Origin of the sequence: Trinickia diaoshuihuensis (genome assembly GCF_003390925.1) — a bacterium.
GTDB lineage: Bacteria > Pseudomonadota > Gammaproteobacteria > Burkholderiales > Burkholderiaceae > Trinickia > Trinickia diaoshuihuensis.
In genome coordinates this window covers 56813-172155 of the sequence record NZ_QUBS01000027.1, presented here as the reverse complement: position 1 = coordinate 172155, position 115343 = coordinate 56813, and the positions used below count along the sequence as shown (strand labels likewise).

Annotated in this window: 99 protein-coding genes and 1 other RNA gene (1 of these 100 cut by a window edge); 29 read left to right on the top strand and 71 right to left on the bottom strand. The window is 63.9% G+C overall.

The window, feature by feature from the left end:
- The 4 genes from DXT59_RS08845 to DXT59_RS08830 form a co-directional block, all read left to right on the top strand.
- On the top strand, nt 1-27 hold the 3' portion of the coding sequence (locus DXT59_RS08845; RefSeq protein ID WP_116136525.1) for a 3-hydroxyacyl-CoA dehydrogenase NAD-binding domain-containing protein. It extends 2097 nt beyond the left edge of the window; the window shows 27 of its 2124 coding nt (coding positions 2098-2124); its start codon lies off the left edge, out of view; its stop codon occupies nt 25-27.
- Nucleotides 28-97: 70 nt separating this feature from the next.
- Complete coding sequence (locus DXT59_RS08840) at nt 98-1306, top strand: acyl-CoA dehydrogenase family protein (protein WP_116136524.1); 1209 nt, start codon at nt 98-100, stop codon at nt 1304-1306.
- Between the two features lie 12 nt (nt 1307-1318).
- A complete protein-coding gene (locus tag DXT59_RS08835; protein ID WP_116136523.1) occupies nt 1319-2488 on the top strand; it encodes an acyl-CoA dehydrogenase family protein in 1170 nt (389 codons plus the stop codon).
- Nucleotides 2489-2502: 14 nt separating this feature from the next.
- Complete coding sequence (locus tag DXT59_RS08830) at nt 2503-3723, top strand: CaiB/BaiF CoA transferase family protein (protein ID WP_116136522.1); 1221 nt, start codon at nt 2503-2505, stop codon at nt 3721-3723.
- A gap of 12 nt (nt 3724-3735) precedes the next feature.
- On the opposite strand, the gene DXT59_RS08825 is transcribed toward DXT59_RS08830, so the two are convergent.
- Complete coding sequence (locus tag DXT59_RS08825; protein ID WP_240324453.1) at nt 3736-4590, bottom strand: helix-turn-helix domain-containing protein; 855 nt, start codon at nt 4588-4590, stop codon at nt 3736-3738.
- A 176-nt stretch (nt 4591-4766) separates the two neighbouring features.
- On the opposite strand from DXT59_RS08825, the gene ssuE reads away from it, so the two are divergent.
- A complete protein-coding gene (gene ssuE / locus DXT59_RS08820; protein WP_116136520.1) occupies nt 4767-5360 on the top strand; it encodes an NADPH-dependent FMN reductase in 594 nt (197 codons plus the stop codon).
- Between the two features lie 87 nt (nt 5361-5447).
- Here ssuE and DXT59_RS08815 read toward each other — a convergent pair whose 3' ends face one another.
- The 9 genes from DXT59_RS08815 to DXT59_RS08775 form a co-directional block, all read right to left on the bottom strand.
- Nucleotides 5448-6719 carry an acyl-CoA dehydrogenase family protein gene (locus DXT59_RS08815; protein WP_116136519.1) on the bottom strand — a complete coding sequence of 424 codons (1272 nt, stop codon included), beginning with the start codon at nt 6717-6719 and terminating at the stop codon, nt 5448-5450.
- Entirely contained in the window at nt 6716-8125 is a 1410-nt protein-coding gene (locus DXT59_RS08810; protein WP_116136518.1) for an LLM class flavin-dependent oxidoreductase, read from the bottom strand. Before DXT59_RS08810 ends, DXT59_RS08815 begins: the two co-directional genes overlap by 4 nt.
- Before the next feature lie 73 nt (nt 8126-8198).
- Nucleotides 8199-9248, bottom strand: a complete 1050-nt coding sequence (locus DXT59_RS08805; protein WP_116136517.1) for a substrate-binding domain-containing protein — start codon at nt 9246-9248, stop codon at nt 8199-8201.
- 48 nt (nt 9249-9296) lie between these two features.
- Nucleotides 9297-10520: an SfnB family sulfur acquisition oxidoreductase gene (locus DXT59_RS08800; protein ID WP_116136516.1), complete on the bottom strand. Its 1224-nt coding sequence runs from the start codon at nt 10518-10520 to the stop codon at nt 9297-9299.
- A 97-nt stretch (nt 10521-10617) separates the two neighbouring features.
- On the bottom strand, nt 10618-11673 hold the full coding sequence (locus tag DXT59_RS08795) for an ABC transporter permease (RefSeq protein ID WP_116136515.1): 1056 nt from the start codon (nt 11671-11673) through the stop codon (nt 10618-10620).
- A 41-nt stretch (nt 11674-11714) separates the two neighbouring features.
- A complete protein-coding gene (locus tag DXT59_RS08790) occupies nt 11715-13184 on the bottom strand; it encodes a sugar ABC transporter ATP-binding protein (protein ID WP_116136514.1) in 1470 nt (489 codons plus the stop codon).
- Nucleotides 13185-13237: 53 nt separating this feature from the next.
- Nucleotides 13238-14620, bottom strand: a complete 1383-nt coding sequence (locus tag DXT59_RS08785) for an LLM class flavin-dependent oxidoreductase (protein ID WP_116136513.1) — start codon at nt 14618-14620, stop codon at nt 13238-13240.
- Nucleotides 14620-15873, bottom strand: coding sequence for an SfnB family sulfur acquisition oxidoreductase (locus tag DXT59_RS08780; RefSeq protein WP_116136598.1), 1254 nt, complete (start codon nt 15871-15873; stop codon nt 14620-14622). The genes DXT59_RS08785 and DXT59_RS08780 overlap by 1 nt, the downstream gene beginning before the upstream one ends.
- A gap of 2 nt (nt 15874-15875) precedes the next feature.
- Nucleotides 15876-17138 carry an SfnB family sulfur acquisition oxidoreductase gene (locus tag DXT59_RS08775; RefSeq protein ID WP_116136597.1) on the bottom strand — a complete coding sequence of 421 codons (1263 nt, stop codon included), beginning with the start codon at nt 17136-17138 and terminating at the stop codon, nt 15876-15878.
- 260 nt (nt 17139-17398) lie between these two features.
- On the opposite strand from DXT59_RS08775, the gene DXT59_RS08770 reads away from it, so the two are divergent.
- The 4 genes from DXT59_RS08770 to tauC are packed head-to-tail and all read left to right on the top strand — an operon-like array spanning nt 17399 to nt 20926.
- A complete protein-coding gene (locus DXT59_RS08770; RefSeq protein WP_116136512.1) occupies nt 17399-18217 on the top strand; it encodes a MetQ/NlpA family lipoprotein in 819 nt (272 codons plus the stop codon).
- A gap of 60 nt (nt 18218-18277) precedes the next feature.
- A complete protein-coding gene (tauA, locus tag DXT59_RS08765) occupies nt 18278-19267 on the top strand; it encodes a taurine ABC transporter substrate-binding protein (RefSeq protein WP_116136511.1) in 990 nt (329 codons plus the stop codon).
- A gap of 22 nt (nt 19268-19289) precedes the next feature.
- Nucleotides 19290-20075 (top strand): taurine ABC transporter ATP-binding subunit, encoded by a 786-nt coding sequence (tauB, locus tag DXT59_RS08760; RefSeq protein WP_116136510.1) that lies wholly within the window; start codon nt 19290-19292, stop codon nt 20073-20075.
- On the top strand, nt 20072-20926 hold the full coding sequence (tauC, locus tag DXT59_RS08755) for a taurine ABC transporter permease TauC (protein ID WP_116136509.1): 855 nt from the start codon (nt 20072-20074) through the stop codon (nt 20924-20926). Before tauB ends, tauC begins: the two co-directional genes overlap by 4 nt.
- Before the next feature lie 385 nt (nt 20927-21311).
- On the opposite strand, the gene DXT59_RS08750 is transcribed toward tauC, so the two are convergent.
- The 3 genes from DXT59_RS08750 to DXT59_RS08740 all read right to left on the bottom strand — a co-directional run bounded on the left by DXT59_RS08750 (nt 21312) and on the right by DXT59_RS08740 (nt 33014).
- A complete protein-coding gene (locus DXT59_RS08750) occupies nt 21312-30131 on the bottom strand; it encodes a two-partner secretion domain-containing protein (RefSeq protein WP_240324451.1) in 8820 nt (2939 codons plus the stop codon).
- 275 nt (nt 30132-30406) lie between these two features.
- Nucleotides 30407-31225 (bottom strand): hypothetical protein, encoded by an 819-nt coding sequence (locus DXT59_RS08745; protein ID WP_116136507.1) that lies wholly within the window; start codon nt 31223-31225, stop codon nt 30407-30409.
- A gap of 133 nt (nt 31226-31358) precedes the next feature.
- Complete coding sequence (locus tag DXT59_RS08740; protein WP_162878004.1) at nt 31359-33014, bottom strand: ShlB/FhaC/HecB family hemolysin secretion/activation protein; 1656 nt, start codon at nt 33012-33014, stop codon at nt 31359-31361.
- Nucleotides 33015-33347: 333 nt separating this feature from the next.
- Here DXT59_RS08740 and DXT59_RS08735 point away from each other — a divergent pair, with 333 nt between their 5' ends.
- Entirely contained in the window at nt 33348-33716 is a 369-nt protein-coding gene (locus tag DXT59_RS08735) for a nuclear transport factor 2 family protein (RefSeq protein ID WP_116136506.1), read from the top strand.
- A 45-nt stretch (nt 33717-33761) separates the two neighbouring features.
- Here DXT59_RS08735 and DXT59_RS08730 read toward each other — a convergent pair whose 3' ends face one another.
- Entirely contained in the window at nt 33762-34250 is a 489-nt protein-coding gene (locus DXT59_RS08730) for an Lrp/AsnC ligand binding domain-containing protein (RefSeq protein WP_116136505.1), read from the bottom strand.
- Nucleotides 34251-34349: 99 nt separating this feature from the next.
- On the opposite strand from DXT59_RS08730, the gene DXT59_RS08725 reads away from it, so the two are divergent.
- Entirely contained in the window at nt 34350-35636 is a 1287-nt protein-coding gene (locus tag DXT59_RS08725) for a D-amino acid dehydrogenase (RefSeq protein ID WP_116136504.1), read from the top strand.
- Between the two features lie 274 nt (nt 35637-35910).
- Nucleotides 35911-37461, top strand: a complete 1551-nt coding sequence (locus tag DXT59_RS08720; protein ID WP_116136503.1) for a methyl-accepting chemotaxis protein — start codon at nt 35911-35913, stop codon at nt 37459-37461.
- Nucleotides 37462-37570: 109 nt separating this feature from the next.
- On the opposite strand, the gene DXT59_RS08715 is transcribed toward DXT59_RS08720, so the two are convergent.
- The 4 genes from DXT59_RS08715 to DXT59_RS08700 all read right to left on the bottom strand — a co-directional run bounded on the left by DXT59_RS08715 (nt 37571) and on the right by DXT59_RS08700 (nt 41171).
- Entirely contained in the window at nt 37571-38506 is a 936-nt protein-coding gene (locus DXT59_RS08715) for an electron transfer flavoprotein subunit alpha/FixB family protein (RefSeq protein WP_116136502.1), read from the bottom strand.
- 16 nt (nt 38507-38522) lie between these two features.
- Nucleotides 38523-39272 carry an electron transfer flavoprotein subunit beta/FixA family protein gene (locus DXT59_RS08710; protein WP_116136501.1) on the bottom strand — a complete coding sequence of 250 codons (750 nt, stop codon included), beginning with the start codon at nt 39270-39272 and terminating at the stop codon, nt 38523-38525.
- A gap of 221 nt (nt 39273-39493) precedes the next feature.
- Nucleotides 39494-40147 carry a methionine ABC transporter permease gene (locus tag DXT59_RS08705; protein WP_116136500.1) on the bottom strand — a complete coding sequence of 218 codons (654 nt, stop codon included), beginning with the start codon at nt 40145-40147 and terminating at the stop codon, nt 39494-39496.
- Nucleotides 40140-41171: a methionine ABC transporter ATP-binding protein gene (locus DXT59_RS08700; RefSeq protein WP_116136499.1), complete on the bottom strand. Its 1032-nt coding sequence runs from the start codon at nt 41169-41171 to the stop codon at nt 40140-40142. Before DXT59_RS08700 ends, DXT59_RS08705 begins: the two co-directional genes overlap by 8 nt.
- A 248-nt stretch (nt 41172-41419) precedes the next feature.
- On the opposite strand from DXT59_RS08700, the gene DXT59_RS08695 reads away from it, so the two are divergent.
- On the top strand, nt 41420-42334 hold the full coding sequence (locus DXT59_RS08695; protein ID WP_116136498.1) for an alpha/beta hydrolase: 915 nt from the start codon (nt 41420-41422) through the stop codon (nt 42332-42334).
- Between the two features lie 37 nt (nt 42335-42371).
- On the opposite strand, the gene DXT59_RS08690 is transcribed toward DXT59_RS08695, so the two are convergent.
- The gene (locus DXT59_RS08690; RefSeq protein ID WP_116136595.1) at nt 42372-43205 is read right to left on the bottom strand and encodes an enoyl-CoA hydratase; all 834 of its coding nucleotides are present in this window, start codon (nt 43203-43205) and stop codon (nt 42372-42374) included.
- A gap of 62 nt (nt 43206-43267) precedes the next feature.
- Nucleotides 43268-44191 carry a histone deacetylase family protein gene (locus tag DXT59_RS08685; RefSeq protein ID WP_116136497.1) on the bottom strand — a complete coding sequence of 308 codons (924 nt, stop codon included), beginning with the start codon at nt 44189-44191 and terminating at the stop codon, nt 43268-43270.
- A 258-nt stretch (nt 44192-44449) separates the two neighbouring features.
- Between DXT59_RS08685 and mltB the strand changes: the two genes are divergently transcribed.
- Nucleotides 44450-45742 (top strand): lytic murein transglycosylase B, encoded by a 1293-nt coding sequence (gene mltB / locus DXT59_RS08680; protein ID WP_116136496.1) that lies wholly within the window; start codon nt 44450-44452, stop codon nt 45740-45742.
- A 21-nt stretch (nt 45743-45763) separates the two neighbouring features.
- Here mltB and DXT59_RS08675 read toward each other — a convergent pair whose 3' ends face one another.
- The 18 genes from DXT59_RS08675 to gyrA all read right to left on the bottom strand — a co-directional run bounded on the left by DXT59_RS08675 (nt 45764) and on the right by gyrA (nt 66193).
- Nucleotides 45764-46819 carry a hypothetical protein gene (locus tag DXT59_RS08675; protein ID WP_116136495.1) on the bottom strand — a complete coding sequence of 352 codons (1056 nt, stop codon included), beginning with the start codon at nt 46817-46819 and terminating at the stop codon, nt 45764-45766.
- A 190-nt stretch (nt 46820-47009) separates the two neighbouring features.
- Nucleotides 47010-47912 (bottom strand): cysteine synthase CysM, encoded by a 903-nt coding sequence (gene cysM / locus DXT59_RS08670; RefSeq protein WP_116136494.1) that lies wholly within the window; start codon nt 47910-47912, stop codon nt 47010-47012.
- 134 nt (nt 47913-48046) lie between these two features.
- A complete protein-coding gene (locus DXT59_RS08665; RefSeq protein ID WP_116136493.1) occupies nt 48047-48361 on the bottom strand; it encodes a ComEA family DNA-binding protein in 315 nt (104 codons plus the stop codon).
- A 75-nt stretch (nt 48362-48436) separates the two neighbouring features.
- Nucleotides 48437-49429, bottom strand: coding sequence for an ADP-glyceromanno-heptose 6-epimerase (gene rfaD, locus DXT59_RS08660; protein ID WP_116136492.1), 993 nt, complete (start codon nt 49427-49429; stop codon nt 48437-48439).
- Between the two features lie 69 nt (nt 49430-49498).
- A complete protein-coding gene (gene rfaE1, locus DXT59_RS08655) occupies nt 49499-50512 on the bottom strand; it encodes a D-glycero-beta-D-manno-heptose-7-phosphate kinase (protein ID WP_205417392.1) in 1014 nt (337 codons plus the stop codon).
- The gene (locus DXT59_RS08650; protein ID WP_116136490.1) at nt 50499-51905 is read right to left on the bottom strand and encodes a UDP-glucose dehydrogenase family protein; all 1407 of its coding nucleotides are present in this window, start codon (nt 51903-51905) and stop codon (nt 50499-50501) included. The genes rfaE1 and DXT59_RS08650 overlap by 14 nt, the downstream gene beginning before the upstream one ends.
- A gap of 155 nt (nt 51906-52060) precedes the next feature.
- On the bottom strand, nt 52061-53239 hold the full coding sequence (gene lapB / locus DXT59_RS08645) for a lipopolysaccharide assembly protein LapB (protein WP_116136489.1): 1179 nt from the start codon (nt 53237-53239) through the stop codon (nt 52061-52063).
- 45 nt (nt 53240-53284) lie between these two features.
- On the bottom strand, nt 53285-53578 hold the full coding sequence (locus tag DXT59_RS08640) for a LapA family protein (RefSeq protein ID WP_116136488.1): 294 nt from the start codon (nt 53576-53578) through the stop codon (nt 53285-53287).
- Between the two features lie 354 nt (nt 53579-53932).
- Nucleotides 53933-54256 carry an integration host factor subunit beta gene (locus DXT59_RS08635; RefSeq protein WP_116136487.1) on the bottom strand — a complete coding sequence of 108 codons (324 nt, stop codon included), beginning with the start codon at nt 54254-54256 and terminating at the stop codon, nt 53933-53935.
- Between the two features lie 23 nt (nt 54257-54279).
- Nucleotides 54280-55992 (bottom strand): 30S ribosomal protein S1, encoded by a 1713-nt coding sequence (gene rpsA, locus DXT59_RS08630; RefSeq protein WP_116136486.1) that lies wholly within the window; start codon nt 55990-55992, stop codon nt 54280-54282.
- Between the two features lie 140 nt (nt 55993-56132).
- Nucleotides 56133-56807, bottom strand: a complete 675-nt coding sequence (gene cmk, locus DXT59_RS08625; protein ID WP_116136485.1) for a (d)CMP kinase — start codon at nt 56805-56807, stop codon at nt 56133-56135.
- Nucleotides 56808-56826: 19 nt separating this feature from the next.
- Nucleotides 56827-58131 (bottom strand): 3-phosphoshikimate 1-carboxyvinyltransferase, encoded by a 1305-nt coding sequence (gene aroA / locus DXT59_RS08620; protein WP_116136484.1) that lies wholly within the window; start codon nt 58129-58131, stop codon nt 56827-56829.
- 11 nt (nt 58132-58142) lie between these two features.
- Nucleotides 58143-59072: a prephenate dehydrogenase gene (locus DXT59_RS08615; RefSeq protein WP_116136483.1), complete on the bottom strand. Its 930-nt coding sequence runs from the start codon at nt 59070-59072 to the stop codon at nt 58143-58145.
- Between the two features lie 63 nt (nt 59073-59135).
- Nucleotides 59136-60248 carry a histidinol-phosphate transaminase gene (gene hisC / locus DXT59_RS08610; RefSeq protein ID WP_116136482.1) on the bottom strand — a complete coding sequence of 371 codons (1113 nt, stop codon included), beginning with the start codon at nt 60246-60248 and terminating at the stop codon, nt 59136-59138.
- A 112-nt stretch (nt 60249-60360) separates the two neighbouring features.
- Nucleotides 60361-61443, bottom strand: a complete 1083-nt coding sequence (gene pheA / locus DXT59_RS08605) for a prephenate dehydratase (protein ID WP_116136594.1) — start codon at nt 61441-61443, stop codon at nt 60361-60363.
- Nucleotides 61444-61501: 58 nt separating this feature from the next.
- Nucleotides 61502-62584: a 3-phosphoserine/phosphohydroxythreonine transaminase gene (gene serC, locus DXT59_RS08600; protein WP_116136481.1), complete on the bottom strand. Its 1083-nt coding sequence runs from the start codon at nt 62582-62584 to the stop codon at nt 61502-61504.
- Between the two features lie 213 nt (nt 62585-62797).
- Nucleotides 62798-63403 carry a DUF2059 domain-containing protein gene (locus DXT59_RS08595; protein WP_116136593.1) on the bottom strand — a complete coding sequence of 202 codons (606 nt, stop codon included), beginning with the start codon at nt 63401-63403 and terminating at the stop codon, nt 62798-62800.
- Nucleotides 63404-63565: 162 nt separating this feature from the next.
- Nucleotides 63566-66193, bottom strand: a complete 2628-nt coding sequence (gene gyrA / locus DXT59_RS08590) for a DNA gyrase subunit A (RefSeq protein ID WP_116136480.1) — start codon at nt 66191-66193, stop codon at nt 63566-63568.
- Nucleotides 66194-66694: 501 nt separating this feature from the next.
- On the opposite strand from gyrA, the gene ompA reads away from it, so the two are divergent.
- The 4 genes from ompA (at nt 66695) to ssrA (ending at nt 69464) form a co-directional block, all read left to right on the top strand.
- Nucleotides 66695-67357: an outer membrane protein OmpA gene (gene ompA / locus DXT59_RS08585; RefSeq protein ID WP_116136479.1), complete on the top strand. Its 663-nt coding sequence runs from the start codon at nt 66695-66697 to the stop codon at nt 67355-67357.
- A 141-nt stretch (nt 67358-67498) separates the two neighbouring features.
- Nucleotides 67499-68197 (top strand): bifunctional 2-polyprenyl-6-hydroxyphenol methylase/3-demethylubiquinol 3-O-methyltransferase UbiG, encoded by a 699-nt coding sequence (gene ubiG / locus DXT59_RS08580; protein ID WP_116136478.1) that lies wholly within the window; start codon nt 67499-67501, stop codon nt 68195-68197.
- 35 nt (nt 68198-68232) lie between these two features.
- Nucleotides 68233-68946, top strand: coding sequence for an HAD-IA family hydrolase (locus DXT59_RS08575; RefSeq protein ID WP_116136477.1), 714 nt, complete (start codon nt 68233-68235; stop codon nt 68944-68946).
- Nucleotides 68947-69094: 148 nt separating this feature from the next.
- Nucleotides 69095-69464, top strand: a transfer-messenger RNA (tmRNA) gene (gene ssrA / locus DXT59_RS08570).
- 117 nt (nt 69465-69581) lie between these two features.
- Here ssrA and DXT59_RS08565 read toward each other — a convergent pair.
- A complete protein-coding gene (locus tag DXT59_RS08565; RefSeq protein ID WP_116136476.1) occupies nt 69582-69980 on the bottom strand; it encodes a GNAT family N-acetyltransferase in 399 nt (132 codons plus the stop codon).
- Between the two features lie 111 nt (nt 69981-70091).
- Here DXT59_RS08565 and DXT59_RS08560 point away from each other — a divergent pair, with 111 nt between their 5' ends.
- A complete protein-coding gene (locus tag DXT59_RS08560; protein ID WP_116136475.1) occupies nt 70092-71453 on the top strand; it encodes a Fic family protein in 1362 nt (453 codons plus the stop codon).
- Between the two features lie 99 nt (nt 71454-71552).
- Here the strand turns inward: DXT59_RS08560 and DXT59_RS08555 are convergent, their stop codons facing one another.
- Together DXT59_RS08555 and DXT59_RS08550 are read right to left on the bottom strand one after the other, a co-directional pair.
- Nucleotides 71553-71819, bottom strand: a complete 267-nt coding sequence (locus DXT59_RS08555) for a hypothetical protein (RefSeq protein ID WP_116136474.1) — start codon at nt 71817-71819, stop codon at nt 71553-71555.
- Nucleotides 71820-71977: 158 nt separating this feature from the next.
- Nucleotides 71978-73072 carry a substrate-binding domain-containing protein gene (locus DXT59_RS08550; protein ID WP_116136473.1) on the bottom strand — a complete coding sequence of 365 codons (1095 nt, stop codon included), beginning with the start codon at nt 73070-73072 and terminating at the stop codon, nt 71978-71980.
- 133 nt (nt 73073-73205) lie between these two features.
- Between DXT59_RS08550 and DXT59_RS08545 the strand changes: the two genes are divergently transcribed.
- Genes DXT59_RS08545 through DXT59_RS08530 form a run of 4 tightly spaced genes read left to right on the top strand, consistent with a single transcriptional unit; the run spans nt 73206 to nt 78539 of the window.
- Nucleotides 73206-73721: an NAD(P)H-dependent oxidoreductase subunit E gene (locus DXT59_RS08545; RefSeq protein WP_116136472.1), complete on the top strand. Its 516-nt coding sequence runs from the start codon at nt 73206-73208 to the stop codon at nt 73719-73721.
- Nucleotides 73718-75280, top strand: a complete 1563-nt coding sequence (locus DXT59_RS08540) for a formate dehydrogenase beta subunit (protein ID WP_116136471.1) — start codon at nt 73718-73720, stop codon at nt 75278-75280. The genes DXT59_RS08545 and DXT59_RS08540 overlap by 4 nt, the downstream gene beginning before the upstream one ends.
- Before the next feature lie 15 nt (nt 75281-75295).
- Nucleotides 75296-78250 (top strand): formate dehydrogenase subunit alpha, encoded by a 2955-nt coding sequence (gene fdhF, locus DXT59_RS08535; protein ID WP_116136592.1) that lies wholly within the window; start codon nt 75296-75298, stop codon nt 78248-78250.
- Nucleotides 78251-78296: 46 nt separating this feature from the next.
- Complete coding sequence (locus DXT59_RS08530) at nt 78297-78539, top strand: formate dehydrogenase subunit delta (RefSeq protein ID WP_116136470.1); 243 nt, start codon at nt 78297-78299, stop codon at nt 78537-78539.
- Between the two features lie 46 nt (nt 78540-78585).
- Here the strand turns inward: DXT59_RS08530 and DXT59_RS08525 are convergent, their stop codons facing one another.
- On the bottom strand, nt 78586-80319 hold the full coding sequence (locus DXT59_RS08525; protein WP_116136469.1) for an FAD-dependent monooxygenase: 1734 nt from the start codon (nt 80317-80319) through the stop codon (nt 78586-78588).
- A gap of 179 nt (nt 80320-80498) precedes the next feature.
- Here DXT59_RS08525 and DXT59_RS08520 point away from each other — a divergent pair, with 179 nt between their 5' ends.
- Complete coding sequence (locus DXT59_RS08520; protein WP_116136468.1) at nt 80499-82364, top strand: tetratricopeptide repeat protein; 1866 nt, start codon at nt 80499-80501, stop codon at nt 82362-82364.
- A gap of 85 nt (nt 82365-82449) precedes the next feature.
- On the opposite strand, the gene tcuC is transcribed toward DXT59_RS08520, so the two are convergent.
- From tcuC to uvrC, 3 genes are all read right to left on the bottom strand, one after another.
- Nucleotides 82450-83745 carry an MFS transporter gene (tcuC, locus tag DXT59_RS08515; RefSeq protein ID WP_116136467.1) on the bottom strand — a complete coding sequence of 432 codons (1296 nt, stop codon included), beginning with the start codon at nt 83743-83745 and terminating at the stop codon, nt 82450-82452.
- Between the two features lie 184 nt (nt 83746-83929).
- The gene (gene pgsA, locus DXT59_RS08510) at nt 83930-84523 is read right to left on the bottom strand and encodes a CDP-diacylglycerol--glycerol-3-phosphate 3-phosphatidyltransferase (RefSeq protein ID WP_116136466.1); all 594 of its coding nucleotides are present in this window, start codon (nt 84521-84523) and stop codon (nt 83930-83932) included.
- A 107-nt stretch (nt 84524-84630) separates the two neighbouring features.
- A complete protein-coding gene (gene uvrC / locus DXT59_RS08505; protein ID WP_116136465.1) occupies nt 84631-86682 on the bottom strand; it encodes an excinuclease ABC subunit UvrC in 2052 nt (683 codons plus the stop codon).
- A gap of 194 nt (nt 86683-86876) precedes the next feature.
- On the opposite strand from uvrC, the gene earP reads away from it, so the two are divergent.
- The 3 genes from earP to DXT59_RS08490 all read left to right on the top strand — a co-directional run bounded on the left by earP (nt 86877) and on the right by DXT59_RS08490 (nt 90435).
- The gene (gene earP / locus DXT59_RS08500) at nt 86877-88076 is read left to right on the top strand and encodes an elongation factor P maturation arginine rhamnosyltransferase EarP (protein ID WP_116136464.1); all 1200 of its coding nucleotides are present in this window, start codon (nt 86877-86879) and stop codon (nt 88074-88076) included.
- Nucleotides 88077-88171: 95 nt separating this feature from the next.
- Complete coding sequence (gene efp, locus DXT59_RS08495; protein ID WP_116136463.1) at nt 88172-88729, top strand: elongation factor P; 558 nt, start codon at nt 88172-88174, stop codon at nt 88727-88729.
- A 326-nt stretch (nt 88730-89055) separates the two neighbouring features.
- Nucleotides 89056-90435: a sigma-54-dependent transcriptional regulator gene (locus DXT59_RS08490; protein ID WP_116136462.1), complete on the top strand. Its 1380-nt coding sequence runs from the start codon at nt 89056-89058 to the stop codon at nt 90433-90435.
- 9 nt (nt 90436-90444) lie between these two features.
- Here DXT59_RS08490 and nagZ read toward each other — a convergent pair whose 3' ends face one another.
- The 22 genes from nagZ to DXT59_RS08380 all read right to left on the bottom strand — a co-directional run bounded on the left by nagZ (nt 90445) and on the right by DXT59_RS08380 (nt 110458).
- Nucleotides 90445-91473, bottom strand: coding sequence for a beta-N-acetylhexosaminidase (gene nagZ / locus DXT59_RS08485; RefSeq protein ID WP_116136591.1), 1029 nt, complete (start codon nt 91471-91473; stop codon nt 90445-90447).
- A gap of 55 nt (nt 91474-91528) precedes the next feature.
- Nucleotides 91529-91942: a holo-ACP synthase gene (gene acpS, locus DXT59_RS08480; protein ID WP_116136461.1), complete on the bottom strand. Its 414-nt coding sequence runs from the start codon at nt 91940-91942 to the stop codon at nt 91529-91531.
- 19 nt (nt 91943-91961) lie between these two features.
- Nucleotides 91962-92726, bottom strand: a complete 765-nt coding sequence (pdxJ, locus tag DXT59_RS08475) for a pyridoxine 5'-phosphate synthase (protein WP_116136460.1) — start codon at nt 92724-92726, stop codon at nt 91962-91964.
- Nucleotides 92723-93616 (bottom strand): DNA repair protein RecO, encoded by an 894-nt coding sequence (recO, locus tag DXT59_RS08470; RefSeq protein WP_116136459.1) that lies wholly within the window; start codon nt 93614-93616, stop codon nt 92723-92725. Before recO ends, pdxJ begins: the two co-directional genes overlap by 4 nt.
- Nucleotides 93603-94466 (bottom strand): GTPase Era, encoded by an 864-nt coding sequence (gene era / locus DXT59_RS08465; RefSeq protein ID WP_162878006.1) that lies wholly within the window; start codon nt 94464-94466, stop codon nt 93603-93605. The genes recO and era overlap by 14 nt, the downstream gene beginning before the upstream one ends.
- 103 nt (nt 94467-94569) lie before the next feature.
- On the bottom strand, nt 94570-95700 hold the full coding sequence (rnc, locus tag DXT59_RS08460) for a ribonuclease III (protein WP_116136590.1): 1131 nt from the start codon (nt 95698-95700) through the stop codon (nt 94570-94572).
- A gap of 115 nt (nt 95701-95815) precedes the next feature.
- On the bottom strand, nt 95816-96709 hold the full coding sequence (gene lepB, locus DXT59_RS08455) for a signal peptidase I (protein ID WP_116136458.1): 894 nt from the start codon (nt 96707-96709) through the stop codon (nt 95816-95818).
- Nucleotides 96710-96724: 15 nt separating this feature from the next.
- Nucleotides 96725-98518 (bottom strand): translation elongation factor 4, encoded by a 1794-nt coding sequence (gene lepA / locus DXT59_RS08450; RefSeq protein WP_116136457.1) that lies wholly within the window; start codon nt 98516-98518, stop codon nt 96725-96727.
- A 212-nt stretch (nt 98519-98730) separates the two neighbouring features.
- Nucleotides 98731-98991 (bottom strand): glutaredoxin family protein, encoded by a 261-nt coding sequence (locus tag DXT59_RS08445; RefSeq protein ID WP_116136456.1) that lies wholly within the window; start codon nt 98989-98991, stop codon nt 98731-98733.
- Entirely contained in the window at nt 98988-100511 is a 1524-nt protein-coding gene (locus tag DXT59_RS08440) for a DegQ family serine endoprotease (protein WP_116136455.1), read from the bottom strand. The genes DXT59_RS08445 and DXT59_RS08440 overlap by 4 nt, the downstream gene beginning before the upstream one ends.
- Nucleotides 100512-100530: 19 nt before the next feature.
- Nucleotides 100531-101568, bottom strand: coding sequence for a MucB/RseB C-terminal domain-containing protein (locus DXT59_RS08435; protein WP_116136454.1), 1038 nt, complete (start codon nt 101566-101568; stop codon nt 100531-100533).
- Between the two features lie 4 nt (nt 101569-101572).
- Complete coding sequence (locus DXT59_RS08430) at nt 101573-102184, bottom strand: sigma-E factor negative regulatory protein (RefSeq protein ID WP_116136453.1); 612 nt, start codon at nt 102182-102184, stop codon at nt 101573-101575.
- Between the two features lie 78 nt (nt 102185-102262).
- Complete coding sequence (gene rpoE / locus DXT59_RS08425) at nt 102263-102862, bottom strand: RNA polymerase sigma factor RpoE (RefSeq protein ID WP_102646011.1); 600 nt, start codon at nt 102860-102862, stop codon at nt 102263-102265.
- A 140-nt stretch (nt 102863-103002) separates the two neighbouring features.
- Entirely contained in the window at nt 103003-103446 is a 444-nt protein-coding gene (locus tag DXT59_RS08420) for a hypothetical protein (RefSeq protein ID WP_116136452.1), read from the bottom strand.
- A 16-nt stretch (nt 103447-103462) separates the two neighbouring features.
- On the bottom strand, nt 103463-104701 hold the full coding sequence (gene fabF / locus DXT59_RS08415) for a beta-ketoacyl-ACP synthase II (protein WP_116136451.1): 1239 nt from the start codon (nt 104699-104701) through the stop codon (nt 103463-103465).
- A 158-nt stretch (nt 104702-104859) separates the two neighbouring features.
- Nucleotides 104860-105099, bottom strand: a complete 240-nt coding sequence (acpP, locus tag DXT59_RS08410) for an acyl carrier protein (protein ID WP_004197638.1) — start codon at nt 105097-105099, stop codon at nt 104860-104862.
- Between the two features lie 150 nt (nt 105100-105249).
- Entirely contained in the window at nt 105250-105996 is a 747-nt protein-coding gene (gene fabG, locus DXT59_RS08405) for a 3-oxoacyl-ACP reductase FabG (RefSeq protein WP_116136450.1), read from the bottom strand.
- 87 nt (nt 105997-106083) lie between these two features.
- On the bottom strand, nt 106084-107022 hold the full coding sequence (gene fabD, locus DXT59_RS08400; protein WP_116136449.1) for an ACP S-malonyltransferase: 939 nt from the start codon (nt 107020-107022) through the stop codon (nt 106084-106086).
- A 91-nt stretch (nt 107023-107113) separates the two neighbouring features.
- Nucleotides 107114-108103, bottom strand: coding sequence for a beta-ketoacyl-ACP synthase III (locus DXT59_RS08395; RefSeq protein WP_116136448.1), 990 nt, complete (start codon nt 108101-108103; stop codon nt 107114-107116).
- Complete coding sequence (gene plsX / locus DXT59_RS08390) at nt 108104-109207, bottom strand: phosphate acyltransferase PlsX (protein ID WP_116136447.1); 1104 nt, start codon at nt 109205-109207, stop codon at nt 108104-108106. It lies immediately after the preceding gene.
- Between the two features lie 301 nt (nt 109208-109508).
- Nucleotides 109509-109688: a 50S ribosomal protein L32 gene (gene rpmF / locus DXT59_RS08385; RefSeq protein ID WP_010105341.1), complete on the bottom strand. Its 180-nt coding sequence runs from the start codon at nt 109686-109688 to the stop codon at nt 109509-109511.
- Nucleotides 109689-109786: 98 nt separating this feature from the next.
- Nucleotides 109787-110458: a YceD family protein gene (locus tag DXT59_RS08380; RefSeq protein WP_116136446.1), complete on the bottom strand. Its 672-nt coding sequence runs from the start codon at nt 110456-110458 to the stop codon at nt 109787-109789.
- Between the two features lie 272 nt (nt 110459-110730).
- Between DXT59_RS08380 and DXT59_RS08375 the strand changes: the two genes are divergently transcribed.
- Nucleotides 110731-111351: a Maf-like protein gene (locus DXT59_RS08375; protein WP_116136445.1), complete on the top strand. Its 621-nt coding sequence runs from the start codon at nt 110731-110733 to the stop codon at nt 111349-111351.
- Complete coding sequence (locus DXT59_RS08370) at nt 111348-112070, top strand: SAM-dependent methyltransferase (protein ID WP_116136444.1); 723 nt, start codon at nt 111348-111350, stop codon at nt 112068-112070. Before DXT59_RS08375 ends, DXT59_RS08370 begins: the two co-directional genes overlap by 4 nt.
- 43 nt (nt 112071-112113) lie before the next feature.
- Here DXT59_RS08370 and DXT59_RS08365 read toward each other — a convergent pair whose 3' ends face one another.
- From DXT59_RS08365 to DXT59_RS08350, 4 genes are read right to left on the bottom strand one after another with little or no spacing between them, the layout of a single operon-like run.
- Nucleotides 112114-113118 carry a S49 family peptidase gene (locus DXT59_RS08365; RefSeq protein WP_116136443.1) on the bottom strand — a complete coding sequence of 335 codons (1005 nt, stop codon included), beginning with the start codon at nt 113116-113118 and terminating at the stop codon, nt 112114-112116.
- 42 nt (nt 113119-113160) lie between these two features.
- Nucleotides 113161-113565 (bottom strand): Rieske (2Fe-2S) protein, encoded by a 405-nt coding sequence (locus tag DXT59_RS08360; protein WP_116136442.1) that lies wholly within the window; start codon nt 113563-113565, stop codon nt 113161-113163.
- Complete coding sequence (locus DXT59_RS08355; RefSeq protein WP_116136441.1) at nt 113562-114221, bottom strand: HAD-IIIA family hydrolase; 660 nt, start codon at nt 114219-114221, stop codon at nt 113562-113564. The genes DXT59_RS08360 and DXT59_RS08355 overlap by 4 nt, the downstream gene beginning before the upstream one ends.
- Nucleotides 114202-115233, bottom strand: a complete 1032-nt coding sequence (locus DXT59_RS08350; RefSeq protein WP_116136440.1) for an RluA family pseudouridine synthase — start codon at nt 115231-115233, stop codon at nt 114202-114204. Before DXT59_RS08350 ends, DXT59_RS08355 begins: the two co-directional genes overlap by 20 nt.
- Nucleotides 115234-115343 lie beyond the last annotated feature (110 nt).

The following is a 115343-nucleotide window of genomic DNA, read 5'->3' as shown; positions in this document are numbered from 1 at the left end:
GCAAGCTTGAACGGCACGGCATCGTGACCTATCGCGCGGGACGCGCGAAGCCGCGCGCGCCCGCCACACTCACCCATCATCAAGCGAGGGCTCAGCGATGGATCTGAGTTTCACGGCGGAACAAGAGGCGTTTCGAACCGAAGTCAGGCAGTTTCTAAACGAGCGCTTGCCCGCGCGAACGGCGCACAAGGTCAAGCACGGACTGCGGCTCACGCGCGAGGATATGGCCGAGTGGCATGCGATTCTCAATGCGCGCGGCTGGCTGGCCAGCCACTGGCCGCGCGAGTACGGCGGCACGGGCTGGAACGCGGTCGAGCGCTTCATCTTCGACAATGAATGCGCGCTGGCGGGCGCGCCGCGCATCGTTCCGTTCGGCGTGAACATGCTGGCTCCCGTGTTGATCAAATACGGCAGCGAAGCGCAAAAGCGTCATTACTTGCCGCGCATCCTCGATGGCACCGATTGGTGGTGCCAAGGCTATTCCGAACCCGGCGCGGGCTCCGATTTGGCGTCGCTGTCCACGCGCGCCGTGCGAGGGCTCGACGCGCAAGGCGAGCATTACATCGTCAACGGGCAGAAGACTTGGACCACGCTCGGCCACTACGCGGACATGATGTTCTGCCTCGTACGCACGTCCACCGACGTGCGTAAGCAAGAAGGCATCAGCTTTTTGCTGATCGATATGCGCACGCCCGGCATCGAGGTTCGCCCGATCGTGACGCTCGACGGCGAGCACGAAGTGAACGAAGTGTTCTTCACCGACGTGCGCGTGCCGGCCGAGAACCTCGTCGGCGAGGAAAACCGCGGCTGGACCTATGCCAAGTATCTGCTCACGTACGAACGTACGAATATCGCGGGCGTTGGATTCTCGGTGGCAGCATTGGAGCGGCTCGAACGAGCGGCAGCCAAGATCATGCATGGCGGACGAGCGCTCGCCGACGATCCGCTGTTCGCCGCGCGTTTGGCACGCGTCGCGATCGACCTCGAAAACATGAAGACGACGAACCTGCGCACGATCGCGGCTGCCGCAGGCAGCGGCGCGCCCGGCGCGCAAAGCTCGATGCTCAAAGTGCGCGGCACGCAAATCCGTCAGGAGATCGCATCGCTCATGCGGCGCGCATTGGGGCCTTACGCGCAACCGTTCGTCGACGAAGCCCTCGACGAAGGCTACGAGGGCCCGCAACTGGGCGCTTTCGACGCGCCTGACGCGGCCAAAAGCGATTTCAACAACTACAAGCTTTCGATCTTCGGCGGATCGAACGAGATTCAGAAGAACATCATCGCAAAAGCGATCCTTGAACTCTGAGAGGGCCCGACGATGAACTTCGCGTTGACCGACGAGCAACGGATGCTCGCAGACACGCTCGCGCGCTTCGTCGCCGAGCAATACCCGTTCGCCGCGCGCGAGCGGATCGCCTCCTCGCCCGAGGGCTTCGATCGCGACATGTGGCGGCGCTTCGGCGAACTCGGCGCGATCGGCGCACTATTCGCCCCCGAGCATGGCGGCTTCGGCGGCACGGGCGACGACATCACCGTCGTGTTCGAGCACCTGGGGCGAGGCCTGGTGGTGGAGCCGTTCGTCGGCGCGCTCGTCGCCGGACATGCCATCGCGCTCGCCGGCACCGACGCGCAAAAGGCATCGTTGCAACCGCTGATCGAGGGCGAGACCGTCGCCACGTTCGCGCACGGCGAGCCCGATTCGCGCTACGAATGGGCCCGTGTCGCCACGACGGCCGAGCGCACGGCGAACGGCTGGCGCCTGAACGGCACGAAAGCGGTCGTGCACGCCGGCGAGGCAGCCGACCACGTGCTCGTATCGGCGCGCACGAGCGGGGCGATCGATAACGAACACGGCATTTCGCTGTTCTGGGTGCCGCGCGAGACGCCGGGGCTCGCTTGGCGCGGCTATCCGTTGATCGACGGCGGCCGTGGCGCCGAGTTGTTCCTGCGCGATGCGGCGTTGCCGGCGCACGCGCTGATCGGCACGCGAGACGAAGGCTTTGCCACGCTCGAAGCCGCCCTCGGCCGAGGCGTGCTCGCGCTATCGGCCCAAGGCCTCGGCGCCATGGAAACGGCATTCGCCGCCACGCTCGAGTATCTCCGCACGCGCCGCCAGTTCGGCGTCCCGATCGGCAGTTTCCAAGCGCTACAACACCGCATGGCCGATCTCGCGATCGACCTGGAACAGTCGCGCTCGGCCGTCATCAACGCGGCGGCCGCGCTCGATGCGCCGCGCCTCGCACGCGAACGAGCATTGTCGGCGGCCAAGTACACGATCGGGCAAATCGCTTCGCGCCTTTCGCGCGAAGCGGTGCAACTGCACGGCGGTATCGGCATGACTTGGGAGTTGCCGCTCGCGCACTATGCAAAACGCCTCGTCATGATCGATCACGAACTGGGCGACGAAGACCATCATTTGGCGCGTTATATCGCACTCGGCCGAGCCTCGCGCGGCGAGACGGACGCGAACGCGGCCACGACACGTTGACCCACGGACCCGCCATGACCGAATCGATCCGAGGCGGGGCTCGCGCCCTGCCGCTTAGCGGCATCCGCGTGCTCGATTTATCGCGCGTGCTCGCGGGCCCTTCATGCGCGATGGCACTGGCCGATCTCGGCGCCGAGGTCATCAAGGTCGAGCATCCCCGGCGTGGCGACGATACGCGCGACTGGGGCTCGCGCATCGGCCGAACGGAGACGTGCTATTACAACAGCGTCAACCGTAACAAGCGTTCGCTGACGCTCGACTTGCAGACCGAGCAAGGCGCTGCGATCGCGCGCGAGTTGGCGCTCAAGAGCGATATCGTCATTGAGAACTTCAAGCTCGGCGGCACGCGCAAATTCGGCCTCGACTACGAGACGCTGAGCCAACTGCATCCCTCGCTCGTGTACTGCTCGATCTCGGGCTACGGCAGCGGCAGCCCCGAGGGTGGCCGTCCGGGCTACGACCTCGTCATCCAAGGCGAATCGGGCTTGATGGCGCTGAACGGTGAAGCGACGCAGCCGCCGCTGAAATTCGGCGTGGCCGTCGTCGATCTGGTCACGGGCATGTATGCGGCGCAAGCGGTGCTCGCGGCGTTGTTCGATCGGCAGCGCAGCGGCCGCGGCCGTCACGTCGAGATGGCGCTGTTCGACTGCGGGGTAGCGATCACGTCGTATTACGGGCTCGAAGCACTGCTGGCCGGGGAAGATCCGCCGCGTTACGGCAACGCGCATCCGTCGATCATTCCGTACGGCGTGTTCGACGCGCAAGACGGGCCGATCGTCGTCACCGTCGGGACGAACGCGCAGTTCGAACGCTTTTGCCGCGAGGTCATCGAGCGGCCCGACTTGGCCGAGGACGATCGCTTCCGCACGAATGTTTCGCGCGGACAGCACCGCGAGGCACTCGTTGCGCAGATCACGAGCGAGTTGGGAAAACGTCCGCGCGCGCTATTGCTCGAGCGGCTAGCGGCTGCCGGTATCCCTTGCGGCGAAGTGATGGGCCTGCATGAAGCCCTAACTTCCCCGCGAGCCGCCGCAGCGGGTCTCGTGACGGAACAACCGCATCCCGTGGCAAAGAGCGAGCATGTATTCGCCCCGCCCTATCGCCTGGACGGCGAGCGCCCACCCGTGCGCCGCGCGCCACCGGTACTCGGCGAAGACACCGAGGACGTGCTGCGCTCGGTGCTCGGGCTCGATGATGAAGCGATAGACCGGCTCAAAGCGAACCGCATCGTCTAGGGCCCCGGGCCGTCACGCCGCCCCTTTCTCTCGCGTTGCGCGATAAGCGCGCAACGCCTCTCCCGTGGCCGCATCGGCAGGAAAAAACGCCTCGATCGCCAGTTCGGACAACGTCACATCGACGGGCGAACCGAACACGGTCGTCGTGCTGAAAAACGACAACAGGCCGATATCGGTGCGCAGTTGCAACGGCACCACGACGTCCGACAAGGGCGCCGGCTCACGGCTAGGTTCCACGTTCGCTCCGGCCGGCGCCGAATAGGCTGCAAGTTCCTCGACGAGCGCGGCCAGCGTCGCATCCCCGCTCGCTTGCGCCTGCCGGTCCACGCGCTGCAATACGTGCGCGCGCCAACCGGCCCAATCGACGATATGGGGCGCCAGCCCCTCCGGATGCAGCGACAGACGCAGCACGTTGACCGGAGCCTCGAGCAAACGCGGATGGGCGCGAGCGACGAGCGGCGCAAGTGCGCCGTTGGCGGCGACCATCGTCCAATGCCGATCGACGGCAAGCGCGGGGTAAGGCTCGTGCCCTTGCAGGACAAGTTGGACCGCCTCGCGCGCCGCATCGAGGTGCGGATCGTTCAAAGCGCGCTCGGCATAAAGCGGCGCGTAGCCGGCAGCGACGAACAAGGCGTTGCGCGCGCGCAGCGGCACGTCGAGTTGCTCGGCCAAGTGCATGAGCATCTCGCGGCTCGGCTGGGCGCGCCCCGACTCCACGAAGCTCAGATGGCGCGTGGAAATGCGGGCCTCTGTCGCGAGCACCAGTTGACTCATACGGCGGCGTTGGCGCCATTCGCGCAGCAAGTCCCCGACCGGGCGGCCGGGACGCTGGGCGACGGGGCGAGCGGGCATGTAGGTTTGGTCCATGAGCGCGATCATAACGAAACGGAAAAAGCTTTCCATTACCTGTCAGGTAATCGCCTAGGCAGCTTCATCGCGCGCAGTGGAATTCAAAGCAGAAAGCCTTGGTTTCTGAACGGCCCGGATACCCCATAAACTGATCTGTATCGAACAAAAACCCGAACCATCCTGCGTAAAGACTTATGACCATTCTCGCCATCTCGGGCAGTCCGTCCCCCGATTCTCGAACGCAACTGGTGCTCTCTCATGTGCTGTCGCTGCTTTCGCAGCGCGGCCAGACGACGGATCTGCTCGTGTTGCCGACGCTTTCGAGCGAGGCGCTGCTTCGTGCGGATACCACAGAACCGTCGATCGAAAACGCACTCGCCAAGGTGGCCGGCGCGCGCGTGATCATCGTCGGAACGCCGATTTACAAAGCGGCCTATACCGGACTGCTCAAAGCGTTTCTCGACTTGTTGCCGCAGGACGGCTTCGACGGCAAGATCGCCCTGCCCTTGGCCACGGGCGGCAGCCTCGCGCATTTGCTCGCGCTCGATTACGCGCTGCGCCCCGTGCTCCAGGCACTGGGGACCGAAGCAGTCTTGCCCTCGGTATTCGCACTCGATCGTGAAGTGACCCGCCGTCCCGAAGGCGGCGCGGTATTCGAGGAACCGCTGCGCGGCCGGCTTGCCGCCGCCGCGCAAGGCGTTGCCTCGTTCGCCGAACGTTTGTTCACTGCCCCGTACTCCGCGGCCAATGTTCTGCACGACGTAGCGGATGCGAGAGTCGCGGCCTGAGCTCGAGCCGCAGCGCCGATAGGGGGCCGTTCCACACGCCGCCCCCTTCTTCATCGATCGAGAAGTCCCGACCGTCAGCCTGGACCGCTAGCCTTGCGTGCGGCCTTGTACGGCAGGTCCGTTGCCGATCTGCCACAGATACGGCGGCTCCGTGCCATTGATCTCCCAGTCGCCCACGATGCGCTCCTTGTAGATGAGCGGATTGTGCGATGCCGCGGTCCGCGCATTACGCCAATGGCGATCGAGCCCTTTGCTTTCGCTCGTACCCGAAGCGCCGAGCGCGTTGAATAGCTCCGCGCATGCGCGCAACACGAGGTCGGCGACCGCGATTTGTCCGCGAGCCGAGTCGAGTTCGGCCGCGATATTCGCTTCTTGCTCGGCGTGTTCGTTGTCTCCGAAACGCGCTTCATAGGCCCGCTGCGCGGCTCGCGCCGCTTCCACTGCCGTGGCCTGGGCCGCAAAGACGGATGCGCCGATTTTGCCGACCACTTGCTGGACCTGGGCGTCGCCGGCGGCCGACGGCCCGTTGCCATGGCTATAGACGCGCCGGCGCTCGCGTACCTCGCGCGAGACGTCGCGCAGCGCGGCGCGCCCCACGCCGGCCAGCACCGCGAGCAGCACCAATTGATAGAACGCCGTCTGATACTTGAAACGGCTCGAGAAATCGATGATGTCGTGCTCCTGCACTTCGGCATCCGAAAACGTCGCCGTTCCGCTACCGGTCGTGCGTTGACCGAAGCCATCCCAATCGTCGCCGATCGTGACGCCGCTCTGGCGCGTGCGGACCAATGCGACCACGTCCCGCCCGTCGTCGGCGCGGCGTGCGAGAACGTCGATCCAGTCCGCGAAAATGCTGCCCGTCGAGTAGTACTTCTCGCCGTTCACGACCCAGCGCTCGCCATCGCGCGACACGCGTGTAGTTAGATCGCCCAGCGCGACGCTGCCGACTTCCGTCCAGGCGTTGCCGACGATTTCGCCCGCGACGAACCGGCGGAACCACGTCTCGCGACCGGGGCCCGGCGCGGCATTGAGCCGATCCTCGACAAAGGCGAAATGTCCGCGCAGCGCCTGCGGCAGATTCGAATCCGCTTCACCGAGCTCGATGAGCAACGAGATGAGTTCAGGCAGCGAAGCGCCGGCCCCGCCGTATTCGACCGGTACCCGCACGGCTCCGAAACCCGCGGCCTTGAGCCAGGCGATCGGCTCGTGCGGCAAGACGCGGTTGCGCTCGCGCTCGAGCGCGCCTTCGGCGATACGCGCGAAGATCGGGCGGAACCGTTCGGCTAGGCGCTCGCCACCGGCGCCGGCCGAAATCGGCGCAGCGGCCGCGCGCGCTTCGAACAGATCGAATGCGGTCATACATGCTCCAGATGAACGTGCGATGCGCGTTGGCGTCCCTTCACCGCCTCGATATCGCGGTAGCTCGCGCCCGGATGTTCGGCGGGCAGCAGCGGCCCTTGGCCGAACAGCTTCTCCCGCAACGTGCCCGGCTTGTACGCGTTCGGATAGACGCCGCGCTTTTGCAGCTCCGGGACGAGGTAGTGCACGACGTCCTCGAACGTTTCATGCGCGACGACGTACGCGAGATTGAAGCCGTCGACGCCCGTTGCTTCGACCCATTGCTCCAAGATATCCGCGACGGTCGACGGTGAACCGACGAACACGGGCCCCATTCCGCCGATGCCGCCCCAAGCGGCAAGCTCCTCGATCGTCCACGAGCGCGAGCCGTCGGTGAGGTGATCGAGCGCGGAGACGATCGCATTCGTCTGGACCCGCCGCACCGAATCGGTGGGCGCATACTGACCGAAATCGACACCCGTCCAGCCGGACATGAAGACGAGCGACCCGTCGTACGACGCAAGACGCCGATATGCCGCAAACTTCGCTTCGGCCTTCGCGTCGGTTTCGTCCACGATCACCGTGACGAGGTTGTAGATCAGCAAGCGGGCGGGATCCCGACCCGCGAGCGCGGCTTGCCGGCGAACCTCGGCGACATAGTCTCGCAACGTCGGCTGCGTCGGCGCCGCGACGAATACGCACTCGGCGTGCTGCGCCGCGAATGCCTTGCCCGGTCCGGACGCGCCTGCTTGGTACAACACCGGCGTGCGTTGCGGAGAAGGCTCGCACAGGTGGCAACCGGGCACGTCGAAGTACTTTCCGCGATGACCGATGTCGTGGACCTTCTCCGGATGCGTGAAGATGCCCGCCTCGCGGTCGCGCACCACGGCATCGGCCTCCCAACTGCCCTCGAACAGCTTATACAGGACCTCGACGTATTCGGCCGCCACTTCGTAGCGGTCGCCGTGGTCGCGCAGGCCGCCCTGCCCGATATTCCTCGCTCCGCTCTCCAAATACGACGTCACGATATTCCAGCCGATGCGCCCCTTCGTATGATGGTCGGCCGTCGATAGGCGGCGCGCGAACGTATAGGGATGCTCGAAGCTCGTCGACGCCGTAATGCCGATGCCGAGGTGCTCCGTCACCATCGCGATCGGCGCGGCCAGTTGCAGCGGATCGTTGACGGGAAGCTGCGCCGCTTGTTGCAGCGCGTGGTAGTGACTGCCTTTGTAAACATCGTAATAGCCGATTACGTCGGCGATAAAAATGCCGTCGAAGATTCCGCGCTCGAGCAGCTTCGCAAGGTCGGTCCAATATTCGAGGTCCTTGTACTGCCACGATCGGTCTCGGGGGTGCGTCCACAACCCCGGCGACTGATGGCCTACACAATTCATCTCGAACGCGTTCAAGCGTATCGTCTTTGCCATGGCGTTGGAAGGTTGGATGTCGGTAGTGCTCTAGGCCGCCCCCGGCAAGGGCCGCGCTGACCGGTCGAATCGATCAATCGGCCGCAGGGATCCACGCCGCCGTGGCAGCGTTGCTCGCGCGAAACGCCGGCACTTTGGCGGCGAGATCGCCGATGGTTTTGATGTCCGCCTTGAGCAGATCGTCGCGCGTGATGAGCGTGGGTTTGACGACGATTCGATGACCCGGATCCTGTCCCGCCACGAGCAATGCCGCCGCACGCACCGATACGGCGCCCACCACGGCCGGGTTGGTCGCGGCGGTCGCCACCCAAGCGCTGCCCGGGGAGCGCATCGTCTGAATGTCGTCCGTCGAAATGTCGGCGCTGTAAATGCGCAGCTTCGCCGAGCGCCCGGCCTCGCCCGCCGCCAGATTGGCGCCGCGCGCGAACTCGTCATACGGCGCGAACACCACGCGCACGTCGGGATGCGCGCGGTAGGCGGCCGCGGCCTGATTCGCGACCGACTGCGCGATCGGATTGTCGACGGTCCCCCAGCGCGCCACCTCCCGCACACTTGGATGGGTGCGCTTGAACTCGCGCCATACCGCGTCGCGCCGGTCCAGCGGGGCAAAGCCCGCGACGTAGACATAGCCCGCCGAGAACGCCTCGCCGTTATCCTTTACCGCCTGATCGAGCAAGAGCGTCGCGAGATCGGCGTCGCTCTGTTCGATCTGCGGCACCTTCGGGTGATTCAAGTCGACGTCGAATGCGACGACGCGCACGCCCTTGTCGAGCGCGCGCTGCACGACGTCCTTCAGCGATTCCGGCAAGCCATGGTTGACGATGATCGCAGCCACGCCGAGATTGATGGCCTGCAGTATCTGCTCGCGCTGCTCGCTCGCGTCTTGACGGCCCTCGTAGATCCGCAGATCGACGCCGAGCGCGCGCGCCTGCCGCTGCGCGCCCGCCTCATACGCTTGAAAAAAGTCGCCGGTCGAGAGGTAGTTGACGAGCGCGATTTTCACGCCGCCCTTGTCGAACGGCGCGGGTGCGCCGGCGAGCGCCGCCGCGTCCGCCGCGACGCAACCGAGCAGGCTCGCCGCGCCGAACACCCATGCGGCGAGCCGTCGTGCTCGGGCGCCCATGCCGCGCCTAAACCGGGCGGTCGATCGTTTCTCGGGTCCGGTCATCGTTCAGTTCCATGCATGGCGCGCGGGCCGCACGCCGTTCAAATAAAAGTTGCCGACGAGGTGGTACTTCCACCGCACGGGATCATGAAGCGTGTGCGTGCGTGCGTTGCGCCAGTGACGGTCCAAGTTGTGCTCGGCCAGGGTCGATTGGGTGCCCGCCAACTCGAACAGCTTCTCCCCCGCGCGCAACGCGATCTCGGTCGTCAGCACCTTCGCCTCGCCGACGGCCACCGAAGCACGCGCTACGTCGTCTTCGGTCGTCGAATCTTGCGCCGCGATCTCGTCGAGAACGCGCGCGGCCCGCTCCAATAGCGCTTCCGCCGCATGAAGCCGGATATGCAAATCGCCGATCTCGCGCACGGTCAACGGATCCTCGCTCGCCTGCGTCGCGGCGCTGTCGACCCATGGCCGCGTTCGCGCGCGAACGAAGGCCACCGTATCGTCGAGCGCGGCCTTTGCGATGCCCGCGTCGATCGCCGCTTGCAGGATCTGCGAGAGCGGGCCATTGAGCGTGGGCACGTCGGACACGCGATGAGCCGGCACCACGTGCGATGCGGGCACGCGCACGTTTTCGAGCACCACGGTGCCGCTTGCCGTCGTGCGTTGCCCGAAGCCGGACCAGTCGTCGACGACGGTCAGCCCCGGCGTGCCCTTCGGGATATAGGCAAGCCAGCCCTTGCGGTCCTCGTTGAGGCCGAGCACGGGGACGAAATGCGCGAAGAGCGCGCCCGTCGAATAGAACTTCGTCCCGTCGACGACGTACTCGTCGCCGTCACGCCGCACACGCGTTTTCAGATCGAGGACATGCTTCGTGCCCTTCTCCGAAAAGCCGTTGCCGAAACGCTTGCCGCGCAGGATCTCGCCGAAGAAATAGCGCTTTTGCGCGTCCGTTGCCGTCAGCGTGATCACATCCACGAGACCGAAGTGATTTTGCGGAAGCTGTCCGATCGAAGGATCGGCGGCCGCCACGATTTTGAATACCTCGGTCAGCGTGACGTACGAAACGCCGGCGCCGCCGTAGGCTTTGGGCACCGTGATCGCCCACAGCCCCGACTGCGAGAACCACTCGACCTCATCAAAGGGCAAGCGGCGCTCGCGGTCGCGCTCGGCCGCGCCTTGCGCGATCCGCCCGGCGAACTCGCGCGCGGCGACGATCGCTTGGGCATCGCTTTCGATGATGCGAGGTGCAGTGCGTTGCGCGTAATCGGCCTCGCTCGTGTCTGCCATGGACGGCTCCTATACGGTAACGGTCTGTTCAATCTATCAGCCTGTGAGACGGCGACCAACCGATCGATTCGCGAATCGATATTCCATGAACGAGGGCTTACGCCTCGCGCCGCCCGGCGATCCCGAACGTGAAGGCTAACGAGAGGACGAGCAACGCCCCTTTGATGAAATCTTGCATGTAGTACGGCGCATTGAGCATCGTCAGACCGTTTAGCAGCACGCCAACGAAAATCGCGCCGACGACCGTTCCCAGCACGTTCGGCCGACGAGCGCCCCACACCGCATATCCGACCAGCGCCGCGGCAACCGCGTCGAGCAATAGCGAATGGCCCGCGCTCGCATCGCCGCGTCCCACGCGTGCCGCGATCAGCACCCCGCCGAGCGAAGCAATCGATGCGGATGCGACATAAGCCGCGATTCGATAGCGCTGCGTGGCGGCGCCGGCCAGCCGCGCCGCCTTCTCGTTGCCGCCGATCGCATAGAAGACACGCCCCCAGCGCGTCGTCTCCATCGTCGCACCGGCCAGCAACGCGAGCACCGCCAAGATCAGCACGGGCAACGGCACGAGGTCATGAAAGACGCGCAGCCTGCCCAGCGCGAGAAATGCGCCGGGGAAGACACCCGTTGCGCTCGTGCCGTCGGGCAGCATGGCGCCGGTCGAAAGCGAGCGTCCGCCGGTGGGAATCAACTGCAAGCCGGCGAGCAGGAACAACGTGCCGAGCGTCGCAAGCTGATCCGGTACGCGCAAGCGCGTGGTCAGCAGGCCGTTGAGTAGACCCACGACGATACCGAGCGCGAGGCAAGCGGCCACCGCGGCGAGCGCGCTGCCGTGCCAGACCACGAGCACGTAGCTCGCGGCCATCTGCGCGGACGCCGCGACGCTGCCCACCGACAGATCGAACCCGCCCGCGGCCAGCGTGATCGTCACGCCGATGCCGAGCAGGGCAACGATCGATACCGACTGCAGCACGCTGAACAGATTGTCGAGGCTCGCAAACGCCGGCTCTACCGATGCGAACGCGACGATGAGCGCCGCGAGCGCGAGCAGCATGCCCATGCGCTCCGCTAGCTCACGCCAGCGGTGCGTTGCGATAGATGCGGATCCGCGCTGCGCGGCCACGGCCGATTCGGAGGAAGAAGAGCTAGTCGTCATCGAGGTAGGAGAGTCATCGCGCTTCGGGCAAAGCCGCGCGCTTAGGTGGATTGCGCCGGCTCCAGCGTCGCGCGGTCGAACGATACGATGCGATCGCCGATCTCGTGCGCCTCGTCGAGGTCGCTGACAAAAACGATCGTCGCCCGTTCGCGCGCGCCTTGCCGCAGCCATTTCGCGATATCGGCACGCGCGAGCGCATCGACACCCTGGAACGGTTCATCGAGAAGCAGAAGCCGCGCAGGCTCGGCATGCCAACGCGCCAGCACGACTTTTTGCTGGTTACCGCCCGAGAGGCGGGCCAGCCGATCGTCGGGACCGCCGCAGCGAATGCCGAACACATCGATCGCGCGCAGTGCCGCTTCACGCTCCCGGCAACGGCGCACGAAACCGAACCGATGCCAGCGGGACAGAAACGGAAAGCCGATCGTGCCGGCGATCGTCGAGAACGAAACGCTGTCGGGAAATGCCGATGACCGCGAACGATCCTCCGCGGCGAGAAAAACGCCCGCGCGGATCGACTCCGCCGGCGATCGCGGATGCCAACGCGCTCCGTTCAGCCGCATCTCGCCCGCCAGGACCGGCGCGTCGCCGAAGATCGCGCGGGCAAACGTCGACTTGCCGCCGCCCACGGGCCCCACGATCGCGACGATTTCGCCCGGCCACACGTCTAGGTCGAACGGCACGCCGTTCGGCCTCAGTTTGAGCGCCCGCGCGCTGAAGGCAGGCGGGCTCGATGTGCTCGCGCGTGCGTGCGGCGAGCGCGGTGCCGGCAGCCGCCTGCCGACCATCGTCTCGATCGCCGCGTCGAGATCGAAAGGCGGGCGCAGGTCGGCGGCGACACGTCCGTCGCGCAAAATGGCAATCCGGTCGGCGAGACGCCGCACGTCGCCGAGCCGGTGCGAGACGAGCAGCACCGCCACGCCCTCGTCGCGCAAGCGCTCGACCAACCCGAAGATGTGCTGAGCCTCAGGCGCCGATAGACTTGCGCTCGGTTCGTCGAGGATCAGCAAGGCCGGCCGGTCGGCCAGCGCGCGGGCGAGCACCACGAGTTGCTGGCCCGCCAGCGGCAACGCGCCGAGCGGCGCGTCGAGATCCGCTTCGAGGCCGACGCGCGCCGCCAACGGCCGCGCGGCATCGCGCCGTTGCGCCAGCGTCATCCGCCATGGCGACGCCGGATCGCAGAGGCGATCGAGCAACAAGTTATCGGCGATGGAGATGCTCGGCACGACGGCGTCGGCCACCGATTGATGCACCGTCGCGATGCCTAAGCGCCTCGCGTCTTGCGGAGATCGAGGCGCGAACGGCTTGCCTTGCAGCGTCAGCACGCCGTTGTCGGGCATGCCGACGCCGCTGGCCATCTTGACGAAGGTCGACTTCCCGGCGCCGTTCATGCCCATCAGTGCGACGATTTCGCCCGCGTGAAGGTCGAGATCGACGTGCGTGAGCGCGACCGTGGAGCCGAATCGCTTCGTCACGGCCCGCGCCGTGAAAACAGGAACCGAGCTATCCATCGGATGTCGTCGATTGCGTCGATTTTGTCGAAGAAGCGATCCGCCGTGCCCGCTCAGGACAGATCGACCGCGTGCGCCTGACCGTGGCGGAACGTTGCGGCCGCATGCCGCTCTGGAAGCCGGTCGCCCTGACCGAAGAGTTTGTGCCGCAGCGACCCGGCTTCGTAGCCCGTCTTGTAGAGGCCCCGCAACTGCAACTCGGGAACGATGAGATCGACGAAGTCCTCGTAGCTCTCGGGCACCACGGTCCGGGAGAGGTTGAAGCCATCGACATCGACCTCTTCCACCCACCGTTGCAACTCATCGACGACCTGAGCCGGAGTGCCGACGATCGCGGGATACCGGCCGCCGAGTTCGAACATGTCGAGCAGTGCTCTGCGGGTCCAGCCCTGCGCGCTGGCCGTGCGAGATGCCGATTCGATGGCCTTCGTCGCCTGCCCGTAATCGATCGGCTCGTCGAGGCCATAACGCGCGAAGTCGACGCCCGTACTCGCGGCGAAGTGAGCGAGCCCTGCTTCGCGATTGGCATAGCGCAGATAGTCGGCGTATTTCTCGCGTGCCTCGCGCTCCGTGCGGCCCGTGACCACGGCTGCGCCGGCGAACACCTTGACATCGTCCGGCCGCCTGCCGGCGCGCACCAACTGCGCCCGCAACGCACGCACCGTCTCGCGCCCCACCTCCCGATTCGGCGGCGAAATAAAGACGCATTCGGCGTGTCGCGCCGCGAACTGTTGTCCGCGCCCGGAACTGCCGGCCTGAAACAGCACGGGCGTGCGCTGCGGCGACGGCTCGGCAAGGTGATAACCGTCCACCTTGTAATAGCGGCCCGCATGGTTCACCTTGTGCACGCGCGCCGGGTCGGCGTAGACCCGGGCCCGTTTGTCGCGCAAGACGGCATCGTCCTCCCAACTGCCCTCCCAAAGCTTGTAGAGGACGTCGAGATATTCATCGGCGCGATCGTAGCGCTCGTCGTGCGCCAGTTGCTCGTCATACCCCATCGCGCGCGCCGCGCTATCGAGGTAGCCCGTCACGATGTTCCAGCCGATGCGTCCGCGCGTCAGATGATCGAGCGTCGAGAAGCGGCGCGCCAGCAAGTAAGGCGCTTCGTATGTGAGATTGACGGTTACGCCGAAAGCCAGATGCTCGGTCGCCGCCGCCATCGCCGGCACGAGCAAGGTCGGATCGTTCACCGGAAGCTGGATCGACTCGCGCAGCGTCACATCGACGTTGCCTCGATAGACGTCGTAGACGCCGAGGATATCCGCGAGAAAGAGTCCGTCGAACAGACCCCGTTCGAGCGTCCGGGCGAGATCGGTCCAATGCGACAGCGACAGGTATTCGTGAGAACGGTCGCGCGGATGGGTCCACAGGCCGTGATTGATATGGCCGACGCAGTTCATGTCGAACGCGTTGAGCGCGATCTGCTTGCGCGCCATCAGATCGCCCCGTGCCGCGGCGGCAGCGTATCGTTCAGATAGAAGTTGCCGATCGCGTGGTATTTCCAGCGCACGGGATCGTGCAGCGTATGCGTGCGCGCGTTGCGCCAGAATCGGTCGAGACCGAGGTCGTCCAGCGTGGCGGCCGTCCCGGCCAGTTCGAACAAGCGCGAACCCGCGTCGAGCGAGACCACGGTGGTGGCCGCGCGCGCCTCGGCGACGGCGACGGAAGCCTGCGCCACGCTGCGCTCGTCCGGCGCCGCTTGCGCGGCATCGACGAAACGCCCGGCTCGGCGCACGAGCAACTCGGCGGCGCGCAAACGCGCCTTCAGATCGCCGATTTGGGCGATCGTCAACGGATCGTCCGCCGCACGCTCCACCTTCGCGTCCATCCAAGGCCGCGCGTGATGTTGGACGAAATCGATCGTCGCCGCGAAGGCGCCGCGCGCTTGACCGAGGTCGATCGCCGCGTGCAACAACTGCGCGAACGGACCGATCGTCGTGGGCCGATCGAACGACGCTTGGAACGGCACCACCCACTCGGGCCTCACAGGCACATGCTCGAAGCGGACCGATCCGCTCCCCGTCACGCGTTGACCGAAACCGTCCCAGTCGTCGGTGACCGTAACGCCTGGCGCATCGTGCGGGACGAACGCGAGATAGGCCACGTCCCCGTCTCCCTCGTCGGCCACGACGTGAGTCGGAATCCACTGCGCGAACAGTGCCCCCGTGCAGTAGAACTTTTGTCCCTCGACGAACCAGCCCCCGCCGGAACGGACGAGCCGCGTGCGACGCTTGAAATCCTTATGCCCGATCTCGGCCAGCGCGTTGCCGAAACGCGCGCCCGTACGCACGCGCTCATAGAAGAATGCCTGCTGCTCGGGCGTGGCCCCGACGCGCAGCACTTCCAGCGCATAGAAGTGGTTTTGCGGGATCTGCCCGAGCGAACCGTCCGCTTCGGAGACGAGCGCGATCACCTCGGCCAGCGTTTCGCTTTTCACCGCGGGGCCGCCGTGGGCATGCGGGATCGTAATACCCCATAGCCCGCTCGCGACGAATTCATCGAGTTCGTCCCAGGGAAGCCGGCGCTCGCGATCGCGCGCGGCAGCGCCTGGCGCAAATCGCGCGGCAATGGCGCGGGCCACGTCGAGGGCATGCGCATCGTCGGCGATTCGATCGGGCAGTCCCGGCGGGACGCGTTCAAGCTGAGCGTCTACAGCGAACTCGTGTTGCGTCGACACAATCGATGCCATCTTCAATTCCATGCGTGGCGCGCCGGCAGCGCGCGATTGACGAGATAGTTGCCGATCAGATGCTGTTTCCAGCGCACCGGATCATGCAGCGTGTGCGTCCGCGCGTTGCGCCAGTGACGATCGAGGTTGTGGGCCGCACGCGTCGCGGACGAGCCGGCCCACTCGAAGAGCTTCTCGCTGGCATCGAGCGCGGCGCGCGTCGTCAGGATCTTCGCTTCGGCCACGGCCACCGACGCGCGCGCGCTCGCATCCGCGTCGATCGGGAGCTTGCGCACGGCATCGAGCACATTCGCCGCATCGAACAGCACCTCGCGCGCGGCGTGAACGTCGATCGTCAGGCGGCCCACGTCGCCGATCAAATGCGGATCGTCGCTCGCGCGCTCGACGCCCGAGTCCACCCATGGCCGGGCGCGCTCGCGCACGAAAGCGATCGCGTCGGCCAGCGCGGCTTGTGCGATGCCCAGATCGATCGCGGCTTGGATCAACTGCGAGTGAGCGCCCGTCACGCCGGGCGTGTTCGCCATTTTCCAAACCGGCAAGACGTCGTCGGCATCGACCGGTACATCCTCGAAGAGAACCGAACCGCTGGCCGTCGTTCGCTGACCGAGCGCGTTCCAATCGTCGATGACGGTGACCCCGGGCGCGTTGCGCGGCACCCATACTTGAACCACGCGCCCTTCATCGTCGAGCGCGCGCGTCGGTACGCGGTGGGCGAACAGCGCGCCGGTCGAATAGAAACGGCGCCCGTCCAGACGCAGCCCCGCCGGGGTTTGGCGCAGCCTCGTCGTCCCCTCGAGGATCGTGCGCGCTTGCGCCGATCGACGCTCCGGGCCCGCATTGCCGAATCGATATCCGGCCAACGCTTCGCCGTACAAACGCGCCTTCTGGCTTTCTGAGCCGACTTCGCGCACTACCGCCAGGACGCCGAAATGGTTTTGCGGGATTTGGCCGAGCGAAGGATCGGCCGTGCTAACGATCGCAAATACCTCCGCGAGCGTCGCATGAGAGACGTCGGCCCCACCGAACTCGCGCGGCACCGTGATCCCGCCGAGACCGCTCTCGGACCATAGCGCCAACTCATCCCATGGGAGGATCCGCTCGCGATCGCGCCGCGATGCGCCCGGCCCGAATTGCACGGCGAGCGCGTGCGCGGCTTCGATTGCCTGCGCGTCGTTGACGATGCGCCGCACCCGCTGCGGGTCGGGCGTTGGCGGCGATGTTGGCGGCGATGAAGCGTGAGGGGTATCAGGCGTATCGGTCGGCATGATCGGAAAAAGAAAGCATGAAAAGCGTGACAGCGTGCGCGTCATGACGATGAGCGACCGGTGCGCTCGTCCCCTCGGCGCCCGTCCTTCGCTCGAATAAGGCAAACGATATTGTCGAAATCTAAGAATGGAAAGCGAACGAATACTTTCGACTAAGCAAAGTCCTCGCACGGGGATTAGCTACCCACATATTCGTATTTGCGGCTGCGTTGCGTGGGTGGTTACGATCGCCTTTCGTCTCAACACCGAGTAGAAAAATCATGCAAAAGAGAACCACGCTACGTGCTATCGCCGCCCTGCTTCTCGCGGGCGCCTATTTGATCAAGCCGATCGACTCGCTGGCCGCCCAACAAACCGTGCGCGTCGGCATTATGTCGGGAGAGGACGAAGACGTTTGGCGCGTCGTGGCCGAGAATGCGGCCAAACACGGACTCTCGGTAAAGGTCACGACCTTCAACGATTACACGCAACCGAACGCCGCGCTCTCGCAGCACGACCTCGATGCGAATTCGTTCCAACACAAACCGTACCTCGACGCACAGGTCGCTTCGCGCGGCTACGACATCGTGCCGGTCGGCTTCACTTACGTTCAACCGATCGGACTTTATTCGCGCAAGTTCAAATCCGTCGCCGCGCTGCCTGACGGCGCGAAGATCGGTGTACCGAACGATCCGAGCAACGAAGGCCGGTCGCTTCTGCTGTTGCAATCGCTTGGGCTCATCAAGTTGAAGGCCGACGTCGGGTTGTTGCCGACCGTGGCCGACATTCAGCAGAACCCGAAGCACGTTCAAGTCAAGGAACTCGATGCCGGGATCGTCGGCCGTGCGATCACCGACCTCGATGCCGCCATCGTCAATACCGACTGGGCCATCAAAGCCGGGATCAAGATTCCGCAGGAGCGCATCGCGCAAGAGCCATTGCCCGGTAACCCGTATCGCAACTTCATCGCCGTGAACGGGAGAGACCGCAACGCCCCCTGGGTGAAAGCGCTCGTCGAAAGCTATCAAGAGCCGAACGTCGCCAAGGCCATCTTGCAGGTCTATCACGGGGCGACCTTGCCCGCTTGGCAACAGCCTTAACGCGTCATGCGCTCGATCGCGTATCGAGCGCCGATTCATCTTCCGCTAGGACTTTTCAGTATGCGATTGCCGTCGTTCATCCATCGTTTCGCCTTGTTCGCCGCCATGGCCGGTGCCGCCCTCGGCGCGCACGCGGCCGATTTCACCGTCGCCTATCAAACCTCGGTTTCGCCGGCTGTCGTCGCACAAGCCGACGGCTCCTACGAGAAGGCGACGCACAGCCAGATCGACTGGCGCAAGTTCGACGACGGCGCGTCCGTCGTGGCCGCGCTCGCATCGGGCAGCGTTCAATTCGGCTACCTCGGGTCGAGCCCCGACGCAGCGGCCGCTAGCCGCAAACTGCCGATCCAGACGTTTTTGATCGCCGCGCGGCTGGTCACCAGCGAGGCGCTCGTGACGCGCAACGGCAGGGGCATCACGAAGCCGGCGGACTTGATCGGCAAAAAGGTCGCCACGCCGTTCGTATCGACGAGTCACTATTCGCTGCTGGCCGCGCTCGAACACTGGCACGTCGATCCGAAGAAGGTGCAGATCCTCAACCTGAACCCGCCTGCGATCAGCGCCGCTTGGCGCCGCGGCGATATCGACGCGGCCTACGTCTGGGATCCCGCGCTCGGCGTGACGAAGGAAACCGGCAAGGTGCTCGTGACATCGGGTGAGGTGGGGCAATTCGGCTCGCCGACGTTCGACGTGTGGGTCGTGCGCAAGGACTTCGCCGAAGCTCATCCGGACATCGTGAAGGCGTTCGCGCAAACGACGCTGCGTGCCTACGAAGACTATCGACGCGATCCGCAAAAGTGGCTTGCCGATTCCGCTCATGTCGATGCGGTGGCCCGCATCACGGGCGCACGCAAGTCCGATATTCCCGACCTGCTGGAAGGCAACGAATTCCCGACGCTCGCGCAGCAACGCGATGCGCTCGGCGCACCGACCGTCACCGCGCTCGCGAACACGGCGCGTTTCCTGAAGGTACAAGGCAAGATCGACGACGTGCTCGCCGACTACGCGCCGTATGTGAGCGCCGGGTACCTGCCCGCGTCGCTGCACTGACCCATCGCGGAGCCGTTCGACGATGGTCGCCCTCGTACTCGATCGTGTCAGCGCACGGCATCCCGATGCGCCGGAACCCGTGCTGCGCGACGTATCGCTGAGCCTATCGGACGACCAACTACTGGTCGTCCTGGGGCCGTCCGGCAGCGGTAAGACGACGCTGCTCAATCTGATCGCCGGTTTCGCGAAGCCCGTGGGCGGCTCCATTACGCTCGACGGGCACCCTGTCACCGGGCCCGGCGCGGAACGGGGCGTCGTCTTTCAGCATGACGTATTGCTTCCTTGGCAGGACGTGCTGAGCAACGTCGCGTTCGGTTTGCAACTGGCGGGGGTGGCGCGCGAGGAGCGAGAACGCCGCGCGGCGCAATGGCTTGCACGCGTCGGCCTAGCCGGACTCGAGCGCCGGCCCGTCTGGACGCTGTCAGGTGGGCAAAAGCAACGCGTCGGCTTAGCGCGCGCACTCGCAGTGGAGCCAAGCTTGTTGCTGCTCGACGAGCCGTTTGGGGCGCTCGACGCCTTCACGCGCGAGCAAATGCAGGAACTGCTGCTCACGCTTTGGCGGGCGAGCCGCAAGCCTGCGCTTCTGATTACGCACGACATCGAGGAAGCGGTGTTTCTCGCAACCGATCTCGTGCTGCTCGCGGCGCACCCGGGGCGGATTATCGAGCGGCGCTCGCTCGATTTCGCGCGGCGCTATGCGGCCGGCGAAAACGCGCGCTCGATCAAATCCGATCCATCGTTCATCGCGACGCGCGAGGATATTCTCGAGCGCGTGTTCGCCGAACGGATCAGTGGGAGTCATCTATGAACCGTGTCTCGATCGACCCGCCGCAAGCGTTCGGCGACAGCGAGACCCTGGACGTCTCCGTATCCGCGCGTGAGCGCCGCCGCCCTCGCGGCATTCCCTCGACAGCGATCAGCGCGGGCACCGTTGCCGCGCTCGTCTTTCTGTGGTGGCTGTCGACTCGTTTCGGCTGGATCGCGCCGCTATTTCTGCCGTCGCCGGGACAAGTCGTTCATCAGTTTCAGGTCGTCAGCACGCGCGGCTATATGGACGCGACACTCGGACAGCATTTGTGGGCTAGCCTGCAACGTATTCTTGCCGCGTTCGGCGCGGCGCTCGCGACTGCGATTCCGTGCGGCGTCTTGATCGGCCGCAGCCGGATTGCGCGCGGGGTGCTCGATCCGCTTATCGAGTTCTACCGTCCCATTCCGCCGCTTGCTTATTTACCGTTGATCGTGATCTGGTTTGGTATCGGCGAATTTGCGAAAGCGCTGCTGATCTATCTTGCGATCTTCGCGCCGATCGCGACCTCGACGGCCAACGGCGTGCGCAACGTCGATGTCGCGAAGCTGCGCGCGGCGCAAGCGCTCGGCGCCAGCAATGGGCAGTTGATCCGGTACGTGGTCCTGCCTCACGCATTGCCGGACGTACTGTCCGGGACGCGGATCGGCTTGGGCGTGGGTTGGTCCACGCTCGTCGCGGCCGAATTGATCGCGGCCACGCGTGGCTTGGGGTTCATGGTGCAATCGGCGTCGCAGTATCTCGCGACGGATGTCGTGCTCGTGGGGATTCTCGTCATCGCCTTTATCGCGTTCGCGTTGGAGCTTGGCTTGCGCGCGCTGCAACGGCGGCTTGTGCCTTGGAGTGGGCGGTAGGCATGCGTTGCGCTGCACTGTGTGTTAAAGGGATCTTTGCGTTTGATCAGTATCGACTTCTGGGGCTGTACACTCGAGGCCCGACACTCTAGCTAACCAAACCAACGCCAAAGTACCCGTGCCAAGGCCCACTATGATCATCGCTCCTTCTGCGGTGACGATGCGTGGCAGTACTTCTGCGCTAGCGGCGCTCCATCCCTGCCGGGCACCTACGGATACGAATGAAAACAACGGAACACCGAGTCCTCCTGCGAGGAAAAACGCCCAGTAAGCAACCCTTCTGGTCCAATATGCAATCAAAGGCATTGCAAAAGGGACGCACAGTCCGTACATGGCACCGATAAGTGCGTCGTGTCTCATGAGTGACCTCTCTTCATTTTGTGGCTCAGCGGCTGTCTACAGCGGCCTGTGCCGCGTGACCGGCCGCCTGCGCTTGGACCGCTCCATTGATTCGAATCACAACGCCGGGGACTGTCGTGATATTCGTGATCTTATTGGGTATGCCCGCCCATTTGAACATCGACGTTCCGAATATTCCATTTGCAACTCCGACGGTCGCTGCCGCGGTTAGCCCTAGCAATGAAAATCTCTGAGTGAACGCAGCCCCCGCATCATCACCTTGAAATTTCGCGATTGCTGCAGTGCCCGCTGCTGTGAACGTATATGTTCCTGCGGATAGGCTAGCACCCGTTAGTGCCCCGGTCGCCAGCGAATACCGAGCCTGAGCCGCCTTGTATGCCGCCGATAGCTCGGTGATAGACATGCGCGTCGTCGACGCAACGGCGCTTACCCGAGGCGCGACGCTGGCTATAGCGAGTCCCCCTGTTAACACTGACGCTATCCCTAAACCAAGCGCCGGATGGGAGATCGCTCCAGGTAAAGCCTGTTGTTCGGGCGTTAGGGATAGATCCTTGTTACCATAAAAGAATGGGTCTATATATTCTCCCGGGGTCGCCCTGAACATATCCCGGCCGTACTCGCTGATATATGCCGACGCAGTCGGATCACCGCCTGGCCCCTTACTAGCGACTGCGTCGACCATGCGATACCCGGTTCCCAGCAACTTGTCCCGTGCTAGGTCGACAGCGAGCGGTCCGCCCGTTTCTTGTTCATAGCGTTTTGCGAAAGACTCGGCGCGATCTCTGGCCCATTCTCGTTCATCCGGACTTAACTGCCGATTAAACCGATCCGTAGCCGCCCCCACCAACGCCCCCGTCGATCCCCCCGCCACCGCCCCCGCTCCACCGGCCAGCAAGTTTGCCGCTACATTCCCCAGTAACTGATCAAAGTCGTTATTCCCCGTGGGCCCCGCATCCCTGATCGACTGCGCAATCTCTTGCAAGTGCGGTGCAAGCTTCGCCGACAAACCGGCTCCCGCCGCCCCGCTTGCAGCACCGCTTCCACCTCCGGTCAGGCCTCCTGTCAACACCCCACCTGCGATGTGGAGCCCCACGCGATAATCGCCGCCTTCTCCCCAGTTCCTGGCCTCTTGCCAATAGCGTTCCCTCACCTTCGGATCGCTTTCCCGTTCCGCCGCCGTCAACGCTTGCTCTCGCTTCTTATCCGCATAAGCGCCAATCTCTTTGGCAACGGTTTCCGCCGACGCTTGCGCTGCGTTGATCAAGTCCGAGTGCGAACTGAGCACGTTCTGCAAATTGGGCGTCTTCTCAACCGTACCGTTGAGGTTCGCCACATCGCGACTCAACAAACCGATATCTTGCTTTTGATTCGCTTCGTCCGCGATTGTGATGCTGCCGGCGCTAATCGCACTCCTCGTATTCGCTTCGCTGCCATGACGCTCGCTGACGCGAAGCGGCAAGCCCCCGCCTGCGTTGCTGCCGGTAGTCGGGCCATGCGTTGCGTAGTTGTTCCCCCCATCGCCGATACCGCCACCCGCGCTGACCCCGACACTGCTCGCCGCATACCCGGAGCCGTTTCGGATATCGGAGAAGGACAACGTACCCGTCATCAAGCGGTTGCGCTCAGGAACAGCCTCACTCGCGATATAAGCCCCCTTCAAATCGGTATTGCCCTTAACCGTGATATCGAATCCACCCTCGCCGGCTCGAATGCCCGACTGCTCGTTGACACCGGCATAGTGACCGCTCGCATGGCCGTTCTGCATGCTGAAACTTGCGCTTCCACCTCCCTGGCTAACGCTGAAGCCGCCCCCCATACTTCGCTGCTGCGCAACCCTATGGACCGTGTCTTGCACCGAAGCGATATTCAAATTTCCGCCGATGTCGGCGATCACTTCGTTACCGCTGACATTCGCACCGACGATAGCGGTATCGCCACCGCTTATGATCGTGACGTTGTTGCTCGCGGCAACGTGAGTATTGTTTTGCATCGTCGCGTCGGAATTGGCGTATCCGTCCGCTTGCGACATAGCAGCGGAGACACCCCAGCCGTTCGTACCGAATGACACCCCTACGCTCGCACTCTGCGATTCGTTGGTGCTGCGCACGCGCTCGGTATCGAGAGAGCTCAAGAGATTGACTTTATCCGTCGCCTTCAGCAGAACATCCTTGGCGAGCAAATCTGAACCTTCTATCGTGACATTTCCTTGCCCGGCCCCCTTCTCGCCCGTCGCCACGAACGCGACCTTGCCCCCGGCTCTCACCTGGCTGCCGTTCCGGTGCGTGCTGTCCTGCGTATAGGTGGATTTGCTACGCGACGAACCGAAGCTCAGTTCGATCTTCGCTTCCGGATTCCCGCCCTCAGTCATCGCGCGCGTCATGCCACCTGACGCGCCGACCAAATCCGCAATACCGCCCGCCGCTGCGATACCATGCAAGGCTGCTGCGCGGCTATCCTGGCTCTGACCCGCCCCTCGTGCCTGCTGATTGAGGTTTTGCAGGGCATCGATCACCGGCGACTTGACCGCCAACGTAAAACCCGAACTCTTCAACTCATGCGTTTCGTGGCGCCGACGGTCCGTCTGCGACGCATCGACCTTGACCTCCTTACCCACCCCAGTCATGTTGAGCGCCGCAACGAGATCCGATCCGCTCACGTGAAGCTTGTTGCCCGCTCGCAATGAAACATTGCCCTCGAGACTGCCGATCAAGCTTCCACGCGAACCTTTCTCGGTATCGAGGCTCGTATCGATCGCCTGGTTTTGGCCGTACGAAATTCCTGCGCCCGCACTGCCTAACCCCGACTTTTTCACATCTCTAAAGTGGTATTCGTGTGATGCCGTATTGGCGGTCGAAACCGTTAGATCGCGCACGGCTTCGAGCGTCACGTCGCTGGTACCCGCAATGGTCGCGGCGTTCGCTGTTAAATTGTTGCCGGCCAGGACTTCAACCGAGTTTCCAGAGACCAACGTACCTATCGCGTCGGTGTATCCGCTGGCATCGATCGTATGGGTGGACTTCGAGGAGAGGATGCCTCGCTCCCTCACTTCATGTTCGTCGTATGCACTGGCACTACGCTCCCCTGCCAGTAAGTAAACGTCGCGTCCAGCCATGATTTCAACGCGGCCTTCGGCACCGACATTCGCCGCAGTCGCACCGAAATCACGGCCGGCCAGGATCCGGACATCCCCCCCGGAGCCGATTACCGTTCCGATATCCATCGATGCGCTATGTTCGGCCCGATTTTTATCGTCCCACCGGACCTGATCCGAATTGCTTTGGCGCAAAGCGGACATCTTTGCATCGCGTTGCGCGGCCAGCAAAACGTCGCCCGACGAAGCGATCTCGGCTGCTTGCGTGAGGAGATCGCGCCCCGCGCGCGCGGTCAGGGCCCCCGCGTTGATGTGCGCGATTCGATCGATGTCCGTCGCCGATCCATTCGCCGTCGTTGCCGATTGCATCATGCTAGTGAGGCTCAAATCGCGTCCGGCCGAGAGGTCGATGACATCGCCCTGAATCAGTCCACCAAGGTTGGCCAAATCCTGTTTTGCTTCGGCTTGCACCGAGCGCCCCGCAACCGCTCCCACGTTTGTGATCGAATCTGCCGTGACAATCATTGTGCCCCGGCTTGCAATCGTGCCCGAGTTGACGAGCGTGCCCTCATTTCTCAAAGTCACGTGCTCGCCCGCAATGATCGATCCGGTACCGGTTACTTCGGCCGCGCTTGAACGCAAATAGACCTGTGGCACCAAGACGGTTTGCTCCGATCCGTCCGGAAACGCGACTGAACGATTGACGAGCCATACGATGTCATCAGTCAGCGCCGCCATCTGCGCATCGGTCAAAGCGGTGCCCACATTGATGCCAAACTGCTGCGCGGCTTTCACGCCGTTAGCCATCAGCACCCGATAGGCCGCTTGGTTATCGCTGTAGTTACCGATCAATCGCTGCCCCGTCGCCTGGATGATTTGCTGCTGAACCAACTGCTGCTCGTAGAAGCCATCGCCCAAACGTTTTTGCACCGAACCAGGATCGACACTGAGCGCTGCGATCATCGTCTCGCTCGACAACCAAGTTCTCTTATTCGTGAAACGCCGATCGGTTTCAATGAGATATCGGCTGCCAGGGTCCGAGACGACTTGAAACAATGCGTTGTTCGGCAGCTTGACGTTAGGCTCGACTGTGCGAATTTCGACTGTTCCGAGCTTCGCTCGTGCGATTGCTGTGGGCGAGCCGGTTAAGCTACGGCTCGCGGCGATAGCTCGATCCGGGACCTCACCGCGACCATCCGGGCCTATCCCTTCGAGGGCTTGGATCGGTTGCACCGCGGTACTGCTTACGCGGATGCCGGACACACCGCCCCCGACCGTTGAATCAGTTGCAATGCGCTTGATGGGATCCCGGTTCGCCGGTGTAGCAATGACCACCGGCAAGTCGATCTGCCTAGGCGGGAGCGGCGCCATGTACTTCTGCGTGGCATGCCTGCGCTCATCGCCGCGAAACGCGCCGCCCGATTCAACCCAGGTATGGATGGCTTTTCCCGATCCATCGAAGGTCTCCTCGCCCTTCGGCTGACTGTTGTCCCGGATCGCATCGTTCAGGTAGGCGTGCCCCCCGGCCACGATCTGGCTTCTATCGTTGATGCCGGAGCGCGCCGAAATCGTCATTTCACGTCCCGCCGTGATAATGCCCGGCTGGGTCGCGGTTACGACGTCCCTCGTGGATTTGACGTCGACATCGTAGGTCGTCCAGGTCGGAATAGTGCGGCTGCGGACGTCGCTGTTGTAGTCGTATATCGCACGGTTCAGGGCGGCGTACGATCGAGTTAGACCGTCATACCATTGCTTGAAAGGTGCACAGCGCTCCGTCCCAGCTGTGAGACAAGATTGCATCTCCCACAGCGACGATCCGGGTTGTCGAGACTGCTCGATCGGTACGCTCAACGAGTACCAGTCCGCGCCCAAGCGCCGTTGGTCACCCCAGACATTTAGAAAAAACTCGCCGGATTTGATATAAGACGAATCCGGTGGCGATGGAGGCGGTTCAATACCGAATTTCGCCCACATTTCCGCAGGTACCGTGCGAAATACGCCAACCGGCTCTATCTCACTTCCCGTCGCGTGGGGGTGTCTCAGGTTCGACGATAGACTGGGGTAGTGCACGCCGTCGATCTTTCCGGCGATTCCGTTTATCGTGTACTTGGCGTACTCGTCGAACGGATACTGCGCCGACGGAAGCAGCAGGAATTTCTGATCGTCGTCCAGCGCCCATCGATATTCCGTCCCGGGTTTCGCTTCGTGCGAATTGCGTTGATAGAAGTACACCGTCGACGGATCGACCTTATCTGTCGAACCCGCAATGGTGTACCACAGCTGTCTACCCGCATCCGTCGTGACCCGTTCCGTTTTGAAGCCGGCATTGAGATTTTCAAAGCGGTCAGCCGCGATGTCCACGCGCCCGCCCGCCTCGATGATGGAGCCGCTGTTCGTCAGCCGATCCGATGCCGCATCGGAGGCTCTCCCGTTCTCGTTCAGATTTGCTCCAGTGCGAATATCGTTCGACGCATAGATCAGGCTGCCGGCGCGATTTTGCACGACATGAGCGCCGACATCGAGGTCCCCACGCGACGCGATCGCACCTGCTACGCCTTCAGCGTTCGGTTCGTTACGCACAATCTGCGCGCCGATCGATATGGAATCCCCGTAGATGCGCCCGCGGTTAGTCGCGGTGTCATTCACTTCAACGAGCGTTTGACCGCCGTCGATCAACCCCGCGTTCGCCAACGACTGCGATGCGCTTACATGAGTTGCTATATTTGCCGCGATTTCTCCAGTGTCTGCATTGCCAACGTACCGGCCCGACACAGTGGCAACGGCACCCGCAGTCATCGAACCTGAATTGTTTATGTCACCTTTCGCGGTTGCATCGAGATCGCCCTGCGCGTGAAGCCGCCCCCCATTGATCAAATCTCCGCGAACCGCAACCTCCACATTACCGGCCGATTCAATTCGGCCATGATTGTCGAGACCACCGAGCGACAGGGCGATCGTCCGCCCCGCGTTGATGTCACCATCCGCATTCGTCAAATCCTGACCGGCGTCGATCGAAAGCTGACTCGATGCGGTCATCGTGCCGCTCGTGTTGTCAATCGTCGCACCACCGATCGTCACATCCGCATGCCCGCCGATCTGGCCCGCGGCGTTCGATATTTCACCTGCGCTCTCTAGTCCGAGCGGGCCGTGAGATAAGATCGCGCCGCGGTCGTTCGAGATCGATTGTGCCGTTAGCCGTGTCGTATCCGACGACGAGATCATGCCGCCGGCATTTTCAAATGCGCCCACGATCATGGTCGCGCCTGTCGCTATGACTCGGCCGCCACTTGGCGCGCCCTCTAACGTACTGTTATTGAATACGCCCGAGTGCGTATCGATCTTGGCCAGCGCACCCGCCTGAATCAGCCCGGAGCGATTGTCGAACGCGCCCGATTCACTATCGAGCCGGCCGTTTGCGGTGATGACTCCGCGCGTGTTGACCAGGTCCGCGTTGCCGGCATTGAGGCTGATGTCGCCACCGGCGACCGTACCGGCAGCGTTGGCAAAGCCCTCACTCGTCAAGGAGACATCGCCGCCCGCCAGCATCTTGCCTCGGGTGTTGTCTATCTCCCCGGATGCCGTCGCGGTCAGCGGCCCATCGACCGAGCCGATCAAGCCCCGCTCGTTATTGAGCCGGTCGGCTTGGATATCGGTTGAGCCGACCGAGGCAATCCGCCCTTCCACGTTGTTCGTCAACGAACGTGTCGATACTTCGAGAGTCCCGCCTGCGACGACCAAGCCATGATGGTTCGACAGATCTCCGAATGATTCGATCGACAAACGACCCATCGTGGCGATCGCTCCTCCGTCGTTTCCGATCGAACCCGTGGTGACACTTGCCTCGCCTGCCCGGATGGAACCATCGGTATTGTCCAACTCACGCGTACTCAATGTGAGCGCACCACCGGATCGCAAGTCGCCGCTCACATTGTTCAATGTCCCATACGAAGTTATCGTTGCCCGGCCCTCGATGGTGCCGATCTCTCCTGTCGCATTACTGTCCACGGAGCGAGCCTGCAATTCCAGGCCGTCGCCGCCAACAATTGATCCGTGCCGGTTCGTCGCCCGCCCATCGACGATAAGCTTGAGCCGTTGCCCAGAGAGAATCGTCCCTCGATCGTTATTTGCATCGAAAGCAATGCGAACGCCGGCGCCACCCGACAAGGTGCCGATCTTTCCGTCTACGTTGCTCGTCAAGCGATGGACGTCGAGCGATAAGCCGTCGCCGCCGACGATGTGACCGCGATCGTTGCTTAAGCCTCCGGTTGTCGATAAATGCAGGGCACCAGCGTGGGTTCCGATTAACCCGTCGTTGTTCGATAGATCCGCCGTTGAAATGGCCGCCTGCAGCCGACCGGCTAAGGTACCGCCGGCGTTCTCCACGTCGCCGGCCGTCAGCGTTAATTTATCGCCGGCCATCGTTCCTCCTCGGTTTGACGCCGATCGAGCTTCTACGTGCGCATCATGTAGGGCGGCAAGCATGCCGCCGTCGTTGATCCATGCCCCCTTGGATCTCAACGTTGCATTCATCGCGCTCGCAGTGACCCCGAGCGTCGTCAGGCTCTGGTCGCCATTCACGTTGAACGCGCTTGCGGCAGACACGATGCCGTGATCGAGCGAGATCGTCGCGCCGGACAAATTGATGTTGTCGCCCGCCGCTAGCGTCCCGTCATTCGATACGTTCTTCCCTGTCATCGATATGCTGCCTGGCCCCGACAACCCTCCACCCGTGCTCAAGCCCGCGTAGAGGTTGCCTCGATTGACGATATCGATGGCCTCGAGATCGACATTAGACCGCGCAGCAACGATCCCATCGTTCTTAAGCGTCGACCCGGCCTTCAAGCGAACGCCTTCGGCGCTGAGAACTGTCCCATGGTTGATAACGTTAGCCGCATCGATACGCGTGTTGCCCGCCGCTTGGAGACGCCCCTCGGCTTCAATGGTGACGTCTCCCTGAGCCGACAGTACGATATCGCCCGAAAGCGAATCGATGACGCCCGAATTGCGCACGCCGACACCTGATTCGGTGCCAATCAGGCGGACGCTATTCGCGTACATGCCACCGAGCGCCTGGACATCGATCGCGACGCTGGGCGTCTCCGCATCTGCGGCTCGAACCTTAGCCGTGCCGTCCGGATAGCTGACTTGATTTGAGCCCGCGGTCGTACGAATGACGTCCGCCCAAACGTCTCCGTTGATACGCATCGCACGTGCAATCAGATCGATTGCACTGCCTCTCGCATCGAGTCCGGCGCCATCGACAGCGAGCCGGCCCTTCGCAACATCGAACCCGGCAAGCGAGCCGTCGGCGTTGAACGATGGCCGCCCAGTCGTGAGCGAAATACGCGGAATGTTGATGAAGCCACAACCCGCGCATGTGATCCCCGCAGGGTTGGCAATAATCAGATTGGCACGACCGCCTGCGATCTCGGTCATACCCAACAAGCGCGTGGGATTGCCTGTCGTCACCTGGTTGATGATGACCCGTGCCGGTGAATTGCCGATCAGCGGATTACCCTGTACCCAGCCGGCGATTTGCGTCTGCACGCTCCGCGGTGTATTGACGATGACAGCGCCATTGGTACCGACGTTGTAATGCGCAAAGTTATTCAGAGACACACCGGCTCGATTGGGCGCGACGATATTGACCAGCGGCACCCCCGAGGCGGAGACGCCTACCACCGGATGTCGAGAACCGCTGCGGTCGGGGACCATCGGTAGCGTTGCTTGGGCCTCGACGGCGATCGGCTTCAACCCGAATAGGCACAGTGCCGCGAATGCGCGTGCCCGAGCGGCGAACCATACAGATACAAAGCAACGGTGCGACGCCGATAGGCAGACGCCTCGTAAAAAGGAGCGCTTCGCGGCACGACGTGCCGTCGCGAACTCGTCGGCCGGCACCCACATGCCTGGCGCGGAGTTGAACACCAATCGATAGATTCCGGAATTCACGGTTCGTTTCGAGTCGCCAGACAGTGCAGGGAAGCGGGCCGAGCATGCATAGCGCGCTCGGCCCCTCGGAGATGTGCTTACGAACAGTTCAGCACGGCCAAACCATTGATCAGCCCCACAGTCGGCGAGTGGATCCCGTACGAGACGACGAGATAGGGCTTGGACGGGTCAGGGCCGAGGAATGCCGTATACAGCGTGGAGCGCGATGCTCGCGACGCGTACATCGAGCCCAACGGCGCGTTCCCACTAAATGTCTGGTCGCGATCGCCGCCGATCGCGTAGTCCAAGGTCAACGCCGCGCGGTTCTCGAAGACGCCAAGCGAATTGCTCGCGGTGGACAAGGTTGCGGTCGCGCCTTTGAGCACGCCCGGAACGGTGTTGCCGTCGCTCGCCGTTGGGCGGGTCGCAGCCGCCAACGTGCAGTTCATCCCAGTCGATGGCACACGGACCTCAACTGGCGCACCGACGGCCCACACTCGACCTTGATTGGCGTTGTACGTCTCTCCCGCCCACTCGCTGCCGGCCGTCCAACGGCCAATCGCGAAGTGACCGTTACCGGCAATATCCGTCACGGTACCGGCCGACAAAACGAGCCAGTCTTTGCCCCAAGGTAGCTGGGTGTAGACCCCCGGCGCATATTCCTTTACCGCCGACGAAACATATCCACTGCCGGTGAGGCGAAGCGTACCTTGCGGAAATGTGCCATCCGCTCCCCATGAGACCGGGGGCGTCACAACCTTAAGTGTCTCGAGATCACTCGAAAGTGAAACCGACGATCCTTCGACCGTGATCGCTGCGGCGCTCCCGCCATGTTGGGCGTCCGCCACCAAGTTAGACGCGTCCTTGCCGCCTTTGCCGCCGCCTCCGCATGCGCTCAATCCGAGCGCAGCGAACATGACTGCCGCCGCAGATGCCTTGCCGTATCCGTTTCGCTGTATCCGCTTTTCCATACTTGATTTGCCTTTGGTCGGTTTGCCACTGGGTTGAATTGGCGCGGAAGGCCGCGCCGCTTACGTAAATCCCTCGAGGTCAAAGCAGCACGCTGACTTGGAACAAGAACGTCGGGGAACCGCTGATGCCTGACGGCCTCAACATCGGCCAGCCCACCGACGCGTCGTAGACCAAAGCTGCTCCCAAGACGCTTTTCGGTGCGACACTCCCCCTGGCACCAAACACTGCACCGATCAGCGTTTGCCCCGTCAAAAAATCGGCTGCCCGTCCTCTCACCCGCCCCAGATCGACGCCGCCGTATAGCGATTGGACTCCGATCCCGGTCGGCCGATACCAGCTCACTTCGTTGGAAATCGCCCATCCACTCTCCGCGGCGAGGGTCACTTGCTGATTGAAGCCACGTACCGAATAACGCGTACCGATCGAGAAGTAATCGGTCGGCGCGAGCGGCGTGCGCGCGATTTGGGTATTCCAGTCGAATTGGTAGGAAAAAAATTGATCGCCAAACTTGAATGGGAACTGCGCGCCGAAACTCGCTAAACCAACTGCCGTTCCGCCATCGAAATCGGGCTCATCGAGAACCATGCCGGGATCGTTCGATAACCGGGGCAGCGATGCCCGCCATCCGATGGTCGCGTTCAGCACGACGTTGCCGACGTATTGCCGGTGCGATAGTCCCAGCTCGTATCCGACGACATCGCGCGTCTGCGCGGGCAAATCGACCCCGTCGTATGTATTTCGATTGATTCGGCGGTAGACATCGCCGTGCATTTCCGTACGCGCGCTCGCGTTTCGAAAAATCACTGCCGAAAGCCCCGCTTGCAGTTGCGATTGCACACCGCTGTACTGGACAGGCCCGTCGAACGCAGGAACCGTCCGCTTGTATCGCGATCGACTCGCGCCGAGTGAAAACATCGCATAGCCGATCGGCACGCTGTAGTTCGCCGCAAGGGATCGGTTTCCTTCACCGGGCGCCCCGAAGTTCGCATTCGTCGCGCCTGCAATTTGCAATTGGTCGTATAAACGCAAGGGCGAATCGACAGTAAGCGATCCTGACAGCCCCGTTTTTCCCGTTGAATTCAGACCCGCGTTATCGATGCCCAACACGAGGTGCCAGCGCTTTTCCGTCCCTGGATGCAACACGAGTTCGGAATCGCCCTGGTTCGCTCCCGGCACAATGTCAAATCTCGCATCGGATTGAGAACGCAGGCGCCGAAGATTCTCGAGCGCTTGGTCGATATCGCGCTGGTTCAACAACCTGCCTGGCGAGGTCGGCAGTGCTGTGCGTAGCCATCCGATCGTCGGGCCGTCCGCCCCGACCTTCGCCAAGCGTCCAGGCACTACCGCGAGCGTCAGCGTCCCGGATCGCAGCGACTGACTCGGCACAAGCACACGGGAGGTCAAAAATCCACGGTCGATCAATGCATTGTTGGCCGCGTCCTGGATCTGCTTGAGCGCAGTCTTACCGACGCACTGACCGGCGACAGGCTGGATGAAGCGCGCCAGCCACTCGAATGTGTTGTCGTCCAGGACGATCCGTTCAATCCTGAAACACGGACTGTCGATAGGAAGGTTAGAGACGCTAACGGCCGAGGCGCGCTCGTCAACTGGCGATAGCACGGTCGGCTGCGGATTCAACTCCTTCGCTGCTTCGAGTTGCTGTTGTTGCAGTCGCTGAATTTGCGCTCCTGGCGCCATGCCGGGGGAAGCAATCTCCTGGGCCAACGCGGACATGCTCAACAGCGCGCCGCCGCATGCGATTGCCGCCTCTCGAGTCAACCCTATGCGATTTCGCTCTACCGACACCAAGCGCACGTTTCCACCACCGCCCGTCAAAACCGCGAATCTACATTCGAGCGTTTTGATTCAACGAGGGAGGCCCATAAATTCAGACCTACGGAAAGGGAGCGACGGAAGGTCATTCGACCTGCACCGACGCCGACCGATTACCTCCCACGTAATCGACGCGCCGCATGGGATCGCCGATCCTTCGACCACGGCGCCAAGCAAAGCGCGCCCGAACGCACGGCAAGCGCCGTCATCCTCAATCTGCTTTGGGAGATAACCATGACCGCCCATCTCGACCTCGTAGACCGCTATTTCGCCGCTTGGAACGAAACGGATGCCGAGCGCCGCCGCGAACTGATCGCGGGCACGTGGACCGAAGACGCCTCCTACGTCGATCCCCTACTCGCAGGCAAGGGGCATGACGGCATCGACGCCATGATCGGCGCCGTCCACGAGCGCTTTCCCGGACATGAATTCCGGCTGAGCAGCAGCGTCGACGGCTTCGCCAACTACGTGCGGTTCTCCTGGCACCTCGTCGCGCCGAACGGCGACGCGATCGTCAAGGGCTCCGACTTCGGGGTGGTCGATGCGCAAGGCAAGTTCCGCAGCGTCACCGGGTTCTTGGACGCCGTACCGGAAGCCGCTTAAATCAAACCCCGAGGCGGACGGACCGCCGAGTCCCCCGCCTCGGCATCAATCGCCCACGGCAATCGCGAGCGTCTCCTTGATCTCTTCCATGACGACATAGCTTTTCGACTGCACCGCGCCCGGCAACTGCAACAGGATGTCGCCGAGCAGCTTGCGGTAATCGGCCATTTCGCCGATGCGGGCCTTGATCAAATAGTCGAACTCGCCCGAGACGAGATGGCATTCGAGCACCTCGGGGATCTTGTTCACCTCGCGCCGGAACTGATCGAACATGTTGCCGCTCTTGTTGCCGAGCGTGATCTCGACGAACACGAGCAGCGCCGCCCCGAGCTGCGCCGGATCCACGCGCGCGTAATACCCCGTGATGACTTGATCGCGCTCCATGCGCTTGACGCGCTCGATGCAGGGCGTGACGGTCAGCCCCACGCGCTCCGCGAGATCCTTCATGGCGATGCGCCCGTCTTCTTGCAGCACCTTCAGAATCTTGCGGTCGAGCTTGTCGAGCTTACGGATCGGCTGACGTTCCGTTCTCATATCGTTTCCACCAAAAATCAAAAAACTACAGGAACAAAAACTGCTTTTGTCGCAATACTATAGCGCCATCAACTGGACTTATCGGTATTTGGAGTAGCCATGCGAGTCGTGATCTTGGGTAGTGGCGTCGTCGGCGTAACGAGCGCCTATTATCTGGCGCGAGCCGGCCACGAAGTCACGGTGGTCGATCGCGAAGCGGGCCCCGCGCTCGATACGAGCTTTGCGAACGCAGGCCAGATCTCGCCCGGCTACGCGGCCCCCTGGGCCGCTCCCGGCGTACCGCTCAAGGCAGTGAAGTGGATGTTCCAGAAGCACGCGCCTCTCGCAATCCGTCTGGACGGCACGCAGTTCCAATTGCGCTGGATGTGGCAGATGCTGCAAAACTGCACCGCCGAGCGCTATGCCGTCAATAAAGGCCGGATGGTGCGCCTCGCCGAATACAGTCGCGACTGTTTGCAGGCGTTGCGCGCCGATACCGGCATCCAATACGAAGGCCGTACGGGCGGCACGCTGCAGGTGTTTCGCACGCAGCAGCAACTCGACGGCGCACAAAAAGACATCGCCGTGCTGAAGGACGCCAACGTGCCGTACGAGCTCTTGAGTCCCACCGAGCTCGCACGCGCCGAACCGGCGCTCGCCGCCGTCTCGCACAAGCTCACGGGCGGTCTGCGGCTGCCCGGCGACGAAACGGGCGATTGCCAACTGTTCACCACGCGTTTGGCCGCGCTTGCCGAATCGCTCGGCGTGAAGTTCCGCTTCAACACGCCGATCGATGCGCTGGAAATGGCGGGTGGCCGCATCGCGGGCGTACGCTGCGGCGGCGAAACGCTGCGCGCCGATGCCTACGTCGTCGCCCTCGGCTCGTATTCGACCCAGTTCCTCGCGGGTATCGTGAAGATTCCCGTCTACCCGCTCAAGGGCTACTCGATCACGGCGCCGATCGTCGATGCCGCCAAAGCGCCGGTCTCCACGGTGCTCGACGAAACCTACAAGATCGCCATCACGCGCTTCGACGATCGCATTCGCGTCGGCGGCATGGCCGAGATCGTCGGCTTCGACAAGAAGCTGCGTCAAGCCCGCCGCGAAACGCTGGAAATGTGCGTCAACGATCTGTTCCCGGGCGGCGGCGATACGCGCCAAGCGTCGTTCTGGACGGGCCTGCGCCCGATGACACCGGACGGTACGCCTGTCGTCGGCCGCACCCCGGTGTCGAATCTGTTCTTGAACACGGGTCACGGCACGCTGGGCTGGACGATGTCGTGCGGCTCCGGCCAGTTGCTGGCGGATTTGATCTCGGGGCGCCGCCCCGCCATTCAATCGGACGACCTCTCGGTTCATCGTTATCTGGGCGAGTTCGGCAGGACTCCGCAACCCGCTTACGCGTAACGGCTCGCGCATACCTCAGTAGCCGGAAGCAACACAAACGGCGCCCCAACCGGGCGCCGTTTGTTTTTGGTGCATGCGGTGCCGCCGTCTCCAAGATTCAAATTTCAACGCCCCTCCCATACGCCGCTCAAGTTCTAGGGCCGGACGCCGTTTACCTTGACTACATAACTGAGATTCTTATCAGTCATACGAAAGAGTCGCAGTGCCCTTCCCCCGATCCGCAGCTTGAGAGCGCATCTCGCCATCGGATTTCGCCCACTTCTACTTCACTACCATGCTCAAGAATCTCACTATCCGTGCGCGGCTCGCATTGGCGATGTCGTTTCTCGGCGTCCTATTGCTCCTCGGAGGCGCCATGGGAATCGCCGGCGTGTCGATGGGCAACCGGGATCTGCAAGGGCTGTACACCAACGAGCTGACCTCGTCTGTCACGCTTGGGCGGTCCACTGTCGCACTCGCGCGCGCCAGGCTCATGCTGTATCGCATCGCACTCGATCCGACTAGTCCGGATGTGGCCAAGGAGACTCAGTCCGCCCACGATCTCCTCGCCGATTTCCGGAAGTCATGGGAAGGGTACAACGCGTTGCCGTTCTCGAGCCCCGACGAAGAGCGCCGCGCGGCCGACGTCAAGACGAAGATCGAGGCGCTCATGGCCAATGGTCTCGAGCCGATGTTCAGTGCGATCGCCAGTCAGGATGTCGCCAAGATCCCCGCCGTTTGGCTGCGCGTACCGACAAACCTATTCGTGGACGTGACCGACGGCCTGGACGCACTCGCCGAAATGCAGATCACTGCCGCCCGGGCAACGTTCGATGCCGCGCAGGCGCGCTTTCACGCGTTCATCGGCATCGCCGTCGGCGGCTTGCTGCTCGCGCTCGGTGCGGCGGCGCAGACGTGGTGGTCGCTGCAACGCGCGATCGGCGGACCGCTCACCGAGGCGATCGGCCATTTCCGGGCAATTGCAGACGGCGACCTGACCACGCGGGTCGAGATCCGTTCGCGCAATGAGATGGGTCAACTGATGGCCGGCCTGCAAGCGATGCAAGCCAAGCTGGTGCAGGCGATCAGCGTGGTGCGAGATGGCTCCAGGTCGATCGACACGGCCACGCACGAGATCTCCGCCGGCAATCTCGATTTGTCGCAACGGACGGAAGAACAGGCTGCGTCGCTTCAAGAAACCGCCTCATCCATGGACCAACTGACGTCGACCGTGCGGCAAAACGCCGACACCGCGAGACAGGCCACCGATGTCGTGAACGGTACGGTGCTTCTGACCGAGCAGGGCAATCAGGCAACGCAGGAAGTGGTCCTGACGATGCGCAGCCTTTCCGGGTCGGCCGGCAAAATCGCCGAAATCACCAGCGTGATCGAAGGCATTGCCTTTCAGACCAACATCCTGTCATTGAATGCAGCGGTCGAGGCGGCACGGGCCGGGGAACAAGGCCGCGGGTTCGCCGTGGTCGCGAGCGAAGTACGCGCGCTGGCCCAGCGCAGCGCGACCGCCTCTAAGGAAATCAAGGGCTTGATTACGGACTCGCTGGCCCATGTCGAGAGCGGCGCGCGACAGGCGGATCGTGCGACGCAGTCGATGGCGGACATTCTCGCGTCCGTGCGCAACGTCAGCGATTTGATGGGAGAAATCGCCGCGGCGTCGGAAGAACAGTCGAAAGGTATCGAACAGGTCAACAGCGCGGTCGTGCAGATGGACCAGGTGACCCAGCAGAACGCGGCACTCGTCGAGCAGGCGTCGGCAGCCGCCATGTCGCTCAAGGAGCAGGCCGAGCAGCTCGAGAGCGTCGTTTCCGTATTTCGCATTCGGGCATAAGACGCCTGCGCGGCCAGTGTGGCCCGGGGTCTTCGATACGCAAAAAGGGGCGCTCGCGCGCCCCTTCCATTTCTCAGCATAACGCGCCGCGTGACGCGGCGCTGCTCGCTCAGCCCAACGCGTTCACGAGTTCCGGCACGAGCGTGAACAGATCGCCCACGAGGCCGTAATCGGCGACGCTGAAAATCGGCGCCTCGGGGTCCTTGTTGATCGCCACGATCACCTTCGAATCCTTCATCCCCGCCAAGTGCTGGATGGCGCCCGAAATACCGACGGCCACATACAACTGCGGCGCGACGATCTTGCCCGTCTGCCCCACTTGGTAATCGTTCGGCACATAGCCCGCGTCCACGGCCGCGCGCGAAGCGCCCAGCGCCGCGCCGAGCTTGTCGGCCAACGGCTCGAGCACCTTCGTGTAGTTTTCGCCGCTACCGAGACCCCGGCCGCCCGACACGATGATGTTCGCGCTCGTCAGCTCCGGACGATCGAGCTTCGTCACTTCGCGATTCACGAACTGCGAGATGCCGCGATCGGCCGCCGCCTCGATCTTCTCGACCGCCGCGCTGCCGCCTTCGCTTGCCACGGCGTCGAAGCCCGTCGCACGCACCGTGATCACCTTGATCGGATCGCTCGATTGCACCGTCGCGATCGCATTGCCCGCGTAAATCGGACGCTCGAACGTATCGGCCGACACCACAGCCGTGATTTCGCTGATCTGCGCCACGTCGAGCTTCGCGGCGACACGCGGCGCCACGTTCTTGCCATAGGCCGTCGCCGGCGCAACGATATGCGAATAGTCCTTCGCCACGTTCAGCACGGTGGCCTCGACGTTTTCCGCCAGGCCCTCGGCCAGTTGCGGCGCATCGGCCAGCAGCACCTTCGCCACGCCGGCGATCTTCGCCGCCGCGTCGGCCGCGCCTTGCGCGTTGTGACCCGCGACCAGCACGTGCACGTCGCCGCCGATCTTTTGCGCGGCCGCAACGGTGTTCAACGTCGCGCCCTTGATCGACGCGTTGTCGTGTTCCGCAATAACCAGAATCGTCATTTGTTTAGTCCCTCTCTCACAGCACCTTGGCTTCGGTCTTCAGCTTCTCGACCAGCGTCTGAACGTCCGGCACCATCACGCCGGCACTGCGCTTGGGCGGCTCGGCCACCTTCAGCGTCTTCAAACGAGGAGCGACGTCCACACCGAGGTCTTCGGGCTTGATCGTTTCGAGCGGCTTTTTCTTCGCCTTCATGATGTTGGGCAGCGTCACGTAGCGCGGCTCGTTCAGGCGCAGATCGGTCGTCACCACGGCCGGCAGGGTCAAGGTCAGCGTCTCGGCGCCGCCGTCCACTTCGCGTGCAACCGTCGCCTTGCCGTCGGCGACCGTCACCTTCGAGGCGAACGTCGCTTGCGGCAGATTCGCCAAGGCAGCGAGCATCTGACCCGTTTGATTCGAGTCGTCGTCGATCGCTTGCTTGCCGAGAATCACGAGCTGCGGTTGCTCCTTGTCGACGAGCGCCTTGAGCAGCTTCGCGACAGCCAGCGGCTGCAGGTCTTCGTTCGACTCGATGAGGATCGCGCGATCGGCACCGATCGCCAGCGCCGTGCGCAGCGTTTCTTGCGCTTGCGCGACGCCAGCCGACACCGCCACCACTTCCGTGGCCACGCCCGCTTCCTTCAGACGCACCGCCTCTTCAACGGCGATTTCGTCGAACGGGTTCATCGACATCTTCACATTCGCAATGTCGACGCCCGTGCCGTCCGACTTCACCCGGACCTTGACGTTGTAGTCGACCACGCGCTTGACAGGCACCAAAATTTTCATGCACACGCTCCAAAGTTACGAATACGTCAACCCAGCGCCATTATAGCGACAGCCCATGCCGCGGCCGCATTAACCGGCGGTCCGGCAAAGCCCCAATGGCAAATTGCCGCGAACGCACCGGGGCGGCGCACTTCGGAATAACGAACGATCGTTTTATTTTAAAGACGAAGCGCGCCGCGCGCCAAGCCCCGGTTTCGACCAAGGCCTCTAACGCACGCGGCTCACCGATGGCTCAGACGACGTACCAACCAATCGCCGAACGATTGCACGAGTTGTACGAACACGATCAGGATGACAACGACCGTCACCATGACCTCGGGCAGGAATCGCTGATAGCCGTAGCGGATGCCCAAATCGCCCAATCCGCCGCCGCCGATCGCGCCGGCCATGGCCGAGTAGCTCACGAGCGAGACGAACGTGATCGTCAGACCGGCGACGATGCCCGGCAACGCTTCGGGCAGCAACACCTTGAAGACGATCTGCCGCGTCGTCGCGCCCAGCGCTTCTGCGGTTTCGATGAGCCCCGGATCGACCTCGCGCAGCGCCGTTTCGACGAGCCGCGCAAAGAACGGCGCGCAGGCGATCGTAAGCGGCACGACGGCGGCCGCCGTGCCGATCGACGTGCCGACGACGAGCCGCGTGAACGGGATCACGGCGACGAGCAGGATGATGAAAGGCGTCGAACGCACTGCATTGACCGTCAGACCCATCACGCGGTTGGCGGTCACGTTTTGCAGCACGCCGCCGCGATCGGTCAGAAACAGCAGCACGCCGAGCGGCAGGCCGACGAGCGCGCCCACGCCGCCCGAGATGCCGACCATGATCAGCGTTTCCCAAAACGACTGGACGAACATCGAGGACATTTCGTTAAACATGAGACAGCTCCTCGACGACAACGCCTTGCTCGCGCAAGAAATGCAACGCGGCGGTCAACTGCCCCGGTTCGCCGCCCGCCAATACGGCGAGCGAGCCGAATGCGCGTCCTTGGATCTCATCGACCTGCCCGTGCAGGATGTTGAAATCGAGCGCGTAGCGACGAATCGTCTCCGACAAGATCGGCCGATCCACGCCCGCGCCGGCGAATGCGAGCCGCAGCAACTGCCCCTCGCCCGCCTCCAATTGCGCGGCCACGCGCGCCTTCACGGCGCTCGGAAGCTCATGCGCGATGACGTCGCCGAGCAGCGCCCGCGTCACGGCGTGGCGCGGCTTCAGAAACACGTCGACGACCTCGCCCTCTTCGACGACACGCCCGGCATCGAGCACGGCCACACGATCGCAAACGTCCTTGATCACTTCCATCTGATGCGTGATGAGGACGATCGTCAGGTTCAGTTCGCGATTGATGCGCCGGAGCAATTCGAGAATCGAGCGCGTCGTCTCGGGATCGAGGGCGGAGGTAGCCTCGTCGGAGAGCAATACCTTGGGCCGGCTCGCGAGCGCGCGAGCAATGCCCACGCGCTGCTTTTGTCCGCCGCTGATGCGCGCGGGGTAGCGATCCTTCAAGGCCGTCAAGCCGACGAGTTCGAGCAGCGGCAAGACGGTCGCCTCGATTTGCGCGCGCTTCATGCCCGCGAGTTCGAGCGGCAATGCGACGTTATCGAACACCGTTCGCGAGTTCAGCAAATTGAAATGCTGGAATACCATGCCGATTTCCCGGCGCGCCTCGCGCAGTTGCTGCGCTGTGAGCGTGGTCAACTGCTTGCCGTCGACGATGACCTCGCCGGTCGTGGGCCGAGTGAGGAGATTGATCGTGCGCACGAGCGTGCTCTTGCCCGCGCCGCTACGGCCGATGATGCCGAAGATCTGGCCCGCCGGAATAGTCAGATTGATGTCATGCAGCGCCTCGATCCACCCGTTGGGGCCGGCGAAGCGCTGCGAGAGATGGCGTAGTTCGATCATGAAAAAACAAAACGGCGGGAGCCGCGCAGGCAGGCGCGCTGCCCGATCGCGCGGTTCGGCCGCCGTTGCAGCGTGGAAAAGAAATGACGAAATGCGATTTTATCGCGTCGCACAAATAGCGCTTAATAATTAATTACCGAGGCTTAATGACCAAAAGCTATTAGAGGCGTACGCCACCGCCCTCGAGACGTGACGATCCTGCCGAACGGCTATGATCCAGCGCAAACGACACCCGATGGAGACGAGCCATGTCGAGCACGGCAGCGCCGCAGGACGAATTCAACTCAGCCGCGACAAAGAGCCGCACTGCCGCGCGGCCGGTCCCGGCCGGCTCCGTCCGCACCGCCGACGACGTCGAGCTTGCCTTGTATCGTTGGCCGAGCACCGCGCCGGCAAAGGCCACGGTCGCGCTGCTACACGGCTTGGCCGAACACGCGGGGCGATATGCGGCACTTGCCGAGCGGTTCGGCGCGGCGGGGATCGAACTCGTCGCACTGGACCTGCGCGGGCATGGACGTTCGCCGGGCGAGCGCGCTTGGGTCACGCGTTTCGACGCGTATTTGGACGACGCGCGCGCATTGCTCGACGCGGCGTCACAGCCGAATATCCCGCTCTTTCTGATGGGTCACAGCATGGGGGGCACGATCGCGACGCTTTTTGCGATTGAGCGGCTCGAAACCTTCGTTAAGGAACGGCGCCCCGTCGCGGGCCTTATCTTATCGAGCCCGGCGCTGGCACCGGGGAAAGACGTTCCGCGCTGGATGCTGGCGGCAAGCCGCATCGTCAGCCGCCTATGGCCGCGCTACAAGGCGATGAAAATCGAGCCCGCGCTGCTCTCGCGCGACGCGCTCGTGGTCGAAGCGAACCGCACGGATCCGCTCGTCCATCATGACGCGGTGCCGGCGCGCACCGGCGAGCAGATCCTCGCCGCGATGGCGCGCATCGAGCAGGGGCGCGCCTCGCTACGGCTCCCGGTACTCGTCTTTCACGGCACGGCCGACAAGTTGACCGAGCCCGAGGGTAGTCGTGCATTCGCCGCGCATGCCGGCAGCAGCGACCGCACCCTAATGCTCTATGAGGGCGCTTATCACGAGACGATGAACGATCTCGATCGCGATCGAGCGATCGATGCGTTGATCGAGTGGATACTCGCACGCGCGTGAGCTCGTAAGCGCGTGGTTGCGTGCGCAGGCAACGCGGTTACGCCTTCCAGCGCGGCGCGCGTTTTTCGACGAAGGCTTGCATGCCTTCCTGAGCGGCCGGATCGATCGCATTGCAGGCGATCGCTTGGCTCGCCATCTGATACGCAGCCTCGATCCCCGTCTCCAATTGCCGGTAGAAAAGCGACTTGCCCGTGCTGACCGCGGCGGCCGGCTTTTCGCAGATGCTTTTGGCGAGCGCCGCCACGTCGGTGTCGAGCGCATCGAGCGGCGTCATATGGTTGATGAGCCCAAGCTCCCTCGCCTTCGCCGCATCGATGAAATCACCGGTCATCAGCATCTCGAACGCCGCCTTGCGCCCCACGTTGCGCGATAGCGGCACGGCGGGCGTGGAGCAGAACAAACCGTAATTCACACCCGAGGTCGCGAAGCGCGCCGTATCGGCCGCGACGGCCAAATCGCACATGGCGACGAGCTGACAGCCGGCCGCCGTCGCGGTCCCTTGCACGCGCGCGATAACCGGCTGCGGCATCCGTTGAATCGTCATCATGAGCGCGGAGCAGCGCGCGAATAGCTTTTGATAAAAGTCGAGCGACGGCGTTGCCTGCATCTCCTTCAGGTCATGCCCGGCGCAAAAGGCCCGCCCCTCGGCCGCCAAGACGACGACACGCGCGCCGGATGTCGAAATCGCCGAAAACGTCGCTTGCAATTCGTCGAGCACTTGCATCGACAACGCGTTGAACGCGCCCGGGCGATTGAGCGTGACACGCACGACGCCGGGCAGGCCGTAGGCGGCATGCTCGACGAGCAGCGTATCGGAGGAAGCAATCGCGGAATCGGAAGGCGAAGGCGAAGACGGTGAGAAGGAATTCATGATGTGTCGACTCGTGATATCGGTGAGCGGCCCGCAACGGATGCGGCTCGATGCGTCCGGCGTCAAATCCCGGCCAAGGCGCGAATATGCGCCACCACGCTGCGTCCGAGCGCCGACAAGTTGTAGCCGCCTTCGAGGCAACTGACGATGCGTCCGCGCGCGTGGCGTTCGGCGATCGCGCGTACCTGCTGCGTGATCCACGTGTAGTCGTTTTCGACGAGGCCCATATTGCCGAGATCATCCTCGCGATGGGCGTCGAATCCGGCCGAAATAAAAATCATCTCGGGCTTGAACGCCTCGAGCCGCGGCAGCCAAACCATATCGATGGCCTCGCGCACGACCGCTCCGGGCGTGCGGGCGGGCATCGGCAAATTGACCATGTTCGGCGCTTGATTGTCGGCGCCGCTGAACGGATAGAACGGATGCTGAAAGAAGCTGCACATCAGCACGCGTTCGTCTCCCGCGAAGGCGGCTTCGGTGCCATTGCCGTGGTGCACGTCGAAATCGATGATCGCAACGCGCGCGAGCCCATGCACTTCGAGTGCATGGCGCGCCGCGATCGCGACATTGTTGAAGAAACAGAACCCCATCGCACGAGCGGGCTCCGCATGGTGGCCCGGAGGACGTACCCCGCAAAATGCATTTTCGTAACGCCCCTCGATCACCGCATCGGTCGCCGCGACCGCGGCGCCGGCCGCGCGCAGCGCCGCTTGCCATGTATGGGGATTCATGGCCGTGTCGGGATCGATCCATGCATGCCCTTCGCTCGGCGCGCTGCGCTCGATGAACTCGATATGTGCGCGCGTGTGTACGCGCGCCAACTCGGCCAGATCGGCGAGCGGAGCGCTCTCGCGCTCGATCAATTCGGCGATGCGGCTCAAAATCAATTGATCCTCGATCGCGGTAAGCCGCTCCGGGCATTCGGGATGCCCGGGCCCCATCTCGTGTAAGAGGCAATCGGGGTGAGAATAGAAGGCGGTCGCCATGATCGTTCGTGTGCCGCGCGGCGCGGCATGTCTCCTGAGTCGCTTGAGCGGCCTTTAAGCTCGGCCGGTGATCGGCCTACGTTACCACAGCCTGCCGCCGGCATTGCGTCGCATTGCGTGCAGGCCCGCCCGCGCAAGGTCGAACCGTCAGGCCGCCGGCCCCGGTATGTAGTGGAAAAAGGCTCGATTCGCCGCCGGGCGGTTCCGCCTTCGGCGGCCGTTCGTTATACTGCGCCGAACCCTTGCCTTTGCCTTCCTATGACCGGTCACTCCGCTTCACCCGCAGCAAAACGGCGACGCATCGCCGTGCTCGCCGCCCTGGCTTTCGCCGCCTCCGTGTGTTGGCAGGGTGCCCGCGCCCAAAACGTGCCGGCCAAGCGCGCGGCGGGCGTCGCGCAAAACCAGGTTCCGCAAGCGGCGCCGTCCGGTTCCACCTTCGAGGAAGAAATCGTTCCGCAGCGCTACGCCGATAACGCCGACGTCAATGCGTTCATCGACGACATGGTGGCGCGCTACGATTTCGATCCTGCCGCGCTGCACGCGCTGTTCGCCGGCGTCAATTATTCGGCGACGGCAGTCAAGCTCGTGACACCTTCGCCCAAACCGTTTCCCAAGAACTGGCGCGTTTATCAAGCGCGCTTTCTCGATCCCGTGCGGATCAACGCGGGCGTGAAATTTTGGCGGCAAAACCGCGCGACGCTGCAACGCGCCTACGAGCAGTTCGGCGTGCCGCCGGAGATGGTCGTCGGGATCATCGGCGTCGAGACGATGTACGGACGCTATATGGGCAATTTCCGCGTGCTCGATGCTTTGACGACGCTCGCGTTCGATTACCCGAATACGCCGAACCGCGCCGACCGCGAGATGACGTTCCGTAAGAACCTCGAGGACTATCTCGTTTGGACGCGCGACGCGCAAGTCGACCCGACCACGGTGCTCGGCTCCTACACGGGCGCAATCGGCATCCCGCAGTTCTTGCCGAGCAGCATCGTGAAATACGCGGTCGACTTCGAGGGCAATCACCATATCGACTTGCGCGCCAGCGAGGCCGATGCGATCGGCAGCGTCGCGAATTACCTCGCGCAAAACGGCTGGGAGACGGGCCGTCCCGTCGTTTGGCACATCGCATCCGATGCCGGCAGCATCGGTATCGCACAGGCAGCCGCCGACGGTCAGCCCGAGCCGCATTGGCCCCTCGCGCAGATGCTGCGCGCCGGCATGAAGCTCGACGAGCAGGGGCTCGATTTGGCGGCCGAGGACAGCACGCCCGTCACGGTCGTCGATTTGCCGACGCCGGCTCAGCCTACCCAGTACATGCTGGGGCTGCAAAACTTCTATGTCCTCACGCGCTACAACCGCAGCTTTTTCTATGCCCTTGCGGTGTACGAATTGGGTCAGCGCGTGAAGGCGCGCATCGAGGCCGAAGACGGCGGCGTGCGCAACTCTATACCGCCAGCGACGATGCCTAGCGCGCCTGCCGCGGCGCCCGCGCCCGCAACGCCGCCCGTACCCGCACAGCCGGGGACCGACGACGCCGCGCCGCCTCAGTAGCGGGGCTGCGTCGAACCGGCGTCAGAACGTCAAACTGGCGCTTGACGGCCCGACGGTCACGCCGTAATTGCAAGCCGGCGCACTGCTTTGTAGCAGGCCGCTCGCTTGCCACCCCGGGCGGCGAATCGGTTTGTCGTTGACGTTTAGGAGCGAGACGGCCGTAAAGTCCACGAAGCCGTTGCTCGAATATTGATTGCAGGCATCGACGCCGTAGACTTCGACGACGCCCGCGAATGCCCAATCGAACGTCTGACCGAAGCTGCTCGTCTGTTTGAGCGTCGATTGGCGGCCCGTCGTCTTGTCGACGGTCGCGATATTCCACGTCGAACATACGTTGCCCGCCGGGCAAGCGCCGCTGACGGTTCCTACGATCTCGTCACCCGTCGCGACCGGCTCGGGATTGCTGTAGTTCGCATTGCCCGACGTACAGCAGTTCCAACTCGAAATCGTCCAGGCATGGTCGCTGAAGCCGTTCCAGCCCAGCACGGGCTGCAAGATCGTGACGATGTTTTCGTAGTCTTCGAGCCCGGGAAAGTAGTAGAGCACTTGGCCGACGTCGGCGTCCGGCGCCGACGGCACGAGCCATTTCGCCGCGATCCCGCCGAACGGCGCCTTGTCGTTGAACCAACTCGCCTCGAGCCAGCCGTCCGCCCCGGGCGAGGCGCCGGCCAACCCGGGAATCGGCAATCCCGGGCCCCAACGCGAGCCGCCGGGCTCGATGCGCCCCCCTTGCCTTCCATAGCTCGGATAGCCGCACGCGCGTACCGGTACGATCGTCCCATCGGCACGCTCGATACTGCCGTCGAATCGCAGCACTTGGCCGCGGCCGATCGCATGCACGCAGGACGGATGAAAGAAGCCGAAAGGCGTGACGACATAGCCGCTCGGCACACCCACGGGCACATGACGCGCGGGTGTCGGTGCAAGCGTCGGTGCCGAACTCACGGCCGCCGATGCCGATGGCTCGCCGGCCCATACACGCGTGAGCATGGCGCCGCAGAGGACGGCGCCGAGCATGAAAAAAGCGGCGGCGGCGCCGATTCGCGCCGTCGCCGCTTCGAGGTAGCGTCTTCGCATATCCTTCTCCTGTCGAACGGCCAAGCGCTCACCGCTCGCTCCAGCCCACGGACACTATAGGTGCCGTCGCCAGGCCAGCCTAGCCGTTCACGTCGTTAGGAGATTCATGCGCGAACGCGCACGCGGCTTGCGCATGCGCGGTTACGGCGGTCGGTGCATTCGCGGCCCGACGACGCCACATGCAGTCCGATCAGGCGGGAAATACGCCCGTCGACAAATAGCGATCGCCGCGATCGCAAACAATGAAAACGATCGTCGCGTTCTCGACCTGCCGCGCCACGCGCAATGCGACTTCGCATGCGCCGCCGGAGGATATGCCGCAGAAGATGCCCTCGACCGACGCCATCCGGCGCGCCATCGCCTCCGACGCAGCTTGCGAGACGTTCTCGACGCGGTCGACGCGCGTGCGATCGAAGATCTTCGGCAAATACGCCTCGGGCCATTTGCGGATGCCCGGAATGCGCGACCCTTCCTCGGGCTGGGCGCCGATGATTTCGATGGCCGCGTTTTGCTCCTTCAGATAACGCGACACGCCCATGATCGTGCCGGTCGTGCCCATCGACGAAACGAAATGCGTCACGCGTCCCTCGGTATCGCGCCAGATCTCGGGACCTGTCGCCTCGTAATGCGCAACCGGATTGTCCGGGTTCGCGAACTGATCGAGGATGATCCCGCGCCCGTCGCGCTGCATTTGCTCGGCGAGATCGCGGGCGTATTCCATGCCGCCCTTCACGGGCGTGAGTACGATTTGCGCACCGTACGCCGCCATACTCTGGCGCCGCTCGACGGACAAATCCTCGGGCATCAGCAAGACCATCTTGTAGCCGCGGATCGCCGCCGCCATCGCCAGCGCGATGCCGGTATTGCCGCTCGTCGCCTCGATCAGCGTGTCGCCCGGTTTGATTCGTCCGCGCGCCTCGGCTTTCGCGATCATCGACAGTGCCGGCCGGTCCTTCACCGAGCCCGCGGGATTATTGCCTTCCAGCTTCGCCAACAGCACGTTGTTTCGGCTACGAATTTCATCGTCGGGCAAGCGGACGAGCTGAACGAGCGGCGTATTGCCGATCGTGTCTTCGATGGTTTTGTAGGACATGGGATGTGTACGCGCAGCGCGCCGTTATCTTGAGCGATTAGATCTATCCGATTGTAAAGCACTAGCCAAGCGATCGCCTTACAGGGTCTCGGGGGGCCAGGCCGGTGAAAACGACGCCCAATGCGAAGGATCGCTCAGCCCAACGCGCGGCCCAAGCGGGGGGCGACGCTACTCCAGGCGTCGCCGACAGTCAGTCCCCCGGCGCGCAGACGCTCGACGGCCTGCCCGCCCAGGCCCTTGACGCGTTGACCGAGATCGTCGGCATCCTTGAACGGCCCGCCCGCGGTCCGCTCATCGACGATCGCCCGGGCTTTGGCGGGGCCGATACCTTTGATGGCGCGCAGCGCCGCCTCGTCGGCCGTATTGACGTCAACCTCGACGGCATGAGCCGAAAGAACGGAACAAGCGGCGGCAAGGGCCACCGCAACAGAAAGTATGCGCTTGAACATGAAGCCTCCGATGGCGAGAGCCGGCCGGCGGGCGCCGACCGTGAGGCTTCGAGTCTACGAACTACGAGCCTTGCGTTACACCTGGCCGGATAGCCAACGCACGTATCGATCGACGCCTTCTTGGACCGTCAAGAACGGCGCGTCGTAACCCGCCGCGCGCAACCGCGTCGGATCGGCTTGCGTGAAACACTGGTACTTGCCGCGCAGCGCATCGGGGAACGGTACGTATTCGATGAGCCCGCGCTGGACCATCTCGGCCAGCGAAAGCGCCGGCTGGTTCTCGAGCGCACGGAACGTGTTGACGACGGACGTCGCGATATCGTTGAACGGCTGTGCGCGGCCCGTACCGAGGTTGAAGATGCCCGATTTCTCGGGATGGTCGAAGAAGAACAAATTCACCTTCGCCACGTCTTCGACGGAGACGAAGTCGCGCGTCTGCTCGCCCGCCGCATAGCCGTTGTACTCACCGAACAGCTTGACCTTGCCTTCGGCGCGGAATTGATTGAAGTTGTGGAACGCGACCGACGCCATGCGCCCCTTATGCGATTCGCGCGGCCCGTACACGTTGAAATAGCGGAAACCCGCGATTTGGCTTTTCGCGCTCGGCATGACGCGGCGCACGATCTGGTCGAACAAGAACTTCGAATAGCCGTAGACGTTCAGCGGCGCTTCGACCTCGCGCTCCTCGACGAAACGCGTCGAACCGCCGTAGATCGCCGCCGACGATGCATAGAGAAATTGCGTCTCTTGCGCCAGGCAAGCGTCCAACACGGCTCGGCTATAGCGGAAGTTGTTCTCCATCATGTAGCGGCCGTCGGTCTCCATCGTATCGGAGCACGCGCCTTCGTGAAACACGGCTCGGACCTTACCGAAATCGCCGCGCACGAAGCGCTCGACGAACTCTGTCTTGTCGAGATAATCGTCGATCTCGCAATCGACGAGATTCTTGAACTTGTCGGCACGCGTGAGGTTGTCGACGGCGATGATGCGCGTTTCGCCGCGCGCGTTCAGCGCGTTGACGATATTGGCGCCGATGAAGCCCGCGGCTCCGGTAACGATGACAGTCATGATCGTATTGGCGATGATTCGATAACGGTGATAGGCGGCCGATGCCGATGCGTGCGCGCGCGGTTTGCGCTAGCGCGCATCGGGTGGGAACAATTCGTCGTAATCGACGGTGGCCGTGCCGAGCTTGCCGACGACGATACCCGCGGCGCGATTGGCGAGCGCCACCGCATCGACGAGCGGCAGTTTCGCGGCGAGCATCACGGCCAGCGTCGCGATCACGGTGTCGCCCGCGCCCGAGACGTCGTAGACTTCGCGCGCGACGGCCGGCGAGGTGAGCGTGCTGCCGTCCGCGGCGAATAGCGTCATCCCCTCTTCCGAGCGCGTCAGCAACAGCGCGTCGATTTGGAGCGACGCGCGCAATTGCGCGACGCGTGCGTGCAAATCCTCCTCCGATTTCCACTGCCCCACGACCTCGCGCAGTTCCGCGCGATTCGGCGTGATCAGCGTAGCGCCGCGATAGCGCTCCCAATCGTCGCCCTTCGGATCGACGAGCACGGGCTTGCCGGCGGCGCGCGCCTTCGCGATCATCTGCGTGACGTGCGTCAGCCCGCCTTTCGCATAATCGGACATCAAGATCACGTCATGCTGCGCGAGCAACGCATCGAAGCGCGCCAAGCCCGCGAGCAGCGCCTCATGCGCAGGCATATTCTCGAAATCGACGCGCAGCAACTGCTGTTGACGCGAGAGCACGCGCAGCTTGATCGTCGTCGACAGCTCGGGATCGCGCTCCAAATGGGTCGCGACGCCGCTGTCCTTGAGCAGTTCGACGATACGTTCGCCCGGCTCGTCGCGCCCGACGACGCACAGCAGCCCCGCCTGGGCGCCGAGCGCCGCCGCGTTGCGCGCGACATTCGCCGCGCCACCCAGCCGATCCTCTTGGCGCTGAACATGCACCACGGGCACCGGCGCTTCGGGCGAAATGCGGTTCACGTCGCCGAACCAATAGCGATCGAGCATGACGTCGCCGACGATCAAGACCCGCGCCTGCGCAAGCCGCTCGCGCGGCACGGGCGCAACCGGCGCGGGCCGCGCCGCGCCGCCGGGCACGAGCGCGCTCGGGTCGCGCGCCTTATCCGCGCGCATCGGTTCGGGTATCGAGTTGGACATAAGGACGCCCGATAGCGTAGTAGTCGATGCCCAATTCGGCCATCGCCAAGGGTTCGTAAAGATTGCGGCCGTCGAAAATGACGGGCGCTTTGAGCACCGACTTCAAGTGCGTGAAATCGGGGCTCTTGAATTCCTTCCATTCGGTGACGATGACGAGTGCGTCGGCCCCGACCAGCGTTTCCTCTTGAGACGTCACGAAGGCCAAACGCGCAAGGGCGTCGGGCGCATCGGCCAGATCTAGTGCGAACACGCGCCGGGCCTCGTTGATCGCGACCGGGTCGTAGGCGCGCACGCGCGCGCCGCGCGCGAGCAACGCCGCGATCAAGCGCCGGCTCGGAGCCTCGCGCATGTCGTCCGTGTTCGGCTTGAACGCGAGGCCCCACACCGCGAACGTACGGCCGGTGAGGTCGGCGCCGAGGCGCGCGACGATCTTATCCACGAGCACTTCCTTCTGCTCGTGATTGACCGCCTCGACGGCTTCGAGAATCCGCAGGTTATGGCCATTCTCGCCTGCCGTACGCACGAGCGCTTGCACGTCCTTCGGAAAGCACGAGCCGCCGTAACCGACGCCCGCGTAGAGGAAGTGATAACCGATGCGCGGATCGGAACCGATGCCGCGGCGCACTTGCTCGATGTCCGCCCCGACGCGATCGGCCAAGTTCGACATTTCGTTCATGAACGAAATGCGTGTGGCGAGCATGGCGTTGGCCGCGTATTTCGTGAATTCAGCCGAGCGCACGTCCATATAGAGCGTACGTTCGTGATTGCGGTTGAACGGCGCATACAGGCGCTTCATTTTTTCGCGGGCGATCTGGCCGGCCGCGTCGTCGTCGATGCCGATCACGATGCGGTCGGGGCGCATGAAATCGTCCACCGCGGCGCCTTCCTTCAAAAACTCGGGATTGGAGACGACCGAGAAACCGTGCGTCATGCCGCCGCCGAGCCCGCGTGCCGCGAGTTCCGCGGCAATCACGCCCCGCACGCGCTCGGCCGTCCCCACGGGCACCGTCGATTTATCGACCACGACCTTGAAGCCGTTCGAATAGCGGCCGATGTTGCGGGCGGCTTCGAGCACGTATTGCAGATCGGCCGAGCCGTCCTCGTCGGGCGGCGTGCCGACCGCGATGAATTGCACGTCGCCGTGTTCGACGCTGGCTTTCACATCCGTCGAAAACGTGATGCGGCCGTGCGCGCGCGTGCGGGCGATCATCTCTTGCAAGCCGGGTTCGTGAATCGGCACGCCGCCGCTGTTCAAGATATCGATCTTGCGCTGATCGACATCGAGGCAAAAAACGTCGTTGCCGATTTCCGCTAGGCATGCGCCCGTCACGAGGCCCACGTAGCCCGTGCCGATGATGGTGATTTTCATACGCGTTCCACAAGTTGTTGCCGGCCCGAGACCGGCGCTCGGCCGCCGGCGGATTCACGCGCGCTCGCGCATGCGCTCCGCCCGGCCGCCGGGATGTCCATGAAGCTGCCGCTTGCGCGGATCGTAACGATCGAGCAGCGCGGCGACGCTTGCGATCAAGACTGCGCCGCTCCGATCGGCTCGACTCGCCGCGGGGCATACGTTTCCCAGCCGCTGCAGCCCGGGCATTGCCAATAGAACAGGCGCACCCGGTAACCGCAATTTTTGCACGTGTAACGTGGCAAATTTTTGGTGCGCTGTTTGATCAGCGTGCGCATCAACTCGAGTTCGCCACGGCGCGGTTCCTCGGCGGCCTCGATTTGGGCATCGAGCAGGCGCGTCATACCGGCGAGATTCGGCGCCGCGCGCATTTGCGCACGCGCGAGAGCGTGCGCCTCCTGCCCACCGCAAAGCTCGGCGACGTGCGGGTAGGCGATATCGAGCAGATCGCTCGTGCCGTATTTCTCGACGTAACCCATCAGCAACGCAGCGCCTTCCTGCGCCCGCGATATCGCCGCGTACGCCTTCATCAGCTTTTCGGCGACGAGCGGGAGATACGCCGCGTTTTGCGACTCGACGCGGCGCCACGCTTCGATCGCCGCCGTCTGATCGCCGCGCGCCGCGGCGACGTCGCCCGCGAGGATCGTCGCACGCACGTTGGCGGGATTGACCTTGAGCGCGAGTTCGAGCTGGGCCGCCGCCGCCGCGGCATCCTTGCGCTGCAAGGCCTCTTGCGCCAGTTCGCAATGGAACTGCGAGATCTCCTTGATCATCGGGGAGGCGCCCATCGTCTCGAGCCGGTCCGCCGCCTCGATCGCTTTGCCCCACTCCTTCTCGATCTCGTAGATCGAGAGCAACGCACGCTGCGCGTCGCGCGCATACTCGCCCGCATCGAGGCGGCCGAGCGCCTCTTCCGCCCGATCGAGCAAACCCGCCTTGAGAAAGTCCTGGCCGAGCTCGAACAGCGCATGATCGCGCTCGCCCACGGGGAGATCGGCGCGGCTCAGCAGGTTTTGATGGATGCGGATGGCGCGATCGGTTTCGCCGCGCCGGCGAAATAGATTACCGAGCGCGAAATGCAGTTCGATCGTTTCCGGATCGAGCTTGACCACCTCGATAAAGGCATCGATCGCCTGATCCGGCTGTTCATTGAGCAGAAAATTCAGGCCGCGGAAATAGGAGCGCGGCAAGTTGGTGCTTTCGGACAGCAGCGCCTTAAGGTCGTAGCGCGAAGTCATCCAGCCGAGCGCGAAGGCCACGGGGACGACGAGCAGCCACCAGAAATCGAGATCCATGCGAAGGTCGGAAAAGCGAGAAGAGAAATACGCGTCGACGGACGCTCAGATGACGGGCGGCATCGGCGGCTCGACCACGACGGCGGGCGCCTCTTCGCGCGCCGCGCGCAACTCGCGCTTGAGGCGTCCATTTTCCAGCCTGAGCCGGACGACGGCCGGCAGCGCGGACAGCAGCCCCGCGAACAGACCCACCGCGAAAAACGCCAAGCCAATCAGAATCAACGGTGCTTGCCAGGTATATCCGGCAAAGTTCACCACCGCGTTTTGCGTGTTGGCCAGTGCAAGCACGAGCAGCACCACGAACACGAGCACACGGATCAACCAGACAATAAATTTCATAGAGGCTCTCTCGACGGCAACTGCGATGGCCATGCGGGCGCGGGGCGCCCGGCAAGACAGCGTTCGGACCTAATGGCCTGGGCCATTAGGTCCGGGCCATTAGGTCTGGGCCATTGAGCCTGGACCGGGTGATCTGGACCATTCGGCCTGGGCCAAAATTGCCCAGTATTGTAATGGAAAGGATGCCGCACCGGCCGCGGCGGCCGAAACCGCGCGAGCCGCGGCACCAATGAAAAAAGCGCCCGAAGGCGCTCTTTCACAATCGTTTGCCGGTTTTCGCTGTCGGCGTTGGCGTCGACGACGATGCCCCGCGGCCGTTACTGCGCGCCGCCCCGAGAGGCGAGCGCATCGCACTTAGAGGGCGTCGTCCGTGCGGTCAACCGTCAACGGCTCACCGGCCCGGCCGTCCACCCGCTCGCGCAATTCCTTGCCGGGCTTGAAGTGAGGCACGTGCTTTTCGGGCACGAGCACCTTCTCCCCCGATTTCGGATTGCGCCCGACGCGGGACGGGCGACGGTTCAGACCGAAGCTGCCGAAGCCGCGAATTTCAATACGATGCCCTTTGGCCAACGCCTCGGACATCGCATCGAGCATCGTCTTGACCGCGAAATCCGCATCCTTGAGCACAAGTTGCGGAAATCGCGCTGCCAACTGGGCGACCAATTCCGATTTGGTCATACTGCGGCAGACCTCTCAAAGGCTTACTGATTCTGGCCGTCGAGCTTGGCCTTGAGCAGCGCGCCAAGGTTCGTCGTACCCGAAGCCGCCGAGCTCGTGTCGGCCGCCAGGCCGCGCATAGCTTCTTGCTGCTCGGCCGAATCCTTGGCCTTGATCGACAGGTTGATACCACGCGACTTGCGATCGATGTTGATGATCATCGCGTTGACCTTGTCGCCTTCCTTCAGCACGTTGCGGGCATCTTCCACGCGGTCTTGCGCGATTTCCGATGCACGCAGGTAGCCTTCGACGTCAACTGAGAGTGCAACCACCGCACCCTTGGCGTCGACCGTCTTCACCGTGCCGTCGACGATCGAACCCTTGTCGTTCATTGCAACGAAGTTGCTGAACGGGTCGCCTTCGAGCTGCTTGATACCGAGCGAAATACGTTCCTTCTCGACATCGATGCCGAGCACGACCGCTTCCACTTCGTCGCCCTTCTTGTACTTGCGAACGGCTTCCTCGCCGGCTTCGCTCCACGACAGATCCGAGAGGTGGACCAGGCCGTCGATGCCGCCGGGCAGACCGATGAACACACCGAAGTCGGTGATCGACTTGATGGCGCCCGTGATCTTGTCGCCCTTCTTGAAGTTGCGGCTGAAGTCATCCCACGGATTCGGCTTGCATTGCTTCATGCCGAGGCTGATACGACGACGGTCTTCGTCGATCTCGAGCACCATGACTTCGACTTCGTCGCCGAGCTGAACCACCTTCGACGGGGCAACGTTCTTGTTCGTCCAGTCCATTTCCGAAACGTGCACCAGTCCTTCGATGCCCGATTCGACTTCGACGAACGCGCCGTAGTCGGTGATGTTCGTGACCTTGCCGAACAGACGCGTGCCCGACGGGTAGCGGCGCGAGATGCCTTCCCACGGATCGTCGCCCAGTTGCTTGATACCGAGCGAAACGCGGTTCTTCTCTTGGTCGAACTTCAGGATCTTGGCCGTGACTTCTTGGCCGACGGACAGCACTTCGCTCGGGTGACGCACGCGGCGCCATGCGATGTCCGTGATGTGCAGCAGACCGTCGATGCCGCCGAGGTCGACGAACGCACCGTAATCGGTGATGTTCTTGACCACACCGTTGACGATCGCGCCTTCCTTCAGCGTTTCGAGCAGCTTCGCGCGCTCTTCGCCTTGCGTCGCCTCGATGACGGCGCGGCGCGACAGCACCACGTTGTTACGCTTGCGGTCGAGCTTGATGACGCGGAATTCGAGCGTCTTGCCTTCGTACGGCGTCGTGTCCTTGACCGGACGCGTGTCGACGAGCGAACCCGGCAGGAACGCGCGGATGCCGTTGACCATGACGGTCATGCCGCCCTTGACCTTGCCCGTGATCGTGCCGGTCACGAGTTCGTTGTTGTCGAGCGCCTTTTCCAGCGACAGCCACGAAGCGAGACGCTTCGCCTTGTCGCGCGACAGGATCGTGTCGCCATAACCGTTTTCGAGCGCGTCGATCGCGACCGAAACGAAGTCGCCCGCCTGCACTTCTACCTCGCCCTGATCGTTCAGGAATTCCTCGATGGGAATGTAGGCTTCGGACTTGAGACCCGCATTGACGACCACGAAGTTGTGGTCGACACGCACGACTTCGGCGGAAATCACTTCGCCGGCGCGCATGTCTTGCTTGGTCAGCGACTCTTCGAAAAGGGCCGCGAAAGATTCGGTGTTCGGGTTGGAGGTTTGCAGGTCGGACATAAAAATCGTAATTGCATGGCTTCGCGGGTGTCGGTGCCGGAGACGGAATGCCGCCGGTCACGCTGCGACGTCGTTGCGAACGCCATACGGGGTTAAGGGTTAACACACGCTCGAAGCACCACGGACGCCTCGAGCACCTACTACCGCTGCCGGTACCAGGCGACGACTTCGCCGACCGCCTGGTCGATCGAAAGCGCCGACGTATCGAGCAGCTTCGCATCCGCTGCGGGCTTGAGCGGCGCGGCGGCGCGGTTGCTATCGCGTTCGTCGCGCTCGCGCAAATCCCGGAGCAAGTTATCTATATTAGCAGAAAAGCCTTTTTGGATCAATTGCTTATACCGTCTGGCCGCGCGAGCCTCGACGCTGGCCGTCAGGAACACCTTCAAGACGGCGTCGGGAAAGATGACGGTGCCCATGTCGCGGCCGTCGGCCACGAGCCCGGGCTCCTTGCGAAACGCCCGCTGGCGCGCGACCAGTGCGGCTCGCACGCTCTGATGGACGGCGATCGCGGAGGCCCGGTTGCCGATTTCCTCGGCGCGGATTTCGCTGGAGACGTCCACGCCGTCCAGTTGGGCGCAGCCTTCCCGGAACGTGATGTGCAGATCACCCACGAGGGCGGCCAAAGCGGTATCGTCGTCGGGCGCGACGCCGTAGCGAACGCTCGCCAGCGCGGCGAGCCGGTACAGCGCCCCGCTGTCGAGCAGGTGAAAGCCGAGTTGGGCGGCAACGAGCGCCGCGACGGTCCCCTTGCCGGAGGCGGTGGGACCGTCGATGGCGATGACGGGCGTTTGGTGAAACGGGCGAGTCGGTTTCATCTAGGCAAAAAGTCGGACATCAAACGCCAACGAGCGTTTTGAAGCGGTCGAAATAATCGGGAAAAGTCTTGCCGACGCACTTCGGGTCGTTGATCCGCACCGGCACGCCGCCGAGCGAAACGAGCGAGAAGCACATCGCCATGCGGTGATCGTCGTAGGTATCGATCGCCGCGTTCGGCGTAATGGCAGCCGGCGGCGTGACGACGAGGAAATCCTCGCCCTCCTCGATGGTCGCGCCGACCTTGCGCAGCTCGGTAGCCATCGCGGCGATCCGGTCCGTCTCCTTCACGCGCCAACTGCCGATATTGCGCAGCGTCGTCGTGCCGCGCGCGAACAGCGCGCATACGGCGATCGTCATGGCCGCATCGGGAATCAAATTGAAATCCATGTCGACCGCCTCGAGCCGGCCGTGGTCGTGGCCTACGCCGCGCACCTCGATCCAATCCTCGGCCATCGTGACGTTGGCGCCCATCGCCGTCAGTGCGCCGGCAAACGCCACATCGCCCTGGATGCTCGCGCGGCCGACGCCGACGACGCGCACGGGACCACCCGCGATCGCGCCCGCCGCGAGGAAATACGACGCCGACGATGCGTCGCCCTCGACCATGATCGCGCCGGGCGAACGGTAGCGGCCGCCGGCCGGGACCGTGAAGCGCTGCCAGCCTTCACGCGCGACGGTCACGCCGAAGCGCTCCATCAGCTTCATCGTGATTTCGATGTAGGGCTTCGAGATCAACTCGCCCTCGACTTCCACGACGATTCGGCCGCTCTTGGCATGCACGAGCGGCAGCGTCATCAAGAGTGCCGTCAAAAATTGGCTGGAGACGTCGCCGCGCACGCGGATCGGCTCGTTCACCTCGATCGGCGCCGCGTGAATGGCGAGCGGCGGATAGCCGTCGTTTGCCTCGTAATCGATCCGCGCACCGATTTGGCGCAGACCGTCCACGAGGTCGCCGATCGGCCGCTCGTGCATGCGCGGCACGCCGTGCACGCGGTACTCGCCGCCGCCCACGGCCAGCGCGGCCGTCAACGGCCGGATCGCCGTGCCCGCATTGCCGAGAAAGAGGTCGGCCGCCTTCGCGGGGAACGCCCCGCCCGTGCCTTGCACGACGCAGACGTCCGCCTCGCGCGTGTAGGTCACGCCGAGCTTGGTCAACGCGTCGAGCATGACGCGCGTATCGTCGGAATCCAGCAGATTCGAGATCGCCGTCTGACCTTCGGCGAGCGCGGCCAGCAAGAGCACTCGGTTCGAAATGCTTTTCGAGCCGGGCAGGCGGATCGTGCCTTGCGCCCGGGAGTACGGTCCGAGATCGAGGTAATCCATGAGGGGTCCTTTTATTTCGGGGCGAGATGGCCGCTCGCGCGGCCGCCGCGTTCCTGCCATTGCGTGCGCGCTTCGCGTGAACGGGCGAAAACCGCTTCGAGCGCGGCACCGTCGCCGGCGACGATGGCGGCCCGCAGTTGGGCGAGGACCGCTGTGTAGCCGTCGAGCTCGTCGACCAATGCCTCGCGATTGGCCAAACAGACGTCCCGCCACATTTCGGGACTCGACGCGGCGATCCGCGTGAAATCGCGGAATCCGCCGGCGGCGAACGAGAACTTGAGCGCCGCGTCCGGCGCGCTCAAGATGCGCTCGACGAGCGCGAACGACAGCAAATGCGGCAAATGACTGACCGAGGCGAAGACGCGGTCGTGCTGCTCGTGGCTCATCGTGCTCACGAGCGCACCCGTCGCGTGCCACAGCGCCTCGATGCGCGCAACGTCGCCGGGACGATTCTCGGGCAGCGGACACAACACGACGTTGCGGCCCACGTACAGGTCGGGCAAAGCGGCTTCGACGCCGCTCGACTCGCGCCCCGCGATCGGATGACCCGGCACGAATTGGGATACGCGCTCGCCGAGCGCCGCGCGCGCCGCCGCGACGACATCCGACTTCGTGCTGCCGGCGTCGGTCACGATCGTGCGCGCCTCCAGAAAAGGCGCGATCCGCGCCAGCAGCGGCTGCGTTTGGGCAACGGGCGCCGCGACGAGCACGAGGTCCGCGCCGGCGAGCGCGGCCGCGAGTTCGGCGTCATCGCCTTGCGAGGCGACCTCGTCGACGACGCCGAGTTCGCGCGCGCGCTCGGCGGACGCGCGCGAGCGGCCGACGCCGACGATGCGTCCGCCGCCTGCCACGCCCGAGCGCTCGCGCAGCGCACGCGCGAGCGAGCCGCCGATGAGTCCCACGCCGAAAATCACGAGTTTGTCGAAAGTGAACGTGGTCACGAGTGGCTCGAAAACGGAAAGAAACGCACGCGCATGATGCGCGCGAAAAAAGCGGCGCCCGGCTTACGCCGGCGCCAGTGCTTGTTCGAGTGCCGCGATGAACGCCTCGTTCTCATCGGGCAAACCGATCGTCACGCGCAGCCACTGCGGCAGCCCGTAATTGCCGACCGGGCGCACGATCACGCCCTGCTGGAGCAGCGCAAGATTGACGCGCGCACCGGCGCCGTCGTCGCTACCGACGCGCACGAGCACGAAGTTGCCGAACGAAGGCACGTACTCGAGCCCGAGCTTATCGAACGCTTGCGTCAAACGACGGTAGCCTTGGGCATTGAGCGCCGCCGTCTTTTCGAGGAACGCCGTATCGCCGAGCGCCGCGATCGCCGCGGCCTGCGCGATCGTATTGACGTTGAACGGCTGGCGCAGGCGGTTGAGCAGATCGGTCAGGTCGGGCTGTGCGATCGCAAAGCCGACGCGCAGCCCGGCGAGGCCGAACGCCTTCGAGAACGTGCGCGACACGACGAGGTTCGGATAACGGCGCGCCCATGCGATCGAATCGTAGCGCAACTCGGCCGGGAGATACTCCGTGTAGGCCTCGTCGAGCACGACGACGACGCGCCTGGGCACCTTCTCGAGAAACGCCTCGAGCGCGGGCCCTTCGATGAACGTACCGGTCGGGTTATTCGGATTGGCGATGAACACGAGCCGCGTATCGTCCTCGATGGCCGCGAGCATGGCATCGAGATCGTGGCCGTGCCGCACCGCGGGTACGACGATCGCGCGCGCGCCGAGTCCTTGCGTCGCCAGCGCATAGACCGCGAACGAGTACTGCGCGTAGACGACCGATTGCCCCTTTTCGACGAACGCATGCGCGGCGATTTCCAGGATGTCGTTGCTGCCGTTGCCGAGCGTGATCCATTCGGCGGGCACGCCGTAGCGATCGGCGAGCGCCGCTTTCAATTCGAATGCATTCGCATCGGGATAGCGGCCGAGTTCCGCGGCGGCACGCGCCATCGCGGCCTTGGCCGAATCGGGCATGCCGAGCGGATTTTCGTTCGATGCCAGCTTCACGATGCGCGACTCGTCAAGCCCGAATTCGCGCGCGACTTCCGAGATCGGCTTGCCGGCAACGTAAGGGGCGATTTGGCGCACGTAGGAAGGGCCGTATTGCATCGTCATGAGTCTCTCCAAAGCGGACAGCACGGATGGGTCGTACCGATGGATGCCGATGCGAGAGCGCATCCATCGTCGTCAGTCGAGCGGCCGCGGCCGGCCGCGGTCCCGCGCGGCATCAGCGCGAACGCGCGTACGAGCCGAGGATTTTGAGAAACGCAGCCTTCTTACCGAGTTCCGCGAGCGCGCGGGCGACGGGCGGGTCCTCGCGATGACCTTCGACATCGATATAGAAGTAGTACTCCCACGTACCGATGCGCGCGGGACGCGACTCGAACCGCGTCATCGACACGCCGTGGCGCGCCAGCGGTTCGAGCAGCTTGAACACGGCGCCCGGCTCGTTCTTGACCGACACGATCAGCGACGTTTGATCGTAGCCGCTGCGCCCCGCCGGCGTATGGCCGATCATCACGAACCGCGTGCGATTTTGCGGATCGTCTTGAATCAACGCGCTCGCAACCTGCAAGCCGTAAAACGCGGCGGCACGATCGCTCGCGATCGCGGCCACGCTCGGATCGAGCGAAGCCATGCGCGCCGCCTCCGCATTGCTCGAGACGGCTTGCCGCTCGATATGCGGTAAGTTCGCGCCAAGCCAGCGCTGACACTGCGCGAGCGCCTGCGCGTGAGCGCACACGCGCGAGATGCCCGTCAGCGCGCCGCTTTGCGTGAGCAGATTGTGCCGAATCGGCAGCGCGAGCTCGCCGCCGATCAGCAACTGCGATTGCAGCAGCAGATCGAGCGTGCGCGACACCGCCCCCTCGCTCGAATTCTCCACGGGCACGACGCCGAACTGCGCGGCGCCTGCCTCGACGCTGCGAAATACTTCGTCGATCGACGGGCAGGCAAGCCCCTCGATCGAATGACCGAAGTACTCGTACATCGCCTCTTCGCTATAGGTGCCGGCCGGGCCGAGGTAAGCCGCCGTGACCGGGTGCTCGAGCGAGCGGCTCGCCGCCATGATCTCGCGCCAAATGGCGCAGATGTGTTCGCTCTCGAGCGGACCCTCGCTCAGCGCCTGCAAGCGAGAAATCACCTGCTGCTCGCGCTCCGGGCGGAACACGGGTGCGTTGTAGCGCTTCTTGACCTCGCCCACTTCGAGCGCGATCGCCGCACGCTGATTGAGCAGCGCGATGACCTGCGCGTCGATCGCATCGATCGCGTCGCGCAGCGGCTTCAACTGTGAATTGAGTTCGTCGTCCATGCGTAAAACGGCCGTATCGAAAACGGGCGGCGCACCGCGCACGCCCTGCCCCGCGCGATTAAGCGCGAGTGCGTTCGAAATCCTTCATATACTCGACAAGCGCTTTGACGCCTTCGAGCGGCACCGCGTTGTAAATCGACGCCCGCATGCCGCCGACGGACTTGTGGCCCTTGAGCTGCATCAGCCCGCGCGCTTTCGCGCCGGCAAGGAAATCATCATTGCGCGACTCGTCCGCGAGGAAGAACGGTACGTTCATTCGCGAACGCGATTCGCGCTCCACTTTGTTCAGATAGAAGCTGCTCGCATCGATCGTCTCGTACAGCAGCTTCGATTTTTCGAGGTTGCGCGCCTCGATTTCCTTCAATCCGCCCTGACGCTTCAGCCACTTGAAGACCAGGCCGGCGATATAAATCGCGTAGGTGGGCGGCGTGTTGTACATCGAATTGTTCTCGGCGACGATGCGCCACTCGAACGCCGATGGGCAAATCGACAGCGCGCGGTCGAGCAAATCCTCGCGCACGACGACGATCGTCAAACCCGCCATGCCGATGTTCTTTTGCGCGCCGCCGTACATGACGCCGTACTTCGCGACATCGAGCGGGCGCGACAAGATGTGCGACGACACGTCGGCCACGAGCGGAATGTCGCCCAGCTCCGGGATGTCGAACGTCTCGACGCCGTGAATCGTCTCGTTCGTGCACAGGTGGACATAGGCCGGATCGTCCGACAATTGCCATTCCGAGCGCTTGGGCGAGCGCGTGAATCCATTCGCCGTTTCGCCGCTGGCGGCCACGTGCGGCTTGCAGTACTTGGCGGCTTCCTTGAACGTCTTTTGCGACCACGAACCGGTAATGACGAAATCGGCGACGTCGCGCTTGCCGAGCATGTTCATCGGCACGATCGCGTTCTCGCCGAGCCCGCCGCCCTGCAGGAACAAGATGCGATGGCTCGCGGGCGCCTGAAGCAACTCGCGCACGTCGGTCAGCGCCTCTTCATGGATCGACATGAACTCGCGGCCGCGATGGCTCATTTCCATCACGCTCATGCCGCTGCCATGCCAATCGAGCATTTCATCGGCCGCTTGACGCAACACTTCTTCGGGCAATGCCGCCGGGCCGGCCGAGAAATTGAAGACGCGCATCGTGAGAACCCCCGAGGATGATGGAACGCAAGGGCACAAAAGAGCGGAGGCGCAATGCCGCCGTCGAATGCGCCGCACTCAAGTCAGAAATAGATAATGGCCGTTCGCGCATTGTGCGCAAACGGCCATTATCGCACCGCCGATCGAAAAACGCTTGTCCGGACCCGGCGAGCGGGCCCGCGCAATCGAAGCCCTCGCGGGCTCGACGGCGATTTACTTGCCGGGCTTGACCGCGGCGACTTCCTTATCGGCTTGCGTGCGCGTGGCCTGGATCGATTGCGGCATGTACTTCTGCATCAGGCTGCCGACGACGTCGCGGCCCACCTGGTCTTGCACCTGGATGAACTTGCGGCCCGTCGAGCTCTTATAGAACTTCGTCAGGTCTTTGAGTTCGTCCGTCGAGTAGTACTTGGCGTACGCATCGTATTGCGCTTGCATCGCGTCTTGACGGAAACCGTCGGTCGCGAACACTTGGCCCGCCGAATCCACGAGCTTGGGCACTGCGTTCTTTTGCAGCGTCGGCACGGCGGCTTGCTTTTGCTTGTCGTTCAGCGTCTTGTTCTCGGACAAGGCTTCCGACAGGATTTCCGGCACGTACTGCTTCGCTTGCATCTGCGCGCTGTTACCGATCGCACCGACGAGCTTTTGCGCGTCGATCGCGTCCAGCAGCTCCTTGATCGCAGCTTGCTTGGCCGGATCGACCGGCGCGGCGGCCGTCGCGGCCGAAGCCGCGGGCGCTTGGCTTTGGAGGGCTTGCGCCATCGCGAAAGTCGGCACGAAAGCAGCCAGCAGCATCCATTGCTTGAATCGTCGTTGCATCATTACTCCCTCAAAAAAATGAATCGTTCGCGCGCAGCCTCGCGGCAATCTCGCCGCATCCGCCACCTAGCCACTGGGCGGACGCGCTCGAGGTATAACGCGATCGCTCGCGCGCTTCGTTGTCTTTCGTCAAACCGCGGCGCGGCGGCAATTACGCACGGCTTACTGTGCGGCGTCCTCGCCCGCTTCGTCGTCCGGCGCGGCGCCCTCGCCGTCGACATCGACGTCCGAATCGGCTTCCGCGATTTGCTGAAGGCCCGACAGCTTCGTACCCTCATCAAGGCTGATGAGTGTAACACCCTGAGTAGCCCGGCCCATCTCGCGAATTTCCGACACGCGCGTGCGGATGAGCACACCCGTATTGGTGATCAGCATGATCTGGTCTTCGGCATCGACGAGCGTGGCGGCCACGACCTTGCCGTTGCGCTCCGACGTCTGGATCGCGATCATACCCTTGGTGCCGCGCCCATGCCGCGTGTACTCCGTGATCGGCGTACGCTTGCCGTATCCGTTCTCGGTTGCCGTCAACACGGATTGAGTTTCGCTGCCGGCCACGAGCATCGCGATGACCTGCTGCCCGTCTTCAAGCTGCATGCCGCGCACGCCGCGCGCCTCGCGGCCCATCGGCCGCACGTCGTTCTCGTCGAAGCGCACGGCCTTGCCCGCGTCGGAGAACAGCATGACGTCATGCTGGCCGTCGGTGATCGCGGCGCCGATCAGGTAATCGCCGTCATCCAAGCCGACCGCAATGATACCTTTGCGCAATGGTCTGCTGAAAGCCTCGAGCGGCGTTTTCTTGACGGTACCGAGCGCCGTGGCCATGAAGACGAATTTGTCGGCGGAGAACTCCTTGACCGGCAGCACGACGTTGATCTTCTCGCCCTCTTGCAGCGGGAACATGTTGACGATCGGCCGGCCGCGCGAGTTGCGCGAGCCCTGCGGCACTTCGTACACCTTGACCCAGTAGACGCGGCCGCGGTTCGAGAAGCACAGAATGTGATCGTGCGTGTTCGCGATGAACAGCGTATCGATCCAATCGTCTTCCTTCATCTGCGTGGCTTGCTTGCCGCGCCCGCCGCGCTTTTGCGCGCGGTATTCCGAGAGCGGCTGCGACTTGACGTAGCCCGTGTGGGACATCGTCACGACCATATCCTGCGGCGTGATCAGATCTTCGGTGTTCAGCTCCGTCGCGTTCAACTCGATCTTCGAGCGGCGCGCGTCGCCGAATTCGGCCTTCACCGCCGTCAACTCGTCGCCGATGATCGCCGTGATCCGTTCCGGCCGCGCCAGAATGTCGAGCAGGTCGGCGATCTGAGCCATCACTTCGCGGTACTCGCCGATGATCTTGTCTTGCTCGAGCCCCGTCAGACGCTGCAGACGCATCTGCAGAATTTCCTGGGCCTGCGTGTCGGACAGTTTGTACAGACCGTCGCCCTGCATGCCGAAAGCCGGGTTCAAGCCTTCCGGACGGTAGGCCTCGCGCCCGCCCGCGGCGGCGTTCTCGGATTCGGCCCGCGACAGCATTTCGCGCACGAGCGACGAATCCCAGGCCCGCGCCATCAATTCTTGCTTGGCGATCGGCGGCGTCGGCGCGGCCTTGATGATCGCGATGAATTCGTCGATGTTCGCGAGCGCGACGGCGAGGCCCTCGAGCACGTGACCGCGTTCGCGCGCCTTGCGCAGTTCGTATACAGTGCGCCGCGTCAGCACCTCGCGCCGGTGCGAGAGGAACGCGTCGAGCATCTCGCGCAGGTTCAACAGCTTCGGCTGGCCGTCGACGAGCGCGACCATGTTCATGCCGAACGTATCTTGTAGCTGCGTCGCCTTGTACAGATTATTGAGGACGACCTCCGGCACTTCGCCGCGCTTCAGCTCGATGACGACGCGCATGCCGCTCTTATCGGACTCGTCGCGGATGTCGGAGATGCCCTCGAGCTTCTTCTCGTTGACGAGCTCGGCGATCCGCTCGAGCAGCGAGCGTTTGTTCACCTGATACGGCAGTTCGTCGACGATGATCGCCATGCGCTGACCGCGGTCGATCTCCTCGAAGTGCGTGGCGGCCCGCATGACGACGCGCCCGCGCCCCGTGCGATAGCCGTCGCGCACGCCCGCCACGCCGTAGATAATGCCGGCCGTGGGGAAATCGGGCGCCGGGATGATTTCGATCAACTCGTCGACGGTGGCCTGCGGATTCTTCAGCAGATGGTGACAGGCGTCGACGACCTCGCTCAGATTGTGCGGCGGAATGTTGGTCGCCATCCCGACGGCGATCCCCGACGAGCCGTTGATCAGCAGATTGGGAATACGCGCCGGCAGAATGAGCGGCTCGCTTTCGCTGCCGTCGTAGTTCGGACCGAAGTCGACCGTTTCCTTATCGATGTCGGACAGCAGTTCATGGCCGATCTTGGCCATCCGGATTTCGGTGTACCGCATGGCCGCGGCGTTGTCGCCGTCGATCGAACCGAAATTGCCCTGCCCGTCGACGAGCATGTAGCGCAGCGAGAAGAACTGCGCCATGCGCACGATCGTGTCGTAGACCGCGACGTCGCCGTGGGGGTGATATTTACCGATGACGTCGCCCACGATACGCGCCGACTTCTTATAGGCGCGGTTCCAATCGTTGTTCAACTCGTGCATCGCGTACAGCACGCGACGGTGCACCGGCTTGAGGCCGTCCCGGACGTCGGGAAGCGCACGCCCCACGATCACGCTCATCGCGTAATCGAGATACGAACGGCGCATTTCCTCCTCGAGGGAGATCGGCAGAGTCTCTTTGGCGAATTGATCCATTATCCGTATCGTTTTCGGGCGCGAGCGGAGCGAAAACAGCACGGCGCGCCCACTCCCGCGGGCCCGGCAGGAGGCGCCGGGCATCACGCGATTCTAACATGGCGGCCAGCGGCGCCCGAGATATGCGGTACGTACTCCCCCACGGCCGCGCGCGGCGACGGCCCAAAGGCCGCCATTTTTGCCGGCGCGCGCAAACGATTGTTTCGGGGCGCCTGGCACGGGACGTGCAACCGGCGATCGCCCGCAAAGCCGCGCCCGGCCGTCCTGTTGCTCAAGCACCACAATCGAAAGAGGCGGTTGGAGACGGCGGGATTTTTTTTTCGTAAGAAGGGAACGATATGGCAAAATGCCAACGCACTTGGTTAGACGCTGCTCGAAGTGTCCACAGGGTCCCGCGTTTTTTGTACCGCACCAATGTTATACTTCGAGCAATGTATGACTTGTCTTCGTCATCCAGGCTCGCAGTAAACCTGCGGTAATCTCAATTTCGAGAGGAGAAATATGAATAAATTTTCAAAGCTCGCGTTCATTGCAGCTACCGCAGTTGTGGCTGCATCCGCATCGGCACAGTCGGTGCCGGCGTCGCGACAAGCTACGAACGACAACTGGGTGAACGGCACCGGCGAATACGTGTGGATGAACGGCACGAACGAGCTTTGCTGGCGCGATGCGTTCTGGACGCCGGCCACGGCCAACGCCAAGTGTGACGGCGCGCTGGTCGCGCAAGCTCCGACGCCGCCGGCACCGGTCGCTCCGGTTGCTCCGGCGATCACGAGCCAGAAGGTGACGTACCAAGCCGACACGCTGTTCGACTTCGACAAGGCTATCCTGAAGCCGGCCGGCAAGGAAAAGCTGGACGAGCTGGCTTCGAAGCTCCAAGGCATGAACCTGGAAGTCGTCGTTGCGACGGGCTACACGGACAAGATCGGTTCGGACAAGTACAACGACCGTCTGTCGCTGCGCCGCGCGCAAGCCGTGAAGGCATACTTGGTCAGCAAGGGCGTGCCCGCGAACAAGATCTACACGGAAGGCAAGGGCAAGCGCAACCCCGTCAAGACGGATTGCGCGCAGAAGAACCGCAAGGCGCTCATCGCCTGCCTGGCACCGAACCGTCGCGTGGAAGTGGAAGTTGTCGGCACGAGCAGCGCGCCGGCTGGCCAATAAGCCATCCTTCCCGCTTCAAGAAAAACCCCGCTTCGGCGGGGTTTTTTTCTGGCCGCGCCCGTCGCCGCGGGCCCGTTTTGCCGCGGCGCGCAACCCTCGATATACTCAGCCTAATCCGGGCCCTCTCCCTCTCGCAACGTTATGACGAATGCCGATCCCCACGAACTACGCAAATTTAGCGACCTTGCACACCGTTGGTGGGATCCGAATGCCGAATTCAAACCGCTGCATGAACTGAATCCCGTCAGACTCGCCTGGATCGATGCGCATGCCCATCTGCCGGGCAAGCGTGTGCTCGACGTCGGCTGCGGCGGCGGCATTTTGTCCGAGTCGATGGCGAGCCTCGGCGCGCAGGTCAAAGGCATCGACCTATCGAATCAAGCGCTCGGCGTGGCCGACTTGCATAGCCTGGAGAGCGGCGTCACCGTCGAATACGAGGAAATCGCGGCGGAAGCACTGGCCGCGCGCGAGCCCGGAAGCTACGACGTGGTCACCTGCATGGAAATGCTCGAACACGTGCCCGACCCCGCGGCGATCGTCAAAGCCTGCGCGACGCTCGTCAAGCCCGACGGCTGGGTGTTCTTCTCGACGCTCAACCGCAACGTGAAGTCTTATCTCCTGGCGGTGATCGGCGCTGAATACATCGCCCAGATGCTGCCGAAGGGAACGCACGACTATGCGCGTTTCATTCGCCCTTCGGAGCTGGCGGGATTCGCGCGGGCGGCGGGATTGCGCGAGGTGGAGGTCAAGGGCATCGCGTATCGTCCGCTCGGCAAGCATTTCTCGCTATCGGACGACACGAGCGTCAATTATGTCTTTGCCTGCCGCCGCGACGGCTGAGCCGACCACCTTCGATCGCCTACGACTGCCGATTTATGAGCCACACGTCCTCGCCCAGCGCGCAGCAAGACGCCGCGCCGAGCCTCTCGCACTGCCGCGCCGCCCTGTTCGACCTCGACGGCACGCTGGCGGATACCGCACCCGACCTTGCGGCCGCCGTCAATAAGATGCGGCGCGACCGCGGCCTTGAACTAATCCCCGTGGAGCAGTTGCGTCCCTTGGCGTCTGCCGGTGCGCGCGGGTTGATCGGCGGCGCCTTCGGTATCGGCCCGGATGACCGGGAGTTCGCCCCGATGCGCGAGGAATTCCTCGCCAATTACGAAGCCGACTTGTGCATCGAAACGACGCTGTTCCCCGGTATTGCCGAACTGCTGGGAGCGCTCGATGCCCGCGGCATCCGCTGGGGCATCGTGACCAACAAGGTTGGCCGGCTCACGATACCGCTCGTCGAACAGCTCGGGTTGTTGGCGCGCGCGGGGTGCGTCGTGAGCGGCGATACGACGCCGCACTCGAAACCGCATCCGGCCCCGCTGTTGCATGCCGCCGAAGCACTGGCGTTGCCGCCTGGCCAAATCGTCTACGTGGGCGACGATCTGCGCGACGTTCAAGCGGGGTTCGCCGCCGGGATGGCAACCGTTGCAGCCGCGTACGGGTACTGCGGCACGGACTTGCCGCCCGCGATGTGGCACGCGCAGCATATCGTCGATTCGCCGGGACAACTCGCCCTTCTACTAGCCACGCTAGGTTGAGCGGAGCGGGCGTTGCGGCGCGCGGCCGCCGCAACGGCTGTGATTTCATTTTCCATCGGCCCGCGCGTCCCCTTGCCGCGCCTTCCCTTGATTTACGGGCGAGGCGCACCACCTTGGGTTCTGTGAGATAATTGTTTCTTGCAACCCCGGGGCCGACCTGGTTTCGACAAGGGTTATGAAGCAGTCAGGGCATGCCGAGGACCCGTCACCTCGTTAATCAATGGGAAAAACGTAACTGCAAACGACGAAACGTTCGCACTGGCAGCCTAAGGGCCGCCGTCCTCTGCCTAGCTCACTGACGGGCTAGTGTCGCAAGACCGGTAGCAATACCGCCAGAGGTCATATACGTCAGTTAAGCCTTGGTGGCGTCACGACGCCAAGGTCGAAAATCTAGTGAATCGCCGTAGCGCAGCGTGTTCGTCCGCGTCGCTCCGGTTAAATCAAAAGACAGAACTACGCATGTAGAACTGGGTGTGGACTGCTCTTGGACGCGGGTTCGATTCCCGCCGGCTCCACCAATTTGACCGTTCAGCGTGATAACGCTGAATGCTAGAACCCTTAGGAACTCAGCATCCTAGGGGTTTTTTGCATTCTGGATCGTCGACACCCTCCGGTCGTCGGACGCAGACCTAGCATCAGGGGCCGGGTGGCGCGGACTGGGCGAGCCATCGGCTCCGCGTAAGCCGGTACAGCACTTGGCGGCGCAGTCGAGTTCCGTCCGGGACCAACGGATGGTCGAAATCGTCGTTTGGGTCGCGGACCATCCCCAGCTTCGCCATCACCCGCATCGATTTCTCATTGGCGACACCCGCGTTGGCCACGATCTCGGGCAATTGAAGCCGCTCGAAGCCGAAGCGGATTGCGGCTGCGGCAGCTTCGGGGGCGTAGCCCAAACCCCAGAAGGAACGCGCGATACGCCAGCCGATTTCCACTGCCGGCGTGAAATGCGCTTCATAGGCGACTGGGAGTAAGCCGACCGCGCCGACGATCTTACACGTGGCGCTGTCCCCTCGCGTTCGGCAAATCGCGAACATCTATGTGGCGCAGTTCACGGGGAACTGCGCCATACTTCCCAGTACATAGTGGCGCGGTTTGCTAAACTGCGCCATACCGCGCCAAGTGCGACTCGAACGATGCCAACTGCTATGTCATCCGCGACAGATTTGCTGAACACGATCCAGGGATCCGAGGACGGGGTCACGCTGGCCGATCTGCTCACTGCGCATCCACAGATCGCCAGGCGAACAGCACAACGGCTACTCAGAAAGCTGATCGATAGCGGAGAAATCGCCGCATTGGGCGAGGGCAAAGCCCGTCGCTATTTTCGTCCGAATGCGTATTCCGGCAGTGACGACGCGGCTACCGCAGCAGAGAAATTCCCGCCGTTCATTCCGGTGTCGGCGGACAGCCAGGACATCTTGGCCTATATCGATAGGCCTCTCCCAGCGCGCAAACCGGTAGGCTATCAGCGCGACTTTCTCGATGCGTACCGGCCCGGTGAGAGCTGGTATCTGTCAGAGTCGCTGCGCCGCCAATTACATAAGATGGGCAGAACCCCGGAGGTCGGCGGACCTGCCGGCACCTATAGCCGCGCCGTTCTGAATCGACTACTCATCGACTTGTCATGGGCATCCAGCCATTTAGAGGGCAATACGTACTCCCGGCTCGACACGCGTGAGCTCATCGAGCATGGCAAGGCCGCACGGGGCAAGGCGGCCATCGAAACCCAGATGATCCTGAACCACAAGACAGCAATCGAACTGCTCGTCGAAAACATCGAGAATGCCGAGTTCAACCGCTACACTCTCATGAACTTGCACAGTGCTTTGGCGGAAAACCTGTTACCCAACCCAGCGGATGAGGGACGAATCCGCCAGCACGCTGTCGATATCGGCAAGAGCGTCTACCGTCCGCTTTCAACACCACAGCAAATCGAAGACGCGCTGGACGTGCTTCTGGGCAAAGCCAACCAAATTGCCGACCCGTTCGAGCAGTCCTTCTTCATCATGGTGCACGTGCCCTACCTGCAACCTTTTGCCGATGTCAACAAGCGCACCTCGCGATTGGCCGCGAATATACCGCTGTTCCGTTCGAATCTTTGCCCTCTGACTTTTCTGGACGTGCCGGAGCTTGCCTACAGTCGGGCCATCCTCGGCGTCTATGAAATGACACGCGTGGAGTTGCTCCGCGATCTTTACGTCTGGGCCTACGAACGTTCGACGCAGGAGTATCTGGCGATCAAGCAGGATTTGGTGGAGCCCGATCCGCTCCGCTTAGCTTGGCGCGATCTCATCAAACAGACTATCCGCGAAGTGGTCGCACAACCGGAACTAGAACCGCTTTCCTCTATTCAGCGAGCTGTCGAAAAACACGTTCCTGAGGACGAGCAAATAAGCGTCGAGGCACTGATCGTCGATGAACTCCGCAGGCTGCACGAGGGCGTGCTAGCCCGCTACGGGTTACGACCGTCCGAATACACAGCGTGGAAAGCAGTTCATGGCCGCTGACGGACGAGGGTTCAATGCCAGGTGGAACTTAAACCAGCATTTCGGTTCCTTGCGCAACGCAGGACCAGCCAGAACAAACCGCTGCTCCCGCCGCAGCCATCACTCCGCATCGTCCGGACACTGCAGATTGCAGCCGTTCGGATCGCCGTTATCTCCCTTCTTGCGCATCTTCGACGTCCGGTTTTGATACTTCTTCGACGGCGCCGATGCCGCGAACTCCAATTGCGGATGTGCTTGGAGTTTGAATTCGTCCTGCAAAATTCCTCCGGGCACACCCGGCGCGTTTTGCGCGAATGCGATCGACGCGACCGCGAACAGCATACCGGCCGCCGCGGCGCCGGCGCACACATTGAAAAGCGATTTCATAGCTAGCGATTGCCGCGCCAGACGGCGCGGTCCAGATCAGAACAATTCGAGAACCGTAAGCGTAACGCAGAACCCGCCCGTCTTGCAGCCGACACGGTTACCGCCGTAATCGGAACCACCGCATCGCCGCCTGCAAGCCGCCGAATCCTAGGCGTCAATCAGAGTCCATCGCCCGCGACAGCACTGCCGCGCAAGCCCGCCGTCACATCGATCAGTTCGCCGCAGTGCGTCGGGTCGTAGCCCTCCAGCGTCGCCACCCCGGCGCGGAACGCCTCGCTGCGCAACACGGCTAGCGCCGCCGCCAGCGGCTGCGCCGTCAGCCGCGCACGATCGCACGCGAAGTAATAGTCCTCGTCGACGATCGGCACGAAATCGAGCCCGAAGTGGTGCGCGGCCGGCGCAACCCCGAAACCGGCGTCGGCCATGCCGCTCGCGACGAACGCCGCGATCGCCGTATGCGTGAGTTCAGTCGACGCGTACCCATTGATCCGTTCGGGATCGATGCCGACGCTATTGAGCGCAAGATCGAGCAGCAGCCGCGTGCCGGAGCCCGGTTGGCGGTTGACGAAACGCACGTCGGGACGCGCGAGGTCATCGAGCCCGCGCACGCCTTTGGGATTGCCTTTCGTCAGAAAAAGCCCCTGCTTGCGCGCGGTCAAATAGACGAGCACGTGCCGCCGAGGGTCGAGCCAGCGCCGGTAGATATCGGCGCAAAATTCGCGAAACGCGCCGCGCGGCAAGTGAAAGCCGGCAAAGTCGCACTCCCCGCGCGCCAGCGCCGCCACCGCCTCGGCACTCTCCCGGTATTTGATCTCGACGGCGTCAACCGCTTGCGCGCCCAGTTGCGCGACGAGCGCCGCCACCGCATAGCCGTGCGAGGCATGAATGCGCGTGGTGCCGCCCGCGCCGAGTTGCCGGTTCAACTCCGCAGTCACTTCGCTCGCAAACTGCGCCAACGTCCCGTCCAACCGCTCCGCGCAAGCACGCTGCGCTTGCACGACCGCCCGCCCCAATGCCGAAAGCGCCGAGCCCTTGCCGCGCTCCTTCGCGATCAGCTCGCCGCCGAGCCGCGACTCGAGCGCGCGCAGCAGTCCCCACGCATGGCGGTATGACAACTGTCGCTCGCCGGCGGCTTGCGCGATGCTGCCCGTTTCATCGACCAGCGCCAATAGCGGCACGATGTCCGTCAAGCTCGCCTCGCGGCCCGTGCTGTCGCGTACGACCAATTCCGCGACGCATTTGATCTCAATCATTTATGCTGTCCGACTTCCTATTGCACAACGGGTGTCCCACGCCTATTGTTCGGGAACAACGGCTAGAGCCGAGAATATATGCACGCTATATGACGAGCAAGTGCATATTGATGAGTCGAAGAGGAGCCCCACCTTGGAACACGCCAGCGCCGCGGCGCCGGACGAACTCGTCCGCCAGCACGTCTCGCCGGGCGCATCGCTGATCGCGGTGCTGCACGCCATTCAAGACGAGGCGGGTTTCGTCCCGCCCGAAGCCGTTGCGCCGCTGGCGCGCGCCTTCAATCTTTCGCGCGCCGAGGTCCATGGCGTCATCACCTATTACCATCACTTTCGTACCCAGCCGCCGGCACGCGTCGCCGTCGCGCTGTGCCGCGCGGAAGCCTGCCGCAGCATGGGCACCGAGGCGCTGGCCCGACATATCGAAGCGCGCACGGCTTGCCGCTTCGATGCCGGCCATGAAGCGAGCAACGCCGCCGCGGGCGAGGTCGAACTCGAATCGGTCTACTGCCTCGGCCAATGCGCGTTGTCTCCTTCGATGACGATCAACGGCAAGCTGCACGTCAAAGTCACGCCGAGCAAGTTCGACGCGCTCCTCGAAGCGGCCCTGGCCGAAGCGCCGGCCGTCGCAGCCTCCGCGGAGGGCGCATGAGCACGCGCATCTACGTTCCCCGCGATTCGTCGGCACTCGCCCAAGGCGCCGACGCGATTGCCGACGCCATCGTGCGCGAAGCCGCCCGCCGCTCGCTCGATATAGAACTCGTGCGCAACGGCTCGCGCGGTCTCCTGTGGCTCGAACCGCTCGTCGAAGTGCAAACCGCGGCGGGACGCGTCGGCTACGGCAACGTCGAGGCAAGCGAGGTTGCGTCGCTGTTCGATGCCGGGTGGCTCACGGGCGGCGCGCATGCGCGCTCGGTCGGCATCGTCGACGACATCCCCTACTTGAAACGCCAGCAGCGTTTGACCTTTGCGCGCCTAGGGCTGACCGATCCGCTTTCGATCGACGATTACGTCGCTCACGGCGGCCTTGCGGGGCTGAAGGCAGCGCTCGCAATGAGCCCGGAGGCGGCCTGCGAAACGGTGCTCGAATCGGGATTGCGCGGCCGCGGCGGCGCGGCATTTCCCGCCGGCATCAAATGGCGCACGGTGCGCGAGGCCAAAGCCGCGCAAAAATACATCGTCTGCAATGCCGACGAGGGCGACTCGGGCACGTTCTCCGATCGTCTCGCGATGGAAGGCGATCCGTTCGCGCTGATCGAAGGCATGATCATCGCCGGCATCGCCACGGGTGCAACGCGCGGCTACATCTATGTACGCAGCGAATACCCGCACGCGATCGCCACGCTGAACGCCGCCATCGGCCGCGCTCGCGAGGCGGGCTGGCTCGGCGAGCGCGTCCTCGATGGCCCACACGCCTTCGAGCTCGAAGTGGCCAAGGGCGCCGGCTCCTACGTTTGCGGCGAGGAAACGGCGCTGCTGGAATCGCTCGAGGGCAAGCGCGGCGTCGTGCGCGCCAAGCCGCCTGTGCCCGCGCTCGCCGGGCTTTTCGGGCAGCCCACGGTCGTCAATAACGTCATCACGCTCGCGTCGGTGCCGATCATCTTCGCCCGGGGCGCATCGTTCTATCGCGACTTCGGCATGGGCCGCTCGCGCGGGACGCTGCCGTTCCAATTGGCCGGCAACATCAAATTCGGCGGGCTCGTCGAACTTGCCTTCGGGGTCACGCTGCGCGAGCTCGTCGAGACCTTCGGCGGCGGTACCGCGAGCGGCCGCCCGGTGCGCGCCGTTCAAGTCGGCGGCCCGCTCGGCACCTACCTGCCCGAAAGCCAGTGGGATATCCCGATGGATTACGAGGCCTACGCGCAAGTCGGCGCCGTCATCGGACACGGCGGGCTCGTCGTCCATGACGACACCTCGAACCTGGCGGAACTCGCGCAGTACGCGATGCAGTTTTGCGCCGTCGAATCGTGCGGCAAGTGCACGCCGTGCCGCATCGGCTCGACGCGCGGCGTCGAGGTCATCGCTCGTATCCGTAACGGCGATACTTCGGAGCAGCAGATTCACTTGCTGCGCGACCTATGCGACACGATGGTAGCGGGCTCGCTGTGCGCGATGGGCGGCATGACGCCCTACCCCGTGCTGTCCGCGCTCGATCATTTCCCTGAAGACTTCGGTCTTCGCCCCGCTGCGCCGAAAGCGGCCGCGGCCTGATTGACGGAGCTTCATATGCCCCAGGCGAGCGCCCCTACCCCATCCGCCGCGACGAATCCGGGCGGCTGCGGTTCAGCCCACTGCGCGTGCCGATCGAACGCGGCCGCGCCATTCGACGATACCGATTACGGCACGCCCCGCAGGCACGCGGACACCGACGTGACGCTCGAAATCGACGGCCGCGACGTCACCGTGCCTGCGGGCACCTCGGTCATGCGCGCCGCGATCGAAGCCGGCGTGAACGTGCCCAAGCTGTGCGCGACCGATTCGCTGGAGCCGTTCGGCTCGTGCCGTTTGTGCCTCGTCGAAATCGAGGGCAAGCGCGGTTATCCCGCGTCGTGCACGACGCCCGTCGAAGCGGGCATGCGCGTGCGCACGCAAAGCGACCGGCTGCAAGCGCTGCGCCGCAACGTAATGGAGCTGTATATCTCCGATCACCCCCTCGATTGCTTGACGTGCCCCGCCAACGGCGACTGCGAGTTGCAGGACATGGCCGGGGTCGTCGGTCTGCGCGAGGTGCGTTACGGCTTCGACGGCGCCAATCATTTGAAGGACACGAAGGACGAATCGAACCCTTACTTCACGTACGATCCTTCGAAGTGCATCGTCTGCAATCGCTGCGTTCGCGCGTGCGAGGAAACGCAAGGCACGTTCGCCCTGACGATCGCCGGACGCGGTTTCGAATCGCGCGTTGCGGCGAGCGAGAGCCAGCCGTTCATGGAGTCCGAGTGCGTCTCGTGCGGCGCGTGCGTCGCTGCCTGCCCCACCGCGACGCTCGTCGAAAAAAGCATCACGTTCTCGGGCCAAGCCGAACATTCGGTCGTCACCACGTGCGCCTACTGCGGCGTCGGCTGTTCGTTCAAGGCCGAGATGAAAGGCTCGCAAGTCGTGCGCATGACGCCCCACAAAAACGGTCAAGCCAACGAAGGCCACGCCTGCGTCAAAGGCCGTTTCGCTTGGGGCTACGCCACGCATAAGGACCGCATCACGAAGCCGATGATCCGCGCCAAGATCACCGATCCGTGGCGCGAGGTGAGCTGGGAAGAGGCGATCGCGTACGCGGCCTCGGAGTTCCGCCGCGTGCAAGCGAAGTACGGACGCGATTCGATCGGCGGCATCACGTCCTCGCGTTGCACGAACGAGGAAACCTATCTCGTCCAAAAGCTCGTGCGCGCCGCGTTCGGCAACAACAACGTCGATACCTGCGCGCGCGTTTGCCATTCGCCGACCGGCTATGGCCTGAAAACGACGATCGGCGAGTCGGCCGGCACGCAGACGTTCGCATCGGTCGAACACGCCGACGTGATCATGGTCATCGGCGCCAATCCGACGGACGGACACCCGGTTTTCGGTTCACGCCTGAAACGGCGCCTGCGCGAAGGCGCCAAGCTCATCGTCGCCGATCCGCGCCGTATCGACTTGGTCGACGGCCCGCATGTGAAGGCCGCCTTCCATCTGCAACTGCGCCCCGGTACGAACGTCGCGCTCGTCAACGCGCTGGCTCATACGATCGTCACCGAAGGTCTACTGAACGAAGCGTTCATCGCCGAGCGGTGCGAACCCCTCGCGTTCGAGCAATGGCGCGCATTCGTTTCGCAGCCGGAGAATTCGCCCGAGGCCACGGCCGACGTCACCGGGGTACCGGCCGAGCAAGTGCGCGAAGCGGCGCGCTTATACGCGACGGGGGGCAACGCCGCGATCTATTACGGGCTCGGCGTGACCGAACACGCGCAAGGCTCGACCATGGTCATGGGCATCGCGAACCTCGCGATGGCAACCGGCAACATCGGCCGCGAGGGCGTCGGCGTCAATCCGCTGCGCGGTCAGAACAACGTCCAAGGCTCGTGCGACATGGGCTCGTTCCCGCACGAACTGCCCGGTTACCGCCATATCGGCGGCGACGAGGTGCGGCATCAATTCGAGGCCGCCTGGGGCGTGACGCTCCAGCCTGAACCGGGCCTGCGCATCCCGAACATGTTCGACGCGGCGCTCGACGGCAGCTTCAAGGGCTTGTATTGCCAAGGCGAGGACATCGTCCAATCGGATCCCGATACGCAGCACGTGGCGGCCGCGCTCACGTCGATGGAATGCATCGTCGTTCAGGATATCTTCTTGAACGAAACGGCGAAGTACGCGCACGTCTTCTTGCCGGGCTCGTCGTTCCTCGAAAAAGACGGCACGTTCACCAACGCCGAACGCCGGATTTCGCGCGTGCGGCGCGTCATGCCGCCGCTTGCGCGCTACGCCGATTGGGAAGTCACGTTGATGCTGGCGCGCGCGCTCGGCTACGAGATGGACTATGCCCATCCGTCGGAGATCATGGACGAAATCGCGCGGCTCACGCCGACGTTCAGCGGCGTCTCCTATGCACTGCTGGACCGGCTAGGCAGCGTCCAATGGCCGTGCAACGAACAAGCGCCGGAAGGCACGCCGACGATGCACGTCGACGCGTTCGTGCGCGGCAAGGGCAAGTTCGTCATCACGCAATTCGTGGCATCGCGCGAAAAGGTCACGCGACGTTACCCGCTCTTGCTGACGACCGGACGCATCCTCTCGCAATACAACGTCGGGGCTCAGACGCGGCGCACGGAAAACTCGCGCTGGCACGAGGAAGATCGGCTCGAAATCCATCCGCACGACGCGCAGGAACGCGGCATCGCGACGGGCGATTGGGTCGGCATCGAATCGCGCGCGGGGCAAACCGTGCTGCGGGCCCTCGTCAGCGAACGGATGCAGCCCGGCGTCGTCTATACGACGTTCCACTTCCCCGAGTCCGGTGCGAACGTGATCACGACCGATAGCTCCGATTGGGCGACGAACTGCCCCGAGTACAAAGTCACGGCTGTCCAGGTGCAGCCCGTGCAGCAGCCGTCCGAATGGCAGCAACGCTACGAACGCTTCAACCAAACGCAGCTCGAATTGCTGCGCGAGCGCGAACGTTCGCTGGCCGGTGCTGCCAGCGGCAAATGAACGCCATGACCGGCAAAACCAACCCGACGAACGACAGCGAACGGCGATGAACACCGAGCATTTGATCGAGATGGCAAACCAGATCGGCGAGTTTTTTGCGTCGATGCCCGATCGCGACGAAGCGCTAGCCGGTATCGCCGATCATATCCGGCGCTTCTGGGAGCCGCGGATGCGCCGCGCGATTCTGGCTTCGCTCGACGATCCCGCCGCCGGCGCGGCAATCTCCCCGATCGTACGGGAGGCGCTTATACGCGCGCGCGACGCATTGACGCCTCGCGCGGCCGCATAAAGCGGCGACGCTCGGAGTGCGTGCAAAGCGCGAGGCGCCGAGCCGGTCAAACTACCTTGGGGGCATGCGCGAACCATGCCTCGCAGTGCCGCGCGAGCGCGCTCGCATCGGAAGCGGGCCGCCCGCGCGCGCCGATGTAGCCGTCGGGCCGCACGAGATAAAACGCCGGTCGCGTGCGTCCATAAGTCGAGGTGAGCGAGAACGCCTCGTCGTCGCCGGCGTCCGTCACGCGCCAGATTCGCACCGCCCCCGGCAGCGCAGCCTCGATGCTCGCGCTTAGACGGTCGAGTTCGGGATCGGCGGTAGGCTCGGGGGCCGCGAGCGCGGGCGCCGCATCGAGTTCGGACGGCTCGCCGTTCGGCGGCTCCACGAGGATGAATAGCGAAAAAAACGCCGGGTCGTGCAAGTCGTACAGACGCCCCGTGCCCGGCGCTCGCCCGAGCGGACCATCCACGACATGAACGAGCGCATCGGGGGCCCGTTCGCCGGCCCGCGGCCCGCCGTCCAACACGCGTTCGAGCGTGAGCGGACTGCGCCGGTACTGGATCGCCAGTTCGCTGACCATCAGCCGAGCCGCATCGCGCAGCGGGCCGAAGGCGGCCAACACCGGCATCACGCGTTCGCGCAGCAGCTTGAGCGGACCGCGCTCTGCTTCCGCCAGTTGGGTAATAAAGGCGGTTTGGCGCAAGACGTCGCGCTCGATCGGGTGGCGCTCTATCTGATAGGTATCGAGCAGCGCATCGCCCGCTTTGCCGGCCAACGCGCAGGCAAGCTTCCAGCCGAGGTTCAGCGCCTCTTGGATGCCCGTGTTCATCCCCTGCGCACCCGCCGGGCTGTGGACGTGTGCGGCGTCGCCGGCCAGAAAGACGCGCTGCGTCCGCAGCCGCTCCACCATGCGGCTGTTGATATGGAAATAACTGGACCAGCCGAGTTCCGACAGCATCAACGGATGATGCGCGCGCTGCTGCGCGACGGCGCGGCATAGCTCCAGCGAAGGGGGATCGTCCTCGGTGGCCGCGGCCGGTTGCATCGCTTGCACCGACTCGCCGTTTGTACGCAGTTGCGCCGAGCCATGCGTCAAAGCGGTCGCATTGTCGGCGATGAAACGGTGACGCCCGCCGCCCATCGGAATGATCCCGGCGAGCCCGTCGGCGGAAGCGAAGAGGTGAAATTCATCGTCCGACAAATCGGATGCGATTTGTAGATCGGCGAGCAGGAACGTCTGAGCAAGCGCCTGGCCCGCGAAGTTCAGACCCAGCAGATGGCGCACGGTGCTATGCGCGCCGTCGGCGCCGACCACATAGGCCGCCCGGCAAATTTCCTGCCGGCCGTCGACGTGCAAAAGCTGCGCCTCGACCTGCGCGGCCTCTTGCCGTAGCCCGACGAGTTCGACGCCGCGCTCGATCCGCACGCCCAGCGTGGCGAGGTGTTCGGTCAGCACGCGCTCCGTCGCCGACTGCTCCAAGCACAGCAGATACGGATAACGCGTGTGCAGCGGGTCGAAATCGAGCCGCGCGAGCCGCGTGCCGTTCGAATAGAGATTCGCGGCGCGCAAACGGTGTCCGAGTTCGAGGATCGGGTCTACGAGGCGGTGTTGTTCGAACAGCTCCAACGTACGAGCCTGTATGCCGATCGCCCGCGAATGCGGCGCGGGGTGCGGCGCGCGATCGATCACGCGTACGCTTGCGCGTGATCGAGCCAAACTCATCGCGCAAGCGAGCCCGGTCGGCCCAGCCCCCACGATCAGCACCGGCAGCGCGTTGACGTTGACGGCGGCCATGCTTGTCCTCCGGCGAACGAAGAGATCCCGCCAAGTGTACGCCGGCCGACCGGGATCGGGGCCCGAACCGCGCCAGCCGAATCACCCGTGCCTTCGGTCACGACGACAGCACCGGGCGCCCGCGGCCGGGCACCTCGCGAGTATGGGACAATGCCGCGTTTGCGCCATTGCCTGCCGTCATGGATCCCTTTTTTGCGCGCGCCTACGCGGCGCATCGTGACGGACGACTCGCCGACGCCGAGCGCGATTACCGTGCCGCGATCGACGCCGATCCCGTCCACACCGACGCCCTCCACCTCCTGGGTGTGCTCCGCCATCAGCAAGGCCGCCACGAAGAAGCGGCCGAGCTAGTGGGCCGGGCCGTGGCATTGCGGCCCGACGACGCGGGCCTGCAACTGAATCTCGGTAACGCGTTGAAGGCATTGGGCAAGCTCGATGGCGCGATCGAGCGTTTTCGCAATGCACTGTCGCTCGCGCCGGATTTCGGGCTTGCTCATTACAATCTCGGCAACGCCTACGCGCAGGCGGGACGCCATGAAGACGCCGTGCTCGCCTTCGAACGATCGTTGCGTCTGCAACCGAACGACGCCTCGATTTACAACAATCTCGGCAATGCGCTGCACGCGTTGGGCCGCACGCAGGAAGCGATCGCGGCGTTCTCACAGGCGCTTGCCTTGCGGCCGGGACACGCAGGCGCCCACAACAATCTCGGCATGGCGCTAGCGGCGCTCGGGCGCACGGAGCAAGCGATCGAGCAATTTCAGGCGGCACTGGCGGCGCAGCCGAACTATGTCGCCGCGCACTTCAACCTCGGCAATACGCTGGACGCCGTCGGCCGTCACGAGGAAGCCGCCGGCGCGTTCGAGGCTGCGCTAGCGCTGCAGGGCAATTTCCCTCCCGCGCTGTTGGGGCTCGGCAATGCGCTCGCTGCGCAGGGCCGCTACCGCGACGCGATCGCCCGCTTCGAGCGCGCGGTCGGGCTCGATCCGCAACTCGCGCTCGCATGGCTCGGGCTCGGCAATGCGCACCATGCGCTCGGCTCGCACGAAGCCGCGCTGCGGGCCTTCGATCAAGCACTGCGGCTGCGGCCCGATCTGGCGTCGGCGCAACTGAACCGCGCGCTGACGCTGCTCACGCTTGGCGATTTCACGCGCGGTTTGCCCGCCTATGAATCACGGCTCGCGATAGCTGCGGCGGCCGGCGAAGCGGCGCCCGCCGCACCCCGATGGCACGGAGAGCCGGCCCCCGGACGCACGCTTTTGATCGAAGCGGAACAAGGCTTCGGCGATACCTTGCAGTTCCTTCGGTTCGTGCCGCTCGCGCGTGAGCGCGTCGGCCGGGTCATCGTGACGGTGCAGCGCGAACTGGAGCCGCTCGTCGCGCCGCTCGCAACCGACTGGCGCATCGCGGTGGCCATCGCGGGGCAAGCGCGGCCGCAAGCCGACCTATGCTGTCCGCTGCTAAGCCTGCCGCTCGTTCTCGGCACGACGCTCGAGACATTGCCGTCTCCCGGCCGCTATCTGGAGGTGCCGGCCGCGTACCGGCGCCGCTGGCGCGGCTCACTGGGAGGCCACGCGAAAATCAAGATCGGGCTCGCCTGGTCGGGCCGCATTCAGGCGCATGAAAACCGGGCGATGCCAATCGAAACCCTCGCTCCGCTGTTCGCGCTCGAGAGTATCGATTGGCTCGTGCTTCAGCCGAATCTGAGCGACGACGATAAACGCGCGCTCGATACGTTCGCGCGCACGGCCTCGATCCACCGGTTCGATACGCGTATCGGCGACTTCGCCGATACGGCTGCCGTCGTCGACCGGCTCGACGCGATCGTTTCCATCGATACGTCGATTGCGCACCTGGCCGGCGCGCTCGGCAAGCCGCTCTGGCTCATGCTGCCTTATGCGGCCGACTGGCGCTGGTTCACGAACACCGACCGCAGCCCTTGGTACCCCAGCGCGCGGCTCGTGCGCCAGCCTTCGCCGGGACAATGGGAAAGCGTCGTCGCAACCGTCGCCCAGGCGCTCACGCGCGAAGTGCTGGGCCGATAAAGCAGCGCGGCGCGCGGACATCTCACGTCCGCGCGCCGCGCGCTTGTTTTCGAGCGGCCGCCGGGGCCGCGCGAGGAGTCGATAGTCAGACGGCCTTGTACTGCTCGCGCGCCTGGGGCGTGCGATAGAGGAACAACGTGGCTACGAGGCCGCAAATCGCCGCGACGCCCATCCAGAGGCCCGGCGCTGCCTTGTTACCCGTTTCATGGATCAGCAAGGTCGAGATCGCGGGCGTGAAACCGCCGATCGTCGTCGCCAAGCTGTAGGCGAGCGAGAACCCTGCCGTTCGTACGGCGCGCGGCATGACCTCGGTCAGCGCCACGACCATCGCGCCGTTATAGCTGCCGTAGAGGAACGAGAGCCATAGTTCCACGGCCAGCAAGCGGCCGAACGAAGGCTCCACCACGAGCCACTGCACGGCTGGATAAGCGGTCAAAATCGTGAGCACGGTGAAGACGATCAGCACGGGCCGGCGGCCGACGCGATCCGATACCGCGCCCATCACGGGCAACCACACGAGGTTGGACAAGCCGATGCAAACGGTCACGATGAGCGTATCGATCGACGAAAGCTTCAGCACTTCCCGGCCGAACGTCGGCGTGTACGCCGTGATGAGGTAGAACGACACCGTGGTCATCAGCACCATGCCCATGCCCCCGAGCACGACGCCCCAGTTCTGCACGAGCGAGGCGAACACTTCGCCGATCGAAGGACGGTGCGGCATCTCGAGGAATTCGTCGGTTTCCTTCAGCGAGCGGCGAATCAGGAACAGGAACGGCACGATCAGGCAGCCGATCAGGAACGGCACACGCCACCCCCATGCTTCCATCTGCTCGGCCGGCAGCAGGTTGTTCAAAATCACGCCGAGCAGCGCCGCGAACACGACGGCCACCTGCTGGCTGCCCGATTGCCACGAGCAATAAAAGCCCTTGTGGCCCTTCGTGGCGATCTCCGACAGATAGACCGAAACGCCGCCCAGCTCGACACCGGCCGAAAAGCCTTGCAGCAGCCGCCCGAGCAAAACGAGCACCGGCGCAAGCATGCCGATCGTCGCGTAGCCGGGCACCGCCGCGACGGCCAGCGTCCCGACGGCCATCAGCGTCAGCGTGAGGATGAGGCCCTTGCGGCGGCCGTGACGGTCGATATAGGCGCCGAGCACGAGCGCGCCGAGCGGACGCATCATGAAACCGGCGCCGAACACGGACAGCGAGAGCATCAGCGAGACGAAGTCGTTGCCGCTCGGGAAATAGGTCTTGGCGATCGCATGCGCGTAGTAGCCGTAGACCATGAAGTCGTACATCTCGAGAAAATTGCCGCTGACGACGCGAAAGACGGTGCGGACTTTCGATTCGGCGGCCGAAGCGGGGGAAACGCTGGACATGACTCTCTCTACGAAGCCGCCCTTGCGCGGGAAAGCAACCCGCGCGATCGAACGGTGAAAAACGAAGGATTAGGCGGGGGTCGAAGCCGGCCTTGCGGCACGGTTCGCATCGAGGCGCGCGACCCCGCCATGTATTGCGCCGACATCATACTGCGACAGACAAGTCGGTGCAGCACACGATCCGTCAGTGGGCGCCGCCGCGTTCGCGGATCTGAGGCCAGGCGAGCTTCATGTAGTAGAGCATCGACCAGATCGTCAGCACCGCGGCGAGATAAATGAGCCACTGTCCCCACACGCGCGTATCGATCGCGAGCGTACCACCGAGCGGGACCTTGCCGTAGTAGAGCAGCATGGGAATGGCGACCATTTGGCAAGCCGTCTTGAACTTGCCGAGCTGGTTGACGGCCACGCTCTTCGAAGCACCGATCTGCGCCATCCACTCACGCAGTGCCGAAATCGCGATCTCGCGGCCGACGATCACGAGTGCGATCGCGGATTGAATGCGCGTCAATTGCACGAGCACGAGCAGCGCGGCGGTGACCATGAGCTTGTCGGCCACCGGATCCAAGAACGCGCCGAACGCGGAGGTCTGGTTCCATTTGCGCGCCAAAAAACCGTCGAACCAATCGGTCAGCGCGGCCAGCACGAAGATCGCCGCCGCCGAAATATTACGTTCGGCGCCGCTCATCATCGAATCGGGCATGTAGAACACGCCGACGACGAGCGGAATCAGCACGATCCGCAGCCATGTCAGAAAGATCGGGAAATTGAACGGCATGGGCGAATGGCAGGCCTGGAAAGTGAGAGAGCGGATCAAGGAGACGCCATTGTGCCGCGTCGCCGGACCCGCCACAAGTTAGGACGGCAAAGCCCGGCCGGCCTCGGTCAATGCAGTTGCCGGTAGATCTGTTCGGCCAGCGAGCGGGAGATGCCTTCGACGCTCGCCAAATCCTCGACGCTCGCCGCCACCACGCCGCGCAAGCCGCCGAAACGCGCCAGCAGGCGCTGACGCCGTTTGGCGCCCACGCCTTCCAATTCCTCGAGCCGGGAGGTTTGGCGGGCTTTCGCCCGTTTGGCTCGCATGCCCGTGATGGCGAAACGGTGCGCTTCGTCGCGAATCTGCGCGACGAGCATCAGCGCGGCACTCTCCTTGCCGAGTTCGAGGGCCGGGCGGCCGTCCGCGAAGACGAGCGTCTCCAGACCGACCTTGCGGCCCTCGCCTTTGGCGACGCCCACGAGTATCGAACGGTCGAGCCCGAGTTCGGTAAACACTTGGCGAGCCACCTCGACTTGGCCCTTGCCGCCGTCGATCAGCACGATGTTGGGCAGCACGCCGCCGCTTGCGACGGTTTCGGCCGAATCGGCCGCGAGTTCGGGGTCGGCCGCAGCCTCCGGCTGCAGCGCTTGAGCCCGGTCATCGGCGTTCCGAGCGGCCATGAGCGCGAGTTTCTCGTAGCGGCGCGTGAGCACCTGGCGCATGGCGGCATAGTCGTCGCCGGGCGTGATGCCCGTGATGTTGTAGCGGCGATATTCGCCGTTTTGCATTTTGTGATCGCGGTAAACGACACACGATGCTTGCGTCGCCTCGCCCATCGTATGGCTAATGTCGAAACATTCGATACGCAAATGCGCGAGGTCGTCGCACTCCATGCCGAGCACTTCGGCCAATGCGCGCGTGCGCGCCTGCTGCGAGCCGCGCTCGGACAAGAGCCGCGCCAGCGCGAGCCGCGCGTTTTGCTCGGCCATCCCGAGCCAGACGCGCCGCTGCCCTTGGGGCTGGCGCACGAACACGACCTTGTGTCCCGCTTGTTCGGCCAGCAAATCGACGAGTTCCCGGTTAGCCGGCGCATGGCTGACGACGAGCACAGGTGGAACACGATTGCCGAGGTAGTGCTGCGCGATGAACGCCTCGAGCACTTCGGTTTCGATGCCGGTTTCGAGCGGTTCCGATATTGCCGAGGACTCCGATGATTCCGGCGCTTCGTCCACGACCTCGGCTTCGTCCGCTTGCCCGGTTTCGCCGGCATCGTCTTCGTCGTCGCTTGCGAACGCGCTTTCGACATGCGCCGGGAAATAGGCCTTGTCGCCGAGATGGCGTCCGCCGCGCACCATGGCGAGATTGACGCAGACACGTCCGCCCTGCGCCACGACGGCCAGGATATCGACGTCGCTGTCGCCCCCCACTTCGATCGCCTGCTGGTGCAGCACCGTGGAGAGCGAACTCATCTGGTTGCGCACGGCCGCCGCCTGCTCGAACTTCAGTTCGGCGGCGAACGCATGCATCTTGGCCTCCAACTCCTTCATGACCTCGCTTTGACGGCCGAGCAAAAAGCGCGATGCGTTCGAGACGTCGCGCGCGTAATCCTCTTCGCTGATCGCGCCGACGCACGGCGCCGTGCAGCGGCCGATTTGATGCAGCAGGCAAGGCCGTGTTCGATTGTTGAAGACGGAATCCTCGCAGGTGCGCAACTGGAAAACGCGCTGCAAGATTTGAATGCTTTCGCGCACGGCCCAGGCGCTTGGAAACGGCCCGAAATATTGGTTCTTCTTGTCCACCGCGCCGCGGTAATACGCCATGCGCGGATAGGCATGGCCCGTCAGCTTCAAATACGGATACGACTTGTCGTCGCGAAACAGAATGTTGTAGCGCGGAGCCAGCGCCTTGATCAGATTGTTCTCGAGCAGCAGCGCCTCGGCTTCCGAACGCGTGACCGTCGTTTCGATGCGCGCGATGCGCGTGATCATCATCGCGATACGCGGCGAAACCTGCGTCTTCGTGAAGTAGCTCGAGACGCGCTTTTTCAGGTCGCGCGCCTTGCCGACGTAGAGCACGTTCTCTTGCGCGTCGTAGTAACGGTACACGCCGGGCAGATGCGGCAATTGCGCGAGGAACTTCTTCGGTTCGAAAGGCGGATGTTGAGCGTCGGATTCGGTCATGCGCGTCGGATGCGAAACGCCGCGCGCGGCTTGCGGGCCGCGGCGTGCTTGCGTGCTTTAGAATCGCCAGTTTAGACCATTTGCCCCGGCCGTTTGCGTCGGCGGGTCGCCGCGTTCGCCGCGGCCCGGCCGACGCCGCATGCACCGTCCGGTCTGTCCTTGCTCCGGGCGCCCTCTCGTCCCATCATTGCGCCATGCCCTCGAACGCTTCCGCCCACCAGGCACACCCCACGCCGCCCGCCGCCGATACGCTCTCGTGCGATCTCTTTTGCGCCGTCATCGACAACTTCGGTGACGTGGGCGTGTGCTGGCGTCTGGCGCGGCAACTGTCGACGGAGTACGGTTGGCAGGTACGCTTGCTCGTCGACGACTTGCATACGTTCGCGCGCTTATGCCCGGCGCTCGACCTGGCGCTCGCGCGGCAGCGCATCGACGGCGTCGTCATCGAGCACTGGCGCGAGCCGATGCACGCGGGCGATGCGCTGACCGTGGCCGATATCGTCATCGAAGCTTTCGCATGCGAGCTGCCGCCGGCCTACGTCGCCGCGATGGCCCGGCGCCAGCGCAGCCCGGTCTGGGTCAACCTCGAGTACCTGAGCGCCGAGGATTGGGTCGCCGAATGCCATCTGAAGCCCTCGCCGCATACGCGTTATCCGCTGACCAAGACGTTCTTCTTCCCCGGTCTCGGCCCAGGAACCGGCGGCGTGATCAAGGAAAGATCCCTGGACGATGCCCGCCGGGCATTCGAATCCGACGCGCACGCGCGCGACGCTTGGTGGAGGGAAACGACCGGCGCGCCGCAGCCGCCGTCCGAGGCAACCGTGGTCTCGCTCTTCTGCTATGAGAATCCGGCCGTCGACGGCCTGCTCGAGCAATGGCGCGATGCGGCGGAGCCCCTCGTGCTGCTGGCGCCGGAGGGCCGCGTCTCGGGCGCGCTGGCCCGTTTCCTCGGCCTGCCGGCATTCGGCCCCGGCGCGCGCGCCGAGCGCGGCGCCTTGCGAGCCCATTCGCTTGCGTTTCGCCCCCAACCCGAATTCGATAAATTGCTGTGGGCCAGCGATCTGAACTTCGTGCGCGGCGAGGACTCGTTCGTCAGGGCCCAATGGGCGTGCCGGCCGTTCGTTTGGCACATCTATCCGCAAGCCGATGCGGCGCACTTGCCCAAGCTCGATGCCGCGCTCGCCCATTACGCGCGAGGTCTCGCGCCGGCGCCGCGCGCGGCGCTCGGCCGCTTTTGGCACGCCTGGAATGGGGCTGGAACACCCGACTGGGCCGATTTCTGGCGCCATCGCGACACCTACCGGACGCGCGCGGCGGCTTGGGCCGGCGAACTCGCTGCTGTCGGCGACCTCGCCGCCAACCTAGCCGAATTAGCGAAATCTCAGTTAAAATAAGCGGTTATCCAACGGCGTAGCGAGTGCTACTTGAACGATCGATGTCGATGCCGTTGAGCAACAGATCAGCCACTTTATTCGCACAGGATCGTTTTATGAAGATTGCACAGGAACTGCGCACCGGCAACGTCGTGATGATTGGCAGCGACGCCATGGTCGTGCAAAAAACCGAGTACAACAAGTCGGGCCGCAACGCCGCCGTCGTCAAGATGAAGCTGAAGAATCTGCTGACGGGCGCCGGCATGGAATCCGTCTACAAGGCGGATGACAAGTTCGACGTCGTCGTGCTCGATCGCAAGGAAGTGACGTATTCGTACTTCGCCGACCCGATGTACGTCTTCATGGACGCCGACTACAACCAATACGAAGTCGAAGCCGAGATGATGGGCAACGCGCTCAACTACCTCGAAGACGGCATGCCCTGCGAAGTCGTGTTCTACAACGAAAAAGCGATCTCGGTCGAATTGCCGACCACGCTCGTGCGCGAAATCACGTACACGGAGCCGGCGGTCAAGGGCGACACGTCGTCGGGCAAGGTGCTCAAGACGGCCAAAATCAACACGGGCTTCGAGCTGCAAGTCCCGCTATTCTGCAACATCGGCGACAAGATCGAAATCGATACGCGCACGGACGAATACCGCAGCCGCGCGTAACCGTTCCCGCTTTCGGGCGCCGCTTGCGCGCCCCGAACGGAACGTTATGCCGACTGAAAGCGCCCCCTGGGGCGCTTTTTTTTTCGTATGAGTGGTGTATGGTTAAGCAAACTTTACCGGTCGTTTTTTCACTATAGCGCGGCCGGAACTGCCGCTCTTTCCGGGTGGCGGTGACAAGTGCTTGTTCTGTAAAGGAGAACGATCTGGCACGCCAAATGCTTTGCTCGATCGGTAGCCCGTGCGCCGTCGAAATGCGTTTGTCGTGGATGGCGTCATTCCTTCTTGGCGCCGACGGGCTTCCGACTTACTAATTGACTACGCCAGCCATGCCACACGCCCTGATTGTCGAAGACGATCCTAATAGTCTGTCCGGTCTCAATGCGATCGTCGCCGCCGACGGTTTCTCCGTCGACACCGCCGCCTCGCTCGCCGAAGCGCGCGCGGCGCTGACGCGCTTCATCCCCGATGTCGTCTTGATCGACCTGAACTTGCCCGACGGCAGCGGCCTCGACCTGCTGCATAACCTGCCCGCCCAGCCGGACGGCGTCGTGCCGGTGATCGTCATGACCGGCAACGCCACGGTCGAAAGCGCGATCGAAGGGCTGCGCCACGGTATTTGGGACTACCTGCTCAAGCCCGTCAACATTCCGCGGCTGCGCTCACTGCTCGCGCGCATCCCGCGCCCGTACGAGTTGACGGAAGAAGTGCAAGCGCTTCGCTCGACGTTGCGCCGCCTGGGCCGTTTCGGCCCGATGATCGGCCGCAGCGACGCAATGGCTCACGTCTACGATGCGATCGAGCGGCTGGCCCCGACCGAGTCGGCCATTCTCATCTGCGGCGAGGCGGGCACGGGCAAGGAAATCGCCGCCCGCACCCTGCACGAGATGAGCCGCCGCCGCAAAGGCCCGTTCGTCGTCTTCGATTGCCGCGCCTTCGCGCGCGACGGCGGCGCGGAGCGCGGGCTCGACAGCATGCTGTTCGGCCAGGAAAGCGCCGTGCCGTCGATCGAGCGCCGCGAACCGGGCTTGTTCGAACAAGCGGCGGGCGGCACGCTGTTCCTCGACGAGATTGCCGAATTGCCGTTGCCGCAGCAAGAAGCATTGCTGCGCGCGCTTGATTCGCAAACGTATATGCGCGTGGGCGGGAGCAATCAAGTCAGCGTGGATTGCCGCATCATCGCGGCGACGCGCAAGCCGGCCCGGGACGCCGTCGCGCAAGGCGTGCTGCGTGAGGATTTGTGGCTGCGGCTCGATGCGGCCTCGCTGGCTCTGCCGCCGCTGCGCGAACGCGGCGACGACGCGGTGCTGCTGGCCGAGGCGCTCGTCGACGAGCTCAATCGCGAGATCAACGCCAGCGGCTTGGCCACGGTCAACAAAAGGATCGGGCCGAACCTCGTCCGCGAATGCCTCACCTACGATTGGCCCGGCAACGTGCGCGAGTTGCACGAACGCGTGCGCCGCGCCTACAACGCCTCGGGCGAGATCGTCGATTCGCTGCGGGCCGACGAGGCCAACGGCGCCGGTGGCCGGCGGCTCAACGGCGGCAGCGTGCAGGTGACGGTCGGCACGCCGCTCTCCGACGTCGAGGATCTGCTGATCCGGGCAACGCTCGATGCCGTCGGCGGCACGCGCCATCGCGCCGCCACCCTGCTCGGCATCAGCCCGAAAACGCTCTACAAGAAGCTGCAACGCATGAAGATGGCGTAGCGGCCGGCATCAACCGAACGCGCCGGCGAGCAGCGCCTTCGCGTCGCGATAAACGGGCCGCTCGAGGAGCTTGCGCCAATTGGGCGCCTTGCCGCGCGGGCGCAGTTGCTTCAGGCGCTGCGCGCTTTCCTTCGATGGCTCGTACGCCAACTCGTTCAGCACGCGCTCCGCGGCCTCCGGCTGATTGCAGACGAGCACCATGTCGCAGCCGGCCTCGAGTGCCGCTTGCGCCGCTTGTGTGAGCGTGCCGCCCGCGCGCGCCGCCTCCATCGACAAGTCGTCGCTGAAAATCGCGCCCTTGAACCCGAGCCGCTCGCGCAAGATGTCTCGCAGCCAGATCCGCGAGAAGCCTGCCGGCTTGTCGTCGACTTTCGAATAGATCACGTGCGCCGGAATCACCGAGGCGAGCGCCATGCCGAGCCAATCGTAGGGCGCGGCATCATCGGCCAAAATCTCTTCGAGCGAACGCTCGTCGACAGGCAGTGCGACGTGAGAATCGGCGCTCGCATATCCGTGACCCGGGAAGTGCTTGCCGCAGTTGGCCATCCCGGCAAGCGCAAGCCCGTGGTTCAGACTTTTCGCAAGCAACGTCACGACGCGCGGGTCGCGATGGAACGAGCGGTCGCCGATGACCGCGGAACGGCCGTAATCGAGATCGAGCACGGGCGTGAAGCTCATATCGATCCCGCAGGCGCGCAGCTCTGCCGCGAGCACGTAGCCGGTGGCCGTGGCGACTTTGGTCGCGTGCAGCACGTCCCGATCCCAAAGCTCGCCGAGGCGCCGCATGGCGGGCAGCACCGTGAAGCCGTCCGTGCGGAAGCGCTGAACGCGGCCGCCTTCGTGATCGACGGCGATCAGCAAATCGTCGCGCACGTCGCGGATGGCATCGGTCAGCGCAATGAGCTGGCCCCGGTTTTCGAAATGACGGGAGAACAAAATGACGCCGCCCGTCATCGGGTGCGCCAGGCGCCGCACGTCGTCGTCGGTCAGCACTTGCCCCTGGACGTCGAGCATCACGGGGCCGGGAGGGTTTTTCATCGAGTCGAGGAGCATGTCGGAGAAAAGAAACGAAGCGTGCGCGCACGGAGCGCGCTTATTGTTGGGCGGACGTCGAATTCGTTTCGGCGACGACGAACGAGACGGCATAGTCGCGCTCGTCGCTAATCGTCACTTGCGCCGTGATGCCGCGCTCGGCAAGCCAAGCGGCGAGCTCGCCCGAGGCTTTGATAAAGGGTTTGCCGCTCGGCTCGTTCAGCGTTTGCAGCGCACGCCATGTCATCGGCCAGTGCATGCCGAGGCCGATAGCCTTGGAAAACGCTTCCTTCGCCGAAAAGCGTGTCGCGAGAAACGCGAGTCCCCTCGCCTCCGAACGCGCCTTGCGCGCGTGATAGACGCGCAACTCGTCGGGGCCGAGCACCTTCTCGGCGAAGCGCCCATTCGTTCGCGCCATGACGGCCGCCACGCGGCTCACTTGGATGAGATCCGTGCCGATACCGTAGATCGCCATGGCGCGGCCTCTTGAAGAATCAGCGCTTGGCGGCGAGACGCGCCGCCACCATGATGGCCTTCATCTCGCGCACCGCGTTGTCCCAGCCCGCGAAGATCGCGTGCGCGACGATCGCATGACCGATGTTCAATTCGACGATGCCCTCGATGGCGGCGATCTGCTGCACGTTCGTATAGTGCAGACCGTGGCCCGCGTTGACCTTCAAACCGAGCGACACGCCAAGTTCGACGCCGCGCACGATGCGCTCGTATTCGCGCTGTTGTTCGGCTTCGCCGTGCGCATCGGCATAACGACCGGTGTGCAATTCGACGACCGGCGCGCCCGCTTCCTGCGCCGCGCGAAGCTGCGCTTCGTCGGCATCGATGAAGAGCGAAACACGCGAGCCCGCATCGGCCAGTTGGCGACATGCGGCGCGGACCGACTCGAAACGACCGGCCACGTCGAGACCGCCTTCCGTCGTCAGTTCCGCGCGCTTTTCGGGTACGAGGCAGACGTCGTGCGGACGCACGTCGCAGGCGATATCGAGCATCTCCTGCGTCACCGCGCATTCGAGGTTCATCCGCGTCGCCAGTTGCGGCCGCAGCGCGCGCACGTCCGCATCGACGATGTGGCGGCGGTCCTCGCGCAAGTGCAGCGTGATGGCGTCCGCTCCGGCGGCCTCGGCTTGCAGCGCGGCGCGAACCGGGTCGGGATAGCGTGTGCCGCGCGCGTTGCGCAGCGTGGCGACGTGATCGATGTTGACGCCGAGGTCGATGACGTTCGGCGACGTCAGGAAAAAGCTCATAGGTTCTGCAGATCGAGAAGAATCTGGCGCGTCGCCAGCGGCGTGCCGCCAAGATAGGTGTTGAGCAAAAAGCGCATCAGCGTCTTGCTTTGCGCGACCGTCTGGGCACGATGGTAATCGTCGCGCTCCATGTCCAGCAACGTTTGTCCCGAGACGACGGGCCAGTGCGCGGGCAGCTCGCTCGCCGCCTCGCGCACGCCGCGCTCGGGATCGAAGACATAGCGCCCATCGGCCAGCACGGCTTTGCGCGCCACCGTGCGATCGAGCGCCATCGCATAGCCCGTCTCGCGCAGCAACACGCGTTCGAACGAGCGCAACACTTGGACCGGCGGCTCGTCGTGCGCAAGCCGGGTCAGCGTGACGACGTAATGATGGAACAGTTGGGGATGCGGATCCTCGCGCGCGCAGAACTTGACGAGCAGTTCGTTGACATAAAACCCGCACAGCAACGCGTCGCCGCGCAACGGCAACATACCGCCGACCCATTCGGCTCCGGTCAGCGTGCGCATCTCGGATTTGCCCGACCACGACATCGAGAGCGGCTGAAACGTCTGCAGCACGCCGCGCAGCGCCGAATGCGGGCGTTTCGCGCCCTTCGCGACGAGCGCGAGGCGGCCGTGGTCGCGCGAAAACACGTCGATGATGAGACTCGTCTCGCGGTAGGGATAGCTGTGCAGGACGAACGCGGGCTGCTCCCCGATACGGTGCGACGGCTCGCGCGGCGCGCGGCGCGAGGGCGCGCGTTCGCCCTCCTCGCTAGAGCGCGATGCCGATGCCGCACGCGTGCGCTTGGTGCGAACGGGCGCAGGCGCCGCCTTGCCTGACTCTGTCTCGTCGTCGGACGCGGGAATCGTTACCGGCGCGTCGTGAATCTCGTCATTCGTACCCATAGGCACGCAGCCCGGCCTCGTTGTCGGCCCAACCGCTCTTCACCTTGATAAACGTTTCGAGATAAACGGGGCCGTCGAAGAGCTTTTCCATGTCGAGCCGTGCCTCGGTGCTGATCTGTTTGAGCTTGGCGCCCTTGTGGCCGATGATCATCGCCTTGTGTGCGTCGCGATCGACGAGGATCGTCGCGAAGACGCGACGCAAGCGCCCCTCCGTCTCGAATTTATCGATGAGCACCGTGCTCGTATACGGCAATTCGTCGCCGGTCCAACGAAAGACCTTCTCGCGCAAAATCTCCGCCGCGAGAAAGCGCTCGCTGCGGTCGGTCAGATCGTCTTCGCCGTACATCGGCGTGCCCTCGGGCAGATAAGGCTTGACCGTATCGAGCAGATGCTTGACGTCGTCGGCGTGCTTGGCCGAAAGCGGGACGATTTCCTTGAATTCGCGCAGTGCGCTCATCTTTTGGAAGAACGGATAGAGCGCCTTCTTGTCGTTCACTCGATCGAGTTTGTTCGCGACGAGCAGCGTGGGCGCCGACGGCGGAATCAGATCGAGCACCTTCTGATCGTCGGGCCCGAAGCGTCCCGCCTCGATCACGAACAGCACCGCATCGACGGACGTCAGCGTCGAGGTGACGGCACGATTGAGCGACCGATTGAGCGCACCGCTGTGCTGAGTCTGGAAACCCGGCGTATCGACGAAGATGAACTGCGCGTCCTCGAACGTATGGATACCCGTGATGCGATGGCGCGTGGTTTGCGCCTTGCGCGACGTAATGCTGATTTTTTGCCCGACAAGCGCGTTCATCAGCGTCGATTTGCCGACGTTCGGCCGGCCGACGATGGCGACCATGCCGCAGCGAAAGCCGGAGGGGTTGGGGGTATCGATCATGCGAGGCTGGCGAGTCGGAAAGTGGCGGCGCGGCGCGCGGGAGGCGCCGCGAACGCGAATGAGGTCATGAATGGTCGGGTTCGGGCGCGCGCGGACGCGTCGCGCCGGCGATGTCCGACACGAGTTCGGCTTCTCCGCCGGGCGTGGCGGCGCCGGCGTTCGGCTGGCCGTCGGCCTTCACCGCACCGGGCTCCGGCTTGGCTGCGGCCGCATCTTGCTTGACTCCGGGGGAAGCGCCTTCGCTCTTCGCGCTGGCGTCTTGTCCGCGCCCTTGCGTCTTGTGCTCGACATGCGCGGCGCGAATCATCGCCGGCGGCACGCTCGCGGCGCGCTCCCCGCCTTCGACGGCAACGGGCGCCTTCGCGGCTTCGCCACGCGCGCCTTTGTCTTTCTCCGACCGGCGTTCGGGTGCCCGCAAATCGAGCGCCGCTTGAATGCCTTTGACGCCCGGCACAACGTCGGGCTCGCCGAGCTTGGCGGCCCGCGCGCCGCGCGAGCGCTTGGGCTTCACTTCGAGCGCCGGCTGCACGGCCATGACTTCATCGAGCGCCTTCTTGGCCGCGGCCTGTTCGGCGGCACGGCGGCTCGCGCCGGAGCCCGACACTTTCACGTCGAGCTTGGGCACCGCGCATTCCACCTCGAACTGCTGATTATGTGCGGCACCGTGCGTCGCGACGACCGTATAAGTGGGCAAGGCGATCTTGTGTCCTTGCAAGTACTCCTGAAGCAACGTCTTGGCGTCCTTGCCCAGCGTACGGGGATCGATGTGATCGAGGATCGGGACGTACAAGCGCTTGATGACGGTCTGCGCCGCATCGAATCCGCCGTCCAGAAAGATCGCGCCGAGAATGGCTTCGAACGCGTCGGCAAGGATCGACGGGCGTCGGAAGCCGCCGCTGCGCAGCTCGCCTTCCCCGAGCCGCAGGCCTTCGGAAATATTAAGGGCCTGAGCAATCTCGTAGAGCGACTGCTGTTTGACGAGGTTCGCGCGCACGCGCGAGAGGTCGCCTTCGTCCAGTTTGCCGAATCGCTGATACAAAAGCGCGGCCACCGCGCAATTTAGAACGGAGTCGCCCAGGAATTCGAGCCGTTCATTGTGCGAGGCACTGTGACTGCGGTGAGTTAACGCCTGGCGCAACAATTCCGCATTGCGAAATTCGTAGCGCAACCGGCTTTCGAGCGGAGATAGCGGCATGTGCAGAGTATAACGCGCGCGCCTCGCCCGACGGTCCGACGGGGCGAGGCGCGAAAAAACGTGGCAAACCGGATGGACGACGCGCACGCCGCGCACAGCGCGGCGTGCGACGCGTTCAGTTGAACGTGCCGATGCGCTTCAGATTACTGAAGTTCATCCAAATGAAGAACGCGCGCCCCACGATGTTGCGATCGGGCACGAAGCCCCAGTAGCGGCTGTCCGCACTGTTGTCGCGGTTATCGCCCATCATGAAGTAGTGGCCCGCGGGCACCTTGCAGACCACCCCCTCGCTGTTGTACGAGCAGTTGTCGCGATAGGGAAAGTCTTCGGCGCCGATGACGAACGGCGGCACGGCGGGGTTGTTCAAGATCGCGTGCTTACGGCCGAGCAAGTCTTCCTCGAACTGTTTGGCATAGCCGATCCGTTCTTCGTCGAAGTAATCGGGCAACGGCGTTTCGGTGACGCTCTTGCCGTTGACCGTCAGGCGCTTGTTCTCGTAGGCGACCGTATCGCCGGGCAGACCGACGACGCGCTTGATGTAATCGACCGATTCGTCCTTCGGATAGCGAAACACCACGACGTCGCCGCGCGCGAGCGGCGAGCCTTGCGTGATTTTCGTATTGACGATCGGCAGCCGCAGCCCGTAATCGAACTTATTCACGAGAATGAAATCGCCGACGAGCAGCGTCGGCACCATCGAGCCCGACGGAATCTTGAATGGTTCGACCACGAACGAGCGCACGAGGAACACGACGAGAATCACGGGGAAAAAGCTGGCCGTGTATTCGAGCCACCAGGGCTGACGCAATTTCTCGTCGCGCAGGCGGGCACGCGTTTGCGGCGCGTTTTCATCCGCGAAGCGCTCGCCGATACGCGCCTGTTGGCGATCGAATTCGGTCACGGCGGCCTCGGCGGCGCGCCGGCGCTGCGGCAAAAACACAAGCTTATCGGCAACCCACGCGATGCCCGTCAAGACGACGAGCACAAAAAGAATCAGCGCAAAGTCCATGTAAGAGAGGTCCTGTTATTTGTCTTCGACGCGCAAGATTGCGAGGAAAGCCTCTTGCGGAATCTCGACGGACCCGACTTGCTTCATTCGCTTCTTGCCTTCCTTTTGCTTTTCCAACAGCTTCTTTTTACGCGTGATGTCGCCCCCGTAGCACTTCGCCAGCACGTTCTTGCGCAGCGCCTTGATGTTTTCGCGCGCGATGATGTGCGCGCCGATCGCGGCTTGAATCGCCACGTCGTACATCTGACGCGGAATGATTTCGCGCATCTTCGCCGCGACTTCGCGGCCGCGGTATTGCGACTGCGACCGGTGCACGATGACCGACAGCGCATCGACCTTGTCGCCGTTGATCAGCATGTCGACCTTGACGACGTCGGACGCGCGGTATTCCTTGAACTCGTAATCCATCGACGCGTAGCCGCGCGATACCGATTTCAGGCGATCGAAGAAGTCGAGCACGATCTCGGCCATCGGGATTTCGTAGGTGAGCTGCACCTGGCGGCCGTGGTATTGCATGTTGATCTGGTTGCCGCGCTTTTGCGTGCACAGCGTGATGACCGAACCCACGTAATCCTGCGGCATATACAGATTCACCGTGACGATCGGCTCGCGGATCTCTTCGATCTTCGAAGGATCGGGCATCTTGGCCGGGTTCTCGACCATGATGATCGAGCCGTCGCCCTGGACCACCTCATAGACCACGGTCGGCGCCGTGGTAATGAGATCCATGTCGAATTCGCGTTCGAGCCGCTCCTGCACGATTTCCATGTGCAGCAAGCCGAGGAAGCCGCAGCGGAAACCGAACCCGAGCGCTTGCGACACCTCGGGCTCATATTGCAGCGATGCGTCGTTCAGTTTGAGCTTTTCGAGCGACTCGCGCAGCGCATCGTACTGGTTGGCCTCGACGGGATACAAGCCCGCGAACACCTGCGGCTTCACTTCCTTGAAGCCCGGCAACGGCTCTTGCGCCGGCCGCGTGGCCAGCGTGACCGTGTCGCCCACTTTCGCCGCCGTCAGTTCCTTGATGCCGGCGATGATGAAGCCCACCTGCCCCGCCGACAGCGACTCGAGGTTCTTGGACTTCGGCGTGAACACGCCGATATGCTCGACGGGATACTGCGCTCCCGTGGCCATCAGCTTGATCTTGTCCTTCGGACGCAGCGTGCCGTTCACGATACGCACGAGCATGACGACGCCGACGTAGTTATCGAACCACGAGTCGATGATGAGCGCCTGCAGCGGGCCGTCCGGATCGCCCTTGGGCGCGGGAACCTTCGCGATCAGCGACTCGAGCACGTCCTCGACGCCGAGCCCCGTCTTGGCGCTGCACCGAACGGCGTCGGTCGCGTCGATCCCGATCACGTCCTCGATTTCGGCGATCGCGTTCTCGGGATTGGCCGCCGGCAAATCGATCTTGTTGAGCACGGGCACGACTTCGACGCCCAGTTCGATCGCGGTGTAGCAGTTGGCGACCGTCTGCGCCTCGACGCCCTGGCTTGCGTCGACGACGAGCAGCGCGCCTTCGCAAGCCGATAGCGAACGGCTCACTTCATACGAGAAGTCGACGTGGCCCGGCGTGTCGATGAGGTTCAGGTTATAGACCTTGCCATCGCGCGCGCGGTAATGCAACGCGGCCGTTTGCGCCTTGATCGTGATGCCGCGCTCGCGCTCGAGGTCCATCGAGTCGAGTACTTGCGATTCCATTTCGCGGTCGGACAGGCCGCCGCACAGTTGGATGATGCGATCGGCGAGCGTCGACTTGCCATGGTCGATGTGCGCAATGATCGAAAAGTTGCGTATGTGATCCATTCAGGGCCGATCAAGCGAAAAAGGCGCGCTCGGACGACTGCGGAGCACGCCTTGTAAGTATGTGAAAAAACGGCCTATTTTAGCCGAAATGGCCTCGCCACGGCGGATTTCGCCATGGGGGCCGTTCGTATCGGTGACGGCCGATGAGGCCGCAAGCGTTGGAACGCCGGCTCGGGGGGCCGTCGACGCGTGGCCCGGCGGCTGCATTGGGGTCACGCGCCCGGCCGCGCCAATGCCGCCCGCACGCGCTCGCCGTCGAGCCGGTAATGACAAAGTTGCACGCCTTCGCAGACGAGCACCGGCACGAGTTCGTCGTAACGCTCGACGAGCGCCGGATCGGCGTCGACGTCGATCACTTCGAGCGTCGCGCCGAATTCGCGCACGAGCGGCTCGAGCGCCTCGCGCATCTGCTCGCACAGGTGGCACCAAGCCCGCGAGTAAAGCGTCAAATGCCGGGCGGGCAAGGCGGTCATTTGCTTTGCGCGCGAGGTTTGATCGGCACGAATTGCGTGTTCTCGCCACGGCGCACGAGCACGGCCACCATCTTTTTCGGATCGAGATGCGCCGTCACCTGCTCGAACTGCTTCGCGCTCGAGATATCCGTATCGCCCACCCGCAAAATGATGTCGCCTTTTTGGAGCCCGACGCGCGCCGCGGGGCCGTCGACGGCTTCCACTTGGACGCCGCCCGTGCGCAGTTTCAGCGACTTCACCTGACTCGGAGACAAATCCGACACCGTCACCCCCAGCGAATTCGACGGCCGCGGCTTCGGCGGCGGGCTTTGCTGCTCGTCGGCCTTGGCGGTTTTGTCGGGTTGCGTCTGCACGACCGCGATCGGCACTTCGCGCGATTGTCCCTTGCGCCAGAAGGTCACCGTCGCATGACTACCCGGCTTCGTATCGCCGACCATGCGCGGCAGATCCGTATCGGTCTCCACGGTCGTGCCGTTGAATTTCAAGATAATGTCGCCCGGCTGCAGGCCGGCTTTATCCGCCGGACCGCCCGGCTCGACGCTACTCACGAGCGCACCTTGCGCGCGCGGCAAACCGAGCGATTCGGCCACGTCCTTCGTGACCTCGCCGATGGACACAGCGATCCGGCCGCGCACGACCTTGCCCGTCGTCTCGAGTTGATCGGCTACCCGCATTGCCTCGTCGATCGGAATCGCGAAGGCGATCCCCATGAATCCGCCGGTGCGGCTGTAAATCTGCGAGTTGATGCCGATCACTTCGCCTTGCATGTTGATCAGCGGACCGCCCGAATTGCCCGGGTTCACGGCTGCGTCGGTCTGAATGAACGGCAAGTAATCGCCGGTCTCGCGCCCCTTGGCGCTGACGATCCCGGCCGTCACGGTGTTGTCGAGACCGAACGGCGAGCCGATCGCCACGACCCACTCGCCCACGCGAACCTTGTTCGAATCGCCGATCGTCACCGTCGGCAGATTCGTCGCGTCGATCTTCACGACCGCGATGTCCGTGCGATCGTCCACGCCGATCAGCTTGGCTTTGAACTCGCGTTTGTCGGTCAACGTGACGTAGATGTTGTCGGCATCGTCCACGACGTGCGCATTCGTCATCACGTAGCCGTCGGCCGACAGGATAAAGCCCGAGCCGACGCCCGCGCTCTTCTCGTCGTCGTTGTTGTCCGATTGGTCCGGGCTACCGCCACGGTCGCCGCGATCTCCGCGGTCGCCACGATCGCCTGGATCGCCGCCGCGCGGCCCTTGCGGCAACGGAATGCCGAAAAAGCGCCGGAAGAATTCGGACATGTCCCCGTCGCCCATCCCCGGCGGCGCGGGGCGCTGGCTGCTCGAGCTCGGCGCCAGCGTCGTCGTGGTGCGGATATTGACCACCGCCGGCCCCACTTTGTCGACGAGGTCGGTGAAATCGGGCAGGCTCGCGGCGGGCACGGCCGATTGCGCATGGGGCGCAAACGAGAGGCAAGCCATCGCCGCGGCGGCCGCTAGGAATTTGCGCACCGAAAGAGTCGTCATAACAGGGGAAGCCGAAGCGTTACTTGGTAGCTTTGTATTCTATGGCAGACGCGAACCGCTGCAGCGTCGCTTGCGGCACTTCGCCGAGCACGGTGATCCAATAATCGCGATAACGTGTGACAAGCACGTGCGTAGCCCCGGTGCTGCCCGCCCCTTCCTTGCGGGAATTGCCTTCGGCCGGCTCCACGAATACGGAGATGGTCGAAAGCCCGTCGGAGAACACGGCTTGATCGACCGGGATGGGGGCGGCCTGCGGATCACGCGCGGCCATCAGCCGGCGCAGCTCGCGGATGGGGTGAAAGCCCGGAATATCAGGCGCCATGCGCCAACCTTGCGCCTGCATATCGACCGGCGAAACAGGCGGGCGCACGAGCGTCCAGCCGTGCGTGCCGCGGATGCCCGCCGCGATGCCGGCCTTTTGCGGCGGTACGCCCACGCGCACTTGCGTGAAGGCGGCCTGCGCGAGCACCTGACCCGACGTATCGAGCGTCTGCACGCGCAGCAGCAAGCCCGATTTCGCCTCTGCCCAAAGCTTGTAGGTGAAGCGGAAGGCGTCTTTCGGATCGAGCTCGATCACCTGTGCATCGAGCCCAGCGACGCGGTCGGCGCCGAGCATCTTCGGATCGTAGACCGACAGGACCTGGGCCCCGCTCTCGCTGATCAGTGCGGGGAACGAATCCTTGTTCAGGCGCTTTTCGACGACGCATAGGTGCCGATCGGGCACGAACGTATAGAGGTCATCGTCGTGACGCAACAGCTTACGGGGCTGGCCGTCGAGGCTTTCGACCGACTCGAATTCGCCGTCATGCGTGAAATAGTGGGCAATCCGCGAAGACTGGACGAAGTTGCCGTGCTGAAAAACGAAGACGCCTTCGTAGTTCTCGTGCCGGGCCGCATCCTGGATGCGGTCCAGCAGAGCGCCCGCCTGCTGGCGCGCACCCGCGTCGGAGTCGGCGCGAGCGGCTTGCGGGGACAGGGAAAACATCGCGGCGGCAAACAAAAGCCACGCCGCCCATTGCCGCGGGGCGGCGGCGCCCATCGAGCGCATTGTCCGCATCGGCTTAGCGGCCCTGCGAAGTCTGAGCGGCCGCGCGGATGAGCGGCATCGAAGCGACCGCCATCGGCTGCTGAGCGAATTGCTGATGCGCTTCCAAATACTGATCCAATTGCGCGTCGCGGATGATGTTGCCTTCGGGGGCACCGGGCGCGCTCGTCATCGCAACCGACTGCACGCCGTCGCCGCCGGCGCTCGTGGCCGCCGATTGCACCGTGACCGTCGAGCCGAAGCCGTGCCACTGCGGAACGACGATCCAGCTCAACATCGCGCAGGCCGCGGCAACGGCCAGCGCCGGGGCGACGCGCCGCTTGAGCACGGCCGAGGCGCCGCGCCGCGCGGGAACCTGCGCAGGAACGAGGATATGCGGCTCGGCTTCGAGTCGAGCGGCAACGCCCGCCAGGAACGTCTCGCTCTTGGCCGGATGAATGGCCAGGTCGTCCGAACGCAACGCGTCGCCGATCAGATGGTAAGCCGACCAAGCGGAGCGATCTTCATGATCGAACCCGGCCAGCCATTGATCGAGTGATGCCGGGGCGTCGAGCCCTTCCCCGTCGACGAATGCCGACACATGCTCGCCTCGCGAGCTTCCCTGCGATTGCATCGAGACCGACCCCATGACGCTCCCCATCTTACACACACCCCGTAGTAAACCGACCGTATCCAGTTATCGCCGCTACGCGCCGCCGCGAGGCGGCTACCAGCGCTTGCCTTCCGGCGTGCCCAGTAGCGGACGCAATTTTGCCGCAATTGCCTCGCGAGCACGAAAAATACGCGATCGAACCGTACCGATGGGGCAATCCATCATCTCGGCGATCTCTTCGTAGCTCAGTCCCTCGATCTCACGAAGGGTGATGGCCACCCGGAGTTCTTCCGGCAATAGGGCCATCGCGGCATTGACCGTCTGCGCGATCTGCTTGCTCATCAACAACGACTCAGGCGTGTTGATATCCCTTAGTTGATCGGCGTCCGAGAAAGTTTCCGCCTCTTCGGCGTTTGCCTCGGTCGAGGTGGGAGCACGCCGGCTCTGCGTGGCCAGATAGTTCTTTGCCGTATTGACGGCGATGCGGTAGAGCCACGTGTAGAACGCCGATTCGCCGCGAAACTGGGGCAACGCCCGGTAAGCCTTGATGAACGCGTCTTGCGCGACGTCCTCGACTTCGGCGGGGTCGCGCACGAGCCGCGAGATCAGCCGAATGATCTTGCGATGGTATTTCGAGACCAGGAGTTCGAACGCGGCCTTATCGCCCTGCTGCACGCGTTCGACCAGAACCTGGTCGATTTCTTTTTCGCTCACCTGTTGGGTCCGTTTACTTGGAGGGATGCGTCGCGGACGGCTATTGTAGCGTCCCTATCATCGCCCCATGCTCAGTGTGTAACGGCTGTTACCGGCGTTACAGATTCGGACCGCCAGGCACGAAACTTTCGACGGCTCGCTTAAACGGGATGCCGCCCGCGCACCGCCAGCAGACGGAAGCAAGCGGCATCGACGGCATCGGCCGCCACGACGAACGTGTCCACCCGGCCCTTCGCGCCCGTCACAGCGAGCACGAGCAGACGCTCGGCCCATTGCGAGCAGCCGGCGATGCGCCCCTGAAACAGGCACCGCCCGGCTCGGTCGAACCCGGCGATGCCATCGGGCGTCAATTCGAGCAGCAACGGTTGGCGGCGCTCGTAGCGCGCGAAAGAGGCCCAAAGCGCCGCCGCGGCGGCCCCGGCGAGCCAAAGCGCGTCCACCACGCCCATATGCGCGGCGACAGTCGAATGCACGGCTGCCACGCAAACGCACCCGAACGAGAACGCCGCGAGGCGCACCGCGCGCGAGCGCCGCAGCGTCACCCGCCGCGGCGCTCGCGAATCGGCTTCGAGATCGGGATCCACGCGTGGACCGCGGCGCTCAGACGCGCTTGAAGACGAGCGTGCCGTTCGTACCGCCGAAGCCGAACGAGTTCTTCAGTGCCACATCGATCTTCATCTCCCGCGCTTCGTTCGCGCAGTAGTCGAGATCGCATTGCGGGTCCTGATTGAAGATGTTGATCGTCGGCGGCGAGACTTGATGATGGATCGCCAGCACCGTGAACACCGACTCCAGGCCGCCCGAACCGCCGAGCAAGTGACCCGTCATCGACTTCGTGGAATTGACGACGACCTTCTTCGCATGGTCGCCCAGCGCGCGCTTGATGCCCGTCGTTTCCGCGAGATCGCCGAGCGGCGTCGAGGTGCCATGCGCGTTGACGTAGTCGACCTCGTCCGCGTTGACGCCCGCGTTGCGCAAGGCCGCGCTCATGCAGCGGCGCGCACCGTCGCCGTCCTCGAGCGGCGCGGTCATGTGATAAGCATCCGCGCTCATCCCGTAACCGCCGACTTCGGCATAGATCTTCGCGCCGCGCGCTTTGGCGTGCTCATACTCTTCGAGCACCATGACGCCCGCGCCCTCGCCGAGCACGAAGCCGTCGCGGTCGACATCCCAGGGACGGCTTGCCGTCGCGGGGTCGTCATTGCGCTGCGACAGCGCGCGCGCCGCGGCGAAGCCGCCGATCCCGAGGGGCGACACCGTGGCCTCCGCGCCGCCGGCCAACATCACGTCGGCATCGCCGTACTCGATCAAGCGCGCGGCTTCGCCGATGCAGTGCAAGCCCGTGGTACAGGCCGTGACGATCGCGAGGTTCGGGCCCTTCAAGCCGAACTGCATCGACAGGTGGCCCGAGATCATGTTGATGATCGATGCGGGAACGAAGAACGGCGAGATCCGGCGGGGCCCCCGATTGAGCAGCTCGGTCTGCGTGACTTCGATCATCGGCAAGCCGCCGATACCCGAACCCACGACGACGCCGGCGCGCTCGGCGTTCGCTTCAGTGATCTCCAATCCGCTGTCTTTCATCGCCTGCATGCCCGCCGCCATGCCGTAATGGATAAAGGTATCCATATGGCGGGCTTCCTTGGCGGACATGTAGTCTTCGACGTTGAAGTTTTTCACTTCACCGGCGAAGCGCGTCGAGAAGTTCGTCGCATCGAACTTCGTGATGGTCGCGATGCCGGACTTGCCGGCGACCAGATTGGCCCAGCCGTCGGCAACATTATTGCCGACAGGCGATACCAGACCCAGGCCTGTAACAACAACACGGCGACGGCTCACGGTAACCCCTTTTCCATAAATGACAAAAGCAAAAGCCACAGCGGTCACAGGAAACCGCCCCTGTGAGCCCTGTGGCTATAAATTCGGCACTAGCATCGGAATCCGACGGCAGATGCGCGTCAAACCGCAGCCAGCGTACAGCGCGAGGCGCTCGGGCCTTAAGCCTTGACGTTTGCGCGTGCGTAGTCGATCGCTTGTTGGACCGTCGTGATCTTCTCGGCTTCCTCGTCCGGAATTTCCATGCCGAACTCGTCTTCCAGCGCCATCACGAGTTCGACCGTGTCGAGCGAGTCAGCACCGAGGTCGTTCACGAACGAAGCTTCGTTCTTGATTTCAGCTTCGGCGACGCCCAGTTGTTCCGCGACGATCTTCTTGACGCGCTGTTCGATGTTGTCCATTACCCCTCCGAGGGAAAAAGTTCAAAAATCCAAGTGCGCGCATTTTATCAGGTTTGCCTGGTCAAAAAAGCGCGCTCAAGGCATGGCTTGGCGCCCCGTCGAAAGCCTCATGCTTCCAGCGTCGGCGCGGATGTTAAACGAAATCCGTGACTACATGTACATGCCGCCGTTCACATGCAACGTCGTGCCGGTGATATAACCGGCCTGCGGCGAGGCAAGGAACGCGACGGCGTGGCCGATATCCTCGGGGCTGCCCAGGCGGCCGAGCGGAATCTGCGTCTTGAGCGCGGCCTGTTGCTCCTCGGGGAGCACCTTCGTCATATCGGTATCGATAAAGCCCGGGGCCACGCAGTTGACCGTAATGCCGCGGCTGCCGATCTCGCGCGCGAGCGCGCGCGTCATGCCCGCCACGCCGGCCTTGGCCGCCGCGTAGTTGATCTGCCCGGGGTTGCCGGCCGAACCCACGACCGACGTGATGTTGATGATGCGCCCGCCGCGCGCCTTCATCATCGGGCGCAGCACGGCACGCGACAGACGGAATACCGCCTTCAGGTTCGTGTCGATGACGGCATCCCATTCGTCGTCTTTCATGCGCATCGCGAGTTGATCGCGCGTGATGCCCGCGTTGTTGACGAGCACGTTCAGCGCGCCGAACTCCTTCACGAGCGACTCGATCATGGCATCGACGGCTTGCGCGTCGTTGACTTCGAGCACGGCGCCGCGTCCCGCCAGCCCCTCGGCCGCGAGCGCTTCCGTGATGCCGGCCGCGCCGGCTTCGCTCGTCGCAGTGCCGATGACGGTTGCGCCTTGACGCGCCAGCACGAGCGCAATCGCCCGGCCGATGCCGCGCGAAGCGCCCGTCACGAGCGCCACTTGTTTATCGAGAGCTTTTTCCATGATTGGGATGATCCATTGAACGGGCAGTCCAGTCGGCGCGCGTGCCGTGCGCGATTCGCGCAAGCACGCCCGACGGACGCTAGCGCTTCATGCGCCGATAAGCTTCAGCGTTTCGTCGAGCGAGGCGGGGTCGGTAATTGCCGCGCCCGCGAGATTGCCGTCGATTCGCTTGGTCAGACCCGCGAGCACTTTACCGGGCCCGCACTCGATCACGTGCGTCACGCCGTCCTTGGCCATCGACTGCACGCATTCGACCCAGCGCACCGCGCCGGCTGCCTGGCGCACGAGCGCATCCTTGATGGCGGCGGGTTCCGACACGATGGCGACGTCGACGTTGTTGACGACGGGAATGCGCGGCACCTTGACCTCGACGCTTGCGAGGTACTCGCGCAATTGGTCCGAGGCCGGCTTGAGCAGCGACGAATGGAACGGCGCCGAAACGGGCAGCGGCAGTGCGCGCTTGGCGCCCTTGGCCTTCGCGATCTCGCACGCTTTCTCGACGGCGGCCTTATGTCCCGCAATCACGACCTGCGCGGGCGCATTGAAGTTGACGGCTTCGACCACGGCGCCGCTTTCACGGGCGGCTTCGCCACAGACCGCGCGCACCGTATCGTCGTCCAAACCGAGGATCGCGGCCATGCCGCCGACGCCCACGGGCACCGCCGTTTGCATCGCCTGCGCGCGAAAACGCACGAGCGGCACGGCGTCGCGAAATGCGAGCGCACCGGCCGCCACGAGCGCCGTGTATTCGCCGAGGCTATGGCCGGCGACGATCGCCGGCTCCGCGCCGCCGGCTTCGCGAAACGCGCGATAGATCGCGTAGGCGGCCGTGAGCATCACGGGCTGCGTGTTCGTCGTGAGATTCAGTTCTTCGGCGGGCCCTTCGGCGATCAGCTTGCCGAGGTCCTGACCGAGCGCGTCGGACGCTTCCTGGAGCGTTTCGCGCACGACTGCGCGGTCGGCGAATGCGTTGAGCATGCCGACCGACTGCGATCCTTGCCCAGGAAAAACGAACGCAAATTTCATATCGTCCCCAAATGTGAAGCTTGATGCGTGCCGCACGCACGCGTGCTAACCGGCCGGCGCTCGTCCGGCCGAGCCGCTCGAGCGCCGCGGCTCAATAACGGATGACCGAGGCGCCCCAGGTGAAGCCGCCGCCGACGCCTTCGATGAGCACGTTCTGGCCGCGCTTGATCCGGCCGTCGCGCACCGCGATATCGAATGCGAGCGGAATCGATGCGGCCGACGTATTGCCGTGCTCGCCGACGGTGACGACCATGCGCTCTTGCGGCAACCCGAGCTTGCGGCACGTGTGCGACATGATACGGATATTGGCTTGGTGCGGAATTAGCCAATCGACCTGGTCGGGCGACAAATCGGCCTTTTGCAGTGCTTCGAGGGCGACTTTCTCGAGGACGTTGACGGCCAGCTTGAAGACCGCTTGCCCGTCCATATGAAGAAAGGCGCTACCCGCGACGACACCGCCGTTCACATGGCCCGGCGTGCACAGGATGTTCGCGTAGCTGCCGTCCGCGTGCATGGCGCTCGCGACGACGCCCGGCTCGTCCGATGCTTGCAGAATCACCGCGCCGGCACCGTCGCCGAACAGCACGCAGGTGGTGCGATCGTTGAAATCGAGGATACGCGAGAAGGTTTCCGCCCCGACGATGAGCGCCGTGCGGTGCTGACCGCTACGGATCAGCGCATCGACGGTGGCGACCGCGTAGGCGAAGCCCGAGCAGACCGCTTGGATGTCGAACGCGGCCCCGCCGCTCTTGATCTGCAGCTTGTCTTGCAGCAAACAAGCCACGCTCGGAAACACGAAATCGGGCGTGGACGTGGCAACCACGATCAGGTCGATCGACTGCGGGTCGATATCGGCCGCCTCGATCGCGCGCTGCGCGGCGATCAGCGCGAGGTCGCTCGTCGTGACATCCGGATCGGCGAAATGCCGCGCATGAATGCCCGTGCGAGCGACGATCCATTCGTCGCTCGTCTCGATCCCCTGCTTGGCGAGGCGATCGGCGAGCTCTTGATTCGTGACGCGGCCGGGCGGCAGATAACTGCCGGTGCCCAGCACGCGGGAGTAAAGATTCGATTGAGCCATTTATGCTTTCGAAGATACGGCGGCGTCAGGCTCGGCCGGACGGCCGGCGAGATTCGCGTGACCGGCGCCGCCGCCGTCGCGCGCTGCTTGCGCGAGCGGATATGCGTTTTCTTCCATCGCTCGCGCCAGGCGTTCCAGGACGCCATTTTTGACCGCATCATACCCGCGTTTGATAGCCCACTCAAACGCATAAGCATCGGCGGAGCCATGGCTCTTGATGACGAGCCCGCGCAGACCGAGCAGCGCCGCACCGTTGTATTGCCGGTGATCGACGCGCTTCTTGAACCGCATCAAAACCGGCAGCGCCAAAAAGGCCATCAGTTTCGTGAGCAGCGAACGTCCGAATTCCTCGCGGATGATTTCGGAGAGCATCTGCGCCAATCCTTCCGACGTTTTGAGCGCGACGTTGCCGACGAAACCGTCGCAGACGATGACGTCGGCCGTGCCTTTGTAGATGTCGTTGCCTTCCACGTTGCCGCGGAAGTTCAGCGTGCTCGCACGCAGCAACTCGCCGGCTCGCTTGATCGTATCGTTGCCCTTGATGACTTCCTCGCCGATGTTCAGCAAGCCGATCGTGGGGCGATCCTTACCCTCGAGCGCCGACACGAGCGCGTGCCCCATCTCCGCGAACTGCAGCAGATGCTGCGGCTCGCAATCGACGTTCGCGCCGAGGTCGAGCATCATCGTGTAGCCGCGCGAGTTCGGCAGCGCCGAGGCGATGGCGGGACGTTCGATGCCGGCAAGCGTCTTGAGCACGTAGCGCGACACCGCCATCAACGCGCCCGTATTGCCGGCCGAAATACACGCTTGCGCCACCTCGTCCTTGACGAGGTTCAGCGCGACGCGCATCGACGAATCCTTCTTCTTGCGCAACGCGACTTCGACGGGATCGTCCATGGCGACGACTTCCGATGCCGGCACGACTGTCAGGGCCGGATTGTCCTGCGCCTTGCACTTCTTCAGTTGAGCACGAATCGGAGCTTCGAGGCCGACGAGCATCAACTGCGCATCGGCGTGCGCGCGAACGAAGCTGACGGCAGCGGGAACGGTCACGGACGGGCCGTGGTCGCCTCCCATGCAATCTATCGTGAGCTTTATAGTCATGGACTGCGACGAATTTCAGGCGCTATGCAGGGAACCGCGGCGCGCGCAGACACATCGGCTGCGGCCGGCCGCGAAGCATGAGACCAGAGTAAGTGCTCCGCTTGGGGAGGAAGCGAGTGCCGAGACGTCGGCCCCGGTCGATCGCAAAGCATGCGATTGCATCGAACGCCTAGGCGCCGACTGCGATCGACACAAAAAAACGGCAGTTGAATGCCGCCTTTTGTCCGAACCGGAGCGTTTCACGCGAGCCACTCGCCGCGCAAGAGCATCGCCTGTTGGCGAACGCCGCGCGCCGACGCGATTAGTCGTTCTTCGTCTTAACGACTTTCTTGCCGCGGTAGTAGCCGTTCGGGCTGATGTGGTGACGCATATGCACTTCACCCGTGCTCGGCTCGACGGCGAGCGGCGTCGTCGTCAGGAAATCGTGCGAGCGGTGCATGCCGCGCTTCGACGGCGACTTCTTGTTTTGCTGGACTGCCATGGTAACTCCTAAAAATTTTCGGGATTCTAACACAGCCCGATCGGCTTAATACCAGTCGCCGACCGGCCGGCGAGCCGCGGCGCGACTCGCGCAACGGCTCAATGCTTCTTGCCGCCCTCGTCCTCGCCGCCGCGCTTGAGCGCCTCGAGTGCGGCAAAAGGATTGGGCTTGTCCGCGTCGCCCTGCTCGGCAGCGCCGGACGTCGGATCCTCGCTATCGCTCTCGACTTCGCTCAGATCGCTCGCATGCTCGCCGGCCGCACCCGAGACGAGGCTCTCGTGCACCTGCGGGCAGACGTCATGCTTCGGCACGAGCGGCAGCGACAGCAACAACTCTTCCTCGATGAGCGCGACGAGATCGAATTGGCGCGAACCCACGATCACGTCGAGTTCGTCTTCGTCGAGCGGGAACTCTTCGGCTTGCTCTTCGGTGGCCACGAGCCGGTACGTCGCCTCGATATCGAACGACTGCTCGTACGGCGAGAGGCACCGCTGGCATTCGAGCCAGGCCGCCCCGTGCAGCGCGAGCCGCAAATACGGCTGCGGGGCCTCGGTGCCGTCATCTTGCAACTCGGGCTGCGTCGAGCCCTCGGCTTGCCACGTAAACAGCGTGTCGCGATCTGGCGCGTCCGCCGGGACTTCGTTTAACATGCGCGGCAACTGCGAGACGCGCACGGCGCCGGCGGCCTGGCGACCGCTACGCGCAAATTCGAAGACATCGAACGCATGCGGATCGATGAGCCCGCCAGCCTTACCGGAATGTTGGGACATGATTCGCTCCTCGCTCCGCGCGGCACCGACCCATCGGTACTCGCTCGCAACCTGACATCTGCTTCTGCTTGACTTCGTGCCCACGGTGGCCGCTACGCTACTAGCTTACTTAACTAGCTTATTAACCAGCCAGTTAGATTATTGAGCCAGAGACTTATCGGACACCGTGAAAAGCCGAAGAGTATATTTGATTTACCTTTTGCAGTCAATCACTTAAAGATCAACCGAACAGGCACGGCGGCTCGCCTCCGGCCCGTTCCGCTCAACGAACCATGCACGATTCCACCGCCCGGCCGCCTCGGCTGATCCTCGCCTCCAGCTCGCCCTATCGCCGCGCCTTGCTCGAACGCTTGCGCATCCCCTTCGACGTCTGCGTTCCGGCGCTCGACGAAACGCCGCTCGCGGGCGAAACGCCCGCGGCGACCGCGCTGCGGCTCGCACAAGCAAAGGCGCGCGCCGTCGCGGCCCGCGAGGCGGCGGCGGAACCTCTACTCGTGATCGGGTCCGATCAAGTCGCCACGTTCGACGGCCTGCAAATCGGCAAGCCGGGCACCCATGAAAAGGCGCTCGAACAACTGCGGATGATGCGCGGCCGCGTCGTGCAGTTCCATAGCGCACTTTCCCTATTCGATAGCGCGCGCGACACGGCGCGCACGGAAGACGTCGTCACGCGCGTGCGCTTTCGCGATTTGCCCGATGCCGACCTCGAAGCCTATTTACGGGCCGAAACGCCCTACGACGTGGCGGGCAGCGCGAAATCGGAGGGCCTCGGCATCGCCCTGCTGGAGTCGATCGAATCCGATGACCCGACCGCGCTCGTCGGCCTGCCGCTGATCGCGCTCACGCGGATGCTGCGCGAAACCGGCTATCCCTTGTTCGCGGGTGCGCAATGAGCGGCGTACTTTATTTGATTCCGAATGCGCTCGGCGACGGTGACGCCGACGCGCTCGCGACGGTGCTGCCCGCCAGCGTGCTCGCTCGCGCCGCCTCGCTCGGTTACTTCGTCGGCGAGAACGCCAAGAGCACGCGTGCGTTTCTGAAACGCGTGGGGGTGGCGCGCCCGATCCAGGAAATCGAGATTCGCGAGCTGAACGTGAACACGCCGGCCGCCGACATCGAGCGGCTGCTCGCGCCGATCTTGGCCGGCGCCGACGGCGGCCTCGTGTCGGAAGCCGGTTGCCCGGCCGTTGCCGATCCCGGCGCGCTGCTCGTGCGGCGCGCGCACGAGCGCGGCGTCAAAGTCGTGCCGCTCGTCGGCCCGAGCTCGATCTTGCTCGCATTGATGGCCTCGGGACTCGACGGTCAACGTTTCGCGTTCCACGGCTATCTGCCCGTCGATGCCGGCGAGCGCACCAAAACGCTGCGCGAACTCGAACAACGCTCGCGCAAGGGGCGCGAGACGCAGATATTTATCGAAACGCCCTATCGGAATCGCGCCCTGCTCGACGCGCTCGTCGCGACTTGCGCGCCGTCGACGTGGATCACGGCGGCCGTCGACCTAACGCTCGAATCCGAACGCATCGCGACGCGAACCGCCGGCGACTGGAAAAAGCATGCCGGCGCATTCGACATGCATAAGCGCCCGGCCATCTTCCTCATGCTCGCCAACTAAAATCGCGGGTGGCGGCGCGTCATGTAGAGCGCCGCTCCGCGCGTCAGCGCAGTTTCAAGCCGCCGAGCACGAGCGCGTGCACGGCGCCCTCGCCCACCGCCGCGCCGAACTTGCGGGCGATGCGGTCGGAAATGCTTTCTTTTTCCGTGTAGTCGATGATGTCGGGGGCCTTGACGACTTCGCGCGCCACGTAGCCCGTATCGCCGAAACCGTCGGCCAGACCGAGCTCGACGCTCTTTTGGCCCGTCCAGAACAGTCCCGAGAAGATGTCGGGCGTTTCGTGCAGGCGCTTGCCGCGCCCTTGCCGAACCGCATCGATGAATTGCTGATGAATCTCGTCGAGCATGGCCTGCGCGTGCGCGTCCATCGCCGGCGTCTCGGGGGAGAACGGGTCGAAAAAGCCCTTGTTCGCGCCCGACGTATGCAGCCGGCGTTGAACGCCGAGCTTATCCATGAGCCCCGTGAAACCGAAGCCGTCCATAAGCACGCCGATCGAGCCGACGATGCTGGCGTGATCCACGTAGATCTTGTCGGCCGCGGCGGCAACGTAATAGCCGCCCGATGCGCACATATCGCCCACGACGACATACAGCGGCTTAGCGGGATACTTGGCGCGCAGGCGCCGGATTTCCGCGTTGATGATGCCGGCTTGGACCGGTGAGCCGCCGGGACTATTGATATAGAGAATGACGCCCGCCGAATCGGCATCGGCGAATGCGCGCCGCAGCGAGCGGTCGATATCCTTCGCGTTCGCATTCTTGTCGGCGGCGATCTCGCCCTCGAGCGAGACGAGCGCGGTATGACGCCCGGTCGCCACCGGCTTCTCGTGCGACGCGGTGAATATCCCGCCGACGATCAATAGTAAGACGGCAAGAAACGCGAAACGGAAAAAGATCTTCCAGCGCCGCGCCGACCTTTGCTCGTTGATCGCGGCGAGGGCGATCCGCTCGAGCGCGGCGCGCTCCCAATTCGGCTCGCGCGCGGCGTCGGTCGGCTGGCGCGGCGGCTCCAGGGGCTGCTGCGATTCGGGCGTGTGTTGATCGGCCATGTGTTCTCTGTTGTTCGTTCTATTGAAAGTAAGCGCACGGCGTCACGACGCGACGTCATCGGGCACGCTGCGCAAGTCGGCGTCCGGCAACCAAAAGACCGCGCGGCCCTCGGGGGTCTCGCGCTCCTCGACCTCGACCGGCCGCAGCCGGGCCCCGCGGCACGGGCCGCCGACGCAACGCCCCGAATCGGGAGCATAAATCGCGCCGTGAGTCGCGCACATCAAGTATAAGCCTGACGATTCGAAGAACTGGCCCTCGACCCAATCGAGCTCCATCGGCACGTGGGCGCACCGGTTCAGATAGCCGTACGCCTTGCCGTCGTAGCGGATGAAGAAAACGACGGCGTCGCCATCGAGATAGCGCGCCGCGCGCCGCACGCCCGGTCCGCCATCGACGAGCTCGGCTGCCGCGCACACGCGCACCGGCGCCTGGCCGCCCGCGCTCATGCGTGCTCCCGCAGCCAATCGCCGAGCGCGGCGACGCTGTCGGCAACGAAACGCGGCTCGAGCTTGACGAGCGCATCGACCGGATGGGCGCCGTAGGTGACGGCCACGCCCGCCGCGCCCGCATTGGTCGCCATCTGCAAATCGTGGGTGGTGTCCCCGATCATCACCGTTCGTTCCAGATCCTGGCCGAGCTCGCGCGTGAGTTCGTGCAGCATCGCCGGATGCGGCTTCGAGAACGTTTCGTCGGCGCAGCGCGTACCGTCGAAGACACTCGTGAGCCGCACTTCGTCGAGCGCGCGGTTCAGGCCGACGCGGCTCTTGCCGGTGGCCACGGCAAGCAGATAACCTTGCCCGCGCAGTTCGTCGAGCAATTCGCGCACACCGGTAAACAGTTCCGTTTGCGCATCCTTGATCAGATAGTGGAAGCGATAGCGCTCGGCCAGACGCGGGTAGTCGGCCGGATCGAGCGTGGGCGCCGCGATTTGCAGCGCGTCGCGCAGCCCGAGGCCGATGACGTAGCGCGCGGCCTCGTCGGCGGGCACGGGCAGGCCGAGATCGCGGCACGCGGCTTGGATACTGCGCGCGATATGCGCCGTCGAATCCATTAGCGTGCCGTCCCAGTCGAAGACAATGAGGTCAAATTGCTGTCGGGGCATCGGGTTGCGTCTCGTTGCGCAGGTCGGTGAGTTGATCGAGGAAGCGCCGGCACTCGTCCGGCAGCGGGGCGGCAAGCTCCATCGGCTCGCCGGTGATCGGATGCGTCAGCCGCAATCGGTACGCGTGCAGGAACATCCGCTTCAGCGAGGGGCGCGCATTCGCGCGCGCCAGCGCCTTATTCAACGCGAAATCGCCATATTTCGCGTCGCCGACGATCGGCAACCCCAAATGCGCCAGGTGAACGCGGATCTGGTGGGTGCGCCCCGTCTTCAGTTCGGCTTCGAGCAGGACGTATTGCGGCCAGCGCTCCACCAGATTGAACACCGTGTGCGACGGCGAGCCGTCGGGCTGCACGCGCACGCGCCGCTCGCCCTCGGGCGTCAGGTACTTGTAAAGCGGCTCCTTGACCGCGCGCCGCCGCCCCCAATCGCTCTGCCATTGGCCGTGCGCGCACGCGTAGTAGCGCTTGTCCATCTTGTTCTCGCGGATCTGCTCGTGCAAACCGACGAGCGCCGCGCGCTTTTTCGCGAGCAGCAAGACGCCGGATGTCTCCCGATCGAGGCGGTGGACGAGTTCGAGGAATTTGCCGAGCGGTCGCGCCTCGCGCATCTGCTCGATCACCCCGAACGCGATCCCGCTGCCGCCGTGAACGGCCACGCCGGCGGGCTTGTTGATCGCCAGCATGTACTCGTCTTCGAACAGAATCTCGAAATTGGCCGGCGGAGCCGGCACCGAGAGCGCCGCGTCGAACGCCTCGGCTTGCGCCACGCGTATCGGCGGGACGCGTACGACGTCCCCGGGCTCGAGGCGGTATTTGGCATCGACTCGACGCTTGTTAACCCTCACTTCCCCGCTGCGCAAGATCCGGTAGATGTGGCTTTTCGGCACGCCCTTACAGACACGCAACAAAAAATTGTCGATGCGCTGCCCGGCGACCGCGTCGTCCACCTGTATCATCGAGACCTGGTCGGGTGCGACCGAATTCTGGGATGTTTTGCCTAACTCATTCATTCTGAATATAATTTGCCCAGCCATCCGTGCGTGCCGCGCATTTTTTCGCGGCTTCCCGCCCGGATTGTGCAGGGAGAAGCAAGAACCTGTTATTTTACTTGCTTGGCTGC

What these genes read in the sequence shown, in the direction of transcription:
- DXT59_RS08840 (WP_116136524.1), top strand. Translation starts at nt 98, where the DNA reads ATGGATCTGAGTTTCACGGCGGAACAAGAGGCGTTTCGAACCGAAGTC.
- DXT59_RS08835 (WP_116136523.1), top strand. Translation starts at nt 1,319, where the DNA reads ATGAACTTCGCGTTGACCGACGAGCAACGGATGCTCGCAGACACGCTC.
- DXT59_RS08830 (WP_116136522.1), top strand. Translation starts at nt 2,503, where the DNA reads ATGACCGAATCGATCCGAGGCGGGGCTCGCGCCCTGCCGCTTAGCGGC.
- DXT59_RS08825 (WP_240324453.1), bottom strand. Translation starts at nt 4,590, where the DNA reads ATGGACCAAACCTACATGCCCGCTCGCCCCGTCGCCCAGCGTCCCGGC.
- ssuE (WP_116136520.1), top strand. Translation starts at nt 4,767, where the DNA reads ATGACCATTCTCGCCATCTCGGGCAGTCCGTCCCCCGATTCTCGAACG.
- DXT59_RS08815 (WP_116136519.1), bottom strand. Translation starts at nt 6,719, where the DNA reads ATGACCGCATTCGATCTGTTCGAAGCGCGCGCGGCCGCTGCGCCGATT.
- DXT59_RS08810 (WP_116136518.1), bottom strand. Translation starts at nt 8,125, where the DNA reads ATGGCAAAGACGATACGCTTGAACGCGTTCGAGATGAATTGTGTAGGC.
- DXT59_RS08805 (WP_116136517.1), bottom strand. Translation starts at nt 9,248, where the DNA reads ATGGGCGCCCGAGCACGACGGCTCGCCGCATGGGTGTTCGGCGCGGCG.
- DXT59_RS08800 (WP_116136516.1), bottom strand. Translation starts at nt 10,520, where the DNA reads ATGGCAGACACGAGCGAGGCCGATTACGCGCAACGCACTGCACCTCGC.
- DXT59_RS08795 (WP_116136515.1), bottom strand. Translation starts at nt 11,673, where the DNA reads ATGACGACTAGCTCTTCTTCCTCCGAATCGGCCGTGGCCGCGCAGCGC.
- DXT59_RS08790 (WP_116136514.1), bottom strand. Translation starts at nt 13,184, where the DNA reads ATGGATAGCTCGGTTCCTGTTTTCACGGCGCGGGCCGTGACGAAGCGA.
- DXT59_RS08785 (WP_116136513.1), bottom strand. Translation starts at nt 14,620, where the DNA reads ATGGCGCGCAAGCAGATCGCGCTCAACGCGTTCGACATGAACTGCGTC.
- DXT59_RS08780 (WP_116136598.1), bottom strand. Translation starts at nt 15,873, where the DNA reads ATGGCATCGATTGTGTCGACGCAACACGAGTTCGCTGTAGACGCTCAG.
- DXT59_RS08775 (WP_116136597.1), bottom strand. Translation starts at nt 17,138, where the DNA reads ATGCCGACCGATACGCCTGATACCCCTCACGCTTCATCGCCGCCAACA.
- DXT59_RS08770 (WP_116136512.1), top strand. Translation starts at nt 17,399, where the DNA reads ATGCAAAAGAGAACCACGCTACGTGCTATCGCCGCCCTGCTTCTCGCG.
- tauA (WP_116136511.1), top strand. Translation starts at nt 18,278, where the DNA reads ATGCGATTGCCGTCGTTCATCCATCGTTTCGCCTTGTTCGCCGCCATG.
- tauB (WP_116136510.1), top strand. Translation starts at nt 19,290, where the DNA reads ATGGTCGCCCTCGTACTCGATCGTGTCAGCGCACGGCATCCCGATGCG.
- tauC (WP_116136509.1), top strand. Translation starts at nt 20,072, where the DNA reads ATGAACCGTGTCTCGATCGACCCGCCGCAAGCGTTCGGCGACAGCGAG.
- DXT59_RS08745 (WP_116136507.1), bottom strand. Translation starts at nt 31,225, where the DNA reads ATGTTCGCTGCGCTCGGATTGAGCGCATGCGGAGGCGGCGGCAAAGGC.
- DXT59_RS08740 (WP_162878004.1), bottom strand. Translation starts at nt 33,014, where the DNA reads ATGTCCGCGTTGGCCCAGGAGATTGCTTCCCCCGGCATGGCGCCAGGA.
- DXT59_RS08735 (WP_116136506.1), top strand. Translation starts at nt 33,348, where the DNA reads ATGACCGCCCATCTCGACCTCGTAGACCGCTATTTCGCCGCTTGGAAC.
- DXT59_RS08730 (WP_116136505.1), bottom strand. Translation starts at nt 34,250, where the DNA reads ATGAGAACGGAACGTCAGCCGATCCGTAAGCTCGACAAGCTCGACCGC.
- DXT59_RS08725 (WP_116136504.1), top strand. Translation starts at nt 34,350, where the DNA reads ATGCGAGTCGTGATCTTGGGTAGTGGCGTCGTCGGCGTAACGAGCGCC.
- DXT59_RS08720 (WP_116136503.1), top strand. Translation starts at nt 35,911, where the DNA reads ATGCTCAAGAATCTCACTATCCGTGCGCGGCTCGCATTGGCGATGTCG.
- DXT59_RS08715 (WP_116136502.1), bottom strand. Translation starts at nt 38,506, where the DNA reads ATGACGATTCTGGTTATTGCGGAACACGACAACGCGTCGATCAAGGGC.
- DXT59_RS08710 (WP_116136501.1), bottom strand. Translation starts at nt 39,272, where the DNA reads ATGAAAATTTTGGTGCCTGTCAAGCGCGTGGTCGACTACAACGTCAAG.
- DXT59_RS08705 (WP_116136500.1), bottom strand. Translation starts at nt 40,147, where the DNA reads ATGTTTAACGAAATGTCCTCGATGTTCGTCCAGTCGTTTTGGGAAACG.
- DXT59_RS08700 (WP_116136499.1), bottom strand. Translation starts at nt 41,171, where the DNA reads ATGATCGAACTACGCCATCTCTCGCAGCGCTTCGCCGGCCCCAACGGG.
- DXT59_RS08695 (WP_116136498.1), top strand. Translation starts at nt 41,420, where the DNA reads ATGTCGAGCACGGCAGCGCCGCAGGACGAATTCAACTCAGCCGCGACA.
- DXT59_RS08690 (WP_116136595.1), bottom strand. Translation starts at nt 43,205, where the DNA reads ATGAATTCCTTCTCACCGTCTTCGCCTTCGCCTTCCGATTCCGCGATT.
- DXT59_RS08685 (WP_116136497.1), bottom strand. Translation starts at nt 44,191, where the DNA reads ATGGCGACCGCCTTCTATTCTCACCCCGATTGCCTCTTACACGAGATG.
- mltB (WP_116136496.1), top strand. Translation starts at nt 44,450, where the DNA reads ATGACCGGTCACTCCGCTTCACCCGCAGCAAAACGGCGACGCATCGCC.
- DXT59_RS08675 (WP_116136495.1), bottom strand. Translation starts at nt 46,819, where the DNA reads ATGCGAAGACGCTACCTCGAAGCGGCGACGGCGCGAATCGGCGCCGCC.
- cysM (WP_116136494.1), bottom strand. Translation starts at nt 47,912, where the DNA reads ATGTCCTACAAAACCATCGAAGACACGATCGGCAATACGCCGCTCGTT.
- DXT59_RS08665 (WP_116136493.1), bottom strand. Translation starts at nt 48,361, where the DNA reads ATGTTCAAGCGCATACTTTCTGTTGCGGTGGCCCTTGCCGCCGCTTGT.
- rfaD (WP_116136492.1), bottom strand. Translation starts at nt 49,429, where the DNA reads ATGACTGTCATCGTTACCGGAGCCGCGGGCTTCATCGGCGCCAATATC.
- rfaE1 (WP_205417392.1), bottom strand. Translation starts at nt 50,512, where the DNA reads ATGCGCGCGGATAAGGCGCGCGACCCGAGCGCGCTCGTGCCCGGCGGC.
- DXT59_RS08650 (WP_116136490.1), bottom strand. Translation starts at nt 51,905, where the DNA reads ATGAAAATCACCATCATCGGCACGGGCTACGTGGGCCTCGTGACGGGC.
- lapB (WP_116136489.1), bottom strand. Translation starts at nt 53,239, where the DNA reads ATGGATCTCGATTTCTGGTGGCTGCTCGTCGTCCCCGTGGCCTTCGCG.
- DXT59_RS08640 (WP_116136488.1), bottom strand. Translation starts at nt 53,578, where the DNA reads ATGAAATTTATTGTCTGGTTGATCCGTGTGCTCGTGTTCGTGGTGCTG.
- DXT59_RS08635 (WP_116136487.1), bottom strand. Translation starts at nt 54,256, where the DNA reads ATGACCAAATCGGAATTGGTCGCCCAGTTGGCAGCGCGATTTCCGCAA.
- rpsA (WP_116136486.1), bottom strand. Translation starts at nt 55,992, where the DNA reads ATGTCCGACCTGCAAACCTCCAACCCGAACACCGAATCTTTCGCGGCC.
- cmk (WP_116136485.1), bottom strand. Translation starts at nt 56,807, where the DNA reads ATGAAACCGACTCGCCCGTTTCACCAAACGCCCGTCATCGCCATCGAC.
- aroA (WP_116136484.1), bottom strand. Translation starts at nt 58,131, where the DNA reads ATGGATTACCTCGATCTCGGACCGTACTCCCGGGCGCAAGGCACGATC.
- hisC (WP_116136482.1), bottom strand. Translation starts at nt 60,248, where the DNA reads ATGACGATGCAATACGGCCCTTCCTACGTGCGCCAAATCGCCCCTTAC.
- pheA (WP_116136594.1), bottom strand. Translation starts at nt 61,443, where the DNA reads ATGGACGACGAACTCAATTCACAGTTGAAGCCGCTGCGCGACGCGATC.
- serC (WP_116136481.1), bottom strand. Translation starts at nt 62,584, where the DNA reads ATGCGCGTCTTCAATTTCTCGGCCGGCCCGGCGGCATTGCCCGAAGAA.
- DXT59_RS08595 (WP_116136593.1), bottom strand. Translation starts at nt 63,403, where the DNA reads ATGCAACGACGATTCAAGCAATGGATGCTGCTGGCTGCTTTCGTGCCG.
- gyrA (WP_116136480.1), bottom strand. Translation starts at nt 66,193, where the DNA reads ATGGATCAATTCGCCAAAGAGACTCTGCCGATCTCCCTCGAGGAGGAA.
- ompA (WP_116136479.1), top strand. Translation starts at nt 66,695, where the DNA reads ATGAATAAATTTTCAAAGCTCGCGTTCATTGCAGCTACCGCAGTTGTG.
- ubiG (WP_116136478.1), top strand. Translation starts at nt 67,499, where the DNA reads ATGACGAATGCCGATCCCCACGAACTACGCAAATTTAGCGACCTTGCA.
- DXT59_RS08575 (WP_116136477.1), top strand. Translation starts at nt 68,233, where the DNA reads ATGAGCCACACGTCCTCGCCCAGCGCGCAGCAAGACGCCGCGCCGAGC.
- DXT59_RS08565 (WP_116136476.1), bottom strand. Translation starts at nt 69,980, where the DNA reads ATGTTCGCGATTTGCCGAACGCGAGGGGACAGCGCCACGTGTAAGATC.
- DXT59_RS08560 (WP_116136475.1), top strand. Translation starts at nt 70,092, where the DNA reads ATGTCATCCGCGACAGATTTGCTGAACACGATCCAGGGATCCGAGGAC.
- DXT59_RS08555 (WP_116136474.1), bottom strand. Translation starts at nt 71,819, where the DNA reads ATGAAATCGCTTTTCAATGTGTGCGCCGGCGCCGCGGCGGCCGGTATG.
- DXT59_RS08550 (WP_116136473.1), bottom strand. Translation starts at nt 73,072, where the DNA reads ATGATTGAGATCAAATGCGTCGCGGAATTGGTCGTACGCGACAGCACG.
- DXT59_RS08540 (WP_116136471.1), top strand. Translation starts at nt 73,718, where the DNA reads ATGAGCACGCGCATCTACGTTCCCCGCGATTCGTCGGCACTCGCCCAA.
- fdhF (WP_116136592.1), top strand. Translation starts at nt 75,296, where the DNA reads ATGCCCCAGGCGAGCGCCCCTACCCCATCCGCCGCGACGAATCCGGGC.
- DXT59_RS08530 (WP_116136470.1), top strand. Translation starts at nt 78,297, where the DNA reads ATGAACACCGAGCATTTGATCGAGATGGCAAACCAGATCGGCGAGTTT.
- DXT59_RS08525 (WP_116136469.1), bottom strand. Translation starts at nt 80,319, where the DNA reads ATGGCCGCCGTCAACGTCAACGCGCTGCCGGTGCTGATCGTGGGGGCT.
- DXT59_RS08520 (WP_116136468.1), top strand. Translation starts at nt 80,499, where the DNA reads ATGGATCCCTTTTTTGCGCGCGCCTACGCGGCGCATCGTGACGGACGA.
- tcuC (WP_116136467.1), bottom strand. Translation starts at nt 83,745, where the DNA reads ATGTCCAGCGTTTCCCCCGCTTCGGCCGCCGAATCGAAAGTCCGCACC.
- pgsA (WP_116136466.1), bottom strand. Translation starts at nt 84,523, where the DNA reads ATGCCGTTCAATTTCCCGATCTTTCTGACATGGCTGCGGATCGTGCTG.
- uvrC (WP_116136465.1), bottom strand. Translation starts at nt 86,682, where the DNA reads ATGACCGAATCCGACGCTCAACATCCGCCTTTCGAACCGAAGAAGTTC.
- earP (WP_116136464.1), top strand. Translation starts at nt 86,877, where the DNA reads ATGCCCTCGAACGCTTCCGCCCACCAGGCACACCCCACGCCGCCCGCC.
- efp (WP_116136463.1), top strand. Translation starts at nt 88,172, where the DNA reads ATGAAGATTGCACAGGAACTGCGCACCGGCAACGTCGTGATGATTGGC.
- DXT59_RS08490 (WP_116136462.1), top strand. Translation starts at nt 89,056, where the DNA reads ATGCCACACGCCCTGATTGTCGAAGACGATCCTAATAGTCTGTCCGGT.
- nagZ (WP_116136591.1), bottom strand. Translation starts at nt 91,473, where the DNA reads ATGAAAAACCCTCCCGGCCCCGTGATGCTCGACGTCCAGGGGCAAGTG.
- acpS (WP_116136461.1), bottom strand. Translation starts at nt 91,942, where the DNA reads ATGGCGATCTACGGTATCGGCACGGATCTCATCCAAGTGAGCCGCGTG.
- pdxJ (WP_116136460.1), bottom strand. Translation starts at nt 92,726, where the DNA reads ATGAGCTTTTTCCTGACGTCGCCGAACGTCATCGACCTCGGCGTCAAC.
- recO (WP_116136459.1), bottom strand. Translation starts at nt 93,616, where the DNA reads ATGGGTACGAATGACGAGATTCACGACGCGCCGGTAACGATTCCCGCG.
- era (WP_162878006.1), bottom strand. Translation starts at nt 94,466, where the DNA reads ATGGTCGCCATCGTCGGCCGGCCGAACGTCGGCAAATCGACGCTGATG.
- rnc (WP_116136590.1), bottom strand. Translation starts at nt 95,700, where the DNA reads ATGCCGCTATCTCCGCTCGAAAGCCGGTTGCGCTACGAATTTCGCAAT.
- lepB (WP_116136458.1), bottom strand. Translation starts at nt 96,709, where the DNA reads ATGGACTTTGCGCTGATTCTTTTTGTGCTCGTCGTCTTGACGGGCATC.
- lepA (WP_116136457.1), bottom strand. Translation starts at nt 98,518, where the DNA reads ATGGATCACATACGCAACTTTTCGATCATTGCGCACATCGACCATGGC.
- DXT59_RS08445 (WP_116136456.1), bottom strand. Translation starts at nt 98,991, where the DNA reads ATGACCGCCTTGCCCGCCCGGCATTTGACGCTTTACTCGCGGGCTTGG.
- DXT59_RS08440 (WP_116136455.1), bottom strand. Translation starts at nt 100,511, where the DNA reads ATGACGACTCTTTCGGTGCGCAAATTCCTAGCGGCCGCCGCGGCGATG.
- DXT59_RS08435 (WP_116136454.1), bottom strand. Translation starts at nt 101,568, where the DNA reads ATGCGGACAATGCGCTCGATGGGCGCCGCCGCCCCGCGGCAATGGGCG.
- DXT59_RS08430 (WP_116136453.1), bottom strand. Translation starts at nt 102,184, where the DNA reads ATGGGGTCGGTCTCGATGCAATCGCAGGGAAGCTCGCGAGGCGAGCAT.
- acpP (WP_004197638.1), bottom strand. Translation starts at nt 105,099, where the DNA reads ATGGACAACATCGAACAGCGCGTCAAGAAGATCGTCGCGGAACAACTG.
- fabG (WP_116136450.1), bottom strand. Translation starts at nt 105,996, where the DNA reads ATGGAAAAAGCTCTCGATAAACAAGTGGCGCTCGTGACGGGCGCTTCG.
- fabD (WP_116136449.1), bottom strand. Translation starts at nt 107,022, where the DNA reads ATGAAATTTGCGTTCGTTTTTCCTGGGCAAGGATCGCAGTCGGTCGGC.
- DXT59_RS08395 (WP_116136448.1), bottom strand. Translation starts at nt 108,103, where the DNA reads ATGGCTCAATCGAATCTTTACTCCCGCGTGCTGGGCACCGGCAGTTAT.
- plsX (WP_116136447.1), bottom strand. Translation starts at nt 109,207, where the DNA reads ATGACTATAAAGCTCACGATAGATTGCATGGGAGGCGACCACGGCCCG.
- rpmF (WP_010105341.1), bottom strand. Translation starts at nt 109,688, where the DNA reads ATGGCAGTCCAGCAAAACAAGAAGTCGCCGTCGAAGCGCGGCATGCAC.
- DXT59_RS08380 (WP_116136446.1), bottom strand. Translation starts at nt 110,458, where the DNA reads ATGTCCCAACATTCCGGTAAGGCTGGCGGGCTCATCGATCCGCATGCG.
- DXT59_RS08375 (WP_116136445.1), top strand. Translation starts at nt 110,731, where the DNA reads ATGCACGATTCCACCGCCCGGCCGCCTCGGCTGATCCTCGCCTCCAGC.
- DXT59_RS08370 (WP_116136444.1), top strand. Translation starts at nt 111,348, where the DNA reads ATGAGCGGCGTACTTTATTTGATTCCGAATGCGCTCGGCGACGGTGAC.
- DXT59_RS08365 (WP_116136443.1), bottom strand. Translation starts at nt 113,118, where the DNA reads ATGGCCGATCAACACACGCCCGAATCGCAGCAGCCCCTGGAGCCGCCG.
- DXT59_RS08360 (WP_116136442.1), bottom strand. Translation starts at nt 113,565, where the DNA reads ATGAGCGCGGGCGGCCAGGCGCCGGTGCGCGTGTGCGCGGCAGCCGAG.
- DXT59_RS08355 (WP_116136441.1), bottom strand. Translation starts at nt 114,221, where the DNA reads ATGCCCCGACAGCAATTTGACCTCATTGTCTTCGACTGGGACGGCACG.
- DXT59_RS08350 (WP_116136440.1), bottom strand. Translation starts at nt 115,233, where the DNA reads ATGAATGAGTTAGGCAAAACATCCCAGAATTCGGTCGCACCCGACCAG.